Here is a 115,343-nt window from a genome sequence, read left to right as displayed (position 1 = left end):
CAAAACCGGTCAGAATCGAGACGACGGCCCAAACACAAAGAGAGTAAGCAATAAATTTTCTGCCGCTGCCATGAACCGCAATACGGCCACCCGGTACTTGTAGAAATAAATAACCAATAAAGAAAATACCGCCCGCTAAACCAGCCATTTGACTGGTAATTGCTAGATCACTTTCCATACCACCAGGTAATGCAAAACTAATATTTACCCGGTCCATAAAAGAAATAATACAAGCAATCATTATTGGAACAATAACGCGAAACCAACGGGCATTAGGGATCTTACTGTCCATATAAACACGCCTCATGATAATAGCAGAGTATTACCCGCACCATAAATAATGGTGTAGGGAATGCCGCAAGCAAATAAACAGAAGTTTATTTTCTGGTGTTAATTAAAATTCACTGGTCATTTTTAATATTTAATTAAAAGTAATTATCTATTATTTATAGGTGATCGCCGTAGGGGCTTTTTCACCAGAAAAATGGGCTAATATATTTGAGAAGACAATATCGCTCATTTGAATTCGAGTTTCCGTCGTTGCACTAGCAATGTGTGGCAGCAAGACCACATTATCCATCTCGATCAATGCTGGTGGCACATTAGGCTCATCGGCAAAAACATCTAAGCCCGCACCACCAATATTTTGCTGCTGCAACGCAAGGATTAAATCATCCTGATTCACCATACTGCCCCGGGCAATATTGATCAAAATGGCGTGATTAGGCATCGCAGCAAAAACGGTTTTATTCACCAAACCGGCACTGTCTTTCCCTCCCGAGATTGCGACCACCAGAATATCGCTTTGGCTGGCAAGACTCATAAGATCAGGCATATATTGGTAGGGCAGCGTTTCGTTGTGTGCTTTGTCGGTATAGGCAATTTGCATATCAAACCCCGCCGCTCGGCGAGCAATGGCTTGGCCAATCTGCCCCATACCAAAGACCCCCAGACGCTTGCCGGTAACCTTAGATGATAATGGCAAAGTACTGTGCGGCCACTGTCCGGCACGCAGGAATTTATCAGCCAGACACAGGCGACGAGAAGTCGCAATGATTAGCCCCAGCGCGGTATCAGCAACATCGTCAGTCAGTACACCGGGAGTGGTAGTAACAATAATATTGCGCTCGTGGGTGGTTGCTAAATCCACCGCATCGGTACCGACGCCAAAGATTGAGATTATCTGCACTTCAGGCAACAGTGCCAACACCTCATTGCTGACACCAATATCACCACGGGTCACTATGCCTTTAATATTCTGCCCCTGTTCTGCAAAAAACTCAGCATGATCGGTAACCTGGAAGAGTTTATGAACAGTAAAGGTTTGCTCCAATTTTTCAGTTAAATAGTCCATTACCGGAGCGATGATTAATACGGCTTGTTTGCTGTTTTTCATTACGGGTACCTGATCATGTCAATAAATCATAAAAAACCAGAATGGCGGCAGGTAATCATCGGATGATTTAGCCATTCAGCGAATGTCGTTATAAGACCCGTTTTCAATGTTTTATTTTGTGATGTAGGTCACTGTAAATCATGTTAAGAAAACATGTTACCGGTAACGTGATCGACCTATCATTGCCAGTGCTGAATTGTTTCAGCCAGGCAAATGCCGGTTAAGAACTTATAGAATTAACTAAGTAAAATGTTATCGGTTGCCGTTATTTGTTATTGATTGACGGAGGGATAATTTAGCGGCCATTGACCAAAGTGATTCGCAGCCATCATCCAGAGCCATGGCTGCTAGCGGTGATAAGAAGATCAGATAGTCCCACCGAGTGAAATGCGGTAATGCAGGTCAACCTGTTCAATTGTAGGGATTTTATTTATTTTCTTAATCAGAATTTCCGCTGCAACTTTACCCATTTCAAACCGTGGGGTGGTAACACTGGCCAGCACCGGGGTGGTTGCCTGGCCGATATCTAAGCCATGGAAACCCGAAATTGCCATTTCAGCCGGTATCGCCATGCCTATTTTCAGACATTCTTGTAACACGCCGACGGCCATATCATCATTAGTACAGAAAATAGCATCAACCTGCGGATACATTTGTCGTGCCAGAGCTAGCATCCCAGCCCCGATCGAGACAGAAGAGACCTTATTAGGAGTGATATGCAATGGCGTAAATCCTGTATCTATCATCGCCTGGCTATATCCCTGATAACGTTTGCGATCTCGTACATCTGACATCGAGCCAAAATAGACAATATTCTGCTTACCACTGGCCAATAGTGTCGCTGTCATATCGTAGGCAGCCTGATAATTATTAAAACCAACGGTAATACGATTGAACTGTGGCTCTAAATCCATCACTTGTGCAACCGGAATTTCGGCTGCATTCAAATACTTATCAGCACGTAAGGTATGTTCTGAATCAGTGAGTATCAGACCTGAGATCTGACAGGACAACAGATTAACGATCTGCTGCTCCTCACGTTCTTTATCATAGTTATAGTTAACCACCAGCGTTTGATAGCCGCTGGCAGCGGTTACCGATTCAATACCCGCCAGCAAGTCAGAGAAAATCTGGTTATTAAAGGAAGGTATCAAGATACCAATACGCGGGATCTTTTGATTGAAACCATTTTCCCCTTCAGAATCAGGAGCATAATTAACCTCCGCCATCACTTGAGCAATACGCTCAGCCGTCTCTGGAGCCACTTTTTCCAGCGTGCGTAAGTAGCGGCTGACAGTCATTTTGGTCACGCCTGCAAGTAACGCGATATCCTGTAACGTAACACGCTGGTTTTTCATGGCAAATACCTGGAACAAGAGTGCGCAATGGGTAATATGATTATGCACTGTTAGCTTGTGTAATGAAAAGCATGTTACTGCTTTAAAATACAATAACAGCCAGGTGACATATTATTAATCTAGTTTATTATCAATAAGTTAAACTGAAACCTTGCAATAAAACAGCAAAAAAACCGGCTAACAGCAGTATTTCCCCTTCATCAAGGGGATATCGCTCACGTATGTGGTAACAGCTTGTTGTAACATGATTTAAAGTGATCTACATCACAGTTTACCCAAGCGGAAAACGGTTTGATATGCACATGTTTTCACCCAGTCATTATTCAATAATATTTATTTTATAATGTCGCTTAATAAGCGCCATTTCCATCAGGAATTTATTATGAAGAATTTATTTTCGTTAGAAAACCGCAAAGTATTAATTACGGGATCTGCTCAAGGCATTGGTTTTTTATTAGCGAAAGGCCTGGCCGAATTTGGTGCAGAGATAATTATTAATGATATTACCGCAGAACGAGCGGAAAAAGCCGTGGCGGAATTACGTGCTAGCGGTTTTATTGCTCATGCTGCCGCCTTTAATGTGACTAATCACGATGCGGTTAATGAAGCCATTGAACAAATAGAAAGTAGCATCGGTGCTATCGATATTTTAATTAATAATGCCGGCATTCAGCGCCGCCATGCCTTTACTGAATTCCCAGAAAAAGATTGGGATGACGTGATTGCGGTCAACCAGAAGTCCGTATTCTTGGTTTCACAGGCCGTATCCCGCTATATGGTTAAACGTCAACGCGGCAAAATTATCAATATCTGCTCGATGCAAAGCGAATTAGGCCGCGACACTATTACCCCCTATGCCGCCTCTAAAGGTGCGGTAAAAATGCTAACTCGTGGTATGTGTGTTGAGCTGGCTCGCTATAATATTCAGGTCAATGGTATCGCACCTGGCTATTTCAAAACGGATATGACAAAAGCGTTGGTAGATGATAAAGCCTTTACTGATTGGTTATGTAAACGGACACCGGCTGCTCGCTGGGGAGACCCGGAAGAGTTGATTGGTGCTGCGGTTTATCTCTCCTCCAAAGCCTCTGATTTCGTGAATGGTCATCTGTTGTTTGTTGATGGCGGGATGTTAGTTGCAGTTTAACCTTCGCTTGAAGTGATTGGGAGATTAGCGACCTTCGTTATTCGTCCCATCAATAACGTTGGTTAATGCTTCAATTGACTGGGAACAGAGGAACATTATGTCTGGGAAATGCATTATTGTTATGGGCGTATCCGGCACGGGGAAATCCTGCGTCGGTCAAGCACTGGCACAAGCGCTTAACGCCAAGTTTATTGATGGTGATGACCTACACCCGCGCGCCAACATCCAAAAAATGGCCTCAGGTCAGCCGCTAAATGATGTTGATCGTGCTCCTTGGTTAGAACGGTTAAGTGATGTGGCCTATAGCCTGCAACAGAAAAATGAAGTCGGTTTTTTAGTCTGTTCGGCGCTGAAAAAGCAGTATCGCGATCGTTTGCGTGCCAGCAATCAAGGGATACGTTTTCTGTGGCTGAGCGGTGATTACGATTTGGTGCTACACAGAATGCAGCAGCGCGCTGGGCATTTTATGCCTGAAAGCCTGTTGCAAAGCCAATTCGCAACCCTGGAAGTACCGGGTATCAGTGAACCGGATGTTATCCAGATAGATATTTCGCCCGACGTCGCCGGTGTGGTTAAGCACTGTATTGCCGCGCTGGAGCATGAAAATAGCGTGAGTCATTGCGCCTAAACGCGCGGGCCACATAAGCATATAGGAAGAGTTATGATACTTGATGAACTGAAAAGCGCGGCGAATAATCCAATCTATCCAGATGTTATCCGCCGCACCCTTGCGGCTATCTGCAAAATGGATTTGGTTAACCTGCCAGCGGGCGAGCAAGAAATCGAAGGGCGTGAGATTTACTTAAATCATATTATCGCCGCGACCAAGCCACTATATGAACAAGCCCCTGAATTACACCGTTACTATATTGATATTCATATTTTGCTGGAAGGTAGTGAAGTGATTGGTGCGTCGCCATCCACACAGGGCCAGCGCCCGACGATGGATTTTGATAGCGAGCGGGATTATGGGTTGTTTGAAGGTATTACTACCGAAACCTTGTTAACACTGGCGCCGGGTGATATTGCCCTGCTGTTCCCCGGCGAGTTACATCGCCCGATGGGAACATTAGGTGACATCGCACCGATTCGTAAGATCGTGGTTAAAGTGGCGAATCATCTTATCTGATTCGGTATTATTTCGGTTGATAGATACCGGATCAGGTTTCGGTTGATAGTCGTCCAGATTTTCGGTTCGGTTGACATGAGATCGGTGTTCACTTGACCTCCTGCGCCTCAACCGCCAAAGGGGTTACAAGCGCGTAACCCCCTTGGAACCCCTGCGCTAGCGCACGTATCGCTTGCCCACTTCGCGGGTCCCCTCACTCATCATTTCGCTGGCGGGACGGCTTTACGCGGGTCCCTCCGCGTGACGCCTAAATCCGCCGTCCATGGCGGATTTCCCTTGCTACACTCTTCACTCGGCAGCTCAAATGTGCTTTAAACGTCAAAACCTAAAAGCAAGGTTTTGATTTTGACCTTGAGCGCAATCAGGAATATTACCGACAAAGACGATGGCCCGAGTGAGCCGCCATGGACGGCGGCGAAAAGCGCGCTTGAGCAGGAGCGAATCGCGCTGGCTCGATAAGGCCAACGACTGCCGGAGGGCACTGCGAATAGCAGTAATATTTCGCGCAAGCCGCAGGTGCAGGAGGGCCGGCTAGCCCTCCTGCTCGGTTGAGGCGATAGAGGTAAGGTGATAACTGAACGACTATCAACCGAAACCTGATCCGGTATCTATCAACCGAACCGATAACCTGAACGACTATCAACCGAACCGGATCATCTAATCAATATCAACCGGCGCTCCCAAGGAGCGCCTCCCTTGACCCCGCCGCGCCGCCAACCACAACCCGCTGTTCTTCATAGCGTAGCCAAATACCACCCCGACTAACAATGAAGCAACCACCAGCTTCCAATTACCATTACCGGCAAAAGTAGCGCAAGCGCCGATAAAAGTACCTGGAACAAATGATAACCACTGCTGGCAGGCCTGGATGCACATCAAAAACGCCACAAGCCCTGTTAAAACATACCCAAGGATGGTCCATTCCGGTTGCAAGGCACTGCCCTGGATAATCATCATCGCCCAGAACACCCCGCTCAGGCAGGTTAACAGCGTAATCAGTAATCCTTTTAAACCACCTTGTGGGCAAGCGAAATAGGCGGTACAGCCAAGGAAACCAGCCCAACTGATTAGCCCTAAACTGACCGCTACCCAGCCCCAGACACCCGAGAGAATGCCGGTGGTAATGGCAATCATCAGAATAATGTTCATCAGTGTTACCTGCGCGAAAGTATCAAAGCAATATCGATTGAGTGAAAGTCGAGCAGTTTACCTGAATTGATGAGCAATATTCCGTATTTTTGTCACGAAAATATAAATATTGTTGTTATCATTACATTTGTAATGTGATCAAAGTCACACAATAAACACTATGCATAATTTGGAAGCGCGATACACGCGCGTTTATTAAAAATTTGCTTATCACCATTTGCGGTCCATTCGCTAAAATAACCCTTTTCATTAGCATATGGTGTTATTTGTGTTTGGAAATTAAAAATATTGAAAAGCAGTCTATTAGTAAGTACCTCAGGGTCGCAATCTAAAAAAGACACTCCGTTTTTTATAGATTGATAGTACTGAATGACTCTCTCTGAGATAACCGCATTAATATCAGCCTGCCCATGATTATCTTTAATACAAAACTTCAGCGCTTTAGTTAGCGGGTTTCTATTTACCCAATTATCAATATTGATATCATCTATTTTTAAGTCAGATGCTGTGCCAATGAAATGATTAATGATGACTTTATTGAGCAATTCGCCAGCTTTAATATAAATATCACTGCCTTCATCTATTTTTTTCTGCAAAATATTCAAAGAGTTAATTGCAGAAATGTTAACCTTGTCGATTAAGTCAACATAAGGGTTTCTCATATATGTATCATTTTTATTTGTAATTAAATATGCATTTTCTATCATCGCCATATTGAATTTTTCATCTCCCTTCGCCCTATCAAGCAAGAAGTTGATTGTTTCTTTATCTTTAAAAAAACCGGCCGTTGGAACTATTTCATCTGATAGCGATAAAAAATCATCCATAGAATCATATTTTGTATAAGAGTTATTATCATTAATTGATGGAGGTGAAGGTATACAGCACAACATAAATATCCTTAAGAATAGAGTGAAATAATCACTGATAAAGATATCTCAAAAAAATGTGTTCACCGCTCCATGTTTTACCCCACCCCCACCTTAAATAACATTAATTTCAGCACCGGGTAAAAAAACAAAACCCCCTGCGCGTTTCGGCTAACAGGGGGTTTGGGAACAGGCTTAACAATCAATTACATCAGTGGCTGAGCCATCTGAACCAGCGAGATCAACGGCTGCGGGTAAATACCCAGGAACAGCACCAAAATCGCAGAAATCAGCACCACCACACCGCCAGCAGTCAATGCCCAGTTGCTTGGTGTGTCACGCACCAGTGTTTCCGGCGCGCTGAGGAACAGGCTCACCGTCACACGCAGATAGTAGTACAGGCCGATGGCACTGCCTAAGACCACCGCACCGGTCAACCACCACAGGTTGGCGCTGACACCCATTGCGACCACAAAGAACTTACCGATAAAGCCCAACGTCATTGGGATACCGGCCAGTGATAGCATCATTACGGTCATCACCGCCGACAGAATCGGTTTATGCCAGAACAGACCACGATAAGAGAACAGCGATTCTGCATCCGGGCCTTTATACGGGCTAGACATCAAGCTAACCACACCGAACGCACCCAAGCTGCTGAACAGGTAACCGGCCAGATAAACACCGACGGTTTCCAGTGCCAACTGATGGGTCTGCACCGCCACCAGCGCAATCAGCAAGTAGCCAAGGTGCGCGATAGAAGAGTAACCCAGCAGACGCTTGATGTTGGTCTGGCTGATAGCCATTAAGTTACCGAACAGTATTGATGCCACCGCAATCAAGGAGAGCACCAAACGCACCGCTTCACTGTCGGCGGCCGGCGCGTACAGGAACAAGCGCATGACTACCGCAAAGATGGCAATCTTACTGGCGGTCGCCAGGAAGGTAGATACCGGAGCGGGAGCACCCTGATACACATCCGGCGTCCACAGTTGGAACGGCACCAGCGACAACTTAAAGCCAAGACCAACAATCATCATCCCGAGGCCCGCCAGAATCAACGGCTGGTGGATAGCGGAGTCACTTAGGCTCTTGCCCAGACCGGCGAAAGACAAACTGCCAGACTCAGCATACAGCAGCGCCATCCCGAACAACAGGAATGACGATGCCGCCGCAGACAGCAGCATGTATTTGATACTAGCTTCCAGTGAACGCTTCTGGCGATAGGCATAACCAATCAGGCCAAACAGCGGCAGGGAGATAAGCTCAATACCCAGGAACAGCGACGCCAGATGGTTGGCACTGGCTAACAGAATGCCGCCCATGGTGGCAATCAGCACCAACAGGTAGAACTCTTCGCGGTTATCTGGATAGCCATTCAACCAAGGATAAGCAAAGGTGCTGGTTGCCAGGCTGGCAACAATCACCAGCCCGGTATAGAACATCGCATAGCCGTCAATCCGCATCAGCGGCGTGACATCCATCGGCCCGACCTGGCCGACAAAATAGAGTGACAGCAGCGCCAGGTTAAGCCCGATGACCGTCAGGGTGGCGTTAATAAAGTGATCGCGTCGCCACGCAATGGAGAGCATCACAACCACCACCGTCAATCCGACGATCAACAGCGGTAGCATTGCGATCAGTTGTTGAGGAGTTATTGTCATGGCGAATTACGGCCTTGTAGTTGTAATAGATGAAGCATTGAACCACTGCTGTACATTACTCATCGCAGCATGGGAGGTATCAAGAATCGGCTGCGGGTAAACCCCCAGCAACACTAATAACACCACTAACAGCAGGATGATGGATAGTTCCCTTGCGCTCATGCCCGGTAACGCTTCTTGTGATTTTGGCGCACCATAATAAGCACGCTGCATCATGATAAGCGAATAAACCGAAGCAAAGACCAGACCAAAGGTAGAGATCACGGTAATCACCGGAACCACCTGGAAGCTGCCAAACAGGATCATAAACTCGCCGACGAAGTTACCGGTGCCCGGCATCCCCAGTGTCGCTACCGCGAAGAACAGCGATAGTGCAGGCAAGTATTTGATTCGGCCCCACAGGCCGCCCATCTGACGCATGTCACGGGTATGCAGGCGCTCATACAACTGACCACAGATGATGAACATACCGGCGGCAGACAAGCCGTGGGCAATCATCTGGATAACCGCACCTTGATAAGCCAGTTGGCTGCCGGTATAGATGGCAATCAATACAAAGCCCATGTGCGACACGCTGGTATAAGCAATCAGGCGTTTGATATCAGTCTGGCAGAAGGCCATCCACGCACCGTAGAAGATACCGATGACACCTAACCACATGGCGATAGGTGCAAACTCATGAGAGGCGTTCGGGAACAGCGGCAGACTAAAGCGCAGCAAACCATAAGCTGCGGTTTTCAGCAAAATCCCCGCCAGGTCAACAGAACCTGCGGTGGGTGCCTGACTGTGTGCATCTGGCAACCAGCCGTGCAGTGGCACAACCGGCATTTTTACCGCAAAGGCGATAAAGAAGCCCAGCATCAGCAGATATTCCACATTGTGGGACATCGGCGTCTTCAACAGATCTTCGTAGTTGAAGGTCCAGATACCGGTGGCGTTGTAGTGCACAAACACCAACCCCAAAATGGCAATCAACATAATAAGACCGCTGGCCTGGGTATAGATGAAGAACTTGGTTGCTGCCGCGATACGGGTTTTACCGTCTGATGCTTTGTGACCCCACAAGGCAATCAGGAAGTACATCGGCACCAACATCATTTCCCAGAAGAAGAAGAACAGGAACATGTCGATGGCGAGGAACACGCCGATAACCCCACCCAGAATCCACAACAGATTCAGGTAGAAGAAGCCCTGATTGCGCTGAATTTCACGCCACGAACAAAGGATAGCCAGCACACCTAGCAGGCCGGTTAGCACCACCATCAGCAGTGATAACCCATCCAGCGCCAGATGGAATTCAATACCAAACCGTGGGATCCACGGCAAGATGAACTCTGATTGCCACTGCGGGATACCCGCTGGGTTAACCAGTGAATAGTTGCCCTGCCCCCACAACAGCAAGGAGAGCACTAATGTCAGCCCCATCGCGAATAGCGCTATCCAACGCGGTACCTTAGTACCGAAGCGCTCACACTGCCAAGACAGCAGGCCGCCGATAAAGGGGAGAAGAATTAGCCAAGGTAATAGCATGGCGTTTTGTGTCCCTAATTAAACGAAAAGCAACAGAGCCAGTACGACGACTGCACCCAAACCCATAGACGCGACATACCAACGCACCTGTCCATTTTCACTGAGCGTCAAACCGCGATTACTCCAGCGCGAAAGTATCGCCGGGGTATTCATCAGTGAGTTCAGCGGATCACGCTGCAATAGCCTTGCAATCCACAAATACGGGCGGACAAACACATTGTGGTACAGCCAGTCGAAGCCCCACGCATGGAACCACCAGACCGTAAAGAAGCGGCCCGGCGCACTTTGCGCGATGCTGTTGACCAACTGACGCTTGCCCAGATAGAGTGCCGCAGCCAGTGCAATCCCGATAACCACTAACACGCCGGAGAAGATTTCCAGTGGCATTTTACCCTCTTCACCGAAGTGAAGCTCTGGCAACACACCCGCCAGCGGTGGTGTTATCAGCGCGCCGACGAAAGTCGACAGCACCAGCAACACAATCAGCGGCAGGCTGTGAGCTACCCCTTTAACCGGATGCGCTTTGGTTTTTGGCTCGCCGTGGAACACAATGAAAATCATACGGAAGGTATACAGCGCGGTGAGGAATGCCCCAACCAGCCCGGCGACCATCAGATTGATATGGCCACTGGCCAATGCACCCCACAGAATTTCGTCTTTACTGTAGAAGCCTGCGGTAACCACTGGCAGTGCAGCCAATGCCGCGCCACCTACCAGGAAGCAGATATAAACCAATGGGATCGTCTTGCGCAGACCACCCATTTTGAAAATATTCTGCTCGTGGTGACAGGCCAGAATCACTGAACCCGAAGAGAGGAACAGTAACGCTTTAAAGAAGGCATGGGTCATCAGGTGGAAGATAGCCGCATCCCACGCCTGAACGCCCAGCGCCAGGAACATGTAGCCAATCTGGCTCATGGTAGAATAAGCCAGCACCCGCTTGATGTCGGTTTGTACCAGCGCGGCAAAGCCTGCCAGCACTAGGGTTACCGCGCCGATAATACCCACTAAATGCAGCACTTCAGGCGCCATCAGGAACAAACCGTGGGTACGCGCAATCAGGTAGACACCTGCAGTCACCATGGTTGCCGCATGGATAAGCGCGGAGACCGGGGTTGGGCCTGCCATTGCATCGGCCAACCAGGTTTGTAACGGCAACTGTGCCGATTTACCCACCGCACCACCGAGCAACATCAGCGTCGCCCAGGTAATGGCAGTAGAGCCCATTTCCAGTTTCTGCGGTGCCAATACCATCAGCTCGCGAATATTCAGCGTACCCAGTTCTTGATAAAGGATGAACAGGGCAATGGCGAGGAATACGTCACCAACGCGGGTCACGATAAAGGCTTTCATCGCCGCCGCGCCGTTGGCAGGATTGGTGTAGTAGAAACCGATCAGCAGGTAACTGCACAGACCCACCCCTTCCCAACCCAGATACATCAGCATCAGGTTATCTGCCAACACCAAAATCACCATGCTGGCGATAAACAAGTTGGTGTAGGCGAAGAAACGAGAATAACCCTCCTCCCCACGCATATACCAAGAGGCATACATATGAATCAGGAAACCCACGCCGGTGACCACAGACAACATGGTCAGCGACAGGCCATCCAGTGTCAGGGTCAACGGAATGTTGAAGGTGCCAACCGACATCCAGTTCCACAACGTCTGGTTAAAGACTTGGACACCGGTGGCCTTTTGGCTAAGAAAATCCACTGCAACATACAGTGTGACCAACGCCGTCAGGCCAATCGATCCCACCCCGACCGTGGCTGAGGTATTTTCAGACCAGCGCCCACGGGAGAATGCCAACAGCAAGAAGCCCAGCAGTGGCAGCAGAATTGTTAAATATAATAGGTTCATCCGCGCATCTCACTGACTGTATCGATATTCAGAGTATGACGGCGACGATATAGCTGTAACAGCAATGCCAAGCCAATACTGGCCTCCGCTGCTGCCAGCGTGATCGCCAGGATATACATCACCTGACCGTCAGCCTGACCCCAATAACTGCCCGCCACAACAAAGGCGAGCGCCGCTGCGTTGATCATCACTTCAAGGCTTATCAGCATAAACAACAGATTGCGACGAATCAGCAACCCCGTCAGCCCTAGCACAAACAGTATGGCCGCCAGAATCAGGCCATGTTGTAGAGGGATCATGCTTGTTCCTCCGTTTTTCTTTTCGCGCTGTCGCTCGCGCCCATCACGTCACCCGGCTTATGTTCGCGCCCGATATGGAAGGCAACCACCAGACCGGCCAGCAACAACATTGACGCCAGTTCAACTGCCAGCACATAAGGACCAAACAGGCTGATACCCACAGCTTTGGCATCGACCATTTCACCGCTAATACCGGAATCAGTCACTGAACTGATGGCATAAATCAGTACCGACAGCAGCACCAGTGCTAGCAAGCCGGGGCCAATCCACAAACTCGGTTTCAGCCAGTCGCGCTCTTGTTGTTCGACGTTGCCCAAGTTCAGCATCATCACCACGAACACGAACAGCACCATAATGGCCCCGGCGTAGACGATGATTTCCAGCGCACCGGCGAAATAAGCACCCAGCGAGAAAAATACCGCCGAGATAGCCAGTAAAGAGATAATCAGGTACAGCAGAGCATGTACCGGGTTGGTGTGAGTGATGACGCGAATAGTCGCCACCACTGCCACCAATGCTGCAATATAAAATGCAAATTCCATGGAAAGCGGCTCCTAAGGCATCAGACCTTTAACGTCAATCGGTTTGGCTTCGTTTTCGGCTTCGCCTTTCTGCTTGCCGTCTACTGCCATACCGGACATCCGGTAGAAGTTATATTCAGGATATTTACCCGGGCCGGAGATCAACAAGTCTTCTTTCTCATACACCAGATCCTGACGCTTAAATTCACCCATTTCGAAATCCGGCGTTAGCTGGATAGCAGTTGTTGGGCAAGCCTCTTCACACAAACCACAGAAAATGCAGCGGGAGAAGTTGATACGGAAGAACTCAGGATACCAGCGGCCATCTTTGTGCTCAGCTTTCTGTAATGAGATACAGCCAACCGGACAAGCAACAGCACACAGATTACAAGCAACGCAGCGCTCTTCACCGTCAGGGTCACGCGTTAACACGATACGACCACGGTAGCGCGGCGGCAGGTAAACCGGCTCTTCAGGATACATTTGGGTTTCACGCTTGTGGAAGGCATGAAGGCCAATCATCCACAGGCTGCGCACTTGGGTGCCGAAACCAACCACTAACTCTTTCAACGTCATGGTTCATTCACCCCTTATTGAGCGTTGTACAAAATGACCGCGGCAGTCGCCAGCAGATTCAGCAGGGTCAACGGCAGGCAAACTTTCCAGCCGAATGACATCACTTGGTCATAACGTGGGCGCGGCAAGGATGCACGGATCAGAATGAACATCACCATGAAGAAAGCCGTTTTCAGCGCAAACCAGATAAATGGCGGCAGGAACGGACCTTGCCAACCACCGAAGAACAGAGTGACTATCAGAGCAGAGACGGTCACGATACCGATATATTCACCGACGAAGAACAGACCGAATTTCATACCGGAATATTCAATGTGGTAACCATCGGCCAGCTCTTGTTCAGCTTCTGGCTGGTCAAAGGGATGACGGTGACATACTGCAACACCCGCAATGGCAAAGGTCAGAAAACCAAAGAATTGCGGAATCACATTCCAGACGTGTTCCTGAGAGTTAACAATATCCTGCATATTGAACGAACCCGCCTGTGCGACTACGCCCATCAATGATAAGCCGAGGAACACTTCGTAGCTCAGGGTTTGCGCAGATGCACGCATCGCCCCTAACAGAGAATATTTGTTATTACTGGACCAACCGGCAAACAGCACGGCATATACCGTCAGCCCGGCCATCATCAGAAAGAACAGAATACCGATATTAAGATCCGCAACCGCCCAGGTCGGGCTGACCGGGACGATGGCGAAAGAGAGCAGTAGTGAGGTAAAGGCAATCACCGGGGCCAATGTAAAGATAGCCTTGTCGGAGAAGCGCGGAACCCAGTCCTCTTTGAAGAACATTTTGATCATGTCAGCAACCAACTGCAATGACCCGCCCCAACCGACACGGTTTGGCCCGTAACGGTTCTGGAACAAGCCCAGCAGGCGGCGCTCGCCGAAGCTCATAAATGCGCCGCAGGTCACCACCACCAACAGAATCACTACCGCTTTCAGGACAGAGATTAAAATCTCAATCAATTCAGGGGTAAACCAGCTCATAATACTGCCTCCCGCAGATTCTCAACACGCGCACCCACCATAATCGGCGGAATGCCCGGTAAGCCAAGCGGCAAGCCGACCTGACCCCGAGCCAAGGTTTCACTCAGGCGCACTGGCAGACGCAATGTCTGACCGGCACAGTTGAATTCCACCAGCGTACCGAGGTTAACCCCGAGCGTTGCAGCATCGGCTGGATTGACCATCACATAAGGTGCTGGCATGCGCTGCTGGATGACATCTGAGCGCTGCGACATCTCTTCACTACCAAACAAATGGTAGTAAGGGGCAATCTGCCAGCCATCAGTCTGAGCGGTAAAGGCTGTCGGTACTGAATCAAAGTAACCAAGCGTCCCCTCACCTGCTTCAATCAGGCGCACACCCGGATCACCAAAGCGCAAGCTCCCCCCCACTTCAGCCTGGAATTTGTTCCATGCCTGCGGTGAGTTCCAGCCCGGTGCCCAAGCAAATGGGATCTGCTGACGATCGGCCAATGGGCTGTTGTTCCCTTCCATTGAGAAAGCGAACGGCGTGTCGATATCCTGTGGCTGACGCGGTTCATGCACACTGATATCCGCGCGCATAGCCGTGCGGCCACTGTAACGGATAGGTGAACGCGCCAGTTTCTGACCACGAATACGGAAGGTCGCATCCGGTGCCGCTTCAACAATACCTTCCAACTGTGGTAATGCGCGAACACAAGCCGCAATCACGTGATCCAGTTGCGTCCAGTCTACATGGCGACTGGTATAAGTTGAATGCAAGGAGTGCAACCAGCGCCAGCTTTCCAGCATGATGCTGTTGTTTTCCGGTTTTTTCGGGTCGTCGTAATAGGTTGGATCGTAAACCTGGAAGAAACGCTGAGCGCGGCCTTCCTGATTGACCAGCGTACCGTCGCTTTCAGCAAAGCTGGCGGCAGACAGAATCAGGTCTGCTTTTGCCATGATCGCGGTGCGTTGATGATCAACCACGATCACGTTGGCTGCTTGCTCCAGCGCGGCGTCAACTTTGTCTTGCGCCGCATGGCGATAGAGGTCGTTCTCCATCACGATAACGCTGTCAGCATCACCACGGGTCAGCAATTCCAGCGCGCTATCCAGTGAGCCGCCGCCAATCATGGTCAAGCCGATGCTGTTCGCTGCACTGGCAACAAAGGTGATACCCACATCAGAGCCACGGCTTTTCAGCGCGGTTGCCACGTTAGCTGCCGCAGCAATGATGGCTTCGCTGCCTGCATTGCTGCCGGTCACGATCAGTGGTTTCTTCGCGCCCGCCAGAGCCTGCACGATGATATCCACTTTGCCTTTCAGCGCAGGGTCCAGATCCGTGACCGCCGGTGACGACGCATCCAGCGCGTTAGCGATAGCAAAGCCTAAACGTGCCTGATCATCCACCGGTGCGCGGTAGTTCCACGCCGCGATATCATCCATACGGGTGTTATCAACGTTAGTGATAAACAGCGGATGTTTAGCGTGCTGACCGATATTCATAATCGCCGCGATTTGCCAGTCAGCCACTTTCTGTGCGGCGGCCATTTCACGGGCTTTACCTTTCACCGCCTGACGGACAGACAGTGCGATACGTGCGCCAGTCTGGGTCAAATCTTCACCCAGAATCAGCACCGCATCATAGCTTTCAATCTCGCGCAGCGATGGTGTGTAAACCCCACCTTCTTGCAGCACTTTCAGCATCAATTGCAGGCGTTGTTGTTCACTCGCGGCAATGCCGGTATAGAAGTTTTCCGCACCGACCAGCTCGCGTAACGCAAAGTTACTTTCCAGGCTGGCACGCGGTGAACCGATACCGATGGTTTTCTTCGCCTGACGTAGAATATCCGCCGCGCCCTGCATTGCCTGTTCGGCATTCAGGTGGATCCAGTCATTACCACGCAATTGTTGTGGCTGACGTGGGCGGTCTTTCAGGTTGACATAGCCATAGCCAAAGCGGCCACGGTCACACAAAAAGTAGTGGTTGACGCTGCCGTTGTAGCGGTTCTCGATGCGGCGCAATTCACCATAGCGTTCGCCAGGGCTGGTGTTACACCCCACACTGCACTGCTGGCAGATACTTGGCGCAAACTGCATATCCCATTTACGGTTATAACGTTCGGAATGGGTTTTATCGGTGAATACCCCGGTCGGGCACACTTCTACCAGGTTGCCTGAGAACTCGCTTTCCAGCGTGCCACTCTCAGTACGACCAAAGTAGACGTTGTCGTGCGCGCCATAAACACCCAGATCGGTGCCATCAGCGTAATCTTTGTAGTAACGCACACAACGATAACAGGCGATACAGCGGTTCATTTCATGTGAGATGAACGGACCGAGATCCTGATTCTGATGAGTACGTTTACTGAAGCGATAGCGGCGGAAACTGTGTCCGGTCATCACTGTCATATCTTGCAGATGACAGTTACCCCCTTCTTCACAGACCGGGCAATCGTGTGGGTGGTTAGTCATCAACCATTCAACCACACTCTCACGGAACGCTTTGGCTTCGCCGTCATCAATGGAAATAAAGGTTCCATCGGTGGCCGGGGTCATACAGGACATGACCAAACGCCCACGGGTATCATCGGCGTTTTGGTATTGCTTTACCGCACATTGGCGGCAAGCACCGACGCTTCCCAGCGCCGGATGCCAGCAAAAGTAAGGAATATCGAGTCCCAGGGAGAGACAAGCTTGTAACAGGTTGTCGGCCCCGTTTACGTCGTATTCTTTGCCGTCTACATGTATCGTAGCCATATGCATGCTTCCAAGTGGCCTGAAATAACCGTCATTCTTTACGCTGCTGCTGTGTTGGCTGCCGTCGTTCACACCGGTCATTTAGTTCACTAAACTCCCGGCGTTTCTCTTCGTTGCCGCCTTGCCGCCACGCAAATTATTTGGTTATTTTTCAAGCGTTAATTATAAAAACTTTCTTATTGGGTACACTGAGAGGCTACATTCAACGTATCTCATATATTACCCAAAGTATCACCAGCGCGCTTTTAATAGGTTCGGTTGAATACCGGCTATGGCTCGGGTATTGCCATAGTCTTTACTTGCGATCCCGGCTTCGAATTCTTCGCGGAAATATTTGATAGCACTTTGTAGTGGTTCAACCGCGCCCGGCGCGTGAGCACAGAAGGTTTTACCCGGCCCCAAGAAGCGGCAAAGTTGTTCCAGCGTCTCAATGTCGCCCGGCTGACCTTCGCCGCGCTCCAATGCACGCAAGATCTTCACGCTCCACGGCAACCCATCGCGGCAAGGGGTACACCAGCCGCAGGATTCACGGGAAAAGAACTCTTCCAGATTGCGCACCAGCGGCACCATACCGATTTCATGGTCTACCGCCATCGCCAGTGCAGTGCCTAACCGGCTACCTGCTTTGGCAATATTCTCGAAGTCCATCGGTAAATCCAGATGATCAGCGGTCAGGAAGTCGGTCCCTGCCCCACCCGGCTGCCAGGCTTTGAACTTCAAGCCATCGCGCATACCACCCGCGTAATCTTCCAGAATTTCACGCGCCGAAATACCAAATGGTAGTTCCCACAGACCTGGGTTTTTCACCCGGCCAGAGAAGCCCATCAGTTTGGTACCGGCATCGTTACTCTTACCCGCCGTGATCCCCTGATACCAGTCAACGCCGTGCTCAAGAATGGCCGGAACGTTACACAGGGTTTCAACGTTATTGACGCAAGTCGGTTTGCCCCATACCCCGGACGATGCGGGGAAAGGCGGCTTGGAACGTGGATTGGCGCGGCGGCCTTCCAGCGAGTTAATCAGGGCGGTTTCTTCACCACAGATATAACGGCCAGCACCGGTATGAACAATCAGTTCAAAATCAAAACCGCTGCCCATGATGTTTTTGCCCAGCAAGCCGGCTTCGGTTGCTTCGCTAATCGCACGGCGCAAATGCACGGCAGCTTCGATATATTCGCCACGCAGGAAGATGTAGCCGCGGTAAGCTTTCAGCGCAAATGCACTGATCAACATCCCTTCCACCAGCAGATGAGGCAATTGCTCCATTAGCAGACGGTCTTTATAGGTACCCGGCTCCATTTCATCGGCGTTACACAGCAGATAGCGGATGTTCATGCTTTCGTCTTTTGGCATCAGGCTCCACTTTAAACCGGTGGAAAAGCCTGCGCCGCCGCGCCCTTTCAGGCCAGCGTCTTTTACCAAATTGACAACATCAGGGGCTGCCATGCCTTTTAACGCTTTTTCAGCACCCAAGTAGCCGTTTTTGCTGCGATATTCATCCAGCCATACCGGCTGTTTGTCATCGCGCAAACGCCAGGTCAGCGGATGCATTTCTGGCGTGCGAATAACCTCTTTGGTAAAACCCGAATTAGTTGTCATGGATATTGCTCCAGTAACTTCTCAATATCTTCAGGTTTCAGATAGCTGTGGGTATCGTCGTCGATCATCATGGTCGGACCGCGATCACAGTTGCCCAAGCAGCAGGTTGGCAGCAGCGTAAAGCGGCCATCAAACGTGGTCTGGCCCGGCTCAATACTGAGTTTCTTCGAAATCGCGGCCTGAATCCCTTGATAACCGGTGATGTGGCACACCACGCTGTCACAATAACGGATCACATGGCGCCCAACCGGCTGACGGAAGATCTGACTGTAGAATGTGGCCACACCTTCGACATCGCTGGCCGGGATACCCAGCACTTCAGCAATGGCGTGAATCGCCCCATCCGGCACCCAACCACGTTGTTTCTGCACAATTTTCAGTGCTTCGATCGACGCGGCGCGGGCATCTTCGTAATGGTGTTTTTCATGCTCGATAGCATCACGTTCTTCAGCACTCAACTCAAAAACTTCAGTTGTGGTCGCCGGTTCAGCCGCATTGACTGCCAGATCCACCACATTTTGGCTTTCGTTATGATTCTGAGTCTCTTTTTGGTAGCTCATAATTAGCGGTCCACATCAGACATTACAAAATCGATACTGCCCAGATAGACGATCAGGTCAGATACCAGGCTGCCACGGATAACCGAGGGGATCTGCTGCAAATGGGCATAGCTTGGCGTACGTATCCGGGTGCGATAGCTCATAGTGCTGCCGTCACTGGTCAGATAGTAGCTGTTGATCCCTTTGGTCGCTTCAACCATTTGGAATGATTCGTTAGCTGGCATTACCGGACCCCATGAAACTTGCAGGAAGTGGGTAATCAGCGTTTCGATATGTTGCAGCGTACGTTCTTTCGGCGGCGGCGTCGTCAGTGGATGGTCAGCCTTAAATGGCCCTTCTGGCATGTTTTTATAACATTGCTCCAGAATGCGCAGGCTTTGACGTAACTCTTCCACTTTCAGCATCACGCGGTCATAACAGTCGCCGTTATTCCCGACCGGAACTTCAAAATCAAAGTTTTCATAGCCGGAATACGGACGCCATTTACGCACGTCAAACTCAACCCCGGTGGCACGCAGGCCAGCCCCGGTCACCCCCCATTCCAGTGCTTCTTTGGAATTGTAAGCAGCAACGCCGATAGAACGCCCTTTCAGGATACTGTTCTGCAACGCCGCTTTGACGTAGGAATCGAGCCGTTTTGGCATCCAGTCAAGGAAGTCACGCAGCAAACGTTCCCAGCCGCGAGGTAAATCATGCGCCACACCACCAATACGGAACCAGGCCGGATGCATACGGAAACCGGTAATCGCTTCAACCAAGTCATACACTTTCTGACGATCGGTAAAGGCGAAGAACACTGGCGTCATTGCGCCTACGTCCTGAATAAAGGTACTGATATACAGTAAGTGACTGTTGATACGGAATAATTCAGACAACATTACCCGGATGGTTTTAACGCGATCAGGAACCTCAATACCCGCCAGCTTTTCAACTGCCAGCACATAAGGCATTTCGTTAACACAACCACCCAGATATTCGATACGGTCGGTATAGGGGATGTAGCTGTGCCAGGACTGGCGCTCACCCATCTTCTCCGCACCACGGTGGTGGTAACCCACATCCGGTACGCAGTCGACAATCTCTTCACCATCAAGCTGCAACACGATACGGAACGCACCATGTGAAGAAGGATGGTTCGGACCGAGGTTAAGGAACATAAAGTCCTCGTTTTCGGTGCCTCGCTTCATCCCCCAATCTTCGGGTTTGAAGGTCAGAGATTCCATCTCCAGATCCTCTTTCTGCTTGGTCAGCACAAAGGGATCGAATTCGGTAGCACGCGCCGGATAATCTTTACGCAGCGGGTGCCCTTCCCAAGTCTGTGGCATCATGATGCGCGTCAGATGTGGGTGACCATCGAAGGTAATACCGAACATTTCCCAAGTTTCCCGCTCATACCAGTTAGCATTGGGGAAAATCTTAGTCGCTGTGGACACGTGCAAGTCTTTTTCAGACAGTGCCACTTTCAGCATAATGTCGCGGTTACGCTCGATGGAAAGCAGATGATAGAAAACAGAAAAATCCGCTTCAGGGAAGCCCTGGCGGTGAGTGCGAAGACGCTCATCGACACCATGCAAGTCGAACAGCATGACATACGGCTTCGGTTGTTTTCTCAGGAACGTCATTACTTCCAGCAATTGCTCACGCTTTACCCATACCACGGGCATACCGGTACGGGTCGCTTGAACAACAAAGGCCTCAGGCCCAAAACGGTTCGACAGCTCGCTAATCACCGGATCATCGAGATGGTCACGGGTCTGCCATGCAGGCTGAGTGCTATCGGACGTCGTTAAATCGGTCATTATTTATTCACCACACTGTTTTTTCACCACACTGAATGTGTCATTTTGTGGTCATTTGCCGCACACATGTTCTGGAAGAAAATCATTCATTCCCAAAACAAATCACTTACGCACCGCGATCCTGAGCCGTTATTTTTGCCAAAATAACAAGCTTAGATCTCGTCAGGTGTACGCAGGTTAGTTACTGCAATTCGTTCAGCATGCTTACGTTCTCTTTCTGGTTGCATATTGGCGCGGTAAACGCCTTGGTCACCTACAACCCAAGAGAGAGGACGGCGCTCTTTACCGATAGATTCTTGTAGCAGTAACAGTGCTTGCATATAAGCTTCAGGGCGCGGTGGGCAGCCAGGAATATACACATCGACCGGTAGGAATTTATCCACGCCTTGTACTACGGAATAGATATCGTACATGCCGCCGGAGTTAGCACAGGCACCCATGGAGATAACCCACTTGGGTTCCAGCATTTGTTCATACAAGCGCTGAATAACCGGGGCCATTTTGGTAAAACAAGTGCCCGCCACGACCATGAAGTCAGCCTGACGCGGAGAAGCACGCAGCACTTCCGCACCGAAACGTGCCACATCATGTACGGCAGTGAACGAGGTCACCATCTCCACATAACAGCAGGAAAGACCGAAGTTATACGGCCAAAGAGAGTTCTTACGCCCCCAGTTCACCATGTCGTGCATGGCGTTCTCAAGTTTACCCATGTAAACACTACGGTGGACATGTTGCTCGAGAGGATCGCCGCTGACGGTTTCCTGAGTTTGCAGGGGGTAACGGTCATTCTCACCGTTAGGGTCTATGCGGGTGAGCGTATAGTCCATGTTAATGCCTCGCTGTATTTATTGACCACTATACCCTTTGTACTTAGAGCTGCAGGGTTGTTAGCTACTTTCACTCACCCGAATCACTGACTTGAGTCAGCTCATCGGGATTAATGAGCCTCATGGTTGAGACTCACCCTACGGGCTAGCATACATGCGGTTCAAATCGTGACCGATTTATCGCCCGCTTGCTGCCGACCTGCAACACCAAGACTGTTAGGTATATCTTGTGGAGGACTGCTGGCGTATTTGACTATGCTCGGTTTGCTCACTCGGCGATTAGAACGCGTAGGAGTCCAATCCAGCGCGCCGATACGCACCAGATAAACCAAACCAGCCAAGAGCACCAAAATGAAAATGGTTGCTTCGATAAAGCCTACCCAGCCACTCTCACGAATAGAGATTGACCACGCATACAAGTACAGGGCTTCAACATCGAAAATAACGAAGAACATGGCGACCAGATAAAACTTGGCGGACAAACGCATACGCGCCGAGCCGACCGAGTCAATACCGGACTCATAGGGGACATCTTTGGCGCGGGCCCGAGCTCTCCCACCCAGAAAGAACGCACCCAATAGCATCAAGCCGCATAACCCGATAGCGCCGATCAGAAATACAGCGAACGCCCAATGATGAGCGATAACTTCAGTGGTTGTTGACATACTCATTGCTTACTCATCAAAAGTGGCGTCGGACATCCTGCTCTTATGTTGGCAGTTAGTGCACCACATCGATTCAAAGGGAAGGATAAAAACCACACGAAACACACTGTCTTTACAACTGTTTAGCCAGTGTTTTACTGTGGGCTTTTTACTCCTTTCAGTAACCTTTTGTCAACTTTGACAAAAGTAACTACAGATTAATTTACAAACGCACGATCTTACTTAACATTTGGTGCGAAGTATAAAGCTAAATCGAGTCAGTAATTTGTTAAGTCAGAACATACACCTATAACCCAACGTGGAAACTTCGCTTTAACTATACCATTGTCTCAGGAATAACCGGTTCTTCCACTCACTAGCTAGGGGTATTTTTTTGATCCAGAACACGTTTTGAGTGTTATTTCATAAATATTCGGCATGAAAAGTTGTTTTTTAAAAAAAATAAATAATGGAACACTGTTTTAATAAAAAACAAATAGCAGAAAATGAGAAGAAATATTAACCACTATTTTTATCTGGTTTATTCCCCCTGATCCAGTACGCAGATATACCGCTAAATGAAATAAAACGACGTTTTAAGCATGAAATTAAACTGGAGCAGTAGAAAACTGTTTTTTTAAAAGTTATAAATAAAAAAAGCCCCTAAAATAAGGGGCTTACGATTTTTTAGTCACGTTAGACGATCAACTGTTCTCGTCTATTAAATAATCAGAATCCAGCACTAAATCCGATCCAGACTGCAAGCCATGTTGGTGGCCCGTCTGCATGGCATCGAAAATGGCTAAAGCCAATTCGTTGCCACACTGATTGTCTTTACATAATGCATAATGTGTTTCAGGCAACCGAGGTAGCCCTTCTGTTTCACCCAGTACGCGTAAATCAGGACTCATCATCTCTATTGGCCTGGCGGTCACACCCAGCCCTGCCCTGACTGCCGCACGAATGGCAGAAAGTGAAGAGGCTACATAGGCGATTCGCCATGCAATACCGGCTCTGGTCAGGTTTTCTATTGCCATATCGCGGAATGGACTTGGCTCATCCATCACCACTAACGGTACCGATTCACCGGACTGGAACTGATAGTCGGCGGAACAGTACCAAAGCGTAGGTGATGTCCTTAAGATCACATGAGGATGAGTGTCGACCTTGGCTGTAGTAATAGCCAGGTCCACTTCGCCATTACTCAGCATATCAGCGATAAATGGACTGCGTTTTACCCGCACATCTATCGCTAGCCGAGGATATAGCGTCGCCACTCGGTTCAGCAAGAAAGGCAACAACGTATCGGCAGTATCATCAGATGCGCCGATAATGAGTGACCCTTCTATATTGCTGTACATAAGTGACGTACAAGCTTCATCGTTGAAACGCAAAATTTTTCTGGCATAGCCAAGTAACTGGAGACCATGTTCAGTCAATAATTTGTTACGCCCATGGCGGGCAAATAACTCCTTACCGACTAACTGTTCTAACCGTTGCATTTGTTGGCTAACTGCTGACTGAGTGCGACAAACCGCTGCGGCAGCAGAGGCAAAAGTATTCAAGTCAGCAACAGCTACAAAGGTTCTAAGCAGATCGAGGTCGAGATTAATTATCGGACGATTTGCATTTGTCATAGTGTATTCTTCACTTTTTTGAATTCTAATTACAAACTACCCTGGTGTATAAGTATCGCGCCATCAATAAGGGACAACGCTAAGTATGACAGTACCCCACTCACTAGAGTAGGGCAAAAAATTTACTTATATTTCGTTACCGTTATCTCTTTTTATAAAAATCTATTGAGTAAGTTATGTATTTATTTGTGAATACGGTCATAAAAAGCCACTAAATCTTCGATTAATGAAGATTTTTTCCCTTTAGGATCTTGCTTTTCCTCAGGCATTTTTAAGTGCTGCAATGCTATTTTAATTAAACAAATCTGCACTAACCCTTTTCGAAATATCAAAAAATATCAATATATCTCTATGTGTGTTTTTTATCTAATTGAGTAAATTCAACTATTAACATAGATATTCTCCAAGATTCAGCCTATTTAACATTAATTATTCTTAATAGTTTTCCTATCTACAGTTTTGTTTCTTTTCACATCTTAATAATATGTATGATGATATAAATTGTTGGATTGAGATCCCAGCTAATAGGATGCAGCATAATCGCGTCTCATTATCATCGGTATCAAGCCGCGATTTCGGCACCGAAAGTGAACCTCATCTTATAGATATATTTTGTTGGTAACTGCTGTATGTCACGCAATCAGCCGGAATAAAACTTCAGATAAACTAATAAATAAGGCATAAACCAGTGGATTTAAAGACAAAAACATCGGTTATATTCCATACCAATGAAGCTGGCAGTCATTTAAAATAAGAGCAGCCATTCGCACTAAAGATGTGCATAGAACTTCAAAAAGCAGCAGCGTCGGAGTACATTGGATACCTTGCAGTGTTCCACGCTGAGGACACGCTTTTACCAGCAAAAGGCTCAATTTTTTATGTCCCCCATTGAGAAATCCAGCAAACTGGACAACGTCTGTTACGACATTCGTGGACCAGTGCTAAAAGAAGCTAAGCGTCTTGAAGAAGAAGGTAATAAAGTTCTGAAACTGAACATCGGCAACCCTGCTCCGTTTGGTTTCGATGCACCCGATGAAATTCTGGTGGATGTGATCCGTAATTTGCCAACTGCGCAGGGCTATTGCGATTCCAAAGGCCTGTTTTCGGCGCGCAAAGCTATTATGCAGCACTATCAGGCACGGGATATGCGTGACCTGACAGTCGAGGATATCTACATTGGGAACGGGGTCTCTGAGCTGATCGTGCAATCCATGCAAGCATTGCTGAATCTGGGCGATGAAATGCTGGTACCTGCACCAGATTATCCGTTATGGACGGCGGCAGTTTCGCTTTCAAGTGGTACCGCCGTACATTATATGTGTGATGAAGAGTCGGGCTGGTTCCCTGATTTAGATGATATCCGTAGTAAAATCACGCCGCGTACCCGTGGGATTGTGATTATCAACCCGAATAACCCGACCGGCGCGGTATACAGCAAAGAGCTGTTACTGGAGATTGTTGAAATCGCCCGTCAAAATGACCTGATTATTTTCGCCGATGAGATCTACGATAAGATTTTATATGACGAGGCTCAGCATCATTCTATTGCGGCTCTGGCGCCTGATTTGTTAACTGTGACCTTCAATGGTTTATCCAAGACTTACCGTGTTGCCGGTTTCCGTCAGGGCTGGATGGTGCTGAATGGTCCTAAAAAACACGCTAAAGGTTATATTGAAGGTTTAGAGATGCTGGCATCAATGCGTCTGTGCGCCAACGTCCCTATGCAGCATGCCATTCAGACGGCATTAGGTGGTTATCAGAGCATTAGCGAGTTTATTCAGCCAGGCGGGCGCTTGTACGAACAGCGTGACCGTGCCTGGGAACTGATCAACCAAATACCGGGGGTTTCCTGCGTGAAACCTCAAGGCGCGTTGTATATGTTCCCACGTATTGATCAGAAGCGTTTTAACCTGAAAGATGATCAGAAACTGGTATTGGATCTGCTATTGCAGGAAAAAGTGCTGTTGGTTCAAGGCAGCGCCTTTAACTGGCCATACCCTGATCATGTGCGGATTGTCACGTTACCGCGCGTGGATGAGCTGGAGATGGCAGTGAGGAAACTGGGGCGGTTTTTGGAGACCTACCACCAGTAATTAATCAGGGCTTGTATAGCAAGCCCTGTTTTATTTATGCAGTGATTATCTTAAACACCCTAGTTCTTCCCTTTGTTGACGGTCAATTAAAACCCTCACCGAATCATTAATGCTCCAAGATATTGCAGAACCTTGTTGTTTAATCAGCTTATTGCAACGTTCTATTCTTCGTTGCTCTTGCTGCTTATCCCTCGCGGCGTTATGCGTAGCGCAAAACTCCTCACTGAACGGCCCCAAATTTCCCCCTACACAGAATTCCTCCTGAGCTTGTGTTGTCGCACTGAATAATAAAATTGACATAGGAATAAATAATAATTTCATATAACTATCCTTAGCTTTATAATTTAAATAAAATTTATATGCTGAAATTTAATAATCCATAAAATGGACAAAAAAAGAATAATGAGTTCACATCACTAATTCAATAGAGCTAATGTTAAATAATTTCTTTTATAATTAATGAGATAGAATGGATGGCAAGAATGAAACACAAAGATAAAGTGAGGGTTTAATAAACAAAATTGAGACATTGTGAGAATATTTAATTAACTCATTATCTCATTGATAAAATCGATTTGATGTTATCCTCGTATGCAGATTGTTTCCATCATCTTATGGTTAATATATTGAATAGAGAGAAAACTATGAGTCACTTCTTCGCCCATCTATCTCGTCTGAAACTGATCAACCGCTGGCCGCTGATGCGCAATGTTCGCACTGAGAATGTCTCTGAACACAGTTTGCAGGTGGCATTTGTCGCTCATGCGTTAGCTATCATTAAGAACCGTAAGTTTAACGGCAATCTCAATGCCGACCGTATTGCGCTGCTGGCGATGTACCACGATGCCAGTGAAGTGATAACCGGTGATTTACCCACCCCTATCAAGTATTACAATCCTCAGATTGCCCATGAATACAAGAAGATAGAAAAAGTTGCTCAACAAAAACTGATTGAAATGCTGCCAAAAGAATTACAGCAAGATTTCCGCTGTCTGCTGGATGAGCATTATTATAGCGAAGAGGAAAAAGCACTGGTTAAACAGGCAGATGCTCTATGTGCTTATCTCAAATGTTTGGAAGAATTATCCGCCGGTAATAATGAGTTTATTCAAGCTAAAGCGCGGTTGGAGAAAACCCTCGCCATGCGCCAAAGCCCGGAAATGGATTACTTTATGGAAGTCTTCGTGCCCAGCTTTAGCCTGTCACTGGATGAAATCAGCCTCGATTCGCTGGATTAAAGTTGAAGTTGAAATTGAAGTTGATTTTCAAAAGCACATTTGAGCTGTCGAGCGAAGAGTATAGGCAAGGAAAATGGGCATGACGCCCGTTTTAGGGGTCACGCGCTTGTGACCCCTTTGGCGGTTGAGGCACCAAGGGGCAAGGTGAGCACCAATCTCATATCAACCGAACTAAACACAACTCTTACCCTGTAGCATCCCAATCAGAATGGAAACAGCACCGGCACCACCATCACACTAACAATCATGACTAATATCGTAAATGGCACCCCCATGCGGACAAAATCACCGAATTTATAACCACCTGGCCCCAATACTAAGGTATTCACCGGTGACGAAACTGGCGTCATAAAGGCCGCTGAAGCTGCAATACCAATAATCATCGCAAAGGGATACGGCGAGACCGACATCTCCCGCGCAGCAGCAATCGCAATCGGTGCCATTAGAACTGCCGTGGCAGTATTAGAGATAAACAGCCCAATCGTGGCACACAACACAAACAAACATAGCAGCATGACGCGCGGCCCCATCCCACCGGCCACATCCATCAAGCCACGGACAATCAAATCTACCCCACCGGTTTTTTGCAATGCTTGTGCAAAGGGCATCATCCCGATGATCAAAATCAAACTCGGCCAATGGATTGAACGATAAGCACTTTCCATATCAATACATCGGAACTGACCCATCAGTAAACAGGCTACCAATGCCGCAATCACATTTGGCACCTCGTCGGTCATCATCATGGCAACCATCAACGCCAGACAGAATAATGCATGTGGGGCTTGCGAAATGGCCGGTGCCACTTCATCCACTTCCGCCGGCAGGTTCAGTACGATGAAATCACGGGTCTTTAACTGTAACTGACGAATCAGTTTCCAATCACCGATCACCAGTAAGATATCGCCAAACTGCAATTTGTCATCAACCAGTTTGCCTTCCAAAGTCTTACCATTACGACGAATACCTACCACATTCAAACCATAGCGGGTACGGAAAGTGACCTCACGTAGACTCTTTCCCAAGAGGGCGGAATCAGGAATGAGCGAAACCTCGGCCATCCCGACGTTGCGCGCCTGCTCTGAGAAGTATTCACCGCGCAGCACCATCGGTTCCAGCATCTGTTCAGTGCAAAATTCACGTAAATCTATGTCGCAATCTGACATATCGATCAGTAAGACATCGTTCTCGTGTAATTCAGATGAACCGGTGGCACTCACCATCACACGCCGGAAACGCTTCCAGCGTTCAATCCCCACCACATTCGCCCCATAGCGGGCGCGCAGATGCAGTTCGTCAAGAGAACGGCCAATCAAAGGAGAATCATGGCGGATAGCCAAACGGCGCGCACGGCCAGTCAATTTATAATCGCGGATAAGGTCGCGGAAAGTGCGGCGTTTCCATTGCTGTTCTTTCTCTGAGCTTTCCTGCTTCCCGCCCAGCCAGCGCCGAGCCACTAACATATAAGCGACACCCATCAGCAAAATGATAATGCCGATAGGGGTAACGCCAAAGAAGCCAAAGCCTTTGATACCTTCGCGCAGTAATTCACTGTTAACTACCATATTTGGCGGCGTTGCCACCAGCGTCATCATGCCACTTATCAAGCCGGCAAAACTCAGCGGCATCATTAACCGCCCCGGCGAAATCTTCATCCGGCTGGCAACACTCAGTACCACTGGGATAAAGATTGCCACCACTCCGGTAGAGCTCATAAAAGCGCCCAATCCGGCAACCGTTACCATTAATAACGCCAGCATTTTGGTTTCACTGTGACCGGCGACCTTGACCAGCCAATCACCCACCTGATAAGCAACACCGGTTCTGACCAACCCTTCACCAATAACAAACAGCGCCGCAATCAATATCACGTTAGGATCACTGAATCCGCTGGTCGCCTCACCTAATGACAACGTACCACTCATCACAAAGGCAATAATGACCAACAGTGCTACCACGTCCATGCGCAGTTTATTGGTAGTAAACAGCACAATAGCTATTAGAAGTAGCGTCAACACCCACAATAGTTCGCGGTTCAAAATGGCCTCGTTGGCAAAAAGTGAAAGGAAATATCCGGCTCTGGCAGTAAAACATTAAAATCAGCAGCGGCCGCTGTCTGAGATCAATAATGACTGCAAATTTATGTGCTTACCATCCCACAAAGGGTTTTATTGTGTTTTTTTCCTGAAAAAAGTTTATCAACTTGTGATGTGCCAGACAGTAAAAGAGCGCCATCAGGCGCTCTCAGTGGTGATATTAAGGTATCTGGCGAAGAATTAACCTACTCGCACAACCCGCGCGCCGTTAGCGGTAACCTCAACGCTAATCTGCTCCAGCGAACTGAGCACTAAATCAACCTGATCAAGTTTGGGAGTATCAGCCGGAGCATTGACCGCAATCACCTGACAGCCCGCCGCCAAGCCTGACAAAATCCCCGCAGGGGCATCTTCCACTACGATACAATCAGCCGGTGCCAGCCCTAAGCGCTCGGCCCCCAGCAGATAAGCATCTGGTTGCGGTTTGCCGTGCTTAACTTGTTCACTGGTGATAAACACGTCAGGTACCGGCAGATGGCCGGCGGCACGGCGCGCAGAAGCGACCGGTACTGAGCCTGAAGTGACAATAGCCCACGGAATAGACAGGCTGTTTAGTCGCTCCAACAGTGCCACCGCCCCCGGCAATGCGCTCACACCATCGGTATCATTAGCTTCAACCTGCTCTAATGCCAGAAACTCAGCCTGAATTTCAGCCTCACTTGCACCCGACATAAAATGACGTAAAGAGGTAATTGCTTGTTTGCCATGGATAAAATCAAGAACTTCTGCTGGATTGATGCCTCGACCTTGCGCCCAGCCAATCCAGGCTCGTTCGACAACAGGTAAAGAATCAACCAAAGTCCCGTCCAAATCAAAAAGAAAACCTTTACACTCCACAAGCACATCCTCATCAGTAAAACTATTTTTCAACTTACTGATAGCAAATAAGTTATGCGCTATCAGGCATTGATAATTTGCGAAATTTCAACAGCACTCAAATGGTATTGGCGTGGACATGATTGCCAGATAGCCAGCATACGTTGGTATTTATCCCACATTGGGGTTTGAGAGTTGAAACCATGAGTCCCTGAGTCAAAATGGGTGTAGCGCCCTTCAGTATTGACCATAAAGCGCACATAACTCAGGTAACGGGATTCGGTAGCAGCATCAAAACCGAGGAACGCGATACGGCGTTCATCCAAGTCTTGCTTGTCTTTCAGGTTACCACAGGAGACTTGCAGGGCGTGGTGCATCTCCATGATATTAATAATAGTACGGCAAGTATCTTCGCTCATCTCACCAAAATCACGGTCCAATTCACGCATCTGCAAACCAAAGCCGCGCTCGACAATGGTTTGCTGGCGACGATAACGCTCAGCATTTTCCGGATCCAGCATGGTCATCATTTTGTACTGATTCGACAGAATCAGTCGTTGGGCGTTGGTCATATCCATCACTAACTCCTAAGACATAAATAATGAGGAAATCATCGCACACAGGCTTGGGCCATACTTTGATTTGACAGGGGATTTTGCACCACTAATCCTTTGAGGCATAAAAGCCCGCTGGCATGAAACCGCCACTAGAGGTCATCAAGAAACGTTTTATCCAACTGTTTGAAGGCTCGTTTCAGCACATCGGCCAGGGATTGATAAGTCGGCGTCTGCTCGATAGGCGCAACAGCCTGCCCCGCTTCTGTTAGCTTGTTACGTACCTCATGGAACCACTGGAGTAAGGTTGGCGGTAACGGGGTTATCGCGCGTTTGCCTAACCACCATAACCCTTGCAAGGGTAAACCACAGGCGAACAGCGCCGTAGCGATGGCGGGTCCCAACTGGCCACCGAGGGCTATCTGCCAGGTCAGGGTAAAAATGGCCAGTGGTGGCATAAAGCGGATACCGAAGCGTGTCGCCGTAACCACGCGATTTTCGGGAAACATCGGCGCCAAGCGCTTATCGGCAGGCCAGGTCTTCATATAAAGCTGGCCGCGCTGGAGTACCTGAAACCAACTTACAGAATCAGAGGGTTTTGTTGTCATGGCTCACCTCAACTTCACAAGCAAAAATTAAAATTTTTTTGTAATCCACAAACTAAAAATTAGTCTGTTAAATATATTTTGTTTTTAGGCTCCGCTATCGGTATCCTAACTCGGCCTTTTGGCCGCTAGAAGATGACGCTAAATATGTCAACTTTTTGCAGCTTTTAAATCATTTTTGTTAAATCGCACCGATTTTTACCACCAGGTTTTAACGTTTGCACTTAACGTTTAATCCGCGATTTTTCCATCATCATGCCTTTTTCTCTATCGCATGATGTTAATCATTAATGTCGACGCCAATATGCGCTACGCTTTTGGAATGATTGACGTTTTATTAACCATATGTTTTTCGCTGTTTTTGCATCATCAATGTCGCATGCGCGCTGTTTTTGCAAAACAAATGTTGAACACGACTATAAAATAGGTACTTCCATGTCGAGTAAGCTAGTACTGGTTCTTAACTGCGGTAGCTCTTCCCTAAAATTTGCTATCATCGACGCGACCAACGGTGAAGAACACCTCTCTGGTTTAGCCGAATGCTTCCATCTGCCTGAAGCCCGCATCAAATGGAAACTTGATGGTGGCAAACAGGAAGCAGCATTGGGTGCTGGTGCAGCACACAGCGAAGCACTGAATTTCATTGTTAATACTATTCTGGCACAAAAACCAGAGCTTTCCGCTCAGTTGACAGCTATCGGTCACCGCATTGTTCATGGTGGCGAGAAATTTACAGCATCAGCTATCGTTACCGAAGAAGTTATTCAGGGTATCAAAGATTCCATCCCATTTGCACCACTGCATAACCCAGCTCACTTGATTGGTATCGCTGAAGCGTTGAAATCATTCCCAAATCTGGCTGATAAAAATGTCGCTGTTTTTGACACCGCTTTCCATCAGACCATGCCGGAAGAATCTTATCTCTACGCCCTGCCGTACCGTTTATACAAAGAAAACGGTATCCGTCGCTATGGCGCACACGGCACCAGCCACTTCTACGTCAGCCAGGAAGCCGCTAAAACCCTGAACAAAACGCTGGAAGAACTGAACGTCATCACTTGCCATTTGGGCAACGGTGGTTCTGTCACTGCTGTTCGTAACGGTAAATGTGTTGATACCTCTATGGGCCTGACACCACTGGAAGGTTTGGTCATGGGCACCCGTAGTGGTGATATCGACCCGGCGATCATTTTCCATTTGTATGATGCCATGGGCATGAGCATGGAACAGATCAGCAAGCTGTTGACCAAAGAATCTGGCCTGCTGGGCCTGACTGAAGTCACCAGTGACTGCCGTTATGTTGAAGACAACTATGCAACTAAAGCAGATGCACGCCGCGCAATGGATGTGTTCTGTCATCGCCTGGCGAAATACATCGGTGCATACACTGCGCTGATGGATGGTCGTCTGGATGCCGTGGTCTTCACCGGCGGTATTGGTGAGAACGCCGCAATGGTACGTGAACTGACTTTGGACAAATTGGGCCTGTTGGGCTTTGAAATTGACCACGAACGCAACCTGGCAGCACGCTTTGGTAAATCAGGCACCATCACCAAAGAGGGCAGCCGCCTGGCTCTGGTTATCCCAACCAATGAAGAGCTGGTCATCGCACAAGACGCAGCCCGTCTGACTGCGTAAGAGTTTTTGACATATACCCAAAGTCATTGAAGTTGCAGGTAGGCGGCAAATGAATAAATCCCGATTAGCTGACTCAGGTCAGTAATTCGGGTGCATGAGCGTAGCCAACAACCCTGCGGCTTCAAGGACGAAGGGCATAACCGTAAAGAGGTTTAGCCGTGTCCCGTACAATAATGTTGATTCCTACCGGCACCAGCGTTGGTTTAACCAGCGTAAGCTTGGGTGTCATCCGTTCCATGGAACAAAAAGGTGTACGCCTGAGCGTATTCAAGCCAATCGCCCAGCCTCGTGCCGGTGATGATGCACCTGACCAAACCACCACCATCATTCGTGCGAACTCCAGCATCACTGCTGCTGAGCCGCTGAATATGGGTTATGTGGAAACCTTGCTGAGTTCTAACCAGCAAGACGTGTTAATGGAAGAGATTGTTGCCCGTTATCACGAAAATACCAAAGACGCAGAAGTGGTTCTGGTCGAAGGCTTGGTGCCAACACGCAAACATCAGTTTGCCAATGCATTGAACTATGAAATTGCTAAAACCCTGAATGCTGAAATCGTCTTTGTTATTGCTCTGGGTAATGACTCACCAGATCAGTTGAAAGAGCGTATCGAACTGGCTCGTTCCAGTTTCGGTGGCAGTAAAAACAAAAACATCACTGGCGTTATCATTAACAAATTGAATGCGCCGGTTGATGAACAAGGTCGTACCCGCCCTGACCTGTCTGAAATCTTTGATGACTCCACTAAGGCCAGCGTCGCGAACATCGATCCAAGCCAATTATTTGCCAACAGCCCACTGCCAGTTCTCGGCTGTGTGCCGTGGAGCTTCGAGTTGATTGCAACTCGCGCCATTGATATGGCCAAGCACCTGAAAGCCACCATCATTAACAAAGGTGATATCAACACTCGCCGCGTTAAATCTGTGACTTTCTGTGCTCGTAGCATTCCGCATATGCTGGAACACTTCCGCCCGGGTTCTCTGCTGGTTACCTCAGCCGATCGTCCTGATGTGTTGGTTTCTGCTTGTTTGGCAGCCATGAATGGCGTTGAAATTGGTGCCATCCTGTTGACTGGCGGTTACGCTATTGATGAGCGTATCAACAGCCTGTGTGAACGTGCCTTCCAAACTGGCTTGCCAGTATTTATGGTTGATACCAATACTTGGCAGACCTCTTTGAGCCTGCAAAGCTTCAATCTGGAAGTCCCTGCAGATGACCATGAGCGTGTTGAAAAGCTGCAAAACTATGTTGCCAGCCATATCAGCAGTGATTGGATTGACTCTCTGAGCGCAACGTCTGAGCGTTCACGTCGCTTGTCACCACCAGCATTCCGCTACGAACTGACCGAATTGGCCCGTAAAGCGGGTAAACGCATCGTGCTGCCAGAAGGCGATGAGCCACGTACCGTTAAAGCCGCTTCTATCTGTGCTGAACGCGGTATCGCAACTTGTGTGCTGCTGGGTAACCCAGAAGAGATCCAACGCGTTGCTGCCGCGCAAGGTGTTGAGCTGGGCAAAGGCGTTGAAATCATCGATCCTGTTGCTGTACGTGAGCAATATGTTCCGCGTCTGGTTGAGCTGCGTAAGAGCAAAGGCATGACCGAAGTGGTCGCGCGTGAACAGTTGGAAGACAACGTCGTTCTCGGCACCCTGATGCTGGAAAAAGGTGAAGTTGATGGACTGGTTTCCGGTGCAGTACATACCACCGCAAACACCATCCGCCCACCATTGCAGTTGATCAAAACCGCACCGGGCAGTTCACTGGTTTCTTCGGTGTTCTTTATGCTGCTGCCTGACCAGGTTCTGGTTTATGGTGACTGTGCAATCAACCCAGATCCTACGGCTGAACAACTGTCTGAGATTGCTATCCAATCTGCGGATTCTGCTGCGGCATTCGGCATTGAACCACGTGTGGCGATGATCTCTTACTCTACCGGTAATTCCGGTGCGGGTAGCGATGTCGAAAAAGTACGTGAAGCGACCCGTCTGGCACAGGAAAAACGCCCAGATTTGATCATCGATGGTCCGTTGCAATATGACGCGGCAATCATGGCGGATGTGGCTAAATCCAAAGCGCCTAACTCACCGGTTGCAGGTAAAGCCACCGTGTTCATCTTCCCAGACTTGAACACCGGCAACACTACCTATAAAGCGGTGCAACGCTCTGCTGACCTGATCTCTATCGGGCCGATGCTGCAAGGTATGCGTAAGCCAGTTAACGATTTGTCCCGTGGTGCATTGGTTGACGATATCGTCTATACCGTAGCACTGACGGCGATTCAATCCGCTCAGGCTGACGCCAGCGCATCTTAATTCTAAGATTACGTTGTCTAAGAAACGCCAGCCTTGTGCTGGCGTTTTTGTTTGTTGGCAAAGCGATGTATAAATTGGGGTTAGAACGTTTTCACCTCGCAACCACACTCGCCAAAAGACCGTATCCCTAAAATACGCCAACAAAAAAACCGCCATATAGGCGGTTTCTCTGTGCTGGTCCGGTAAGCGGCCATTCCAGCGGGGTTGTTAGTATCAAAATAACTGTTACCAACATATCGCAAGTGCAACCCTGTTCTGATATTTTGGGCCAGTTGCTATTCACTGTCAAGTATCGGCTGGGGTGCATTCGTGTACAATCGCGGCGGACCTTTTCGCCGCCTTAAGCAAGCGGGCATCGGTTTAAGGGAAGGATATCAATTGGCCGTAACGCAAGTGCAACCCTGTACTTGTATTCACGGTAGTATCACCGGTGGTGCTGGCGTGAAGCCGTCTAAGCATGAACCGCACAATGAAACGGTACTTTTGTATTGTGCTCGTTGTATTTGGCGCATTGTTAACATCCGGGAATGGGGGTTGGCGTATTTTCAACAACTCAATCACGGTGATAATCAACACGTCAGGCAAGTAAGCCCGGTAAGCCGCCCTGCGGGGCGGTTTTCCTTTATTGCTTGGCGCTAGCCTCAGGTACTCTGCCGTGGTTCAAATTTATAGCTGAAACTCTGGCTAACCGGTTCACTCAACTCGCCATCGTCCTCACTCTCAAGCAGTTCGATCAACATCTTGCCGGCATCTTTACCCATTTTCCGGTAATCGATACGCATCGACGTCAGCGTCGGGTGAGTCTGATCGCAGTTATCAGAACCATCCAGGCAGGCAACCGCGATCCCGCCGGGAATTTTCAGCAAGCGACGTTGGCATTCAAACAGTACCCCCAAAGCGATATCTTCGTGGCTGCAAATAACCGCATCCAGCTCAGGCTGGCGTTGCAGAATTTCCGTCAAGGCATAGCGACCAAACTGTAAGCTGGCTGTTTCTGGTGTGGTGACGGTTTGATCAGCATTTTTATAATGTTCCAGCATCGCTTTATGCCAGCCATTCAGTTGCTGACGTTGTAAGCGGTTATCCATATGAGCGCCAATAAAACCAATATTGTGATAACCGCGCTCCAGTAAATGACGGCTTAATGCATAAGCGGATTCAAAAAATGCCGCCTCAAGGGTAATTTTCGCCCCTTTAAAATAGGACCCCACCACATTAACGGTAGGAATATTGGCCCGTTCAAGCAGTTGATAGGTTTTATCTGCCAGTTGTGAGCCAAATATCACCACGGCTGCCGGATTGCTTTGCAGTAACGTCATCAGTATTTCAGCTTCTTTCCGCTGACTATATTCATGGCAACCCAGCAATAACTGAAATTCATTTTTGTTCAGAATCTGTTGCAGCGCCTGCATAAATCGGGAGCTGGCTTTATCGGTCAGCGACGGAATCAAAACCGCCACGGTATCACTATGCCCCGAAGCCAAAGCCCCTGCCGTGCGATTAGGAATATATCCCAATGTTTCAACCGCTTGCTCTATCTTCTCACGTAACTTATCTGAAACCTGCTCCGGCGTTCGCAGCGCTCGGGAAACAGTCATCGACCCTACCCCAGCGTAATTCGCCACATCCGATAGAGTGACCCGCCCGGTATTACGGCGCTTGCGCGTTTTTTCCATGCTGAGTTCCTGCCTAATTAAAATTTCTTGTCGGATTAAAATTTTCTGTCTGGATAAAACAAGCCAGTCCGTGGGGTCTCGACAATACATTGCATTGTATATGGCTTATTCCGAGATAGCCAAAGGCCCTGACGCGACAAATGATAGCGCTATCACAAAATTTGATAGCGCTATCAGGTAGCGCTATCAATTGAGATATTCGTCACATTAATAGCAACGATAACTATCTACTCTCAGGTTAACAGTCATCGGGAGTCATCAATATCATGTTAAAAACACTGTTAACGTCAGACGTCATTCAGGTGGTTAGCCAGGCAAAAGACTGGCGTGATGCCATCGCCATTTCATGTAAGCCACTGATTGATAATGGCTCTATTGAAGCGCGTTATGTCGAGGCTATTTATCTCTCCCATGAGGCGATTGGCCCTTATTACGTAGTCGGCCCCGGCATTGCGATGCCACATGCCCGCCCGGAAGAAGGTGTGAATAAACTCGCCTTGGCATTAACCGTCATTACCGAGGGTGTCACTTTCAATGCTGAAGGTAATGACCCGGTCAAACTGCTCATAGTGTTAGCCGCGACAGACAGCAACAGCCACATCGAGGCTATTTCTCAACTCGCTCAGTTGTTCGATAACGATAACGATGTACAAACCCTACTTAATGCGCAAACGCCGCAAGAGATCCAATCTGTCATTGCGCGTTATTAATCACAGCATTCTGTACGGATAATAATTTTAAGGGGAAAAAAAATGAAAATTACAGTGGTTTGCGGTAATGGCTTAGGTACCAGCCTGATGATGGAAATCAGCATCAAAAGTATTCTGAAAGAACTGGCAGTCACAGCCGAAGTGGATCATGTGGATCTTGGCTCTGCCAAAGGGACACCAAGCGACATCTTCATCGGTACCAAAGATATTGCCGAACAGCTGATTGCTCAGGCCGTTGGTGGAAAAATCGTTGCTCTTGATAACATGATTGATAAAAAAGCCATGAAAGAACGTTTGTCTGTGGCATTAACTGAATTAGGCGCGCTGTAAGCGGAGGCTGGCATGGATTTCTTTCGTTTCTTAATGAGTGATGTGCTTTCTGAGCCGGCTGTTCTGGTCGGTTTGATTGCGTTAATTGGCCTGATTGCCCAGAAAAAACCGGTGACAGAGTGTATTAAAGGCACCGTAAAGACCATCATGGGCTTTGTGATTTTAGGTGCGGGTGCTGGCCTGGTGGTTTCATCTTTGGGTGATTTTGCCAATATCTTCCAACACGCTTTCGGTATTCAGGGCGTGGTGCCGAATAACGAAGCGATCGTTTCTGTGGCACAAAAGAGTTTTGGTAAAGAGATGGCGATGATTATGTTCTTCGCTATGGTGATCAATATTCTGATTGCCCGCTTTACGCCATGGAAATTTATCTTCCTGACCGGTCATCACACCCTGTTTATGTCGATGATGGTGGCAGTAATTCTAGCCACCGCAGGTATCAGTGGCGTGACACTGATTGTGATCGGTTCGTTGGTGGTTGGGGTTGCGATGGTGTTCTTCCCAGCCATTGCCCACCCTTACATGAAAAAAGTGACCGGTTCTGATGATGTGGCAATTGGCCACTTCTCTACCTTGTCTTATGTGCTGGCTGGCTTTATTGGTAGCAAATTCGGTAATAAAGAACATTCGACTGAAGATATGAATGTGCCGAAAAGCTTGCTGTTCCTGCGTGATACGCCAGTGGCTATCTCATTCACCATGTGTATCATTTTCATCGTGACTTGCCTGTTCGCCGGGCCGGAAGTAGTGAAAAGCCTGAGTGGCGGTAAGAACTGGTTCATGTTCTCGCTGATGCAATCCATCACTTTCGCCGCGGGTGTGTACATCATCTTGCAAGGTGTACGTATGGTTATTGCTGAGATAGTGCCAGCATTTAAAGGGATTTCAGATAAGTTAGTTCCTAATGCAAAACCTGCATTGGATTGCCCGGTGGTGTTCCCTTATGCACCTAATGCGGTTCTGGTTGGCTTCCTGAGCAGCTTTGCCGCAGGTCTTATCGGTATGTTCGCGCTCTATTTGATGAACATGACCGTGATTATCCCAGGCGTCGTTCCTCACTTCTTCGTTGGTGCGGCAGCGGGCGTATTTGGTAATGCAACCGGTGGCCGCCGTGGCGCTATTTTAGGTGCCTTCGCACAGGGATTGTTGATTACCTTCCTGCCAGTCTTCCTACTGCCAGTGCTGGGTGATATCGGCTTTGCCAATACCACATTCAGTGATGCCGACTTTGGTGCGCTGGGTATCTTGCTGGGTATTATTGTAAGATAATCAGTGAGATGAAGGTGAGATACACAAAAGCCCCTGCAAAGGGGCTTTTTTTATGGCTAAGCGGGAATCAATCTTCGCGTGGGGTAATTTTACCGTAATCCTGCTCATTGTTGCGCGTCAGCCACAGTGACAGCGCTTTCAGAGAGTCTGGGGTAAATTCGTCACAACGGGCAGTGATATCTTCCGGTACCATCCAGCATACTTCTTCAATTTCCTCAGCCTGTAGTGCAAACGGCCCATGGGACACGCAACTGAATAATCCGCCCCATACCCGACAGCACTCTTCTTCAAAATAAAACAGGCCATGTTCGGCAAACGGGACACCGGCTATCCCTAACTCTTCCTCTGCCTCACGCCGCGCAGATTCCAGGTAGTTTTCACCACTCTGCACCACCCCCCCCGCAGTGGCATCCAGTTTACCGGGATAGAAATCTTTACTCTCGGTACGACGTTGTACCAGAATTTTCCCCATTCCATCGTGCACCACAATATAGGTAGCACGGTGGCGTAGTCGTTGAGCTCTCATTTGTTGACGGCTGGATTGAGCAATAACGTCATTTTGCTCATCAACAATATCAACCCACTCGATGACTGCTGCTGGATTTTGCTCCACCATCCTCTGAAACCTTCTATCTGGGCGCGGTGAGACTCGCGCAATTGTTAATTATATGTTTACCCTCTGACATAACGTCAATAACTTTGGGTAACTAACTATTTATAATAGTTTTTTTAAAATTCAATTGGGTGACAGATTCATCATTATGTAGGGTCAAAACCTGTAAAATCCCCTCGTCTAACATGCCATAACTTGCCGGGTACCCACCTTTGGGGATACTGACCGAACCTGGATTAAAGCAAATAACCTCTCCCTGCCACCGAGCTTCAGGCAGATGAGTATGACCATAGACTAAGACATCACCATTACGCAACGGAGGAAGTGCGCCAGGGTGATAAAGGTGACCATGCGTCAAAAATAGACGGGTTTCTGGCATAATAATCTGCTGCCAACCCGCCATCATCGGGAACTGCAATAGCATCTGATCCACTTCACTGTCGCAGTTGCCACGAACCGCAATGATCCTTTCTTTATAGGCATTAAGGCGCTGTGCCACCTCTGCTGGCTGATAACCCGCGGGCAACGCATTGCGTGGCCCGTGGTTAAGAAAATCACCCAATAGCACCAGCCATTGCGCACCACTGCGCTCGAAGGTAGCCAGCACCTTTTCCGTTGCGGGCAACGAACCATGCAGGTCAGAAGCAAACATTAACTTCATGATATCGTCTTCTCTTAGGTCTACTCTCAGCAAATCAGGCGACGTAAACGCCATGGCACTCAATGAGAGATAAAAGAAGCCTATTCTATCATCCAATTGATCGGATTAATCCGATAAAAATCGATATCTGTTATGCAAAAATTTTATCGCAAAAAGCAGCGCCGACATGAAAAAATAATATCAGCGCAAGGTGAACGACAATACGAGGAAACCGTTATAATGAGGGCTGAGATACCAATTCATCCAATGTCACAGGATTGAATAAATATCCCTGCATTGCATCAATATTGCTACCCTTAAGTTGCGCCGACTCGTCTTCATTTTCCACGCCCACCACAATGACACCGAGGCAATATTTCTTAATGTTATTGATTAAGATCGGGAAGGTATGTTTATTGTGCTGCCAGAAAAAATGCTTATCGATTTTTACATATTCAAAAATATTGGCTGTGACCGCATTCAAGGTGGAGCCGCCGCTGCCCAAATCATCCAGCCATAACGGATACCGCTGCGCCAATTCCCGTAACAATGGGTTATTCATACCATCGGATAAATTAGAAAAAGTCTCCATGATCTCCAACCGTAGGAAGGGCATCTCATCCAACAACTGGCGCGTTGCGGCATCAGTCACAATCACTCCCGCCAAATCAAAATCAATATTGATTGAGAGCAAAACATGGTGAGTGATAAACCAAGCGCTATAGGCTTTTACTGCACGCAATTGATCCTGGAATAAATTAGTCTTTCCGTCGACATCTAATTCTTTAATAAACTTTTCAACATCGATGGGCAAATCAACCGATTTAGCTGAAAATCGGCTTAATAGCTCTACTGCCAGTAAGCTACCATCTTGTCTATGTATGGGTTCGCATACATAAGAACAATTAACTTCGATATTTAGCTTCATGCGCACCTGAAAAAGTGTATGGACAACAATGAGATCACAACCAGATCTCAGCCGGAGGATTTATAAGCCACCGTGAGTTTTTATAAAACACCCAATATTTATTTATAAAACATCCAAACTTCACAAGGGAGAAGGCCAACTGCCCTCTCGTCCATTCAGGTTAGTCTGTTCACTCTAGCAGAAATTCGCAAAATCAGTGTTTTAAAAATAATCAGCGTATGGCTTATAGTCGTTCTTGTTGCTCAGAAAAAATAACCATTTCGGCCGTTTTCTACCGTCGAAGTGGTATTACTTAAGCACTCAATACCGTATTAATCGGACAGATTGGTGCATTTATTTAGTTAAAATTTTTTATTTTTCCAAATGATGTGACTCACCAGACGCTCTGATGAGATAAAAATTTTAATCTCAAGATATGCTCAGTATCGTAGGAGAAGAGCGTAGGTTAGCCTATGCTGAAAGAGACACCAGACTGCCACTATTCAGGCATCAAGTAAGTTATTTGGGTAAGTGAACGCAGATAACACCTCTGCGGCTTCAATTAAGAAGGGAATAAATGGAGGTTGGCTATGCGTATATTAATAACCGGAGCTACAGGCCTAATAGGGCGCAGTCTGACTGCCTTCCTTTTATCGCAAGCCCATCAAGTAACCGCACTGACCCGTGACACTCAGCGGGCAAATCAGGTACTCGGCGCACAAGTCACCTGCTGGTCAACGCTGGATGATAAACATGATCTCAATGATTTTGATGCAGTAATCAACCTGGCCGGTGAGCCTATTGCGGAAAAACGCTGGACCCCGCAGCAAAAAGAGATTCTATGCCAAAGCCGCTGGCAGATAACCGAGCGCCTGACCACGCTAATACAGGCCAGCACGACACCGCCAGCAGTATTTATTTCAGGGTCCGCCGTTGGCTTTTATGGTGATCAGGGGCAAGCTCTGGTTACCGAAGAAGAGACGCCACATGATGAATTTACCCATCAGTTGTGCGAACGCTGGGAAAATCTGGCTCGGGCGGCTGAAAGTAGTCATACCCGTGTTTGCCTGTTACGCACCGGTATTGTATTAGCGCCACACGGCGGTGCACTAGCCAAAATGGTCCCGCTATTACGTCTTGGATTGGGTGGCCCGATAGGGGATGGTCGCCAATATCTACCCTGGATCCATATCGATGATATGGTACATGGTATCCATTATTTGCTGACCACCGATGGCCTCAAGGGTCCATTTAATATGGTTTCGCCTTATCCGGTACATAACGAGCAATTTATTGCCACTCTGGCCGATGTGTTAGACAGACCAGCGGTTATCCGCACACCTGCCGCCGCGATTCGTTTATTACTGGGTGAATCCGCAGCGTTAGTGCTGGGCGGGCAACGGGCAGTGCCGAAACGATTGGAAGAGGCCGGTTTTGGTTTTCGTTATTTTGAATTGGAAGAAGCACTGCGCAATGTGCTGCACAAACCCTCTGTAATGGTCAACTAAAACCGGACACGGATTTAGGCACATTGTTGTAATCGGCGTTCATATTCATTCGGCGATATATTGCCCAGCCGGTAATGCCGACGCTTCAGATTATAAAAACTGTCGATATAATCGATAACGTCCGCAATGCCCTGACTTCGGGTTTCATAGCGACGGTAGTTAACTCTCTCTGCTTTCAGGCTGCGGAAGAACCTCTCCGTAACGGCATTATCCAAACAGTTACCCTTGCGGCTCATACTGCCCGTCACATCAAGTTCCTGCTGGCAGGACTGGAACTGGGCGCTAGTATACTGAGCACCTTGATCGCTATGGAATACGACTGGGCCTGTTGGCCGTCGTTTATTAACCGCCAGTCGTAATGCCCGGATAGTCAGGGCGCTGTCCGGTTTGTCCGAGAAGGCCCAACTCACTATTTTTCTTGAACATAAGTCCATGACAATAGCCAGATATAACCAGCCCTGAGCGGTACGAAGATAGGTGATATCACCTGACCACCAGGTATTTAATGTCTCTGGATTAAACTGTCGATTCAACAGATTAGCCGCCACTACAGCCGGTTTACCACCACGTGGATAGCGATGACGTCCGGGACGCTTCGCAACCAGCATCAGGGTCTTCATTATCTGACGGACACGGTATCGGCCAACGTTAAAACCCTGTTCACGCAGCTCAATACACATGCGCCGACTGCCATACGTCGCATCCATTTCAGCATGAACATGCTTAGCCGCCGCATGAAGCATCAGAACATTTGCTCTGAGGGCTGGCCGCCGGCTTCGGGCGTAAAATACACTGCGCGTGAGCGACAGGCATCGACATACTTGCTGGATGTTTGCCCCGGCCTTCTTCAGCTTCACCGCGACTTTTTGTCGTTGTTCATTTCCATGGCGAAGAAGGCTGAAGCCTTTTTTAACAGGTCATTGTCGCTTTGCAACTGACGTACCTGCTTTTCAAGTTCCTGTATTCGTCGTTGTTCAGACGTGATCGCGGTGGCGATGGGAGTATCTCCCCTCACTTCTCCGCGATATTGGCGTAACCAGCGTTGTAATGTTGAAAGGCCTATATTCATCGTTTCAGCAGCCTGGGTCACCGGGTACTTATGCTGCAGAACCAAATTGACACATTCCTGCTTGAACTCATGGGTAAACGTTTTTCTTCGCATTTTCACCTCGTTAGCGTTGCTCATTATATCTCTAACAAAGTGTCCGAAATGATTAGACCATTACACTCAGCTTAATCAAACTGCTGCGGGATAGATAAAATCGCTATCCCGCAGAGATGTTACTTCAGTGCACCAGAAAGGAACTGCTGCAAGCGGGTACTCTTTGGGTTACCAAAAAGTTCAGCCGGCGGGCCTTCCTCTTCAATTACGCCTTTGTGTAAAAAGATAACATGGCTGGAGACATGACGGGCAAACTCCATTTCATGGGTTACCACCACCATAGTTTTCCCCTCCTCTGCCAGCTTTTGCATAATACGCAATACTTCGCCGACTAATTCAGGATCCAGTGCGGAGGTGGGTTCATCAAACAGTAATACATCCGGTTCCATCGCCAATGCCCGGGCAATGGAGACGCGTTGCTGTTGCCCACCAGATAGGTGCACCGGATATTTGGCGCGTGCGCGCTCATCAATTCCGACTTTATCCAGATAACGGATAGCTCGCTCTTTGGCTACTGACTTACTCAGCCCCAAGACTTGAACCGGCGCTTCCATCACATTTTCCAACACCGTCATATGGCTCCACAAATTAAAATGTTGGAATACCATCGTCAGGCGAGTGCGTAACAGTTGCAGCTCTTTTTTATCAAAAACTTTCAACTGCCCATCTTTATCTCGTACCAAACGGATATCACGATTATTTACACTAATCGAGCCTTCACTGGGTTTTTCCAAAAAGTTGATACAGCGTAAAAAAGTGCTTTTCCCTGAACCGGAAGAACCAATAATGGAGATAACATCCCCTGCTTTAGCTGAAAGTGAAACGCCCTTGAGTACTTCGTGTTCACCGTAATGCTTATGCAATTCCGTCACAGACAGTTTGGTTTCAGCTATTTTAGTTTCTAATGTGTCAGTCATAAGGTCTCCGTACTTAATGCGATGCCTGAGGTTTTATATGAGCCAGCCAACGTTTCTCTGCCTGGCGGAACAGGCTAATTAGCGTAAAGGAGATAATCAGATAAAGTACGGCAGCAATACCAAAAGCATAAAACGGCTGATAAGTTGCGGCGTTAATATCTCGCGCTATTTTCAGAATATCTGGCACTGTGGCAGTAAATGCCAGAGCGGTAGAGTGCAGCATTAAGATTACCTCATTACTGTAGGCCGGTAAGGCAATACGCAGTGCAGAAGGTAAAATAATACAGCGATACAATTTAAAACGTGAAAAACCATAGGCTCTGGCGGCTTCGATTTCACCGTGTGGCACCGAACGAATGGCACCGGCGAAAATCTCAGTGGTATAAGCACAGGTATTCAGTGTCAGCGCCAAAATAGTGCAATTCAAGCCACTGCGGAAAAAGGCATTTAACAGGTCATTGCCTCGGACAATCTCTAAACTGTACATACCGGAATAGAATACCAATAATTGTACATATAGAGGCGTGCCACGAAAGATATAAGTAAAAACCCAGACCGGTAAACGAATCCAACGCCGTTCGGCTACCCTTGCGACTGCCAAAGGAATTGCCAGTAACCCGCCCATCACTACCGAGGAAATAAGTAACCATAAGGTGACAGCCATCCCGGTAAAGCGGTAGCCATCGCTCCAGAGCAACGCTTGCCAATATTGTTGCAGGATTTCTATCATAGCTCAGCCCTCTTCACCCCATGGGAATAGCGCCGTTCTAGCCACAGTAATACGCCATTCGATACCGTGGTGAAGATGAGATAGACCACTCCGGCCACTAAAGCGAAGAAAAACGGCTGGTAAGTCCCTTTGCCTGCCAACTGTGTGGCCTTAACCACATCATTTAATCCCAGAATAGAGACCAGTGCCGTTGCCTTTAGAATGACTTGCCAGTTATTGCCAATACCCGGCAGTGCGTAGCGCATCATGGCAGGAAACATGATTCTGCGGAAAATCTGGCTAGGGGTGAAACCAAATGCCGTCGCTGCCTCAATTTGGCCGCTGGGTACGGCCATATATGCGCCACGGAAGGTTTCAGTGAAATAAGCACCATAGATAAAGCCAAGGGTAATAATCCCAGCGGAGAGAGGATCAATATTGATTTGTTCAAAACCAATTGATTCAGTAATGCTATTTAGGGTTATCTGCAAACCATAGAAGATAAGCAGCATTAAGACTAAATCGGGTACACCACGGATAAGTGTGGTGTAACACTCAAACAAGCCAGATAACAGCCGGTTTGATGATAACTTTCCACCGGCACCAATCAAGCCGATAATCACTGACAGCAGCACTGAACACAGTGCCAACTCCAGCGTCACCAGCGCACCTTCAAATATCAGTTTCGAATATCCATCCAGCATCTGGGTTATCCTGTTTTACTGAGTAAGGAGTCTGGTTAATTGCTATGTTTAATTGCATGTAGAGGCCCCTGCCACTCTTGGCAGAGGCTCTAACGGCAAAGGTGCTTAACCGCCGTAAACATCAAAATCGAAATACTTTTTCGCGAGCTTGTCGTAGGTGCCATCTTTGCGCATTTCTGCAAAGGCTTTATCCAGCGCCGCTTTCAGTTCCGCATCATCTTTACGCAAGCCCATACCGGTACCTACGCCAAAGAACTGATCATTTTTTACTGATGGGCCAGCGAAAGCATAGCCTTTACCCGCTTCTTGTTTCAGGAAACCTTCACTGCCTGCAACTTCATCCTGGAAAGCCGCATCAATGCGCCCTGAAGCCAAGTCAGCGTAGATCAAGTCCTGATTTTGATAGGCAACCACATCGATACCTTTTGGCTGCCACTCAGCATTGGCGAATGCTTCCTGCGTAGAGCCTTGCAACACCCCAACACGTTTGCCTTTCAAGGCGACTAATGTTGGCTCTATTTTACTGTCTTTGGTCGCGATTAAACGGGCATTGGCAGCGTAGAGTTTGTCGGTGAAAGCAATCTCTTTCTGGCGTTTTTCCGTGATGGAGAGTGAGGAGATAATGGCATCGATTTTTTTGGCTTTGAGTGATGGGATTAATGCATCGAAGTCACTTTCAACAAAAGTACATTTAGTATCGATACGTTTGCATAACTCTTTTGCTATATCGATATCAAAACCTACCAATTCACCACTGGCATTTTTGGATTCAAAAGGAGCATAAGTTGGATCAGTACCAATTTTGACATCTTTCGGAATGGCAGCAAAAGCACTGCTGGCAGCAGCTAATGCTAAGACTAGCGGAAGAACCAACATCTTCTTATTCATACATAACCCTCAAATTGATTTTCGATGCCAGAAAGCGCGTTAATGTTCTGTACAACCCAGAGCGTTCATAAATCAATTTGCAGTAATCGTGCCAGTAATCATCTGGTAGGAAAGCTAATTCCACCACCGCTTAACTAGCACGATCACCACGAAATACAGGCATCAAGTCGTATACAAAAATCGAATACCACACTCATGCCATGATACGCGTTCTAAAACAGGATCATTGTGGTGCATAATCCGCCCCATTTCAGTGCGATGTTGCACAAATGTATCAATTAAGGGAAAAATGTTAATTATTGCCTTGCCATCGTGTAAACAGGTCTTCAGGCAGTTCGATGTCAAATTGATCGATAACCCGATTAACGGTCTGATCAACAATATCTTGAATGGTTTGTGGTCGATGATAAAACGCAGGCATTGGCGGCATAATGGTAGCGCCCAGCTCAGCGGCTTGTACCAGCAGGCGTAAATGCCCTAAATGCAACGGGGTTTCACGCACACATAACACTAGCGGGCGGCGCTCTTTTAAGATCACATCCGCGGCGCGGGTCAGCAAACCCTCGGTATAGCTATGGACAATTCCAGATAACGTTTTGATTGAACAGGGTAAAATAACCATACCTTGCGTTTTGAATGATCCGGATGAGATACAAGCAGCAATGTCACGTGAGTCATGTACAACATCGGCCAGTGCCTGCACATCCTTCACGCTAAATTCCGTTTCCAGCGCCAGCGTCTGGCGCGCCGCATTACTGAGAATAAGATGAGTTTCCACACCCTCGACATGTTGCAGCACCTGTAACAGCCGTACGCCATAAATGGCACCGCTGGCACCGCTAATGCCGATAATAAGTCGTTTCATGGGGTATAGCCTCGCACTGACGTTATGCCTTATAGAGTGAGCATAACATAAAGAAATATCGCCCGACTTTGCCGTATCAAGTACGGATTAGCAAGTTATTGGCCCCGTTTTGCCACAATACCCATGGCCCTCGGCTAGATAACAAAAAAGGTGCACCGCGCCGGAACGCTGGTTGCACCTTTTTGATTCACACTCTGCCGATAACTGAAGATACCCAATAAATTTCAAGTTGCAGCAAGGCACTAAACAGCGACCGCATCGCAAGATCCGTGGATTGGTCGAGGCCAACACATCTGCAACCTGAAAGATAACGGGTATTACCCTTCGTTATGCATCTCCAGATTCTCGGCTTCGTTATGATTACGTAATGCCTGCGCATCATCGTTACGTAACGATTCAAGATATTCCAGATAGCTCTGATCGACATCTTTAGTCACATAAACGCCGTTAAAGACCGAGCACTCAAACTGGGTGATGTCTGGGTTATCTTCGCGTACTGCCTCGATAAGATCGCTAAGGTCCTGGAAAATCAGTGCATCGGCACCAATCAACTGGCGGATTTCATCCACTTCACGACCATGGGCAATCAATTCGTTCGCACTTGGCATATCAATGCCATACACATTCGGGAAACGAATTTCCGGTGCCGCAGAGGCGAAATAGACCTTCTTCGCCCCAGCCTCACGCGCCATCTCGACAATCTGTTCTGATGTGGTGCCACGCACGATAGAGTCATCCACTAATAAGACGTTCTTATCACGGAACTCTGCGCGGTTGGCATTCAGTTTACGGCGCACAGATTTACGACGTTCCTGCTGACCCGGCATGATAAAGGTACGGCCAACATAACGGTTTTTCACAAACCCCTGGCGGTACGGTTTATCTAGAATACGGGCGATTTCCAGCGCGATATCGCAAGATGTTTCCGGGATAGGAATGACAACATCAATATCCAGATCTTCCCACTGCTTGGCAATTTTGGCACCCAACTTCTGGCCCATGCGCACGCGCGCACTGTAAACAGAAATTTTATCCATAAAGGAGTCTGGGCGAGCAAAATACACATACTCAAACAAGCACGGATTGTATTTCGGATTTTCAGCACACTGGCGGGTAAACAACTGGCCTTTTTCCGTGATATACACAGCTTCGCCCGGCGCAACATCCCGCAGGAATTCAAAGCCAAGGGTATCCAATGCCACACTTTCAGAAGCGACCATATATTCATTGCGGCCATCAACTAACGTGCGTTTACCAATAACCAGCGGGCGAATACCGTTAGGGTCACGGAACGCGACCATCCCGTGGCCGATAATCATCGCAACACAAGCGTATGCCCCACGGATCAACTGATGTGTTGCGGCAACAGCAGCAAAAATATTGTCTGATTCCAATGGATAATGTTGGAAACGGTCCAATTCACTGGCAAAAATATTCAGCAAAATTTCCGAGTCAGAAGTGGTGTTCACATGACGGCGAGAAACTTCGAATAATTTCTTTCTCAGTTGGTGAGCGTTAGTCAGATTACCGTTATGAGCGAGAGTGATGCCAAACGGTGAGTTAACGTAGAAAGGCTGAGCCTCGGAAGCACTGGAACTGCCAGCCGTCGGGTAACGAACATGGCCAATACCCATATTCCCCTGTAAGCGCAGCATATGCCGGGTTTCAAATACATCCTTCACCAAGCCGTTTGCTTTACGCAGCCGGAACCCATTATGGGCATCAATGGTAACGATGCCCGCAGCATCCTGGCCTCGGTGCTGAAGCACCGTCAGCGCATCATAAATCGACTGGTTTACCGGTGCAAAACCGGCGATACCGACAATACCGCACATGTTGTCTTTTCCTCATAAGCCGCTCCGAATCGGTAATTGATTCGGTAAGAAACTCGACGTGCTCTGCAGGTAGTCAAAGAACCACCTGATTATATAACTGAACTGCGGGATTAATTGTGACTGTTTCCAGTCAACACTCTGTGAGAAGCCGGTAAACGTATCCAGAAAGAACAGCATGGCAGAGACTATCAGAACACCTCGCAGCGCGCCAAAACAGACACCCAGCACCCTGTCAGTTCCTGATAAACCAGTACGTTCAACCAACGAACCAATCACATAGTTAACAATAGCCCCGACGATCAATGTCGCGATGAACAAAATGCCGATGGCAATTCCGTTGCGAACTACTTCATCTTCAAAACGCGTGAAATAGACAGCAAGGTAAGTGTAAAAATGGCTGGCAACAAAAAACGCACATCCCCATGTTACAAGTGACAATGCTTCACGGACAAAACCCCGGATTAAGCTGACCAATGCAGAAAATCCGATAATCCCTATAATGACGTAATCAATCCAGACCATGACTATTCCAATGACGAAATCGCCGCTGCATCCTGTTCGCGGCGAATTCTAACAGAAAAAGAAAACGTTTGCGTAGGGGAATTCTTACCCGCGACAAATTAAAGTGCGGCGATTTTAAAAACAACAATCGCCGCACAAACTTAGCTCAAAAACCCCGTACACCCTGATATCTTAACTCTCGGCATAAATCTTAACGCGCCGTGCCATAGGGCTTAACTTGCCCATTCAGGCCGCTTAATGAATTAAGCTCTGGCAGCGCAGATTGCAATTTTTGTTTTGACGCATCTGGCCCGACATACACACGGGTTATTTGGCCTTGAACCGGCGTTGTAGGCACCGTAAACGCCCGATGACCTGACAAGCGCAGCGTCGCCACGATTTCATTCACTTTAGCTGCGTTTTTCAACGCGCCCAGTTGGACGACATAAGCCTGCCCTACCGGTGCTTTTTCTTCTGTGACCGGTTTAGTTTCCGGCTGAACGTCCGGTTTAACCTCAGGTTTAGGTTTTACTTCCTGCGGTTTTTTCTCTACCGGTAGCGGTTTGACCTCAACCGGTTTCTTCTCAACAGGTTTCACCTCAACCGGCTTACTCTGTATCACTGGCGGTGCCACGATAGTCGGTTCAGACGGAGGGTTACCAGCATCATTAGCAGCCTGAGAGGCGGAATCATCTTTGGGGACATCCACGGCTTGCGCCGCACCTTCCGGTGGAGCAATAGGCAGAGGTTGACTGACCGGACCAACCGCATCGATCTCCTGACTATCACCTGGTTTTGGCACTAATGGGATAGCGGCGAACTCATCCTCATAATGCTTCTTTTTACCATCCAGTAGCCCCGGCAGCACAATCACGCCTAACGCCACCAGAATTATGGTCCCGACTAAACGGTTCTGGAACTTACTTGCCACTCGCACTCCCAATTCAATGCCTTGATAAACTCAAGTTGTCACAAATTCAGGCTGTCATAAATCCAATACAGCCATCACATGAGCGACAGTATGGAAAGAACCACAGACAATAACCACATCCTGTGGTTTTGCATCCAACATAGCCTGACGCCAGGCCGTTTCTACATCGCTAAACTGGCGTGATAACTCCAAATGCTCGGCTAATTGCTCCGCCGTCGCCCCACGCGGCCCTTCAAGCGGCGCGCAGTACCATTCATCGACTTGTTCAGATAAACAGGCCAGCGTCCCGCCGATATCTTTATCTGATAGCATACCTACCACAGCCCGTACTTTACCGTGTTTTGGCAATCGAGCCAGCCTGTCGGTGAGATAACGTGCTGCATGCGGGTTATGGGCTACATCCAAAATCAGCAGTGGTTGCTCACTGACAACCTGAAAACGCCCTGGCAAACTGGCAGCCAACAAGCCCTGGCGAATAACCTTATCGCTTAAAGGCAGGCCAGAATAGTGCAATACGGCCAAAGCTGTCGCCGCATTTGCCAAAGGTACGTTTGGTAAGGGTAGATTGGTCCAATGATGGTTGCCACACTGCCAATCCCAGGCATTTTCTTGTTTTTCACCTGGCTGTTGTTGGCTAAACCGCCATGCGTCATCACGGCGATACAGTTGTGCCCCCAATTGCGCCGCAACATCGGCAATCGACTGCGGCATATCCGGTTCGCCAACCACGGCAGGTTTCCCCGCACGGAAAACACCAGCCTTCTCGCGGCCAATGCTTTCTCGATCGAAGCCCAACCAGTCAGTATGGTCTATGGCAATACTGGTAATAGCCGCAACATCAGAATCGACTATATTGGTCGCATCCAAACGTCCACCCAGCCCCACTTCCAGAATCACTACATCAAGTTTAGCCTGCTTAAATAATTGCAGCGCAGATAAGGTGCCAAATTCGAAGTAAGTCAGTGATATACCCGCGCGCCCGGCTTCAATTTGAGCAAAAGAGTGGCTGTGTTCAGCCTCAGACAGTTCTTGCCCCTGAATACGGACTCGCTCGGTGTAACGCAAAAGGTGAGGTGAGCTGTAAACCCCGACCCGCAGACCCGCTGCAAGTAAAATTGATTCCAGGGTACAACAGGTGGTGCCTTTGCCATTAGTACCGGCAACGGTGAAGACTTTTGGGGCAGGGTTAAGCAGATCCAAACGCTCAGCAACCTGTTTAACACGTTCCAGACCCAACTCGATTGGTTGAGAGTGCAAACGTTCAAGATAGTAAAGCCACGCGGCCAAAGGCGACGTGGCTTGGGGAATTTGATGGTTTTTCATGAGTCCCGTCACTGGCCTTTATACCCATCATACTTCAAGCTGCATGTGCGTTGACTGCTTTCGTTGCTCGGCCCCCGTCCATGGACCTCGCCTCTGCGAGGCCGCTGCAAGCAGCGTTCAAATCGGTTCCTGACCGATTTGTCACCCGAATCAATGACTAGCGTCAACTCATCAGGATTATGAGCCTCTAATGAGACTCACCCTGCGGGCCAGCGCAAGCGATGTTCAACATGGTTTACAACCAAGTTGTCACTCAATTGCCGCCTTCCTGCAACTCAAATTATTTTGGGTAAATATTTTCTTTTTTAAAGCTATAAAGCTTAAGTTGCGACAATGCACAACAACCGGGCATCACCTTATCAGGGTGATGCCCGCGTGGATAATCAGGCTTCGGCCTGATTATCCGCCTGAGCAGTATCGGCTTTACTCTCAATCACACTGGGTTGTGGCTGATGCGTTAATTTAGACAAGATGCTGGCAATTGTCTGACGCATCACCGGGCGGCGAACGATCATGTCGATAGCGCCTTTTTCAATCAAGAACTCACTGCGCTGGAAGCCCGGCGGCAGTTTTTCCCGAACGGTTTGCTCAATAACCCGTGGACCAGCAAAACCGATTAAGGCTTTTGGTTCTGCGATATTGATATCACCCAACATTGCCAGACTGGCGGAGACACCACCCATGGTAGGATCCGTCAGCACAGAAATGTACGGCAAGCCACGCTCTTGCATTTTAGCCAGAGCAGCACTGGTTTTTGCCATCTGCATCAGTGACATCAATGCTTCCTGCATACGAGCACCACCACTGGAGGAGAAGCACACCAACGGGCAATTATCTTCCAGCGCCTGCTCAACTGCACGCACAAAACGGGCACCCACCACTGACGCCATTGACCCACCCATAAAGGCAAATTCAAATGAAGCGGCAACGATCGGCATCCCTTGTAAGGTCCCTTTCATGGCAACCAAAGCGTCTTTTTCGCCGGTATCTTTTTGTGCGGCAGAAATGCGATCTTTATACTTTTTGGAATCCTTGAATTTCAGGATATCCTTCGGCTCCAGTTCGCTACCCAATTCAACTTCACTGCCTGCATCCAGTAGCATATGTAACCGTGCACGGGCTGTCATACGCATATGGTGATCACACTTAGGACAAACTTCTAGATTACGCTCTAACTCGGCACGGTAAAGCACCTGACCGCAACTGTCACATTTCGTCCACACCCCTTCAGGAATACTCGCTTTACGGGTTTGTGTAATATTGCTTTTGTTAAGAATTCGTTCAATCCAGCTCATCGATGACCTTTCTGTTTGAACCTGGCTGTTGCCAGTCCGCTGTTCATGCTTTAACCATCTCCCTGAAAACATCCCAACAAAAAATGCCTGAGATACACGCCATTACAACGTGGCTAAGGCACTGGAACTCGGGTTGTCCGCAGGAACAGACCATAAATGTCACTCATTAAACCATATTGGCTCGACAGTGTAGATAAAAAACTGGTCGAACCCACGGCTTAGGTAACGTTTTTACTGATTTTTTTGCCGTGATTGCGCGCGCCGATGCCGCCATACCTCAAATACACCCGGCAAAATTGACACCACAATAATGGCAACAATTAGCAATTTCAGATTGTTCTGCACGATAGGTACGTTACCAAACAGATAACCAGCATAGGTGAATAACAGTACCCATACCAACGCCCCAATCACGTTATAAGCCGCAAAGTGGCGATAAGACATTTTACCCATTCCGGCGACAAACGGCGCAAAAGTGCGGATAATCGGGACAAAACGTGCCAAAACAATCGCTTTACCGCCATGTTTTTCGTAGAACTGATGGGTTTTTTCCAGATAGCTGCGGCGGAAAATTTTGGAGTCCGGGTTACTGAATAGTTTCTCTCCGAACACCCGTCCAATGGTGTAGTTAATAGCATCGCCCAAAATAGCGGCGGTAACCATCAGTGCCACCATAATGTGCACATTGATATCATTGGACGGTAATGCTGCCAACGCACCGGCCACAAACAGCAAAGAATCTCCTGGCAGGAACGGCGTCACCACCAGACCAGTTTCACAGAATAAGATCAGGAATAAAATGGCGTAAACCCAAACCCCATACTGCGCCACCAGCTCCGCCAGATGGACATCAATATGCAAAATAAAATCAATAACGAAACGTATAAATTCCATAAATACTCTCAAATGGTAAACATACTTGTGCTTTGAGTGAGTGAGATTAGCTGAACTTCCTTAGGTATTCCTTAGCCCAAGGCGACCTCACTCATCAATGTAGAGAAATCAGTCGTCTGCCAAAAAAAGGGGTCCCATTGGCGCTGTTGGTAGCGCAAAGCGTTCGGGGTAATCAACCGCGACTAAATACAACCCTTCGGCTTTCGCTGTTGCCGCAGCACGTGATCGGTCTTTCAGTGCCAGCAACTGGGCCATCCAGTTGACATCCTGATTACCACAGCCAATCTCAATCAAGCTACCAACAATATTACGCACCATATGATGAACAAAAGCGTTGGCCTTGATATCTACCACGATATACGCGCCATGTCGGGTAACTTTGACATGTTTTACATTTCGCCATGGGGTACGCGACTGGCACTGTATCGCACGAAACGAGGTAAAATCATTCTCGCCGAGTAAACATTGCGCCGCTCGTTCCATTTTTTCAGCATCCAGCGGCAGGTAGCAATGGGTTACCCCTTGCGCCAACACCGCTGGACGATAGCGATGGTTAAAGATGATATAGCGATAACGGCGGGCAGTAGCGCTGAAACGGGCGTGAAAATCGTCATCCACTGTTTTTATCCAGCGTACGGCGATATCTGGAGGTAAATGGCTATTGACCCCCATCGTCCAGGCGGCATCTTTACGCACCGCCGAGGTGACAAAATGCACCACCTGCCCGGTGGCATGTACACCAGCATCAGTGCGCCCAGCACAAAATACGCCAATGGATTCATCGGCAACTTTTGACAAGGCAGCCTCCAAACAAGCCTGCACACTGGCAACCTCCAACTGCCGTTGCCAGCCGAAATAGCGGCTGCCGTTATATTCAATACCCAGCGCAATTTTTATACCGGCCGTTTCAGCCACTATGTCTTGTGGCTGAGCCAACTCGAGTTCGGACATCAGTACAGTTGCTCCTGCAACAGGTGCTCCGCCGTTTCAATCGCCATCAATGCGCCACCAAAACGAATGTTGTCGGCCACTGACCAGAACTGCAACACTTCGGGAATGCCATAGTCATTACGCACACAACCAATACTCAGCACCTCACTGCCCGAGGCATCACTGACCTGTGTTGGATAATCATCCTCTTCAGATAATTGGATATCTTCGCAATTTTCCAGTTCGCTGCGCGCTTCATCTGCGGAGATTGGGCGCAAGGCTTCCAGATGAACCACTTGTGCCTGACCGTAAAATACCGGTGATTGAATGCAACTCACCGAGATAGGCAGACCTTCGTCTTGCAATACTTTGCGCACCTGATCAACCAGACGGCGCTCTTCACGCACACTGCCCTCTTCATCAGCCAGCAACGGCAACACGTTAAATGCCAGTTGTTTGGCGAAGATACTTGGCTCCGCAGGAATGCCATTTAACAACTTGGCACTTTGACCGGCCAGATCGTCCACAGCGGCCTTGCCATGGGCGGAGGCTGAAATCAATGCAGTGACATGCACGCGGGACAAGCCAGCCTGTTCCGTCAGTGGTTTAATCGCCGTCAGCAACTGGCTGGTCAGGCTATCGGCTACCGCCACAATATTGCGATTGCGATATTCTGCCAGCACCTGAGGATTCACACTTGGCACCACCAGCGGTACATCTGGTTCCATCGCGAACAGGCCACTGCTGTCGATAACCAAGCAACCGGCATTCGCCGCTTCTTCCGCATAGAGTTGTGAGGCTTCGCGCCCGGCAACAAAGAAAGCTAACTGCGCCTGAGACCAGTCAAATTCAGCAACATTTTCAACCAGTAAACTTTTACCATTAAAGCGCACAGAAGCACCGGCGCTGCGTTCGCTGGCCAGCGGATACAATTCACCAACCGGGAACTGGCGCTCATTTAACAGCTCCAGCAAAGCTTCACCTACTGCGCCCGTTGCTCCTAACAGAGCAATATTCCAGCCGTCAGACATGTTGGTTTTCTCCACTAACGTTCATTAAATTACAAGGGTTCATTCAGATACTAAGATCGATTGAAAGAGAAAGGCGGTAAAAAACCGCCTGACAATCAATAAATTAACGTTTATACCGCGCTTATAATAACTGTGTACTAAAGCCTAATTTCTGCAACAGTTCAGCACTGGCAGCATCATCGCACTGCACGCAGAGTGATGACCACTCACGGCGTTCCTGATAGTGCTTACGCAGCCGATCAAACTCACCGGGGATACCGGCCACATGGCGCAGTGGCGCATCATCGCGGCGCACATCATACACCAAGTGCATCAATCGTTTTAATTTGCCTTCATCCAACGCACCGTTCAGTCTCAAGTGGCTAAACTCCGGTTGAGGCAATAAAGAAGCTAGCTCTACCGACTGCGGCTGCCCCAGATGTTGACTAAAAGCTTCAAACACTTGTGTGGTACCACGTGCTTTACCTTCCAGCGTATAGCCGGCGATATGTGGCGTCCCGATATCAATCCGCCCTAACAGCGGCAAAGATAATTCCGGTTCCGGTTCCCATACATCCAGAACCACGCTGAGTTTTTTACCTTTTTCCAACGCACCAAGCAGCGCGGCATTATCCACCACGGCTCCGCGGCAGGCATTAATCAGAATACGGCCATCCGGCAAGGCTGCCAGTAATTCATCGTCCGCCATGTGCAGGCTTTGATAAGGGCCGGTTTTATTCAACGGCGTATGGAAAGTGAGAACATCTGCCTCTCGCACCAGTTTTTCCAGCGGCCAGAAAGTGTCGTTATCACCTCTGTCTGCTCGTGGTGGATCGCACAGTAAAGTCCGCACACCAAGGGCTTGTAGCCTGGTATTCAATCTGGCCCCGACATTCCCCACCCCAATAATACCGACAGTTTTGTCACGCAATTGGAAACCATCACGTTCGGCCATCATCATCAGTGCGGAAAAAACATATTCCACAACCGCAATGGCATTACAACCGGGAGCTGCGGAGAAACCGATTCCCTGTTGCTGTAGCCAGTTATCGTCGACATGGTCGGTACCGGCGGTTGCCGTGCCCACAAAGCCAATTGACGTACCTTGCAGCAACGCCTCATTCACTTTGGTAACCGAGCGCACCATCAGTGCGTCAGCATTAGCCAGTGCTTCACGGGGGATTGGCCGCCCCGGCACTGCCTGTACCTCACCTAAACGCCGAAATAGCACATCTGCGTACGGCATATTCTCATCAACCAGGATTTTCACTTTATTCTCCGGCAGCTTACTGCCCTATAGATGAAAAGCAGGGACTTAGTATATACCCAAAGAAGTTGGAGTTGCAGCCAACCCCCTACAGCTTCAGGATGAAGACGATCCCCAAAATCATTAGCGTTGCAGGTAGGCGGCAAGCGAATAAATCCCGATGAGCTGACTCAAGTCAGTGATTCGGGTGCGTGAGCATAGCCAACCCCCTACAGCTTCAGGATGAAGACGATCCCCAAAATCATTGGCGTTGCAGGTAGGCGGCAAGCGAATAAATCCCGACGAGCTGACTCAAGTCAGTGATTCGGGTGCGTGAGCATAGCCAACACCCCTGCGGCGTCAAGGATGAAGGGGATTGTTGCGACGAAAACGCTCCGGCGTAGTCCCTGCAATTTGCTGGAACATGGCGATAAAAGCCGATGAGGAGCTATACCCAACATCCAGTGCGACACTTTGCACGGTTTTGCCCTTTTCTAACAATGAGATCGCATGTAAAAAACGCAGCCGCTGCCGCCATTCGCTAAAAGCCATACCCAGTTCTTGTTGGCAGCGGCGCGATAACGTCCGCTCGGTGGTATAGACCCGCTTAGCCCACTGCGCCAGCGAGGTATTGTCCGCCGGGCAGCGCTCTAGCGCCGCCAGAATAGGTGACAGTAATTTATCCTGTGAGGTGGGCAGATAGGTGCGTTGTACCGGTGACAACCTGAGTTGATCAATTAATACGTGGGCTAAGCGCATATCTTGCTCGCTTTCCGGCATCAATAAACCACGGGAGAAGCAATCTTCCACAATGGTATTAAAGATTGGACTGACATTAATCAGGCAAGCTGATAGCGGTAACTCATCACACAGCGTAGGTGCAATATCAATGGCACGAAATTGCATCGGCTTACGGTTATGGCTGGAGTGCTCCATGCCGGCCGGTATCCAGACACTGAATTCAGGGGGGGCCAGAAAACGCTGCCCGCCGATACTCATCGCTACCACACCTGACTTTACGCAGATCAACTGCCCGTAAGGATGGGTATGCGGCAAAAACTCAGTATTGGCATTAAAGGCCTCACAGCGAAAGGAAAGGCTCAGTGGCACGGTTGTGGCAACCACCGGGAAAGAGGGTTCTGCCATCGTGAACTGTCTCCTGTAAAAAATGATTCCTGCCGAGATTGTCCTAATCGCAGCAGTTATTGTCTGATTTTCAGTATATAGAATAAATCAGACAACTGTAGACTACGTCACATGTTATTTAGATGAGAATTATTATCATGAATATGTTATTCCCCCTGTTCGCGGTGATCATCTGGTCCATCAATGCCGTAGTCAGTAAGGTCTCTGCCACCGCAATTGATCCCGCCGCCATCTCGTTTTATCGCTGGGTGCTGGCGTTGCTAACGTTAACCCCATTCTTGCTGCTGGGTGTTATCCGCAATTGGCAGGCAATCCGCGTTTATTGGTGGAAATTGATGATATTGGGGATGCTGGGCATGGTGCTGTACCAAAGCCTGGCGTACTACGCGGCTCACAGTGTTAGCGCCCTGTTTATGGGGATTCTCAGTTCGTTAATTCCCTTACTGACTGTGCTTATTAGCATTGTGGTGTTACGAGTCGCCCCCACGGTAGGCATTGCATTAGGTAGCGTGCTGTCATTAGGGGGACTAGTGTGGTTGGTTAGTGCAGGTAACCCGGCACAACTGTTGCAACATGGTATCGGCAAAGGCGAATTGATGATGTTCGGCGCATCGGCATCCTATGCGCTGTATGGCGTATTAACCAAACGCTGGGCGATTCAATTACCCAACTGGCAGTCCCTTTATATGCAGATCGTTTTCGGCGTGGTGCTATTATTGCCTAATTTCCTGATGGCTTCAGATGTGCAATTGACGGCGCAGAATATTCCATTGGTGCTATTTGCTGGGATCCCAGCCTCAATTATTGCGCCTTATTTGTGGATCCACGGTGTGATGCGGTTAGGGGCAAATACTGCGTCGATATTTATGAATCTGACACCGGTATTTACCGCCATTATTGCCGTGGCCTTCCTTCATGAGCAATTACACAGCTATCACCTGATTGGCGGGGGTATCACGCTGGCTGGGGTGATATTAGCTCAGCGCCTGCGCACCCCATTGCGAAGAGCGGCGGCGCAGTAAAAATAAGGTAGCGGCGTATATTCTGCGCAGCTACCCCTGCCCTGTTTTTATTCCGCGCTAACCGCCACCATTGCTGCTTGAGCCTTATCTTTACGATGCAACATCAACACCCCCAGTAATACCAGCGCGCTGCCCAACAATTGGGAGGGAGAGAGTGTTTCGCCCAACAAGAAATATGCAATCACCGCAGTGAAGACCAGTTCCAGCGTTAATAGTAGGCTAGCCACCGCCAAAGAGAGTGTTTTCAAACTGAGATTAAACAGGCCAAACCCCAGTAACGTTGGACCGGCGGCTAAAATTAACAATAGCCCCCAACCAGACCATTGAATGCCATTAGCTCTATGGGATAAGAAAAATAGATCACCCACCATTGGCTGTAACCCAGACAATGGAAACCACAGCAATAACTGATTAAATATCAGTTGGTAGATGGCGGAGAAACCAAAGACGTAAAGAATAGTGTTCCAGACCGGATAACAGCGTTCAGTCGCAATGCGCCCAGCCAGAGTATAAAAGCTGTAACCAATACCGGAGGCCAATCCGATAAATAAGCCAACAAAATTAAAGTCTGATGCAGTAATATTCAGGCCATCGCTGACTAAGAAACAACCCAACAGGCTGATAATAATAACCAGTAATTCACGCCAGCCCATATATTCGTTATAGAAAACCCAGCCGAGAAACACGGTAAAACCGATTGAGCAATAGACCAGAATGGTGGAGATCGACGCACCGTTTAAAGCGACAGATTCAGTCCATAGCCCATTAAAGACCGCCAGCAATAAGCCATATGCCGTATAGAATTTTAGCTGGCACCCGCGTAATTTGGCCCATTCCGGTTTGGTCAGAAGTAAAATAGGTAATAACACCATGGCGACCAGTGCTGCCCGCCAGAAAGCCAATACCGAAGTGGGTAGATGATAATGCGCCGTGAGGATGCGAATTATGATGCCGGTAAAACCCAACAACATGGCACTAATAATCGCCAGCAGATAGCCTTGTCGTTTGCCACTAAACCCGCCGTTGCCCGCCCCGATAGAGCCAAATGCTGATGGGAATAAATCTGCCGGAATCGCCATAACAACCTCATAACTACTTTCAGGATATTAATCAGATAGCGATTGTACCCCCCATGTTCTCTGCCACCAGAGCCACTTTCCCACTGATTGATACAGGCCACTTTTTTCCTCTTGAAGCCTTGTTAACCTTGAGTATAGTGACAATATATTATCCACAGTGAGCCACTTTTGGTCGGTGAGACATGCATATTCCGTTAGATCGCCAGCAAGACATTCCACTGTATCTACAAATCGAAGAGGCATTGCGCCGTGCTATCCTCAGTGGGGTGTTTGCTGATGGCGACAAACTGCCCTCAACCCGCACCTTGGCAGCAGAATTATCAGTGAGCCGCCTCACAGTGGATAATGCTTATGCCGAGCTGGCGGCAAAGGGGTTATTACAACAACGTCGCGGCAGCGGTGCCTATGTCTGTCACCTCTCGCCGCCGCCAAGCCATCCGCATCCACGGCTACATGGTGAGTTCCCACTGGATCGTTTTACCACTGTCACCTCAAGGCTGGACGGGTATGCCGATATCCCCTTACCGCCAGATACCATTAATTTTGCTGCTGGCATCGGTAGCCCCAAAATTTTCCCATTGGATGAATTCCGCCAGATCTTGCATTCAATTCTGCGCCGCCATGCTGAAGAAGCATTCAGTTACGGCGATTACTGTGGCTATTATCCATTGCGCGATACACTCAGCCGCATTCTATCCGCACAAGGTATCCCAACACGGCCAGAGCAACTGTTGATAACCAACGGTTCGCAACACGCCATCAGTCTGATCAGTCAATCACTGCTGGCCCCAGGTGATAGTGTGCTGGTAGAAGAACCCACTTATGCCGAAGCATTAGCCCTGTTCCGCCTGCATAAAGTGAATATTATTGCTCTGCCCAGCGACCAACAAGGCATGAATCTGGCGACCCTGCCTGCGCTGTTAGCCAGGCATCAACCGAAACTTATCTATTGCATTCCCAACTTTAATAACCCCACCGGACGCTGTATGAGTGAAGAGCGCCGCCATCAGTTAGTGCAAATAGCCAGAACTGCTGGGGTGCCGATACTTGAAGATGATTATGTGGGTGACTTGCGTTACAGCGGCAAAAAGCTGCCTTCGCTGCGTTCACTGGCAGCCGCGGGTGAAGTTATCTATGTCAGTACTTTTTCCAAAATGTTACTGCCCAGCATGCGCATTGGTTATCTGGTGGCAGACGCGCCCCATTACATCCAACTGGCGCGCTTAAAGCATGTTGACAGTTTTACCAGCTCGAACCTGATCCAACGGGCGTTGGATGCATTTGTCACTGTCGGGCGCTATGACAAACAACTTCGTCGGGCTTGCCGTTTGTACCGCCAGCACCGTGATGCCATGGTCGATGCCCTCCAGCAGACACTGCCACTCGGCTGCCAGTTTGAAGTTCCTGATGGGGGATTATTTATCTGGCTACAATTGCCAGCAAACGTGCCAATGACTCAATTAATGCCGCTGGCGTGGCAGGCGGGGGTCACTTTCGCTAAAGGTGGCGGGTTTTACCGCGAAGAGTCAGATGGAGAGTTCACCCTCCGTTTGAATTTTGCCGCTAATTCGCCCGAGCTGATTAGCCAAGGAATAGCCAGATTAAGTGCGGCGATTGGTCAGTGCCAAGCATAATATTAATCAAAAAAACGCACCACCAAAAGTCAGACTGAGTCCAACTTTTGGCGTGCGTTTCACTGTGGCGTTGGCTAAACAGCGTTACCTCAGAACGAGGCCAGCCATAAACGCAGTTTCATGCCCCAATAGCTGCTCCATCCGCTGGTATTTTGTACCATTTTGCCTTGATAAAGGATCACTAACGTCGGTGTAACACTGACTTGCCACTGCGCTGACAACTCGCCGCGTGGGTCATTTATCACCGGTAACCGGTAGCCTTTTTTGGTCAGCCAGCGCTCAAGCTGTGGTGCTTCACCAGAGCGTAGTGCCACTGTCATCACATTCTCCCCCTCCTGCACCAATTGATTGACACTGGGGCTGGTGAATTTACACACGCCGCACCATGTTGCCCAAAAATAGATGAGCAACGGTTTGTCCTGGCTCATCGCCTTTAGCGAGACAGTCTGGCCCTCCAGGGTTTGTAATGACACATCGCCCCAATCAGCAGGTACCTGCGGGCTACGCAACCAATCCATCGCCAAAGAGACCACCGTGACCAGTACCAGCAGAATAACCAGCTCTTTACCCCACCGCTTCAAGCGACTCATTTACCCGCCTTAGCCAGTTGCTGCTTCACTATCTCCTCCAGTTGCTCATAGGAAATAGCACCTGGGATCATCTGATTACCAATCAAAGTGGCAGGTGTGCCTTGGATACCCAGTTGATCCGCTAATTTCAGGTTGGTACGCAACACATTCAAGCTCTGCTCGCTTGGTGCTACCGGCGTAACACCGGTTTTTTTCTGCGCCGCGGCAATACTGTCAGCATCGTGGAAACCTTTTTTCGCCATCAAGCGCTGATGAAATGGCAGAAATTGATTCGGATGTTGTTGCCACAGTGTCAACGCCAACCGTGCACTGGTCACCGAGCTTTCCCCTTTAAACGGTAGCGGTTTTATCACCACCGCCACTTGCGGGTACTCCTTCACTACCTTTTCCAGCAACGGATCAAAAGTTTTACAAAATGGGCAGTTGTAATCGGTAAATGAAACCAATGTCAGGGCTGGAGTTGCAGCCCCGAAACGTGGGCTACCAGGGTCTTGGAACAGCGCCTGCTTATTGGCTGCGATAAATTGATCCATTTGCTGCCCTTGCGCTTCATTAGCTTGCTGTTGCAAGGCATTGATGGATTGTTCAAGAATGTCTGGATTGGCGACCAGCGTTTCACGGATTAACGCTTTAATCCGCACTTCCTGCTCCGGCGTAAAAGGTGCAGCCGCCCACAGTGAGGTCGAGATCAGCGCTAACAACACAACCATGATAATTTTCATTCTTTATTTCCTTTAGCATCGGCCAAAATTTTTAATAACACGTCACGGTCCAACAGTGGCGAGAGCACCACACCCTGTGGTTGCTGTGGCCCATAAATTTGATTAAATGGGATTGCGACACTGCCGCGCTGGCGCAAAAACTCAGTAATATCAGCAGAAGGTCGCGTCCAGTCACCGCGTAACGCCACCACATCAGGTGCTTGCAACGCCTGCTGCACATCGTCACGCATCAGGACGTGTATTTTGTTAACTTTACAGGTCACACACCAATCGGCAGTGACATCGACAAACACCCGCTTATGCTCCATCAAGGCTTTCTTAATGGCTGATTCAGTTAATGGCTGCCACGGGATGGTGTCATGTAGCGGTTTGCGCCATAGATTAGCCGTCAGCGAACCCGCCAACAGTAATCCGCCGATAATCAACACCCCGATTAAGCTGACGATTGCGGCAACACGCACGCCATAGCGCCAGCCAATTGCCAGTAATAGCGCTAACAGCAACACTCCGCTAATCACCATCACCAGTTGTGAGCCAATATGGCTCACCATCAGGCTCAGTAACCACAGACTTGATGCCAGCATCAGCCCCCCCATCCCGATACGCAGACGGTTCATCCAACGACCTGGACGGGGCAAAAACAGCACCAATCTAGGCCATAGCGCCACCGCCAACCACGGCAGGCTCATACCAACCCCCAGGGCGGTAAATATGCCCCACAGCGCCGGTAAAGGGGCGGCCAGTGCAAAGGCTACCGCCGTCCCCAGAAATGGCGCGGAACACGGGGTTGCCAGTAGCGTCGCCAATGCGCCCTGTCCAAAGTGGCCGGCCAAACCGCGAGCCCCCGATTGCTCCACACGAGGCGCGGCAATACGGCTATTGAGCGATGAGGAGAGGTTAATTTCGAACAAGCCGAACAGGTTGGCCGTAAAGAGTGCGGTAACCAACACCATAAAGCCGATAAACCAAGGGCTTTGGAACTGAATTCCCCAGCCAAGGGCATGATTACCTAAACGCAAGGCGGTCATCAGTAATGCCAACAACCAAAACGAAGTCACAATCCCAGCAGACGATGCCAGAAACTGCCAACGAATCTGACGGCGGGTTTGCTGCCCAGTCTGCAAAATAGACCCCAGTTTCATTGCAAGGACCGGAAGCACACAAGGCATCAGATTAAGAATAAATCCGCCCGCCAGCGCCATCACTATCCAAGACCAAAAACGAGTGGAGGATTGCGGTAAAGTGAGCGCTTGCCCAATGGTCACCGTGGTCTCTTGCGCCAGACCCGCATCAGTAATCACCATCGTCAGGGGTTTACCACGTAGATCCCCCACGCCCTCCCCCCAACCATCAGTCGCAGGAACCCGTACCGATAACTGATTACCCTGCACACTGACCAGCGGTTTACCGAGATCCACGTCCGCCAAGGTATCGAAGAACAACTCGGGCTGTTGCCAACCTTCGTCACGCACCGCCAGAATTTGCACCTCGCCATGATCAAAACCAGCTTGGATCTGTTGGGTCAGGGCATTGGCAATGGGTACCTGCCCCATCGCCTGGGCAAAATCATGTTGGAATTGCTGTTGGTTTTCGCCACTTAACGGCGAGGAAAGATCGATGCTAAACGGGTAGTCAGTCAAAATGCAGACATTGCTACAGGTCGATAGGGTCAAGATGCCACTTAGCGTTTTGGGTGCCTTAGCGGAAATGACGATCGGCAACATGGCCTGCTCGTGATAGCCCTGAGTAGAGATACCAGAAACATCAAACCGTTGTGGTACAGGCCAGTACCATTTTACCGCATCAAGAGCGGTGATCCAGACAATGGTCGGTGCAATGCCCCCTTCACCCGGTGAGCGCCAATAGGTTTTCCAGCCTTTCTCCAGTTGAACGGAAAGTAACAGGCGGGTTTCACCGCTCGTTGAAGGTTCGGCACGAATCCGCACCTTAGCATGTGAGTTTTGTGGGCTGACCAACCAGCCGCTGTCTGCCGCCCAAAGGGTGGGCATCCATAGCAGTAACAGACAGAACAACGCTGTCTTGCTTAAATTGAACATGATTCTTCTCCAGAAATAGATTAATCACAGCAACCCCAAGGGATGCCGTAGTTATGCCAAAAGCATCTCTATTCCCGGAAAATGCACAATCGCAGATGCACCCTCAAACGGCTGGGTGATATCACTCGGGGTGGTGGAAACCTCATGCGGGTCGGGATCACCGGCCCCAATAGCAAGAGTAATAAACCCAGAGAAAAAATCGCTAATTCGAACAGAACAGGCGGGGATGCCAACAGGGATTTGGCACTTAGCTCACAAGGGGTGGGTGCCTCATCAGCATCGGCAGCAACCTGTGATGATGATGTCTGAAGGAGGTTTTTTTCCAACGCGTGCAGGCTGGCGATGCGTTGTGTCATACAAACTAATATGACCAAGCAAGCCAGGCAGAGGAACCACTTTGCCGCGCGCTGTTGTTTAACCATTATTCGTGTTTAACCATTATCCGTATTTAATTCTAATCCATATAATTCATCAGTAAAATTGATAAATTAGTCTCATTCAAGACCGAGCGCCCATCTTAGCGGCATAATCAAGATTATCAATGTCTGAACTTAAACAATCACTCAAAGTGACATTTAATTACAAACGTAGTTAACAAAAAAAACATAATCTGACGGTATGGGTCGCCCACATTTGCGCGTATCATATTGGTAGCCTGCATCTATTGCCGGGTACTTTATGAATTTCCACAGTATCGCCTCCACAGCGAAGGACCGGTTATATGCAACCTTTGAACGGCCCAAGTGTGCCGATTGCCAATGATCGCAATGTCGCACCGACCAAAATACCTCATCAGGGCCAAGTGGAAGATCAGGCACTTACCCCTGCGCAACGCACTACGCTGGAGAAGCTAATTGTGCGGATCATGGCCCTTAGCCCAATCAAATCTGCTGAGATCTGGGCCGGTCTGCGTCATGATTTATCCTTGGGTAGCACTAGCGACTTACTGGCACGCCACTTCCAGCCCGCTGAGCAATTGCTGCAAACCCGTCTGGCGCAGGCACAGGAAAATCATGCCAATCACCAGTTGCGCCAACAACTGACCGAACTGCTGCCTCAAGGCAACAACCGGCAAGCTGTCAGTGATTTTATCCGTCAGCACTTTGGTCATACTGTATTAAGTCAGTTAAGCCATTCAGAGTTACAACAAGTTCTGGTGCTGCTGCAATCCGGGACACTGAATATTCCACAGCCACAACTGGCAACAATAACTGATCGGCCGTTACTGCCGGCGGAGCATCAGAATATTCAATCGCTAGTAGCAAAACTTAGTGCCGCAACCGGCGAGCAACCGGCCAAAATATGGCAGGCATTATTTGATATGGTGGGGGTGAAAAGTAATGATCCGTTACCTGCACGCCATTTCCAGATACTCAGCCAGTTTTTACAGACCAAAGTGGCACTCAGCCAGCAAACAGCACCTACATTGGTTAACTTGCAAACCGCGTTGAAACAGCCCGCTGATGCGCAGGAACAACAATTATTAATTGATTACAGCCAGAGTCGCTTCCAGGCCAGTCCCACCACGCCGCTGACGCAAGCGCAGTTGAACGACATTATCAATGTCCTGTTTACCGCCAGATTGGATCGGGCCAATGCAGCCCAACGTTTAGCAGAAGATCAAAAAATTCTGCAACCAGTGATTAACCCGCTAATTGCCGCCTTACCTCAATCATTACAGCCATTGTTGCAAAAACCGTCACTGGCATTTGTGGCGCTGATCATAGTGATGGTCTTTTTGTTGGCTATCTTCTTCTAATGACCGATGTCGGCTCAGGTTATTTCCCGCTGAGCCGCGCCTGTGACTATCATAATAACCACCAGCCAACCAGAGCACTCCACAACAAAAATGGTAGTGAGTAAGCATGGAATTTTAACCAAATGGCCGGCTCTGCCGCCATTCTCAGCGCAATTAAATTAGCCATAGAACCCAACACAAAACCAAAACCACCAATATTGACCGCATAAGCCACCAGCGCGCTGGAAGGCAGATAATTAAGCAGCAATATTGTGGCGGGGACATTACTGATCAGTTGCGATAGGCCAATAGCCAAAATATAGGCGGCAGCCGTAGACAATGTTTTGATTTCACCGAACAGCGATTGTAAAGCAGGTAATTCCGTCAGTAGGCGCACGTCAATAAACATCGCCATAAAGACCACAATCAAGCTCCAGTCAATGGCCAGTAACACCCGCCGCGCCAATAGCAATAAACCGGCAAAAACGATAAGTAGCCCATAACCTGCCCAGCCCAAATCCACGCAGATAATAAAAATCACATACAGCGCCAAACAACTCAGCAACAGGCGGAACTGGTAAGGATAAATCGGGCTTGAGGCCTGTTTCTTTATCTTACGCGCCGGGAAACGCCACCATGTTACCGCGAATAATGTCAGCAGAATAATGGCTGCTAAAGGTGCCATTTGGCGAGTAAAACCGATAAAAGAGAGTTCGGAACGGCTCCATAACAGAATATTTTGTGGGTTGCCGATCGGTGTTAATAGCGACCCGGCATTGACTGCCAGCGCCGAGAAAATGATCAGACGAGAAACCGGCAGAGACGATATTTTTTTCAACGTCAAAATCAGTGGAATGATGATAAATAGCGCCACATCATTGGTTAGAAAGGATGACAACAGCGCCGCGGCTAAGACTAAAAACAGCGCCAGATGCCGCTCAGTGTGGAGTGTATTAATAATTTTCCGGCCAATAAAATCGAAGTAACCGCTAACCTCAACCCCTTTAGTCAGTAGCATTAATCCCAATAAAGTAACAATGGTGGTCCAGTCAATAAACTGTGGAAAGGAGACAATTTGGGCCGGCATTAAGACGGTTAACCCTATCCCAAAGATCAATAGAATATGTAATAGACGATCTTCCAGAAAAGGTCTGAATAGTGTTTTTACTGCTCGCTGAGTCGTGGCAAATAATGTCATCAGAAAATCTACAAACGGCCTGGGGCTGACAAAGAGAGATTACGTTAGCGTAGCCTATCATTTTATGCCAGCCCCTATTATCTACTGGCTGCCGCAACCTGCGGCGAGGTAGTGTGAACTTAACTTTGCGTGTTGTGTTTTATCGCTTTTCTGAAATCATCCATTGAACAGAACCCGTTAGCATCAATCGGACAGCCCTTAATTTCCAGCGTGACACGTTTTGGTGGTGCCTGAAGGGTCAGCGGCGTCTTATTACGAATTTGCTCAGTCGACAGATAGATATATTCGATCTTCATCATATCTTTATTTTGTTTCGTATCTTTCCAGCGCTCAAATACCACTTTGCCGCTGATTGGCGTTTTCTCATATTGGTCTGGCAATTGGTACTCTTTAGTCTTAAGGGCTGCCAACAATGATGCAATATTAGAGTCATGCCCAACCAATACCGCCAATTTAGCTTTCTGCGCTGCTAATTCATTAGGCGTTTTCTCACCGACGGGATCAAGAGCAGCACTGATAAAACCGACTAACTTCTCAGCCGCATTATCCGCAATGGCAGGAGAACCAAATAACGTCTCATGGTAGAGATTTTTGATATCGATTAATTTACGCCACTCTTCCGCTGACTGAATCCGTCCCCAAGCCACATCTTTAATCGGAAAACCCTCGTAATATTGCAGCATAAACGCATCTGATGCACCGGTACCTAATTTTAACGGGCCGGTAATGCCTGGCTCTTTATTTTGTACCAATACAATATTGGTTGGCTGGGTACTCCAGTCACATTTCTTATCCGTTAAACAGGCGGGTGATTTTTTATAATCCAATACGCGGGAAAGTAAGTCGTAATTAGGCTGTAAACGTTTATTCAGCCCTTCGACCCCACCCGGCCCGGCGTGTTGATTAATCGATGCCAAGGCTTTTTCTTTAAATTCTGGTGTGACATCTAGCGTGATGATCGGATTAAAAACCGGATCCATTTTGCCGATATCTTTTTGGTGCGCCACTGGCACATTACAACCAGGGAAAGCGCCGAATAAGAAATGCTGCGCGGTACCAATGGTCCTTGGCAAGCTGTTAGCATAAGTAAATACCGTGGTATCTGCCGGGCATCCTGCCGCTTTCAGCAATTTGGCATTAACCAGCCACTCGCGGAAATACCCCCCCATCATCGCCTCAAGCTCTGCCCCTTTCGGTGTCAGATACCCTCCTGGGGTGGTCCATTGTGGCCATTTATCTGGTGTCGCACTGGAAAGCATATCGCCATAATTAACTAAAGGTGCGCGTATACCATGCCGGCTCATCACCAGCACTTGTTCAAGTTTATAGTTGTCACTTTTATCCTGTGCTACAACATGGGTTGACGCTGGCAAGAGTAGCGCTAATAGTGTCAGGGTGTATGCCGTCTTTATTTTTATCATCCTAATCTCCGTCATCCTGTTGATGGTAATAGTGTAAAAATAGATAGAAGAATAAATAGATTTTTCTATTGCTACAGATTTGTTACAACAAACATGATAGACAGAGATAACAGCTATAGTCGGAGTCTTGTCACAGTTCCGCTAATTGCTTCGTTACAACGTATCCGGGTGTTTCCGCATCGTTAAACTCTTATCCATACTCAGTGCTGATGTTTGCATAGGAATAAACTAATGAAAATTTTGGGTCTTATTGGCGGAATGAGTTGGGAGTCAACCATCCCTTATTACCGGATGATTAACCAGCAGGTTAAAGAACAACTTGGCGGTTTACACAGTGCCAAAATCATTCTCTACAGTGTCGACTTCCATGAGATTGAACAACTTCAGGCCAAGGGTGACTGGGAAACCGCAGCACAGTTGCTGTCTGATGCCGCCGTTTCATTAAAAAATGCCGGGGCTGACGTCATCGTGGTATGCACCAATACTATGCACAAAGTGGCTGATGACATTGAAGCGGCCAGCGGATTACCGTTATTGCATATCGCCGATGCCACTGCCGCACAAATTAAGCAGCAAGGGATCAATAAAATTGGCTTATTGGGTACCCGCTACACCATGGAACAAGATTTTTATCGGGGACGATTGACGCAAAAACACGGTATTGAGGTGATTACCCCCGATAGTATCGATCGCGAGATTGTTAACCGTATTATTTATGAAGAGCTGTGTCTGGGCGTTATCAGTGAAACTTCCCGTCAGGAATATCGCCGCATTATGGGCAAATTAGAACAGCAAGGCGTGCAAGGTATTATCTTTGGTTGCACTGAAATAACATTGTTGGTTAACGCACAAGACGCGAGCGTGCCGGTATTTGATACCACCGCAATACATGCCTGTGCGGCCGCAGAATATGCACTGAAATGCTAATGGTGATTATGCCCCATTTCCCATTTCCCAATGGCAGCAGAGCTTAACACCGCTTACTCCGGCCTCCCTTGCAAGGCTCAGCAATAGGCCGGGTAATAAAGGCTGCTACATCAATGCGCCATTACGTTCGAAAAATATCAACCGCTAATAATATTCCGTCCCGCCGCTTTTGAGTTATAGAGCATTTTATCTGCGCGAATTAATAGTTGTTCCTGTGCTTCATTTTGCCCCAGCTCCACCACACCTAAACTCATTGTCACATTGATATTCCCTTCCACGGGCATGGTTTCGATACGTTGCCTGATTTTCTCGGCGATACATTTAGCCTCATTTAATTGCGTGTTAGGTAACACAATCATAAACTCATCGCCGCCCCAACGGCCTAAAACATCAATTTCCCTAATATTATTCCTAATCACATCAACAATATGCGTCAAGGTTAAGTCCCCAACAGAATGGCCATACTTATCATTAATAGATTTAAAATTGTCTAAATCCAACGAAAGCAATGACAACGGCTGGCAAAATCGTTTTGCGCGGTTATATTCGTGCTTGAGTACTTTTTCCAGCAAATAACGGTTAGCCGCAGAGGTTAATACATCTGTTTCAGATAGACTTTTTTTGATATCGAGTTGCTGTTGTAAGCGGAAATTGGTTTCGCGTAATTCAACGGTTCGCTCTTCGACTAACGCTTCCAGAGATTTATTCTTTAACTCTAACTTTTCCAGACGATGCTTTTTGTCATGGATATTACGGTGAGCGCCGATCATCCTCGATACTGAACCATCACTATTACGCTCAATTACCTTGCCGCGATCTTCAATCCACACATAGTCGCCATCATGAGTCCGGCAACGGTATTCAATCTGGTATCTCTCGGCCTGATTATTAATATAGGCATCAAACTGAAACATCACTCGGTCAAAATCATCTGGATGGATGATTTTCTCCCAAGTATGGACTGTATTTTCAAATGCATCGGCGGGATAGCCCAGCATTTCATACCAGCCAGTATTACGATAAACAAATCCATTGTTGGCATTCCAATCCCAGATACCATCACTTATCACTTCCAGAATTTCATGAACAACGCGCTCGTTTAAATCGGCAATCTTAACCTTCTGATCACTTGGATTATGGCTCATTGAACTACCCTGCTGTGTTGGTAAATTAAAAGACAAAAATAAAATTGTTTAATTATTGTTCTAATATTGTAATTGACGTTTTTGAGCAGGCAAGGATTTTTTAACTTCAAATTTGGCTTTAAAGGAATAAAAAACATTAAAAATAGCTGAAATTAGAGCTAACGCATTAATATTCAATCACCTACATTTTATAATGTTATTCACCTTGGTTATTGAGTATAAGATATTTTTATGAATAGTCAGTGATCAACTAGTCTTCTTTGATACAAAAAGATGAAATTACTAAAAAAGGTTAATCACCTGATGATTATAGTATTTTTCTGTAGAAGTGTTTATTTATAGCGAATAAAAAGGCCCGCGATTGCTCGCGGGCCTTAATGACTCAGTATCAATGAGCAGAAATATCTGCGATTGACCTTATTTCTGGTATTTACGCATGACCAGAGTGGCGTTAGTACCACCAAAACCGAAGCTGTTAGACATAACAGTAGTCAGTTCGCGCTGAGTTGGCTCAGTGATGATATTCATCCCTGCCGCTTTCTCATCCAGATTTTCAATATTGATGCTTGGTGCGATAAAGCCGTGCTCTACCATCAACAGGCTGAAGATAGCTTCATGCACACCCGCCGCACCCAGAGAGTGACCGGTCATGGCTTTTGTTGAGGAAATAGCTGGCGTGTTATCACCAAACACCTCACGAATCGCGCCTAGCTCTTTCACATCACCAACCGGTGTAGAAGTGCCATGTACGTTCATGTAGTCAATTGGTGTATCAACACCTGCCATTGCCATCTGCATGCAACGAACAGCACCTTCACCTGATGGTGCAACCATATCAGCACCATCAGAGGTTGCGCCGTAGCCAACAATCTCAGCGTAGATGTGAGCACCACGCGCCAGAGCATGCTCAAGTTCTTCAACCACCACCATACCGCCACCACCGGCGATTACGAAGCCATCACGGTCTTGATCATAAGTACGGGAAGCTTTAGCCGGAGTTTCATTGTATTTGGTCGACAACGCGCCCATGGCATCGAACTCGCAGGCCATTTCCCAGCACAGTTCTTCACCACCACCCGCAAACACTACATCCTGCTTGCCCAGTTGGATTAACTCCAAAGCATGGCCAATACAGTGCGCAGACGTCGCACAGGCAGAGCTGATTGAATAGTTAACACCTTTGATTTTAAAGGGGGTTGCCAGGCACGCGGACACACCAGATGCCATGGCTTTGGTCACCATATAAGGACCAACACCTTTCAAACCGCGCGGGGTACGCATTGCATCAGAACCGGCAACCTGATTACGGGGTGAACCACCACCGGAACCCACCACCAGCCCACTGCGGAAATTAGATACCTGATCGTCTGACAGGCCAGAGTCTGCTATCGCTTCTTCCATCGCAAGAAAAGCATAAATTGAGGCGTCGCTCATAAAACGCAGCACTTTGCGATCAATGAGGTCTTTAGGCTCAGATGCCAGCTTTACATCGCCCCATACGTGGCTACGCATACCTGCGTCTTTAAATTCCTGAGCGAAAGTAATGCCAGAGCGGCCTTCCTGCAAAGATGCCAGAACTTCCTGCTGGTTATTACCAATGCTGGAGACAATACCCAAGCCAGTAATTACTGCACGCTTCATTCAATACCTCTTCCACTTATTTTACATTCGGGATTTTGCAACGCACTTTAGCGTACAGTTGTACGCCGAACAAGTCCGATCAGCGTAATATACCCAGATAATTTTACGATTTGCACGCGGCCGGTCACATAGTTAGAATCGCCCTACCCCTTGAGATACGAGTCTTTCAACGTGAGCCATCCCCCAATCCAAACCGCGACATTAAGCTGGAATGAACAGGGTACACCTGTATCGGAACAGTTTGATGACATCTATTTTTCCAATGAAGATGGCCTGGAAGAGACTTACTACGTTTTTCTTAAGGGGAATGGCTTCCCTGAGCGTTTCATTCAACACCCGCGGGATAACTGCATTTTTGCCGAAACGGGCTTCGGGACTGGCTTAAATTTTCTGACATTATGGCGCGATTTCGCTCAGTTCAAACAGCAACACGCCAGTGCAAAACTCCAGCGATTACACTATATCAGCTTCGAAAAATACCCCCTACAGGTGGCAGATTTAGCTGCCGCCCATGACCGCTGGCCAGAACTGGCATTTTTTGCCGAACAATTGCGCGCGCAATGGCCGTTACCTCTTGCTGGCTGCCATCGTATTCTGCTAGCGCAGGGGAGTATCACTCTGGATCTGTGGTTTGGTGATGTCAATACCTTACTGCCCCAGTTGGATACCAGCCTGAATAATCAAGTAGATGCCTGGTTTCTTGATGGCTTTGCCCCGGCGAAAAACCCCGATATGTGGAATGATATGCTGTTCAATGCCATGGCGCGGATGGCAAGGCCGGGGGGCACTTTTGCCACATTTACTGCCGCCGGATTTGTTCGCCGTGGTTTGCAACAAGCAGGTTTTGACGTAGCTAAAGTGAAAGGTTTTGGGCAAAAACGTGAAATGCTCACGGGCAGATTGCCGCAAAGCATCGGGTCAGCCTCAGCGCCTTGGTACCATCGGCCAGCCGCGGTCCGTTGTGATGATATCGCGATCATTGGCGGCGGTATCGTCAGTGCATTGACAGCATTAGCCTTATTGCGCCGTGGGGCCAAGGTCACGCTCTATTGCGCCGATGCACAACCGGCGCAAGGTGCATCAGGTAACCGGCAAGGTGCGCTCTATCCCCTGCTAAACGGCAAAGATGATGCACTGGAAAACTTTTTCACCAGCGCATTTACCTTTGCCCGCCGCCAATATGATCAATTGTTAGCACAAGGCATTCATTTTGATCATCAATGGTGCGGTGTCAGCCAATTGGCATTTGATGAAAAAAGCCGTGGCAAGATTGATAAAATGCTGCAAATAAGCTGGCCGGTGTCATTCGCCGAAGCCATGAGCCGTGAACAGCTCAGTGCGCTCGCGGGGCTGGATTGCGCCCACGATGGTATACATTATCCCGCCGGAGGCTGGTTATGCCCATCAGACCTCACCACAGCGCTGCTGCTGCTGGCCCAACAAAAAGGCATGGCATGCCACTATCAGCATGAACTGAGTCAGTTAGAGCATGTTGACGGGCAATGGCAGCTCAGCTTCCAGCAACTCAGTGCCCAACCCATCGATAGCCAACAACACGATACCCAACAACCACTGACGGCGAAACAACATGCTACAGTGGTGCTGGCCACCGGCCACCGCTTAGCTGAGTGGCAACAAACCCAGCATCTGCCACTGTCAGCCGTGCGCGGGCAGGTCTCGCACATTCCCACGACCTCAGTACTCAGTCAGTTGCAGCAAGTGCTGTGCTATGACGGCTATCTGACGCCAGTGAACCCGGCTAACCAGCATCACTGTATTGGTGCCAGTTATCAGCGCGGCGATATTGCCACTGATTTTCGTGCCGATGAGCAGCAAGAGAACCGGGACCGCCTGTTACGCTGTCTGCCACAAGTAAATTGGCCGCATCAGGTTGATATCAGTGATAATCAAGCGCGCTGCGGGGTGCGTTGCGCTATTCGTGATCACTTACCGATGGTGGGCGCGGTACCGGATTATGCTGCAACACTGGCACAATATCAGGATCTGCCACGCAAAATTCAGCGTGGTGATGAGATAGCGCCAGCGCCGGTATGGCCGGAATTATTCATGGTGGGAGCTTTGGGGTCACGGGGGTTGTGCAGTGCGCCATTGGTGGCAGAAATTTTGGCCGCACAAATGTTTGGGGAACCGCAGCCATTAGATGCGCCGACGCTGGCGGCACTCAATCCCAATCGATTTTGGATTCGAAAATTGCTAAAAGGCAGGCCGGTACAACAGCGCGTTGCGAGGTTATCTTAGCGGGCAGCTCGCGGGGTGGCTTGCAGCGACGTCAAAGTCATTGGAGTCGCAGAGGCGAGGCCAAATAACGAACATCGCTACCCCCCCCGCGACTCCAGCAATGAACGCTATTTTATAGCTTGCTCAAGTAAACGATCCCATAAACCCAATACCAAAACCTGATCCGGTGGGGAAAGCTCCCCGGCTTTGATCGCTTTTTCCAGGCTGGTCTGCACGCGGGCATGTAACTGCTCAGCCGTATGTTCACCAAACTCTTCAGATTCTGCCACGGCTAGGGTCAGATGGCCGCGCAGATAGCCGCCGGCAAATAAATCATCATCACTGGCGTGCTCTACCATGTCATCAATCTGCGCTAATATGTGCGTTTCGAACTCTGCGATCATCAACTTTCCTCAATAACCCGTCATATTTCAAAGCGCAGGTGTGTTGGCAGCATTCATTAACCCGAATCACTTACCGTCGTGGGCTCATCGGAGGCTCACCCTGCGGGCCAGCGCAAGCGCTATTCAAAATGATTTACACCCAATTTGTATCTTGCTTGCCGCCTTCCTACACCTTGAAATCTATTGGGTTATATTCTATATCCAAAAATAATGGCGTTACAGCCAGGCTGCAAGCTACACGAGATCTTCCGGGTAAGGGAAAAGCGCGGCTACCAACGGCGGCGTATTGTAAAACGATTGTAGTGCCTGAATAAAGCCCGCAGATCGTGGGGATATACCGTTTTCTAAATTCCACAACACTTGTTCGCGTACTTTGCGCTGGAATGTTATGCGATCTGGCTCACAATCCCCCTCCAGGTTGTCGCAACTGACGTTGAAAGGGAAACCCGCCGCTACACAGAACATCCATTCCAGTGCCTGTGGCTTGATCTCAACCACTTCAAACTGGCTCTGGGTTAATGCATCACGCCCATCCGGGCAGTACCAATAACCAAAATCGACCAACTTGCGCCGCTCTTCACCGGCAATACACCAATGGGAGATCTCATGCATTCCGCTGGCATAATAACCATGGGCAAAAATCACCCGATGATAGGGAAATTCGTCATCGGCAGGCAGATAAATAGGCTCATCGTCACCTTTTACCAGCCGGGTATTATATTGGTCGCTAAAACAGGCATTAAAAACATCGATTAATTGCTGATAATCATGGGTCATACTTGGGTCCGTAAGAGCGGTATCGTCAGCGACAGTCAGGCTCACTGCTATTTTGACACCTTAAGTTATGCGAAAACGTGTAACCCCAACCAGGAGGAGATCTCAGAACCGTGGCTGTCATACAGCAGCTTGCAGCTCATTACGAATGACACCACGACAATCATTGGGCGGATTAATTTTTGGCCTTTGGTCAACACCATATGTGCACCAAGGCGTGCGCCCAACACCTGCCCTACTAGCATCACCAACCCGATACTCCACACTACTTTGCCGCCGACGATGAAGAAGGTCAGGCCACCCAAGTTGGAGGTAAAATTAAGCACTTTGGCATGAGCGGTAGATTTTGCCAGATTAAATCCGCACAGCGTCACAAAGGCCAGCGCATAGAAAGAACCGGCTCCGGGGCCAAAGAAACCATCATAAAAACCGACACCACCGCCAGCAATCAAGGCAAAGGGTAGTGCGGATAGACGGCGCTGCTGATCAACTTCACCCAGCTTGGGAGTGAGCAGAAAATAAACACCAATCCCTATCACCAGCAATGGCAGAATTTGCCGCAAAATATCGGCCCGCATATGCTGAACCAAAATAGCACCCAGCATTGAGCCGACCAGTGTTAGAGCAATGGTCAGCTTTTGCTCTTTTAAATTCACCGCCCCACGGCGGATAAAATAGAGGCTGGCGGATAATGCCCCGCCGACCGATTGCAATTTATTGGTCGCCAACGCCTGTGCCGGTGGTAATCCAACCGCCAGTAATGCCGGCACGGTGAGCAAGCCTCCGCCACCCGCAATGGAATCAATAAAACCCGCCAATAAGGCGACGACAAACAGTATCCCTAAAACCTCAGGGCCCAGCGTAAACCAATCCATGATTTATTCCGCAGCAAAATGCGCATTAAATAGTGCAAGTGATTGATTTTAATATTCTTATCACTTACAGCCCCTTTATTTTATCCGGTTTATTATCCGGTTTATTGTTCACTGCTAAAAGCGGAGTATACCTGTCAGTGTGGGCATTATAAAAGGATGAGTGGCGAAGTGAAGAAGTAAATATTTAGTATCTTATCGATCGGTTTCCGTAAAAACAGATTGAACTACCCATTCAATATACTGTATAAAAAACCAGTTACTTAATGAGGTATGAAATCATGAAAGTTGAACTGGTTTACGATAAGCGAAACGTGAAAGAGATACCAGGTGCCAATGAACTGATCCTGGCTGAACTAACCAAGCGCGTGCACCGTGTCTTCCCTAAAGCTGAGGTCAAGGTTAAGCCAATGCAAGCGAACGGTATCAATACCGACGCCAGCAAAGGTGATAAGGCTATTCTCAATCGACTGGTTGAGGAAATGTTTGATGAAGCAGATCAGTGGCTGGTTATCGATATTTAATTGAGGGGGGATTTATGCTGCGTGTCGAAGTGACTATAGATAAGCTGAACGCGAAGAGTTTTCCGGCTGGCTACACCAACGCACTTACCGAAGAATTAACGAATCGCCTTACCCGTAAATTTAGCGATTTTGACGTAAAAGTGAGGTTTGCAGGGGCTGATGGGTTAACGGTTCTTGGCGGATCCAGTGAGGATAAGGATACAGTCGAAGAGATTTTGAAGGATACGTGGGAAAGTGCTGATGATTGGTTCCAGCCTTAAGCCACCAGCCAATAATGCGAATGTATAGACCGGGCCATTAAGCCCGGTTTTGTATTTGGGTACCACCTCGATAGCCATCCCTCCCAACCATCCCCATGCGTGGGCATAGGCATGACTAGACCTATTCAGGGAAAATCATTGAAGTGTGGTAACTACTCGCTTAGTATTAACAATCTATTTTATATAATCACTGATTTTTTACAATGAAATCAACATGTTTGACAAAGGTTTACAAGAAAAATGAAAGAATCACCACTAGTCCTGTCAAATAAAAAATACCGCCCTGACATTGATGGATTAAGGGCGATTGCTGTAATACTTGTTTTATTTTTTCATGCTAAAGTATTCGGTGTTAATTCTGGATTTGTTGGTGTTGATGTATTTTTCGTAATCTCAGGATATTTGATAACACTAGGAATAAAAAATGGATTAGAAAGAGGTGATTTTTCATTCATTGATTTTTTCAAAAGAAGACTATGGAGATTGCAGCCTGTTTTTATTACTTTAATAATTGTAGTGACAATAATAACCACACTGACATACCTTCCTGATGATTATTTAAAATATACCAACAGTCTTAGATACGCATCCTCATTTTTATCAAACGATTATTTTTCCAACTTAAATAACGGATATTTTACAGATGATGTGAACATTATGCCTTTATTGCATACATGGTCATTGTCTGTAGAATGGCAATGGTATTTATTGTTACCTTTTTTAATGTTTATATTTTTTAAATTACTTAACATTAAAAAATGGACGTATTGGATATTACCACTTACAGCTATAATGATAATAGGCATTCACTTTGGCTCTCTTGCAATACAAATAAAAGAAACAGGTGAGAGTAAAACCTTGTCTTTTATCTTCAACGATAAAAGCTCACTAAAATATTACTATAGCTTTTCTGGCCGTATTTTTGAGATGCTCATAGGATCATCTTTAGCTGTTATTGGCTCGTTAAAAGTAGACCGAATTCCTCAATGGTTAAACTCCATACTTGGCATTGCTTGTATTGCAATTATTGTCTCTATAGGGATGATGGATGGAATTTTAGCTTTTTACCCAAATAAATATGCACTGTTTGTATGTTTAAGTTCTGCTATTTTAATATATTTGGGCGGATCAATAAAACAAGGTATTGCAACAAAAATACTATCGATAAAACCAGTGGTATTCATTGGGCTAATATCATACTCTCTTTATATTTGGCACTGGCCAGTGCTGGCGTTTATTAGAAACTTAAGCATTGAAGAAACATTGGGCGTTATTTCATTGGCATTAGTTTTATCATTATTGCTTGCCATTATCTCCTATCGTTATGTTGAAACTTATTTCAGAAGAAAAAATTCAGTATCCTTCTGGAAAACTTTAGTTGTTTTAGTGCTAATACCATACATCCTTGTATCCACACTGAACCATAAAAGTAAAGCTACTAGTGGCATTCCATCGCGATTAGGTGGCAACTATATGAACCTGGTTCATAATAAAACGATTCAATACAATTGGATGGATAGAATAAAAAATGAATGTAATATAGAAAACTTAAGCTTAATAATGCTTAACTGTCACTTTAATGTAGGGGCAAAAAAAACTGCTCTTGTTATGGGTGACTCTTACTCTGATCATTCTTGGCAATTTTTAAAATCAATCATTGGAGATAATGATATATCACTAGAATCAAGTTCACTTGGTGGATGTTTAGCCGTTGAAAACAATTACAGTAATGATAATGAAAATGCATGTAGAAATAGAACCATCTCTAATTATAAAAAAATTGAAGAAGGATTATATCAGTACGTAATCATAAGCGAAACGTGGGCCAGATATATTAGCAAGGAAAATTACCCTAATACATATGAAGCAAAAAAAAATCTAGAAGCAGGGCTTGAAAAGTCCATAAAAAAAATAGTTAACAGTAAAGCCAAACCAATTATTATCATTGGGATTTTTGACGCTTATAAAAATCAAAATCCATTCTATCTGGCAAAAATACAGCAAAACTCTTGTGTGATGAAAAAATACAAATCAAGAGGATTATTAGAATCCACTTGTGGTTTCGATAGTAATTATAAAAATGACGAATATAGAATTTGGATTGACAATATGTTTTTAAGGTTAAAAGCCAAATTCCCTGAATTGATCTTAATAAACATGTATGAACTTCAATGTTCTACTGGCGTATGCAGGACGGATATTGACGGCTACCCCGTTTATCGAGATTGGTCACATTTAACTGATTACTCATCGCATCAATTTGGCATTGAATACCTTAAGATGCATGGTAATATCTTCAAATAATGACCGGGCAGAAATGCCCGGTCACTTTACAGATATATAGGTTGTGGTAAGAGTGGTTTTAACCACTCAGGAAGGGATTCAAAATATGTAATATATCTTAGGTCATTTGCATAAACCTCTCCTAATAAATGGTAATATTCCGATGATTGTTGGCAACAGAACCAGCTAATAATTACTGTTTCTGTTCCATCAGAAAATTGCACATATAAAATACCCATATAACTCCCGAGTTAAAATACATAATCAACTAAATTAGATGCAAAATTGCTTAATGTGCCAACCGTTGCATTAGCAGAGTAATAAATGGTTTGTGCAGTGATTACCGGGATGTTCATAGCTGTATATGTAGACCCATAACCTGCCGTAGTTGTCATTGCGCTTGCCCGCCAAGCGATACCAGAAAGGGACGATGAAAACCCCATGCCAACAACGCCATTAGTAGATGTCCCCAATGCGCCATCTACGCTGCAATACTTAGCATTTATAGGTAAGTAATTGGGCATATTTATTGGCAGTAGCGGTGTCGTTCCTGTTGTTGTAGTCAGTACGGTTATTCTAGGGAATGAAATAGAACGGTCTAACTGATAACCAACTGTAAACTGGCTGCTCGCAGTTCGCCACACACTGACCAACGCGGACGCCGTATAACCCGATGGCATGTTAGCCCCGCCATATACTTCAGGGGCCAGCACTGACGTAGCATTAACTGCAAGCAATGCAGAAACTTGAGTGGTTGGGTTATAAATCGCATACAGAGCCACAAAGCCCGCAGCCGGAACCGTACCGGTATCCATCCCGCCTGCACCAGTTGTTGCAAGGTTTACTGTCTGGCTAAAACTACTCAGTTTGTACTGCAATCCACCTAAAGCAGTTTGCACGATTAATTCATCCGCGGTGAATGTTGCCGTCGCAGATGCGGCTGTAACACTCATTTTTGCATTGCGCGATGTACCAACAACCCCTGTTAATTGCGATAAACCAATGCCGCCAAGGTTTGCAAGAGCACCAGCGGCAGCAGTTGCGCCGGTCCCGCCGCCAGAAATTGGGACTGGGTTTGCTGAGTTCCAATCCTGATTAAAAGTAAACACTCTTGAACCGGCCGCTCCTACACATAACAATTTATAAACTTTAAAGTTAGCCGCAGTTCCAGTGTCCGGTGTTAACTCCAGTCCCATTCTGGGGCCATTAACAGTAGAAATATAAATAACTCGGATGCTTACTCGGGTGCCAGCGTTATAAGTTATTCCGGCCGGAGTATTTACCCAAGTATTATAACTTGTTACGTAATTAGCACCTGACGTGAATACAAAGTTTTGCCAGTCGAAATTTGCAATATCGGCCTGAGTCGGCAATCCAATGCCTATCCCCGTCAGACCAAGAGTTGCCAATTTAGATACAGCAGTGGCTACCTGATCAAATTTATTGCTGTCTGGTGTGATACCGGCAGCACTCAGTACGCTAATTAATTCACGCTGAATGGTATTAAACCACTCTGCCGGCAATATCGTTGGTGGCACCCCACCCGCAACATTGCCATCCGTAAACTCGCCATTAATGTCAGCGCGGGTATTGGGAATATCGCCAATTTTTTGCATAGAAAATCCTCGCCAGTTAAGGCGTTAAAAAATGAATGAAGGGTAATTATTTAATTAACGTAGCCAAATTTAAGAATGGTATGAGAAGGGTTTAATACGGTTAATCGACATTCAAGCTGCTTATTTCCCCACGAACGCAGCGGATCACCACAATACGTTAAACCACACTGAGCATAATTGATGGTGGTTTCTGGTGCGGTAATCAGCCAGGTGAAAGGCCACTCATCACCGTTTAAAGCATCCCCACAAACGGACATCCCGGCACAGGCTTGCCGGTATTGGGTGATAGCAATGGAGTAACCCAATGCCTCCGCAACACGAATAAAATAAGCAACAGACTGACCACCAATGCCAAACAGTTTAGATACTACGGCCCGCTGACGTTGGATAATGCTGTCAATCTCACCTATCGCACATAAATCAGGTAAACCAAGCGTCGCTTCCCATTCAGGCAGCATTGCCGTTGCTGTAGAGGGAAAAGCCGCATCGAGCAGATCACGGGCATCCTCATCACTGCGTTGGAAGGATCGAGCTAGTGCGCGTAACGTACTGGCTTGAACACCGTTAAGTTGCCGGGGCCAAACCAACCCGCCCGGCATCAGTGCCTGAAGCGCTGCGGTATATTCATTCACAGAATAACGGCTCATAGGTAGGTCACCGTTCCCCGGACAGGTAATTTACCGGTTTCAAGCTGAATATTATTCGTCGGAGAGTCGAGAATAAAACCACTGGTCCCTGTCACATCGCCGATGGCCAGCAGCAGTGACGACAGTAAGATTTTCCCACCCGGCTCACCCTCAGTAAAAAACACCTCATCAATAGCCGTATTTATTGCCGCGGTCGTTTCACTGGATGCCGCAGGAATACCACTGATAACAAAATTCACGGGCGCGGCAACCGGCGCACAAACATAGATGATGGCGATAATGGGCTGTAAGGGATAGATATGATCTGCAACTCGCCCCTGATCGCCGGTCGCTTTCACCGCCCCCCATTCTTCAAGCTGAGATACGCCGTCAGTCCCAACAGGAAAGCCGCCAGAATCATTGCCATCGCACATGATATAAATACCAACCGTACCAACCCCCTGTAAGCGGCGTTTAACCCAGCATCGAGTAATACCTGGTACTGACAATGCCCAGCCACGATAATCAGTATCGTTACCGCCTTGAGGGGTGTTTTGATAGGCCAGCAACATACGGGAACGAAAAGCATCTTCTGACTCAATATCAGCGCCGCCAGATATCTTAACTGTTGCGGTGGCCACTGACAGAACACCATCAATCGCTATATCTAATGTCAGCGACGTTCCGGCATCTGCATTTCCCGCCACACCGCCGCCCGTAGTGTCATCCAGTACACTGGGGAGTACGGCAGTGATTGAACCGGTGGCGGTACCACTAGCCCCCAAAGTTACCTCATGATCGAGGCGATATTGATAACCATCGGCCCGATTTAAAAGACTACCGGCGGTAATGGCACGGCCTGCGGTGCCACTAAACTCGACTGTAGGGCAGGTGGCGGGGTTGGCGGGTTTGCGGAAAACATCTTTCAACGCGGCCCACGCGGCAAGATATTCGTCAGTGGCATTATAAGGCGTGGATTGCAGCGCGATATAATCCAGATAACCATAATGTAAATGCGCCATTCCGGCATCAGCATCACTGATCACACCGATATTGGAGAAGCGCAATAAATTACCGCCCGTCTTGAGTTCTGATTGAATATAAGACAGGTTGCGCTGGCGCAGTTCGCTTAATGTGGGGCGATTAAATGGCATGTATTAGGTCTCCCATACCCATGAGAATTTAACTGAAGCCTGTGCTTTAGCCGGTTGTTGATAGCTGATGATCAGATTCAGTCGGTTGGGATACATTATCTGAGCATTGGCGCTTATTGCGGTCACTACACCATCATCAAGTAACCAAGCTACGGCTTCATTGGCGTAATCCTCAGCCTTTAACGCGACTTTAGTCGTGAGTTTTTCGCGGCGAAGCAACCACAAACGAGAGCCTATCGGATACTCTGAGCCGGTATCACCCCACCACCCGCGCCGATCGTCGCCGTCGATAGCGTCATCAGAACGGGCTAACCGGTCCGTGAACAGGCTAATTAAAATGGCAGTCTCTAAATCATCACCCTCCAGCAACCCACCGCCGCCGGTTTGCCAGTCACCCAGCAATTTGTCCGGTTCCCAGACTGTTTTGATATCTGTTGTCATTCAACCACCTTGCCCGTCACTTCACTGGTTAATGTCGAGCTACCACCCTGAACATTTTTAAGTTGGTGATTGTGGGTGTTATAGGCTTCGCGCAGGGTTTTCAGTGTGGTGCTATTGCTGTCCGCGTTATCGACAATATCGCCGCTGACCTCTAATAGCGGCGTATTTAGCCGTACTTTCCCCGAGGCATTAATCGTCACCTCAGTCGCATTATTGACCGTGACCGGTTGGCCATTGGCTTCAATAATAATGCCAGCTTCCGTTAACTTGACGTATTGCCCCCATTGCGAATAAATCACCGTTTCACCCGTATTGAGTCCGGTGTGGCGAAAAGACTGATGATTTGAGCCAATAATGACTGCACTTGACCTGTCACCACCTAAAAAACCAATAACCACATCAGTATTGGCGGGAAGTCCTGATGAAAAACCGAACTCAGCCAGCCTCGGGGTATCACTACGAACTTCTAAAGGGGTTTGATATTGGACGGTCTGAATGGTGCCACCATCATTGCTGCCCGTCACCCGCCCCACCCCGATCATCATTTTTATTTGCCGGTATAACTTGGAGAGTTGCCCTGAGTCGCTCATTACTGGTTTAACTCCATAAGATTTGAATAAAACTGATAAGGTTGGACGGTAAAGGCTTCGGGGGGCATCAGGACCATTTGCGCGGCGGTACCGTGGTCGTCTTTGAGGTAGGTCACCTCCGATAGCAGCCAGAGTTCATCCTTTAAACCAAAAACAGGTAAATCAATGGGGATCAGCGTGTTAGGTTCCCACAGTTTTCCGTCTTTATCCCGCCAGCTATCGACCGTCACCAACAGCTCTTTAGAGCGTCCATAACGGCGGTTCATTTCCCAATCAATACATTGTTGAGCCAGTTTTAGGGCTTTCATGGTACTTTCAACAATGATAATGCGGTTTCGATAGCGCATTTGGGCTGCTTCAGGATCGCGGCTTCGCGCTAACGTAACTGAACCGTATCCCGCATCCTGAACCTGCTCCTGAAGTTGACTAACAGACATCGAAACACCGATATAGTCAGAAAATCGTTGGTCCATTCCCGAGTTATAAGCAGCGTCTTCAATATTGATGCCCTGCGCTACCCCGCTGGCTGCTTTTCGCGTACCCACCCGAGTTAGATATAAACTGCCATCGGGTAGGTCGTAATACAGTAATGCCGCCCAGCGCGTGATACGGTCAATAATTTCCTGAGAGGACTCCCCCCAGTTCAATGTAAATTGGGAAACAATATCGAGGTCGGTAACATCACTGGACACCGTAATGCCGTAGGGCATCGCTAACCGTTGAGCTATCTGTAGCGCTGTCGATTGGCTGATCACATTGTTTGGCCACTCTGCGGAGCAATCAACCAAGTCCTGGCACTTGCTCCGCCCTGTAGCCCTCACTTCGCGGCGGTTACGGCTGATCATCGGTGCCCAGCGGTCTATGTAGCCTGTGAGAACAACATCATCCCCCAAATTAACGACACAGGCGTCTCCCGGGTTAACCCACTGCTGATTGTCACTCCCCGGATAAAGGTCCATCAATGACAGGCTGAAATCGCTGGGTAACCGCTCTATGCTGCGCGTGACCCGTATATTATCCCAACCGGAAATCAGCTTATTGCCAATGCGTAGTGTCAGATCATCACTCATGAGTTCAGTGCCTTAAATCGGACGGGCATAAATGCCGGGTGAACGGGGTTAGCCATTTTCACCAACGCGTCACCCCGTCGTGCATCCTGATATAGCCGATTGGCAAGATTAAGCGCGGGTAGTGATCGGTTAAAATTGACTGTCTCAACACGAGACAGGTTCGCGCCGGTCTGCTGTAACAGCGTGACGATTGAACCGCACAAGTCGTTTAGTGCCTGGTATACCTCATCATTACCCCTGTCAGCCGCAGAAAGCGCCGCACTGTCTACAACATCACAGACCCGCGTCAATATATCGACCGCATCGTCGTAGCTTTCAGGTTGATATTGCGAAGCAGCAAACACCATCGCACCGGCGCACAATACAATAATGAGTTGGTAGCTGGCGGCTGCGGTATTGCTGTCACTGGGATTAGGTCGAAAAGTATTGTCATCAACTTCCGTTAATTCTTGCATCATACGGATTAAATCAAGGGTACTGGCTCCGCTGGCCAAGATGGCATTCACAACAGCAAGAACAGCATTCGCATGCCCTTCAACTGTAGCGGCTGTTCGTAATGCCTCCGTGGCCTTGTTGACTGACTCCCGACCCTCAACTGATACCGCCATTCTTTGTGCCACCAGCGCGGATAGATTGGCCGTGTCATTTTGTGTACTAATGGATGCAGTCGCACCCGACACGCTGCCGCCAACCGTGCCGTGGTTGTAGCGGCCATAACGATCCCGGCCTAATGTAGAGCGGAGCATATTCCCAAGGTTTGTTGCCTCGCTGGTTGTTGAATTCACCATATTGACCCAGAATGCAGCCGTACTTTTCAGCGTTCTGATGGTTTGAGTGACAGAGCGGATCTCGCCTTTTACCGTCGCAATAAATGTCGCAACGGATTTGGAGGCCAGCCCAAACCATGATGACTGAATAGACGAAACGGCATCTGCTGAACTGGTAACAGAAAATACCCGTAAACCAGACTCAATGATGGTCAGAGTAAATTCAAAAACGCGCCCTGACTCAGCCCCTTCATTCAGACGAAGACCACTTTCAGGAATACTGACCGTCATTTCACCCAGCGTTGGGTGTACTAATGTTCCCGCATCCGGCATTTCACAGGCAGCAATCAGTGAATCACGCTGAGTCATGACGTCAGGCGCGTTATAAAGTCCACTACTCTGAATAAGAAAACCACGGATAGTCAGGCGGCGAGTCGCGCGGCCCAAATCCTCAATCCATGCTGTATCGCGATAAGGGTATTCATGAATGGCCTGACGACGACCGAATACACCCTCAGCACTCATAACCGCAAAGGGAACCCCACGGAAGGATGCGGGGTGAAGGTGTTCAGACCATTGCCAGCTATCGCCGCCCGTACCTAATAAATCAGAAAGTGCATTACCTATCAGAGACATTTATTCCCCCTTAAAGTAAAAAACCCCGCCAGAGGCGAGGTTTGTAACTACGTTGAGTTAACTTGGGTAATTCATTGATGTTGATATTTTAGCGCCTGCTGGGGAGGTAATGGTTCTGCGGGCACCTGTTTTATCATCAATCAGCGTTAGCTCTATTTCAGACTTGCCGCCAACACCTTGAGTTATGTCATCAATGTCCCTAACGCTATTATTCGGATTTGTTAAAATAGATGGTGGCTGATTTCCTGTGATGCTTTCTCCGGTTTCGTTTATCGATACTGGAGGTGATACGTTGATATCAGAAGGAGTATTAGTCGCTAACCCGCCGGACTGAGGATGAATGGCAGGTAAACCCGGCATAATCTTCTGGAGATAGTTACGCGTTTCAGCAGGCGCTTGCTCTAGCCCATATTTTTTAACGTTATTCTGTCCCCAGTTATAAGAGGCAACGGCCTTATTGACATCCCCATCAAACATTTTAAGCAAGTCAGAAAGATACTTAGCTGCTGCTTCGCTGGATTTATTGAAGTCCATGCGGTCATCCATCGAGTTTAAGCCATAATCTCTACCTGTTGGCGGCATAAACTGAAATGGACCCTGTGCCCCTGCGGGTGATAGTAGATTTTTACCTCGGTTAGATTCAGTCAGGTAGACCCGATCAAGCAAGGTTGAAGGGAGGTTATACTGTGACTCTAACTGCTTTAGTCTCGCTTGCTGCTGATCTTCGCCGGGGAGTATGTAGGGTGATTTAACGGGAGCGACGTTTTTTTGCTTTTCTATCTCAAGCCGTTTCTTTTCCTGCGCTTCCCAATCCGCACCGTACTGATCATTTAATTTTTGGGTAAAATCCTTATCTGGATACCCAAACGTTAAGTAGGCTTTCTCTTTAAACGATAATGTCTCTTTGAATTTATCGTCTACTCGCGCCCGATGAAGAATATCTTTCTGTTTATCACCATGTGCAAACGAGTTTTCATCATCGTTCTCGCGCATCCTCATATCATGAAGTTGGGTCGCAGCACTTCCCTTGACCATATTTTCATCCGGCAACAGTTTTTTGGCGGCCCATATTTTTCCCTTGGCCATCAAACCATCAATTGCTGCGCTGGCCTCCTTGAGCTGAGCATTCAATTCAACCAGTTGCGCATTAACTTTTGGATCAACCGTTAAGCCCAAACTATCCGATTTAGCCAGTAACTCTTTGTACCTGGCACCCTCTCGCATTAATGCTAAAAGGGGGGCGTTCAATCCTAAAGCATCTGCTAGCGTTTTCTGAGTTTGTGGCGAAAGTTTAGGGAATATCTTGGCAACATTGTCCAGCGTTTTATAGACATCTGCCGTGCCATCTTTGAGGCGTTCAATGACAATGCCGTTCCGAGCCAATAACTCCTGTGTCACATCGTTACGTGCCCACAAAGGGTCATTAAACGTCTTGTATAGCCCTTCAACAGATTGGCGAGCAGTGTCGCTATCCACCCCCAAAATCTGCATTGCACCGCTAACACGGCTAAAATTATCAACTGACATACCGGCATTTTTAGCCGCCACATCAAGCGAATAGGCTGAATCAGCAGCCGCACTTAACCCCTGAGCGGCTTTGACGCCAATATAACCAACAGCGCCAAGCGCACCAAACCTGAGTACCTTGCTGCCAATCTCACCAACCATTTTTAGCGGGGGCACCATATCACCGACAAACTGCACACCTTCACGCGCAAACTGCCCCATTCCCTTTAGACGAGCATTGAGGTCGTCAATACCTTCAACTGATCCCTGCCCCCCTAATTTAAGTCCATCACGGGTTTTATCCAGATCAGGAATGAGATTTTTAACGGCCTCTTCGATACGCTGAATGGAGGCCGACGCCTGATCTGTCGCGGTCAGTTCAAAATCAAATGCATTACCCATTTTTCCCCGCCTTCACCTTGTTAATTCTGACCGCCTGCTGATACCACCACTGTAATCGGCTATAGGTCAGGGACCAGGCATCTGCTGGTCCCCACCCATAGTAATAGGTCACATCTGCTAGTTCGTTACCCCATTCTCCACCTGGGGGGAGTAGGCTAAAAAACCCATCATGTAGACCTCACAGGCTTTATAGTCGGTAAAAGCCATCTTTTTGATGGCTTCACGCGGTACATTCGACACAAGCGAAATAAGCAGCCCCATCGCACTGAGTGCACCAGATTTAGCCTGTTCGTCATAAAACTGCTGAACCTGAATCAATATCGGCTCACTGAGTTCGATAGCCTCATAGGTGGTTTTAGTGGCTTCATGAGAAATAGGCTTAACGAGGGGGATTGTTTTAGTGCGTTCTAATTCAGACATCTTAGTTCTCCGTCACCGATACCGAACCACCTTCCCAGCGAATATCAGCAGTCGCCTCGGTACTATCCACTTCTTGGGTATTTACCGACCACATACCACTGCCGATAATCGTTTTGCCATTGGCCAGTTCACAGACAATATTGACATTGGTCTGGTCGTTAAAATCGCTGATCGACGTGCCGCCACTGTCGCGGATTTGGCAGGAAATAAACGGGGCGCTAAAGGTTTCTTTATAACCATGCACCCCATCCATTCCCGTCAGGGTTTCACGCTTGAATTTTGAGGGGCTGTATTTAAATTGCCCCGCAACCATGATGGTCAGGCCGTCAACGGTGACATAAGCTGTTCCCGCGAGGCGATTGGATGTATCACCCATGATAATGAATCCTTATGCTGATGCCTGGAGGCGGAATTGGTTGAGAACAGCGAAGATACGCAACTGATTGATCAGGACACCGGTCCACAGCACATCAACTCTATTCGGGTTACTGGTGTTTTTTTCGACAATCAATCCCTTGGCAAACCCTTTGGCATCCTGCACATAGCCGTTAAATTCCAACGTCTGGTACTGGGCAATCAATTCAGCGCGGATCACGTTCGGTGTGATAATCGCCGAGCCGGGGGCAAAACGAGTGCCATCGGCCGCCAGCTTCATACGGGCGAATTTCGACGTTACCTGGGTACGCAGGAATCGAGTGACAAACATCAGCAGGAATAAGGTCTCAATCTGCAAATAGCTGTCATCTTCCGCGCCATATTTGTTCTTTTGGTAGGTGGTAATGATGTTTTCTACCTGTACCGTGCCATCGTCGGTAACTGTCACGGTAGAGATCCCGCTGTGCAGCAGGTTATTACGTTCAGTCAGGGTAAAGCGGCTGGACAGTGGGGGAGCCAGTACACCACTGATTGCCAACGTTTGTAGCGGGCGGCCGGGGTCGTTACGCAGACTTTGCGCAATAGCGCCAACATAAGCCGCTGACCAGATATAGCTTGGTGTTGGCGAGCCATTCACCCCCAACAGAGAAGCATGCTGATCATTACGCAATTCGCCTGCGGCTGTCAGTTGGCCATAAGTACCGGATTGAGCAGCGAAGCTATGGCCGTACAATTGCTCTGCATAGCTCCAGCGACCGGTACTGTCTGACAGAAACTCTTTGATTTTATTTAACGAGGCCGTATCCGTGTACGGATTGATAATGAAATCAAAGGTCCGATCCTGCAAATTAGCCAGGGCATCATCCAGTTCAGGCGCGCCCGCGCCGCCAGCCATTGGCGTAAATGTCAGTACCAGGCTATCTGGTGTTGTTTCGCCACCGGCGCTACCCAAATAATTCAGCCGTAAATCAATCGTGTTACCGTGGGCACCTTTGTTTTTAGCAGTGAGCGTGATGACCGCCGCCACCGCAGCAGCAGTGACAGGCAAGGCGCTGGCGGCATTGATGGCGGAAGTTAATGCAGTGGCAATCTCTGCCACCTCATCAGTCGCCACCACTGCGACTTGCACCCGAATACCCGCGATATACAGAGAGATAACCCCAGTTGCTGATGCCTGCGTGGTCACGGTAATCTTACCCGTTGCCGCAACCATGGATTCCGCATCGCTCAACGGTAAAATGTAGATCTCACCGGCGATGTCATTCGCTAAGTATGCAGCCATCTGACCATGCAACATTGAACCTGCACCAGCTTGCCCCGCCACGGTAGCCACTGAAGAAACCGGTACCGGAATATCCGCAGGTAACGAGCCTGAAGCCAACATCTGGCCGATGATTAAAGTTCGCTGCGTCGTTGTCGCCGTGTTCGCCTGTGAGTTATCAAATTCAGCGAAGAAAAGCGGTGTCCGAAGATTGCTCGGAATATGAGTAAAAGGAATAGTCATTATTTGGTTTTCTCCGCTTTGGTGGTTTCTGGCGCAGGTTTAGCCTCTTTAGGTTGTTCGCGCACCACATCACCGTCGTTTAAACGACGACGCCAAAATGAATTATCGGGAACCTCAGAGCCGGATTCAGGCAAAAAGGTGCCCTTAACCGGGTCGCGTACAGTGCGACCGGCTACGGGTTTAACAATCATGAGGTTTACTCCAGGAAGTTGATTGAAACTACGGGTTCGGTAGTGCCATCTGGCATGGCGATCGTGACATCCATACCGTCTAATCTGTCGGCATTAATGGGATAGAAGTCTTCCGGCCCCTGGTAATACTCGATATCCAGTTCCATCAATAATTGAGCCATATGCCCTTCACCACCCGAATCCAGAGCAATGGTTGAACGGACTCGGGCAAACTGCTGTATCTGACGAGTGAGGTCATAACTGTTTATCACCGCCCGCTCAATTTGTTCTCGCAACCGTTCGAGCGCCAGCTCTGCCTTATTCGCCCCATCATTTTCATTTTCGCCGTCAAGCTCCTGCAACCGCCCAGTGATACGCACGGTGGTAATGGTGTTAAACTGCGGGGCGTTGCGGCCTAATGACTGTTTTTCCTCGATAAGGGTTTGCACCAAGATAACCGGATACAACTCCTCAGTGGTTGGCCAGTCACGCGGGGAGTAGACGCGGTTTCCCGCATCTGTATTTCCGATAATGGCATCAACAACCAGTTGCCTGACTTGCGCTGTATTCATGATCTTGTCCGATTAAGAATGAGTTTGCTGCCGCCGTGACTGTCTGGCTGAACATCTGCTACAACAAACAAGGTATTGACCGGCTCATTAGCAACGATGCCAATAAATACCCGGTCCCCCTGTTTAGGTGGTGAACGAAACTCACTGTCTCTTACCCCTAAAACGGGATTGGTGGTGTTAATGGTGCTACCGTCATCCAGCGTATCAATGGTGGTATAAGCCCGATCAAAGATGCCGCTGATGGTATAAGTTGGCTTACCACCATCAGGCCGGTAATCAACCGGGTCACCAAATACCGCTTGTAGGGGTGCAAGAAGATGCTGATCCCAGTTGATACCCATCAGCCACCTCGATTTATCTTCACACCATCATCGACGGTTATTGAGGGGCCAATAGTGCTAGCTGCCTGCTGCCGTAAGGATTTCACATCAGCAACCACGCCCAGGCTAATCAGTCGTTCAGCATCATCATGTAGCAGGAATAAACGGCTATTCTCCGCATAAGTTTTCCCGCTATGGCGCAGAGTCTGGCCTTTTACGACAACAACCTCCAACTCGTCAGATTCGTCAGATTCGTCAGCAGAATCATCATCCCCCATCTCACTCTCTGCTGAGTTTCCATGAACATCAGATTCAGAAAGAACTTTTTCATCATTCTGTTCCTGTTGGGTATCAGCCGCGAACTCGGGCGGCAAGCCGCCCAGTTCATTGATAGTCGGTTGTTGCTTTGCTGGTTTTGCCATATCACACCACCGTTGCACAGAGTGAGGCATTAACCCGGCTTGGGATCACCAACGGGGCAGATTGCATCATCAAATAACGCTGGGCGGGGTTAGGCATAACCCATGATTTAGGCGCGAACGCCAAAGGCCCATAATTAAACGCTGGGTCAAGAATGACACCAAAGGCGCGAGTACCCATTAGATCAGCACCTGACATCAATACGGCACCATCGGGGATCATCGGCTTTTCAATGCCATCAACTGGGTCAACGAACCAGTCGTTATACAACCACAAATCAAAGTTGCCCCAGCGACCTTTATAGACTGCGCCTTTATTGATTCGCGGACCGGCATCGACCTGATTACCAAACGGACTCAATGCTGGGAATGAAATAGCATTGTCCTTAATGGTGGTATCGAGACGGAACGCTTTCCATGAAGAGGTCGTAAATACCAAGTCAGTGGCCACCGCCCCAGACTCTTTCAACATCAATGTTTGCCAGTCTTCAATATCATCTGATGGCTGGGTATTTGTCGTGCCTGCGGGAACAGATAAAGGCCATTTATCTGACCCACTCAGCGTAATCGTCAAAGAACTTGAGCGGCCAAAGTCAATCTCAGCCGTTTCAAACCCTTCACCCACGACCATGATTTTTGCTTTAGTCAGTGCGCTAGCCGCCATCCATTCCAAACGACGGTTGATCATGTCAATTTGATCTTCCATTTCAAATTGAATATTGAGCATCTCACGTTCAGTCGCGGTGAACTCCCCCCCAATACGTTCACCCATTTGACGTCGGATTGGTTTGCGCAGATCTGGAACCCGCACATCTTTAATGTAAGCAGGCTTAAAGGTATTGGTCTGATATTTTCGGCTTTCAACCAAATGACCGGCGACTAACGGCGAGACAAAAGGCGCCAGACGGCGCTTACCGATGTCCACATCAATTGAAACCTCTTCAGTCTCATAGGTAACGATGTTGGGAAAGAAGCGATCCAATAGCCAGTTTTGGCTAGTTTTTAGGTTAGGAACAACCTGAACCAACGCGTTGGTATCAAAAATATTCATGTAGTGTCTCTTTTGATTTTCTGGCAGCCAGAGCCGCCAGACAAAGATTGAGGACGAGTAAGCCCCTACCAGGTGAATGGCATTGGGTGCAAAGTAAGGAATTTAGGTTTTAGACTGGAGCCTGGATACTGTCTTCGAGGAAGATTGAGTAGGTCCGTAGATCGGTTTTTAATTCAGCCAGCGTCCATGAAGCATCATGAATAATGCGGTTTTGATTGAATTGCCCCATCAAATAAACGCCTCCGCGCTGAGATGTTGTTGTCGTATCCACATCATCAACGAGGATGGCGACCGGAACCTCACTGCCATCGGTGGCGGTCTTAACAGACTTGACGTACTCACCTGATGCCGTAATTTTACCCAACACTGTGCCCCGCAAATGTCTCGCAGCCGCCTGAGCAATAACGCCAGTATCAGTGACCAGTTGTAATGTCCCAGAGACTAACTGGTCTGGCATAAACAACGATGAGCGCATGCCCGGTTGAAATGCATTTTGTCCAAAGTTATCCATTATTTTTTACCTTTTGCAGAGTCATAGAGGCTGGTCATCTTATTGACCAGTGACGCGCCTTTTGATGCGGCAGCGGTGTCTTGTCCGGGCTGTGCATTACCGTGGGCTTGCATCCGCTCATCCAAAGAACGTTTACGAGGGGCTAATGCAGGTGAAGTAGCTGCGGTGGAGGCAAGAACACGGATCACAGCGGCAGAACTCATGCCGGAATTAAGCGCCAGAGAAACCGCTAAATCTCCGCGCCCGGTAGCATGTTTACTGCCAAAGATACGAGCACAGCGCTGGCGTTCAGCACTGCGGCCTTTTTTGACGTTACGGTCTTCGGTATCATCATCACCGTCATCGTCACTCCCTTCATCCGCGTCAGCATCATCGCTGTCATCCTCAGCATCAGGGTCCTTATTATCCTGATCATCAGGATTATCGTTTGAGTCGTCATCGTTCTCTTCAGCTTCAGGATCTTTTTCATCATCTTCAGCCTGACGACCTTTGGCCTTTTTGACCTTGTCTTTATCGTCCTCAGTCTCTTCTGACGCCTTGGCCCCACGGCCAAACAGGTGTGAAAAACCTTTAATTTTCGCCATTACTTTTCTCCAACCAATGTTAATAAATCGCGGAATGCGACATCAGGCGGGGCAACTTGATCAGCCAGCCCCAACTGCACACCATCAGCAGCCAAGAAACATGCCGCCTCGGTGTCTCTGATCGTTCTCTCTGCTACCCCGCGATTGCGGGAAACCGTACTCACGAACAAGCGGCCCATCTCGTCAACATCGGACTGAATGGCCTTCTTTGCTTCTTCGCTTAATGCTTCGTAGGGATTTGATTCCGCTTTTCTGCTGCCAAAGGTGATTATCGTGACCTGTACGCCATCGCTTTTTATGCGCTGTGACCAGTCAACATGCATCACGATGACGCCGATCGAACCGACCCCGCCGGTGCGAGGAACGATAATACGATCCGCTGCACTGGCCAGTGCATAAGCAGCCGAATAAGCATTTTCGGACAGGATTGACCAAATGGGTTTAGCGCCTCGGGCAGCATAAATTTCATCGACCAAATCAAAACAGCCGGCGACTTCGCCGCCCGGTGAATCGATATCAAAACAAATGCCCTTAACAGCGTCATCATTCATTGCGGTCAGAAAGCTGGCTCGAATGCCGTCATAGCCTGTCATGCCGCTATAAGGTCGCAGGGTGCCTAACTTTTGCACCAACGTGCCCTGAATCGGAATGACCGCCACGCCCTCGATAACGTCATAACCACAATCACGCCCTTTGCGTGAAAAGAAATCATCCTCTTCGTCGGCCCAATCGGCATTGGACTGAATGCGCGTCAGGCCGAACCGGTCAGTCAATGCCGCCATAACGACTTCAGCCTTGTGCGGATGAAGTGCCAGCGGGGTGTTAAAGAGCCGCTGGGCTAAATGTGGAAGATTCACTGTGCCTCCGGTTTTTGTTGTTGATCAGGCGCAAAGGTGTCAGCTTGCAGCCATGTAGGGATAGCCAATCCACGCTCAATGTATGCCTCACGTTCTCGCTGGCGCTGATCCAGCAGTTCTTCCCAGTCTTCGCCCACGTTCTCAGCGGCTTCCATTTCGAGAGTAGACAATCCCGCCTCCATCCCGAGAATGGCCCCTTTCTTCTCAGCCACGGGATCAACCCAACCACGACCTGGCCCCATCCACTGCGCACGGCAATATGCCGCTTTCGCTGTGAGAAAATCAGGTGCGCCATCAGGCAAGGGAACCTCACCTAAATCATGCAATTCTTCGATAAAACACGACAATATTGGCTGGGCGAAACCTGTAGCAAAATCATCGCGCCGGCGGGTCAGGGTTTTCCAAGCTTCCAGCATTGCTGAACGGGCTGAGCTGTAGTTAACATCTGACCAGTCTTGTGTCAGTTGCTGGGTAGAAATTCCCAATGATGCGGCTATGTTCCGTAACGCCGCGCTTTCAAAAGCAACAAAGTTACTGGTTGGTCGAACCGCGTTTAGGGTGGTCATTTCCTCACCGGGTGCCAGTATCGGAATACGTGCGCCACCCTGTAGTGACAGGCGTTTTTCGTCGTGATACTCGCGGCGCATGTCTTGATATCGGTTAACTTCCTCACCCGTATCAAGGGCGTCCGCTACCAAACTTGGGTCATAAGGTGATGTGATAAAGGCGGCAAAAATGGAGTTCAGGATTGACGACTGCAACTCAACCTCATCGTACTTAATCAGCATTTTAAGACGCTGAACGATGGGAGTGAAAATACTGATACCCCGATGCTGGGAGGCCCGGTCACTATCAAAATCATGGATGACGATTGGGCGGCCCCAGTCAGTTTCACGCGGGATACGCTCCCAAGTCATGGTTTCTTTACCGCTCCACCAGTCGCCCATGTGAGCTTTTCGGATGTGATAAGCAATAGGTACCCCATCCTCATCAATCTCTACCCCACCGCGAATATTCGGCATGTCGAAATTTTGCTGAGGATTGCTTAATCTATCCGGGTCGATGATCTGCATGGTCGTGGCATACTGCGCGCGCCCATAGCCCAGACGGTCAGGTCGATATTGCATAACGCAGAGCGCATCACCGTCAGTTAGTTTGTGGCGAAAACCAAGCCGGAGCAGTTGAGCGACTGTTTTCTTCCTTTCCACATCACAATAACGGTTCGGATCATTCGCCCACGTTCGCCAGCCTGATTCAATGGCCTGTCCATATTCATCAGCCCATTTAGCGTCAAATTTAGGGTTCCCGGTCATCAGTGCCAAAGTCCGGTAATCAACCTTGGCAAGCGGCCGGAAAGACGCACCAACGGCATTATCCAAAATGCGGGTAACGCTGCCCGAGGCCCAACCATCGTTACGTACCATGTCGCGAACGCGGGCAACAACCTGATCGCGGGAGGTATTGATTTCGTTATCCGGTGACCACAAGGACGGCTGCCAATTGGCCATAGAATCACTGAATGAATCAGCAGCGTCATACGGAACCCCTCGGGAACCACTCAACATCGATGCCCTTGATTTGGATGGCGGCAAGGGGCTACCGTCAGGACCTAAAATCCTTACTGGGTTTTTCATCAGTAACGAAACCTTATCGCCCTGCGTGGACGCTTAACGATGCCTAGCTGAGCCTGAAGAAGCTGAATTAACCCCATGAGTATCCCAATATCTGTTTGCTGATAGGTAACCGATCGGGTGCCATCCCCTTGCGCATAGGAGAACGAAACGCCCTTCGCGCCGGACGATAATTCGATATAGGCTTGCTGCGCTCGGTTTAATGCCTCTTCTAATTGGGCGCGACTCATCGCACCGGCCAGTAGGCTAGTGTTTGCATTGAACATGGATATCCTTACGCCAGCCTTCTGGCTCTACTTTTGGGTGTAGTGGGTTGTGACTCTGGAATAATGACGCCCGGAAAACGCAAGTTGGGCTTGTCTTCTGTAACGTCCGAAGGAGGCAGTAATTTTTCAGGATGACTTAAAAGACTGTCAGCATATTGGTTAAGACTTAATCCAAAATGCAGCAACCCTTTCAATGCTGCATAGCTGTATACCCGGCAATCTAATGCCTCATTTGCCCGCCCGGGCAATAATTCCCAAACGCGATAACGTTGCCCGCCCGCCGTTTTAACAACGGAGCGCTCTGCAAGTAATTGGCTAAAATAGTGTAAATCACGCTCAACTGGGTAGTGCATATACCCAGCAGAAGGGATACCCGCCGCCGGTTGCTCCATGTGAAGACGGGAACGAATGGCGTCTTTTGCAGCATTAACACCCAGTATAATGGGCTTGAATTGAGACTTTGACCGAGAAGATGGTCGCTTTGTTGGCCAGATGGGTGAACGCTTACCGCCTCTTGCCGACTCGCCTTTTATCGCCCATATCCGCCGTCCAATACGCTCTTTGGAAAACTCATACACTTTCTGGGTATGATGCCCGCCGGAGTCGTGACAGGCAGCCATAATCGTAAAACCTCGCCCGTCCGCTCTCCGCCATGTCTGCTTCAGGTAAGCATCAAGCCGACGCCAGGGTTCGTCAGTTTCTAAATCCCCCTCAATAACGTCATAAGCGATAGACCAGCTTTCTTCATTCCGGCCCCAACCCACCACCTCAATCTCAAGTCGTCCGTCTTGTGTATCGATACCGGCGGTGACGACGGCAACACCATCAGGGACTTCAGCGGAATAAACCTCACAACGCTCTGCCAGGCTTTTTTCACTGAGCGCCTTTTCACCGCGATCTTCATAGGGTTCACCCAAGACAAGGTTAATAAATGTCTGGCGCATCAAAGGGTCGTCTTTTACCCGCAACCACTCGGCAACCAGATACTTCCATGCCGCGTTAGGGAAGAGACTGTATCCCGCCCAAATATGAAAACCCGCATGCCCTTTAAAGGGCATAGTTGCCTGCCACCTTCCCGCTTTCACCATTCCGGCTTTATCGTTGTGATGGATCACACAACCGTTATGGCGGCAAACATAATAGGCGGTATCGGGTAATCCATTACCGTCAGAGTCTTTATCCCACTTAATTCCGTAAGGCGTTGTTGGCCCACCCCATTCCAGCGTTTGGAACTCACCACAGTGAGGGCATGGAACATAATATTTACGCTGATCACTTTCAGCATAAGCCTTCTCAATGCGGCTAATTCCTTTAACCGTCGGGGTTGAGCCTAATATTATTTTTCTATTCCAGAATGTCTCTGAACGCTTGGTACCCAATGCTATCTGGTCACCATCAACACCGGCCCCCGCTATCGGATACCCATCAACTTCATCAAAAGCAATAATTCGACAAGTTATACGACGGAATCCACCAGGGCTGTTTGCCCCTACCAGCGTTAAATTAGAACCGTTGAGAAACTGCTTTTTAAGGATGGTCTGGTTACTGCTTTTGGCTTTCGGATCACCGGATATCTCAGCGAGAACAGGGGTATCCCTAAGCATGGGAGAAATTTCAGTCTTACTGTAATCCTCCGCATCTTCAACGCGGGGTTGCACAACTAAAATGGGTGAAGGGTCATGTACCAGGTAATAGCCGATAACATGATCCAAAATCTTGGTGTAACCCACTCGGGCAGATTTCATGACGGACACCTGAGTAACCAGTGGGTCAGTTACTGCATCCATAATGCCATCCTGATAAGCAAAAGAGCGAAATCGTCCAGTCTGTGCACTGGTCTCTTTTGACAATACCGCATGCTTATTGGCCCACTCACTCAATGATAGAGGTTCGGGTGGCTTTACGTTCTTGCGTCGTTGATGCAGTTCCGTGGAGAAGTTTTGCCAAGCGGCTGGGTCAACTGCTCTCTCCGTTGTTATTGTTATCAAGGCTTAGCTCCTCCATTGCCTCGTAAACCACTTCTTGCAGTGCTTCAACAAACTCCGCATCGTTAGTGGTTGAGGCCAGCACCCGCAAGCGGGGACCATGTTCGGGAGCGATGGCAATCAGGCGGGTACGCATACGTGAATATTCGCTACCTACCGCCTCAATCATCTCTTTGTAAGGAAGTACCTGACCTGATTTAATGTCATATTCCAACCGAGTGAGCAGCGCCAGAAAGTTTTCTTTCATTTCTCTGGCTTCATCGATTGTCATCTCGACGCCGCTTTCAGCAATCATTTTCTTCACAACGTCTGCGGTAGAATCCACCGGATCTTTATCAGGTCTGTTACCTGATCTGTTACCTTTGGCTCTGTTACCCGTCTTGTTACCTGCTTTGTTACCCTGCGTGTTACCTGCAACTTTTTTCTCTGGTCGGGTAACAGTTTTCCGAAAGCGCTCAATGTTGGCATTTGATGCCTCGACATCAATGTCATCACCCGCTAAAACCAGCCACCCACGCGCCTTCCACGCCGTAACCGTCTTTCGACTGACATTGTGAAGTTTGGCAAAATCTGACTGGTTCATGTGTTACCTCAGTTGTTACCTGTTACCCAAATTTCAAAAGTTGATAGCTAGACGCAGAACGGGGCGCGCAATGCCCGTACATTACAAAGTTCTCAGGAGGGACCCATTTTTTTTCGGATGATAATGGTTATCATATAGACTCATAATGATTCCGGTTTCACTGTATTGGATGGGTTAAATGTCAAAGACATTTCGAGTTTACTTGCCACTCGTTTATTTACTTCGTTCACTAGTAGTGAAGTGTAAGTAAGCGACAGAGGGTAATGTTGAAATTCAGATAAGACCTCGTTATAAATCTTATGAACGTCATCAGCAGTAGGAATAGCAAACTTCAGTTTATAATCATGTCCATTTATCGTCTGTTGATTGAAGTTATAGAGAGGGCCGTTGAGGTGTCCATCCATCCCAATTGTTCTATTGGATTCCATCATGGCTGCTACTTCAGCGGCGGTAATCCCCCCCTTAATTATGAAAGGTTCATCAATGGCCTTATCTATCTCACTGAGCCAAGACATCGCGCTATTGAGATATTCCTCGGCTCTTCTTACGGCGGTATGAGTCCGGCCAATTTGATCTGACGGGACGGGTCTGGTGTCAGCAAAATCACTGCCTAATGAGGTACGAGTAATGCGATCAGACAATGCAGTAACCGTCAGAAGCAGCTTCAATGATAATTCTTCAGTTCGAATTGCCCGAGACTGTAAATCAGACAATCGACCCGGTAAGCAATCAAGCGCAGTAAAAGCACTCCCTACAGCTTGAGCTAATTCAATGGCGCGCTGTTCTACATCGCCTTGCTTATACAGAATGGGATAGGGTTGTTTTCCTGTTAACTCACTGGCCAATAGCTGCTGTAGCGTTTCCTGAGCAGCGTTTAAGTATGCAGCCTGAAGCACCGTGCCACCTGTTTCGCATGTTATTTGTGCATTCTTAATTGTGCCGTTATTCACTGTGATACCTCATCTATTTAGCCGTCTTCAATGCCTGCTCGATTGCCAGGCTTAACGCACCAGGCATTAAAGCCTGTGCCATTGCATTCGCTCGGTCGAAGTATCCAAGCGTTGGTTTAACTGCCAATGCGTCACCAAACTGAATCAGCAGCTTAGGTGCTTTTTGTTTCTCTCTGGCGCGATGCACCCCGTTAGGAGAGCGCTTCTGACGCTTCTTAACCTTTTTGCTTTTCTTCCCTTTCTTACGCTGGAAGAAACCACTAACGCCATTCACCTCACCTACAAACACATTTTCTTTAGCTTTGAGCTGCTGCGTTTTATTACGGGCTAAGTTTCCGAACTTATTAAGCTTTATGTTTTTAGGGTTAAGCAGCGCCTGACCATTGAGTTTGTGCTGGCCGCCGAACTCGAACGGTTCGAGATAACTGGCAGCAATATCACGCACAAATACTTTGGCCTGTAATCGGTCTTTGCGGGCACCAAACGAGCCTACAGAATTAACGGTGAAAGGGGTCGGATTATCCAGATTGCGCTGCATACCCACCTTCTGAGCGGCTGCAATCTGGCGAGCAACACTTGTTAGCGCCTGAGCAGCAGCAAAAGGGAGCTGTTTTTTAATCTGCTGGAGCTGATTAGATAAATCCTTAAGAGTTGCCATGGTCTATCCCTAAATAGAAAAACCACCGACTTATAAGGCCAGTGGCTTAGGTTGTGCATTATATCAATCAAATCACCAACGTTTTGTTATCAATTGGTTTACTAAACAATTGATATATTAAAATTGTATGTAACCAAAAGCCCAGCTTATCTTTACCTATACACGGAGTTTTTATGAGTTTGTCTACTTTATTAAAATGCCTCTGTCATTCTTCAAAGTCATTGCTTTTGTATCCCACCGCGCTAATAAGAATCACTCTTGGTCTATTCTTCTTTTCTTCTGGTTTCAACAAAATCACAGTCTTAGAAAATAGACAGTTAATGATAGAGACAATGATTCATGCTGGATTACCTTACCCTGAAATAATGGCTACATTTGTTGCATCAACTGAATTAATTGTTGGTCTTTTTCTTGCTCTAGGCCTTCTTTCTCGGCTATCTGGCTTATTATTATTAGTAATCAGTATGGTGGCATTGATTACTGTCGGTTTGTCCCAGATACCTACAGGTATAAATCTTATAACTTGGTATAGTTGGCTACTGTATTTGCCTGAAAGTTCTTATATTTTGTTCCTTATCCTTTTAATTACCCAAGGTGGCGGGCCTTTCTCAGTCGATAAACTCATATATAACAAATTAACCAACAAAATTTATTAGCGCTATAGCGTAACGATGTTTCTATTTTTTAACTAAGTAAAATGCCACCAACCTGTTAATGCTCAGGGTGATCGGTGGGCAACAGGTGGTAGCATTGCTTATGTGTATTGTCGCAACCACTCATTGAATGGCTACTGCAATACAGGCCGTATCTCCGGCTGTCACATCGCTTCTTCCACCACGGCTGATGTTGCCGCCAATGCCCTGACTATCACGGAGGGGGGTTGGTTATTATTGATTCCGCCTGTACGCTCAATGGACAAGGAGCTACGTCAGTGCTAGTACAGGCAGGCAGCGATAACCGGCGCGGGAAATAAAAAACCACCAGCTTATAAGGCTAGTGGCTTAGGTTGTGCATTATCGATGGCACTCAATGAATGCCACCTGTAATGCTACTTTACTGAGGTAATGTCCAATTCTGAGCTGGCAGGCCAGCACATGTAGCCATCGTCACCGGCTTGTCCAGCCCTGCGGTCGTCAGGCACTTATTTGATGCCATATTACGGACATCCGTACCAATACCTTGAAGGGCTGTCCACTGTTGCTTCTTATCCTGAAAATCACAGACGGCCATGACCGGTGTTTTGCCACCTGCATCAGACAGGCATTGACCGCTTTTCAGTACGATGTAACGAACAGTACTTTTTTCAGGGCTGACTTTCTCTGCGCTCTCACAGGCTAATAGTGCTGGCTTTCCCTGTGCATTCTCAGACAAGCAGTTACGACCATTAGCAATATTAAGGTGACCCGACACGACATCAGTAGTGACAGTGATAACTTTTGCATCCTGAATGTCACTCTCTGAAGCGGCTACAGCAGAAAATGATGATGCAACGGCAATAAGTAATACGGCTAAACGAACGTTCATATTTCAATCCTTATGATTTAATTAACCCACTAATTATTAATGAATTATTATTAATTATTAGTGGGTGACCTGTTTTTTTATACAGTTAAATAGTGACCTTATCAAGACTTTATTTATAAATCATCAACGCCGTTTAGATACTGTTAAGCTGTGTGCACTGCTAGAAATTTGTGCATCAATGCCACCTACTCGAATTTACTACCATTGATTATTCGGCGGTCGTCAGTGACAACCTTTTGCAGCGCGGTGACCTTCTCGACTAACTTATCGGCTCGCTCAGCGATTGAAATAAGAAACCCGACATCTGCGTCTGAAAATCCGCAGTCTCTGGCTGCATCAGTGAGCTGTCCACTGGCGGGAGTAACGGGCATATCCCCAACTGAAGTGGCGAGACACTCGAAACGCTTTTGCAGCTTGATATTGCCAGCACGGTAAGCAGCAATAGTGCCTTTTGCTTTTTTCTCAGCATCTACTACCCCTTGTTGATATGCCTTTAATCCAACTAACTGGGCTGCCTGAAGTTGGGCCTCTTTTTCGGTGGCACTCTTTCTGGCGGCTATTTCTGCGTCTCTGTCTGACTTATCACGCTCAGCCCATTTGAGTGACCATTCCGAATCTTTACTATCACTGCCCCACCAATACCCGCCACCGACTAAAACTGAAATCGTCAGTGCGACGGCTATCAATCTCAATAGGGTTTCTTTCATGCGGGTATCTCAATGTGAGGGGCATCCAAGAACTTCGCTGGCTTGTCATTCGGGTTATCTGTCCAACTGATACCGAAACGCAGCTTAACGCCTAACTCTTTACCGGCGCGGTACATGGCATCCAATATCGGCAACCAGCATTTATAATCATTCCAGTCGGCACCCACTGGCAGCAGGTCAACCGCATTGCCGGAGATATGTCGGCTGTTCATGGTCTGGCTCTTGCCAGTGGCCACCAGCTCCTTTTGCCGCTCTACCGTGCGCACCCCTTCAATCACCGTAAAATCAACAGTGGTAATCTCAATAGCCCGGCGAACCACTTTCACCAGGTTAGCGTTAACGCCCTTGAGGTTATTCTCACTGCGCTGGCTAAATCTAAAATTAGTCGTCATTTAATGATCCTCTCAGATGCCAGCAGTATTCGCTGACGAACGTAATCTTCATTCTCTGGCTTCTCAGTGAAGCCAACAGCAATAAGCCCTATCATTGAACCGTGTTGCGGGGGGACAGCAGCAGAGCAAACGTATGTGGCACCCGCCGCCGATGCCGCCCGGCCAATCGCCGTAGACTGCACAAGGTCGTAGCACACCGTCTTTTTATCCAGGAGGTCGATAACTGCCATTGATAGTTTTGAGTGAGGCCGGAAAATTAAATCTCCCACCCCTTCAAGATTCGATAATCGTTGTTCTCTAATGCGAACGTATAAAGCGATGCGCTGGTTACGCTGTAGGTTCAAGCTCCAGACGGAAACTGTTACCCCACCGGTATCGCTCATCATGCTACGAACCTCATCATCGATTTTTGTCTGATCGATGCGTGGGGTGCCGTAATGCGCTAGTGCCCAATAGGTAATCTCTCGCCGGTAGTCATAGGCCAAATAACTCGCAATGCTAAACAATGTCAGCACAATCAAAATCGCCAGTTTCTTCCAACTATCTACCCATCGAATTAACCACGCGGCACTCTCAAGTTTTCCCTGTGGGTTATTTTGGTTTTCCATATTGCTATCCAGTTGTGCGCATACCGGCGCGACCGGATGGCTGAAATGAAAAAGGCCACGCAATAGCGCAGCCTTAAAAGTTGGTATGTGATGCCCGCCTTGGCGAATTTTGGATTTAACCGCTTCACCACATTCGGCTGGATACTGTTTCACAACGATTGGATTAACCAATCCAGTACCCATGCGAATGTAGAAAAGAAAAGGGACTTTGAAGCAACGCAACCGGCAAGAAGCACGCTTCAAAGTCCCCCACCACCGCCATGCAGAAAAGCCCCGGCGATTAAGCGAGGCTTTGAATTTGGTGCTGTGATAGTTAACTTCACGGGTAGGACGACTGAGCCAACAATCGTTACAAAGTAACTATCACAGCAACATATAATTAACATTGCAATTATAAACAAAGAGTAAACATAACCATGCTTATAGTTGTCATATGTCACAAAACGACAAAACCCCGCCGAAGCGAGGTCTTGACTATTTTTTCTTGGCGCTCATCTACAGAAACGCCCATGATTTAGAGAAATTACGCCAACTTTATGCAAAATGCAAGCGATATATTCAAAACTTGTCGCCATTAGTCCCAATCATGCCGTTATCGTGTTATTCGCTGAAACTCATCCTCTGCATAACTCTCTTCAATGTCGCATTTAGCCACCAGCGACGCATAGAACGGCTTCCAATTGCGCGACCAGGATGATTGGGTGAGTTCAGGAAGCAACGCTGTAATAGCCCTGTAAGCTGTTGTTGATGGTGTCCGTTTGTATCCAATTCCTGAGCAGCGTTCACACTCTTTCTCGACTGGCACACCAAGCCGCTTGGATTTCTCAAGGTCACGCACTTTACCAGTACCATTGCAGCGGCAACGATGGGAGATTTTCCCCTTCCCGTTACAGGCATTGCACAATTCGCCCACCAGCTCATCCTCTATCCATGCATCTGTTTTTTCACCGCATCCGGGGTGTTTAACCACTTTTTGAATGCTGTAAATCAGCCTCTTCCCTTTGCAGTGTTTACATGTGGTTGTAGCCGCGGCTGAACTGCTGTATTCCTCGTAGGCAAATTTAGCCAGAATCACCATGCATTGAGCCATTCGGCGGCCCGATGCTTTGCCGACATGTTTCGGGGCATTCTTCATGGCAAACTGGGTAAGCTGTTCGACGGTTCTGATCCGGTCCTCTTTGCTAATGCCAACCTTGCCAAGATATGCAGCCATTCCGAAACTGGCCCGAGCCTCAACCATTCCCATTGCAGCGGCGAGGTCCGGTCCCTTGAGCGAGTCGGAAGAGGTAGCGCGGGGTGAATCCGTAATCATCTGGCTCTTGGCGCTGAACTGTTTCATTGCTGATTCTAATTTCATTGAATAGTATCCCCTTTTGCAGCCGTCCCCATCCAGCCGGGGTGCGCCCACTGAACTTCTGTAATTTTTTCCCCATTTCCGTACAGAGATAATCCGCGCATCACCATGTAGTGCATGACAATTTTCTCATGTTCACGCCATTCATCCTCTGGTGTTTCTTCCACAAATTCCTCTATGGCATCAGCCACCAGGCCGAAGCACTCTTCATGCCAGCAAGACTCAATGGAAATATCCTTCGCTCTCTCCTGAAGAGCATCAAAGCGGGGTTTTGTGAACAGATAAGACATTTCGCGAATAAGACGATCCATTAGCTAGCCCTCGATACGTTATTCATTTCCCAGTCGGTGTCGATGTCGTGCTGGAACCGGTTGGCGATATAGTTAAGCGGTCCCTCATGTTCTGTTTGTAGAAATTGGTGTGACTCAGGATCAAGCCAAAGTGGTTGCTGCCCTTCCCATCCATCACCGTTCCGCTGCTTTTCCAGCAGTAGTATTGAGCCGGGGAGAGCAATGTATTTATTCTCTTTATCATCCAATGCCGCTGGGCCGTGATCTGCCATTTTGCGGAGCGCCTTCTCTCTGATTTTGTTACGCCAGATGATGAAAAGATTGTCTGTAAGGTCGGTAATAGCCCCCGTCCCTTTCACGTCCATTTTTCCAGTTGGTTTATCTTCACTTTCTGATTTGCGGCTGTGAGTAACGAGAATGACGTGGCAACTGTTTTTGTTTTTGAAATCATAGAGACGGTCTACGAAATCTTTCTGACCGTTGTAATCATCCTCACCTAACCCGCACTTCATCAGGCTATCGATAACAAAAAGTTGGATGCCGTAGCGCTTTCTGGCGTATGCGAAAATCTCCAGTAGCCGATCCGCTTTGGCGGTACCGGTGACGCTGAATAACCAAAGCCGGTCGTCGTACCATTCAAAAGCAGTTTCGACATCCTCGCGGGGCGGCATTTTATGGCACAATGCCTGGCGGGTTAGGCGCTGTAATAACTTACCCGGTTTAAGCTCCAGGGAAGCGATACAGCAACGGATACCTGATGCCATTGCATGAAGTACCATATGCCCTACAACCTCTGTTTTCCCATGACCATTAACACCGTTGATCAGTGATAACTCAGAGTCTCGGAAAGAAAAGTTCTGATTTAAGTGCATCCAAGGGCTGCTAAACAATCCGCTATCTTTCTTGTAGAAAGCGTCCATCGTGGCTTGCTTAAACTCTGACGCGCCGTGCAATTCCTCAGGATCGAAAAATGCCGCGCTTTGCACTCGCTGGAAAATATCGTCACCACTGATGCCGTTCTGCAAGCACTCGTTACAATCCTTGAATGGCAACTCAACCATTCGGCAGCGATGCTCACCCAATCGACTGGCAATCTCTCTGGCAGCTTCCAGACCAACCTGATCGTTATCCAGGCACAGGAATATTTCTTCGAACCTGTCGAGGTTGTGATATTCGTATTCTATCCAGTCCTGCTTTGCCCCTTTCCCGCCACCGAATGGCACAGAAAGCGCGGGAATGCTGTACTGGTAGAAACTCATGCAGTCGATTTCGCCCTCACAGAGAACCACAACCTTTGAATTTGCTGGCATCATCTGCCAACCAAATAAACACGGCTCACAGTTGGCTTCGGCCATGATGATTTTCTTTCCATTGGGGCGCTCTGTGCTGATCCGCTTGACCTGTAATAACTCACCATCACGCAAGTACGGGAAACCAATAGCGGGTAATTCTCGTTTTTCATCCTGATAGAAAACGACAGCATCGGTTACCTTGAACTGCTCGGCAATTTCACGACTGATGCCCCGACTTTCAAGGTAGGAATAGCAGTTAGCAGCCTTTTTTAATCCCAGTTTTTTCGGCTTGGAGAATGTTTTTTTCTTGGCTTCGAAGTGGTGATCGTCGTTTTTGATACCCAGCATCGCCTTGGCCTCTGTCATGGCAACGTGAAGCTGGCAGCTCTTCACAGCACACCATAAATCAAGCAGGTCGCCACTTTCGCCAGTTGAAAAATCAGACCAGACACGCTTGCCAGCCATGTTAACTTTGAGGCTATTTCCCTTCTCACCGTCAACCGAACCGCACACCCATTCGTTAGCGGCTTTCTTCCCATTTGGTAACAGGTAGGCCACTACTCGCTCAACATCGTTCCAGAGCTTATCGCTCAGTTCGCTTGGATTCATGACGCATTCAACCCCAAATGTTTAAACCAGAAACTCACACAACCAGCGCCGATCACCCCGTGGCAATATCCTAAAATCAGTAATCGCTTCGCTAATCGTTTCATGTCAGCCGCCCATCTTGTTGAAATCAACGTAGTAACCGCCTGGCCCTTGGAACACCGCTGGCGCTCTGGTTTTATCGCTTGCTGGTTGGGTTGCCGGTGATTCATCTTTCCAGCGCTCACCGTTCAAATACGAGGTTGGGAGAAGCTTATCGATACCGAGTGACTTAGCCTGCACACGCAACCGGATATCATCGGCTAGCTGAGTTGCGAACTGACCGGGCGATTCACCGGTTTGAGTTTTGTGTTCTCGGTATTTGGTTTTGAATGCTGACTTGGCCTTGACCTTGGCATCTTTGCGAAGTCCTGCAATCCAGAAAATCCCCTCGAATGCCAGATCCACTGGGTCTGGTTTTTCCTCGTCGGTTTCTTGTGCAGGTGATTTATCCGATTCCATTTCGCCCTCAGTCCGAGATTTTTCGGACAATAGGTTTTTATCTTTTAAATCTACTTCTAATTCTACTTCTACTTCTGGTAACGCTTTTTGAAACGCTGCTGTAACGCTTTCAACGTTACATTTTGCGTTACCTTTTGATTTCATTTCTCGGTGTTCTGTAACGCGCCTATTGGTAAGTGTCCGTTTTTTCGATGATTTTCCATTATGGCGTTCAAAATTCGGAAATATCAGAATAGTACCGTCGTACCTTAACCAACCGACCTGAAGCAGTGCATCGGCGAAACCAGACATGAAAGTGATACGGTCTATCGCGCTTTTTGTAACGCTGGTAGCGTTACTGCTTGCGTTACCGTCGATGGTTTGTTGGTCGGCCCACGCCCATATGCGAATTAACTTTCCTAAAACAGCATCAGGATCGATAGCCAGAATCTCTGCCAGTTGATAGATTTCCGGCTTATCAGGCGTAACAACTTCAATTTTGATCCACTCGTAAGCCATGAGGTGTTACTCCGATTCGCTTTTTGTAACGCTGGCTGCGTTACTGCTTGCTATTTCGCCTGAGTTATTCAGTCTGGCGTCCTCCGAATTTCTCAGTTCGGGCCAAATTTTTTGCCAATTGTCAGGATTGAGATCTTGGCGGCTAACTGCACCATTACTATTTTCTTCAATTGCAACGCATAGTTCTGGGCCGATTACCTGACCAACGCTGATTGCCTTCCTTAGATAATTAATACTTGTTCCGCATTCAGCAGCAAAAAGCCTTTTCTGATCAGTAGATAAGGTATTCAAATAAGTTTTTAACGCTTCCATGACTAGCCCTTAAAGTGATATTCATTTGTTGATATTACCTGTAGGTATAAATACAATCAATACCTACGGGGCATTTACCAACAGGTAAAAACTTATAAAATGGCTAGCATGGACAAATACGAAGAAAGACGCTTAAGACTTTTAAGTCTGCGCGATGACCACTGCGATGGTAACGCTTCCGAATTAGCTCGGAGGATTGGGCGTGATGCTACATACGTGGCGCGAATGCTCTACCCAGAAGGAAAGCCAGGGAGGAAAAGGATTGGTGACGATATGATGGAAATCATTGAGAAATCCTTCAACCTCCCAAGGGGTTGGATGGACGGTATTACATCACATCAAAATTCAAATGTTACCTATATTGAACACGCAAAACCAATGAATAGCTTTCCTTTAATTAGTTGGGTAAGTGCGGGTAGTTGGTTGGAAGCGGTTGAACCATATAGAAAAGATGATATAGATATTTGGCCTGAAACAACAGTCAATGCTAGCGAGGGATCATTTTGGCTTCGGGTTCGCGGGGATTCTATGACATCACCGACTGGTTTCACTGTTCCTGAGGGTATGATTATCCTAGTTGACCCGCACAGAGAGGTTTCCAGCGGAAAGCTAGTTGTAGCCAAGTTAGAGAATGAGAATGAAGCAACCTTCAAGCAATACATGACGGATGCGGGTCGCAAATATCTCAAGGCATTGAATCCACACCACCCACCGACCATAATCAATGGTAACTGTAAAATCATTGGGGTAGTTGTAGACATAAAATGGGAGCACATCCCTTAATTGCCATGATTCACTTAACTAACCCGGCACAGTTGCTGGGTTTTTTTTTGCTTATTTATATACCCCGAGCACACGCTAAATGCGTTTATTTTATACCTCAACATCAAAAACCCTTCACTAAAACTAAAAAAAATGACAATGAAATATTAAATATTCATTAATTTCAATCTGATATGTTTATTTGTATTTTTTGTTACCCACAGGTATTGACCTTGGTTATTACCTATAGGTATCATCACCTCACTGCCACACATAAATGCGTTGAGGATAAGATGAAACACTCAGAGATTAACCATCAGGATATTCATAAAAAATTACGTGAGAGTAAATCTCACTGGTCGTATTTGTTTGATGCTAAACATTTTAACCCTAAATCAACTTACCAACTTCAAACTTGTTTTGTTGGTGAAGTTGAATACGCCATTTATGAACGGATTGAAAATTACTTTGTTCTTGTGGATTTTTTTAACAGTTACGAATCAGCAAATGAACAAGCTCGAAAAATAATTGATGAATGCGAAAAGTTTAAAAATTCAATTATTGGTTATTCTAATTATAAAGAAAGAAACTTGAATGCTTAGTTTAACGACTCATGTACTGACGCCAATCGAATACATGAGTCTAGCCAAATACACATACCTGAGAGGTTAGTTATATGATTAAGTCAAATAGTATCATAATTAAAAGTGCAACTACAAACTCATCATCTGAGAAAATTATTTTAGTTGATAAAGAAGCTCGATATGTAGCCCAAAAATTGGCAAGTGACTATAAAACTGAATACGGTTGGTTATTAGCTAATTGGAAGTTGAGAGAGGCTTACGGGATATACATTGAAGAACCGCTCCCTAGCGTCGGTGATGTATTGGGTAATTATACTATCACGCATGCTTGCAAAGAAACTGGCTGTATTATTAAGACTCAGACACGCTATTTACAGAGGAATAAAGGAGCTGGAATTTATGCGTAATTTATCGACATCAAACCAAAACACACCAGGTATCATCTCTGGCTCCGGTGGTTCTTCCGAAGGTGTATACATACAAGACAAGAAAGACATCTTGTACAAAGAACCTGATAATTTTACACCATTAAATTTTGGTAATTTCCCTCCGAAAGGGCAAATAGAATACCTTGCTTATACTGCTAGCAACGCTGATCGTTATGCAAAGCAATTAAGGTATTTATATACAATGCTCATTGATGACGCAATTAGAAAAGTTGATGAAGATGTTGCAGCGAGGCTGTGGAGCCTTACAGAAGAGTTGGTAATAATGACATCCCAATCATCCAGAAATGCTAAAAAATTGATGGATGAAAATAATGAAAATTGAAAAAGTTGACCCAGCCAGATTCGAAGAGTGGGAATTCGATTTAATTGATGATGGTGGTGTCGAGGTTGCATTCCAATTAAGACCAGAACCTGTTTATTTCGTTATGCGTCATGGTCGCCATAAGAAATGCCTTAGCCGTGAAACTGCGATTAATCGCCTCGCTCACTTCATGACTGAAAAAGTATTTAAACGGGCGGGTGTTAAGTCTCGCGTTGGTGAAACTTATAAAGAAGTGGATGGCTGTATTCACTGGGAAAGAGGTGAACCATCACCAAGATATATAGCCTCCCATAATCGCTGTATGCGCCGCATTCGTCGCCTGTTAGCCAAGCAACGCGAAATGCTTAAATGGCAGAAGAAATATGAGAAATGGTCAAGCCAGCATATTGAGCTGATGAAAACCAAACCTTATTAATTAAGTAATCGCTAAAACAAAATATTAACTATGGCCTTCGGGTTAGGACTCCCCACACCTAAAGGCTGAAAAATAGGGTAATTCGAATATGAGCAATCTTGAATTAATTGGCAGATATCGCAACCGCCTGGTAGCCGCAAAGTTGGATTCATTGCAGCGGGCAACAGGCAGCACTTGCGTAATTAAAAGGTCACCTAAAGGGATGGTGCAAACAATTGAATTAACGCCCGAGGTATTAACTCGCGCATTAGAAATGTTTGAGCTGGTGATTATTGAAGCGCTCGGAAAAGCCAAAGCCGGTGAATCGATAATAGGAACCTATCAAGACAGCATCAAAAAACTGGGCAGCCTCACTCAGAGCGGACACGCCCTTATTGACCGGTTAATTGATGAGTTCGTTACGGCATCTGAGAAACAAGCCACCAACGAGGGCGAATAAGCATGGGAAAGAAACGTAATAGCAAAACCCGTCAGGGCCTTTGTGGAGTGACGTTGGCGCAAGGGCTCCGATTAGACCGAGATCCAGCAAGAGAATACATCAACGTGCAGGAATCAGTAGCGAAGTACCGGAGTGAAGACGGCATGGTTGAAATGCCATTAAACCGAAGCATGCGCCGGTACGCAAAACACATTGGCATCAACGTCAAAGAGGTGAAGTGAAATGGCTAAAAAAATTGAACTGGTAATAAATGGTGCGCCAATGATGGGTACCAAAGAAATTGCAAAACTGGCAGGCAAGCGCCACGACAATGCGATTCGTGACGTATGGGAAATGCTCGATAGCCTGTACGGTATTTCTAAAGATTCCTCAGATTTGAGGAATAATAAAAATCAACAGGTTACGTTAGTTTCTGGCGTTATTGCCTGCAT

The 115,343-nt window shown here is 47.9% G+C and carries 119 protein-coding genes and 1 pseudogene (2 of these 120 only partly in view); 29 read left to right on the top strand and 91 right to left on the bottom strand.

What is annotated here, in order from left to right; all coding sequences use genetic code 11:
- From V2A84_RS03865 to V2A84_RS03855, 3 genes are all read right to left on the bottom strand, one after another.
- Positions 1 to 292, bottom strand: partial view of an MFS transporter gene (locus tag V2A84_RS03865; protein ID WP_083158271.1) — the start only. 1,025 nt of this gene lie to the left of the window's left edge; only the first 292 of its 1,317 coding nucleotides appear in the window; it begins with the start codon at positions 290 to 292; the stop codon falls past the left edge of the window.
- 150 nt (positions 293 to 442) lie between these two features.
- The gene (locus tag V2A84_RS03860; protein ID WP_083158270.1) at positions 443 to 1,396 is read right to left on the bottom strand and encodes a 2-hydroxyacid dehydrogenase; all 954 of its coding nucleotides are present in this window, start codon (positions 1,394 to 1,396) and stop codon (positions 443 to 445) included.
- A gap of 365 nt (positions 1,397 to 1,761) precedes the next feature.
- On the bottom strand, positions 1,762 to 2,772 hold the full coding sequence (locus V2A84_RS03855; protein WP_442849111.1) for a substrate-binding domain-containing protein: 1,011 nt from the start codon (positions 2,770 to 2,772) through the stop codon (positions 1,762 to 1,764).
- Between the two features lie 364 nt (positions 2,773 to 3,136).
- On the opposite strand from V2A84_RS03855, the gene idnO reads away from it, so the two are divergent.
- The 3 genes from idnO to V2A84_RS03840 all read left to right on the top strand — a co-directional run bounded on the left by idnO (position 3,137) and on the right by V2A84_RS03840 (position 5,030).
- Positions 3,137 to 3,901, top strand: a complete 765-nt coding sequence (idnO, locus tag V2A84_RS03850) for a gluconate 5-dehydrogenase (RefSeq protein ID WP_083158268.1) — start codon at positions 3,137 to 3,139, stop codon at positions 3,899 to 3,901.
- Between the two features lie 97 nt (positions 3,902 to 3,998).
- The gene (locus V2A84_RS03845; protein ID WP_083158267.1) at positions 3,999 to 4,529 is read left to right on the top strand and encodes a gluconokinase; all 531 of its coding nucleotides are present in this window, start codon (positions 3,999 to 4,001) and stop codon (positions 4,527 to 4,529) included.
- Between the two features lie 33 nt (positions 4,530 to 4,562).
- Positions 4,563 to 5,030, top strand: coding sequence for a YhcH/YjgK/YiaL family protein (locus V2A84_RS03840; protein ID WP_083158266.1), 468 nt, complete (start codon positions 4,563 to 4,565; stop codon positions 5,028 to 5,030).
- 657 nt (positions 5,031 to 5,687) lie between these two features.
- Here V2A84_RS03840 and V2A84_RS03835 read toward each other — a convergent pair.
- The 16 genes from V2A84_RS03835 to rovM form a co-directional block, all read right to left on the bottom strand.
- On the bottom strand, positions 5,688 to 6,179 hold the full coding sequence (locus V2A84_RS03835) for a DUF1097 domain-containing protein (RefSeq protein WP_083158265.1): 492 nt from the start codon (positions 6,177 to 6,179) through the stop codon (positions 5,688 to 5,690).
- Positions 6,180 to 6,337: 158 nt separating this feature from the next.
- The gene (locus tag V2A84_RS03830) at positions 6,338 to 7,006 is read right to left on the bottom strand and encodes a hypothetical protein (RefSeq protein ID WP_102970379.1); all 669 of its coding nucleotides are present in this window, start codon (positions 7,004 to 7,006) and stop codon (positions 6,338 to 6,340) included.
- Between the two features lie 248 nt (positions 7,007 to 7,254).
- Positions 7,255 to 8,712, bottom strand: a complete 1,458-nt coding sequence (gene nuoN, locus V2A84_RS03825; RefSeq protein WP_083158263.1) for an NADH-quinone oxidoreductase subunit NuoN — start codon at positions 8,710 to 8,712, stop codon at positions 7,255 to 7,257.
- 6 nt (positions 8,713 to 8,718) lie between these two features.
- Complete coding sequence (nuoM, locus tag V2A84_RS03820; RefSeq protein WP_083158262.1) at positions 8,719 to 10,242, bottom strand: NADH-quinone oxidoreductase subunit M; 1,524 nt, start codon at positions 10,240 to 10,242, stop codon at positions 8,719 to 8,721.
- An 18-nt stretch (positions 10,243 to 10,260) separates the two neighbouring features.
- Positions 10,261 to 12,105 carry an NADH-quinone oxidoreductase subunit L gene (gene nuoL, locus V2A84_RS03815; protein WP_083158261.1) on the bottom strand — a complete coding sequence of 615 codons (1,845 nt, stop codon included), beginning with the start codon at positions 12,103 to 12,105 and terminating at the stop codon, positions 10,261 to 10,263.
- A complete protein-coding gene (gene nuoK, locus V2A84_RS03810; protein WP_032815102.1) occupies positions 12,102 to 12,404 on the bottom strand; it encodes an NADH-quinone oxidoreductase subunit NuoK in 303 nt (100 codons plus the stop codon). Before nuoK ends, nuoL begins: the two co-directional genes overlap by 4 nt.
- Positions 12,401 to 12,946 (bottom strand): NADH-quinone oxidoreductase subunit J, encoded by a 546-nt coding sequence (gene nuoJ, locus V2A84_RS03805; RefSeq protein ID WP_083158260.1) that lies wholly within the window; start codon positions 12,944 to 12,946, stop codon positions 12,401 to 12,403. The genes nuoK and nuoJ overlap by 4 nt, the downstream gene beginning before the upstream one ends.
- A gap of 12 nt (positions 12,947 to 12,958) precedes the next feature.
- Positions 12,959 to 13,501, bottom strand: a complete 543-nt coding sequence (nuoI, locus tag V2A84_RS03800; protein ID WP_005191305.1) for an NADH-quinone oxidoreductase subunit NuoI — start codon at positions 13,499 to 13,501, stop codon at positions 12,959 to 12,961.
- A gap of 14 nt (positions 13,502 to 13,515) precedes the next feature.
- Positions 13,516 to 14,493: an NADH-quinone oxidoreductase subunit NuoH gene (gene nuoH / locus V2A84_RS03795; protein WP_049613037.1), complete on the bottom strand. Its 978-nt coding sequence runs from the start codon at positions 14,491 to 14,493 to the stop codon at positions 13,516 to 13,518.
- The gene (nuoG, locus tag V2A84_RS03790) at positions 14,490 to 17,234 is read right to left on the bottom strand and encodes an NADH-quinone oxidoreductase subunit NuoG (protein WP_083163534.1); all 2,745 of its coding nucleotides are present in this window, start codon (positions 17,232 to 17,234) and stop codon (positions 14,490 to 14,492) included. Before nuoG ends, nuoH begins: the two co-directional genes overlap by 4 nt.
- A gap of 231 nt (positions 17,235 to 17,465) precedes the next feature.
- On the bottom strand, positions 17,466 to 18,833 hold the full coding sequence (gene nuoF, locus V2A84_RS03785; protein ID WP_050132658.1) for an NADH-quinone oxidoreductase subunit NuoF: 1,368 nt from the start codon (positions 18,831 to 18,833) through the stop codon (positions 17,466 to 17,468).
- Entirely contained in the window at positions 18,830 to 19,393 is a 564-nt protein-coding gene (nuoE, locus tag V2A84_RS03780; protein ID WP_227746524.1) for an NADH-quinone oxidoreductase subunit NuoE, read from the bottom strand. The genes nuoF and nuoE overlap by 4 nt, the downstream gene beginning before the upstream one ends.
- A gap of 2 nt (positions 19,394 to 19,395) precedes the next feature.
- Positions 19,396 to 21,192 (bottom strand): NADH-quinone oxidoreductase subunit C/D, encoded by a 1,797-nt coding sequence (nuoC, locus tag V2A84_RS03775; protein ID WP_442848615.1) that lies wholly within the window; start codon positions 21,190 to 21,192, stop codon positions 19,396 to 19,398.
- 152 nt (positions 21,193 to 21,344) lie between these two features.
- Positions 21,345 to 22,022: a NuoB/complex I 20 kDa subunit family protein gene (locus V2A84_RS03770; protein WP_002210278.1), complete on the bottom strand. Its 678-nt coding sequence runs from the start codon at positions 22,020 to 22,022 to the stop codon at positions 21,345 to 21,347.
- A gap of 161 nt (positions 22,023 to 22,183) precedes the next feature.
- Positions 22,184 to 22,693: an NADH-quinone oxidoreductase subunit NuoA gene (gene nuoA / locus V2A84_RS03765; protein ID WP_193784625.1), complete on the bottom strand. Its 510-nt coding sequence runs from the start codon at positions 22,691 to 22,693 to the stop codon at positions 22,184 to 22,186.
- A gap of 677 nt (positions 22,694 to 23,370) precedes the next feature.
- Positions 23,371 to 24,303 carry a virulence transcriptional regulator RovM gene (rovM, locus tag V2A84_RS03760; protein ID WP_083158258.1) on the bottom strand — a complete coding sequence of 311 codons (933 nt, stop codon included), beginning with the start codon at positions 24,301 to 24,303 and terminating at the stop codon, positions 23,371 to 23,373.
- Between the two features lie 878 nt (positions 24,304 to 25,181).
- Between rovM and V2A84_RS03755 the strand changes: the two genes are divergently transcribed.
- The gene (locus tag V2A84_RS03755; protein ID WP_083158257.1) at positions 25,182 to 26,396 is read left to right on the top strand and encodes a pyridoxal phosphate-dependent aminotransferase; all 1,215 of its coding nucleotides are present in this window, start codon (positions 25,182 to 25,184) and stop codon (positions 26,394 to 26,396) included.
- Positions 26,397 to 26,441: 45 nt separating this feature from the next.
- Here V2A84_RS03755 and V2A84_RS03750 read toward each other — a convergent pair whose 3' ends face one another.
- Complete coding sequence (locus tag V2A84_RS03750) at positions 26,442 to 26,717, bottom strand: hypothetical protein (protein WP_032907645.1); 276 nt, start codon at positions 26,715 to 26,717, stop codon at positions 26,442 to 26,444.
- A gap of 323 nt (positions 26,718 to 27,040) precedes the next feature.
- On the opposite strand from V2A84_RS03750, the gene yfbR reads away from it, so the two are divergent.
- Positions 27,041 to 27,634 (top strand): 5'-deoxynucleotidase, encoded by a 594-nt coding sequence (gene yfbR / locus V2A84_RS03745; protein WP_372569381.1) that lies wholly within the window; start codon positions 27,041 to 27,043, stop codon positions 27,632 to 27,634.
- 203 nt (positions 27,635 to 27,837) lie between these two features.
- On the opposite strand, the gene V2A84_RS03740 is transcribed toward yfbR, so the two are convergent.
- The 4 genes from V2A84_RS03740 to yfbV form a co-directional block, all read right to left on the bottom strand.
- A complete protein-coding gene (locus tag V2A84_RS03740) occupies positions 27,838 to 29,673 on the bottom strand; it encodes an SLC13 family permease (RefSeq protein ID WP_372569382.1) in 1,836 nt (611 codons plus the stop codon).
- Between the two features lie 237 nt (positions 29,674 to 29,910).
- Positions 29,911 to 30,567, bottom strand: a complete 657-nt coding sequence (locus tag V2A84_RS03735) for a sugar phosphatase (protein ID WP_372569383.1) — start codon at positions 30,565 to 30,567, stop codon at positions 29,911 to 29,913.
- A gap of 62 nt (positions 30,568 to 30,629) precedes the next feature.
- Positions 30,630 to 31,124: a YfbU family protein gene (locus V2A84_RS03730; RefSeq protein ID WP_083158253.1), complete on the bottom strand. Its 495-nt coding sequence runs from the start codon at positions 31,122 to 31,124 to the stop codon at positions 30,630 to 30,632.
- A 128-nt stretch (positions 31,125 to 31,252) separates the two neighbouring features.
- Positions 31,253 to 31,708 carry a terminus macrodomain insulation protein YfbV gene (gene yfbV / locus V2A84_RS03725; RefSeq protein ID WP_083158252.1) on the bottom strand — a complete coding sequence of 152 codons (456 nt, stop codon included), beginning with the start codon at positions 31,706 to 31,708 and terminating at the stop codon, positions 31,253 to 31,255.
- Positions 31,709 to 32,140: 432 nt separating this feature from the next.
- Here yfbV and ackA point away from each other — a divergent pair, with 432 nt between their 5' ends.
- The 3 genes from ackA (at position 32,141) to V2A84_RS03710 (ending at position 36,294) form a co-directional block, all read left to right on the top strand.
- Positions 32,141 to 33,343 (top strand): acetate kinase, encoded by a 1,203-nt coding sequence (gene ackA / locus V2A84_RS03720; protein ID WP_442848614.1) that lies wholly within the window; start codon positions 32,141 to 32,143, stop codon positions 33,341 to 33,343.
- Positions 33,344 to 33,516: 173 nt separating this feature from the next.
- Positions 33,517 to 35,655, top strand: a complete 2,139-nt coding sequence (pta, locus tag V2A84_RS03715; RefSeq protein WP_193784805.1) for a phosphate acetyltransferase — start codon at positions 33,517 to 33,519, stop codon at positions 35,653 to 35,655.
- Positions 35,656 to 35,964: 309 nt separating this feature from the next.
- Positions 35,965 to 36,294, top strand: a complete 330-nt coding sequence (locus tag V2A84_RS03710; RefSeq protein WP_442848613.1) for a hypothetical protein — start codon at positions 35,965 to 35,967, stop codon at positions 36,292 to 36,294.
- 2 nt (positions 36,295 to 36,296) lie between these two features.
- Here V2A84_RS03710 and V2A84_RS03705 read toward each other — a convergent pair whose 3' ends face one another.
- Entirely contained in the window at positions 36,297 to 37,331 is a 1,035-nt protein-coding gene (locus V2A84_RS03705; RefSeq protein WP_083158249.1) for a LacI family DNA-binding transcriptional regulator, read from the bottom strand.
- 266 nt (positions 37,332 to 37,597) lie between these two features.
- On the opposite strand from V2A84_RS03705, the gene V2A84_RS03700 reads away from it, so the two are divergent.
- From V2A84_RS03700 to V2A84_RS03690, 3 genes are read left to right on the top strand one after another with little or no spacing between them, the layout of a single operon-like run.
- Positions 37,598 to 38,041 (top strand): PTS sugar transporter subunit IIA, encoded by a 444-nt coding sequence (locus tag V2A84_RS03700; protein ID WP_083158248.1) that lies wholly within the window; start codon positions 37,598 to 37,600, stop codon positions 38,039 to 38,041.
- A 42-nt stretch (positions 38,042 to 38,083) separates the two neighbouring features.
- Positions 38,084 to 38,371, top strand: a complete 288-nt coding sequence (locus V2A84_RS03695; protein WP_083158247.1) for a PTS sugar transporter subunit IIB — start codon at positions 38,084 to 38,086, stop codon at positions 38,369 to 38,371.
- Positions 38,372 to 38,383: 12 nt separating this feature from the next.
- Positions 38,384 to 39,640 (top strand): PTS ascorbate transporter subunit IIC, encoded by a 1,257-nt coding sequence (locus tag V2A84_RS03690; protein WP_005277900.1) that lies wholly within the window; start codon positions 38,384 to 38,386, stop codon positions 39,638 to 39,640.
- A gap of 67 nt (positions 39,641 to 39,707) precedes the next feature.
- Here the strand turns inward: V2A84_RS03690 and yfcD are convergent, their stop codons facing one another.
- The 3 genes from yfcD to V2A84_RS03675 form a co-directional block, all read right to left on the bottom strand.
- A complete protein-coding gene (yfcD, locus tag V2A84_RS03685; RefSeq protein ID WP_083158246.1) occupies positions 39,708 to 40,256 on the bottom strand; it encodes an NUDIX hydrolase YfcD in 549 nt (182 codons plus the stop codon).
- Between the two features lie 91 nt (positions 40,257 to 40,347).
- Positions 40,348 to 40,914, bottom strand: coding sequence for a phosphodiesterase (yfcE, locus tag V2A84_RS03680; protein WP_372569384.1), 567 nt, complete (start codon positions 40,912 to 40,914; stop codon positions 40,348 to 40,350).
- Between the two features lie 214 nt (positions 40,915 to 41,128).
- Positions 41,129 to 41,821 carry an EAL domain-containing protein gene (locus V2A84_RS03675; RefSeq protein ID WP_193784623.1) on the bottom strand — a complete coding sequence of 231 codons (693 nt, stop codon included), beginning with the start codon at positions 41,819 to 41,821 and terminating at the stop codon, positions 41,129 to 41,131.
- Between the two features lie 569 nt (positions 41,822 to 42,390).
- Between V2A84_RS03675 and V2A84_RS03670 the strand changes: the two genes are divergently transcribed.
- The gene (locus tag V2A84_RS03670) at positions 42,391 to 43,308 is read left to right on the top strand and encodes a TIGR01777 family oxidoreductase (protein WP_442848612.1); all 918 of its coding nucleotides are present in this window, start codon (positions 42,391 to 42,393) and stop codon (positions 43,306 to 43,308) included.
- Positions 43,309 to 43,322: 14 nt separating this feature from the next.
- Here the strand turns inward: V2A84_RS03670 and V2A84_RS03665 are convergent, their stop codons facing one another.
- The 17 genes from V2A84_RS03665 to V2A84_RS03585 all read right to left on the bottom strand — a co-directional run bounded on the left by V2A84_RS03665 (position 43,323) and on the right by V2A84_RS03585 (position 59,664).
- Positions 43,323 to 44,165 carry an IS3 family transposase gene (locus V2A84_RS03665; RefSeq protein WP_442848611.1) on the bottom strand — a complete coding sequence of 281 codons (843 nt, stop codon included), beginning with the start codon at positions 44,163 to 44,165 and terminating at the stop codon, positions 43,323 to 43,325.
- Entirely contained in the window at positions 44,162 to 44,494 is a 333-nt protein-coding gene (locus V2A84_RS03660; RefSeq protein WP_442848610.1) for a transposase, read from the bottom strand. The genes V2A84_RS03665 and V2A84_RS03660 overlap by 4 nt, the downstream gene beginning before the upstream one ends.
- Before the next feature lie 95 nt (positions 44,495 to 44,589).
- On the bottom strand, positions 44,590 to 45,387 hold the full coding sequence (gene hisP, locus V2A84_RS03655; protein WP_005192680.1) for a histidine ABC transporter ATP-binding protein HisP: 798 nt from the start codon (positions 45,385 to 45,387) through the stop codon (positions 44,590 to 44,592).
- Between the two features lie 13 nt (positions 45,388 to 45,400).
- Positions 45,401 to 46,117, bottom strand: coding sequence for an ABC transporter permease (locus V2A84_RS03650; protein WP_083158242.1), 717 nt, complete (start codon positions 46,115 to 46,117; stop codon positions 45,401 to 45,403).
- The gene (locus V2A84_RS03645; protein WP_083158241.1) at positions 46,114 to 46,800 is read right to left on the bottom strand and encodes a histidine ABC transporter permease HisQ; all 687 of its coding nucleotides are present in this window, start codon (positions 46,798 to 46,800) and stop codon (positions 46,114 to 46,116) included. The genes V2A84_RS03650 and V2A84_RS03645 overlap by 4 nt, the downstream gene beginning before the upstream one ends.
- Positions 46,801 to 46,905: 105 nt before the next feature.
- The gene (gene hisJ / locus V2A84_RS03640; protein ID WP_083158240.1) at positions 46,906 to 47,688 is read right to left on the bottom strand and encodes a histidine ABC transporter substrate-binding protein HisJ; all 783 of its coding nucleotides are present in this window, start codon (positions 47,686 to 47,688) and stop codon (positions 46,906 to 46,908) included.
- Between the two features lie 292 nt (positions 47,689 to 47,980).
- Positions 47,981 to 48,553, bottom strand: a complete 573-nt coding sequence (locus tag V2A84_RS03635) for a UbiX family flavin prenyltransferase (RefSeq protein WP_083158239.1) — start codon at positions 48,551 to 48,553, stop codon at positions 47,981 to 47,983.
- Between the two features lie 317 nt (positions 48,554 to 48,870).
- The gene (gene purF, locus V2A84_RS03630) at positions 48,871 to 50,388 is read right to left on the bottom strand and encodes an amidophosphoribosyltransferase (RefSeq protein ID WP_083158238.1); all 1,518 of its coding nucleotides are present in this window, start codon (positions 50,386 to 50,388) and stop codon (positions 48,871 to 48,873) included.
- Between the two features lie 12 nt (positions 50,389 to 50,400).
- Entirely contained in the window at positions 50,401 to 50,910 is a 510-nt protein-coding gene (gene cvpA, locus V2A84_RS03625) for a colicin V production protein (protein WP_050112971.1), read from the bottom strand.
- A 190-nt stretch (positions 50,911 to 51,100) separates the two neighbouring features.
- Positions 51,101 to 51,820, bottom strand: a complete 720-nt coding sequence (dedD, locus tag V2A84_RS03620) for a cell division protein DedD (protein WP_083158237.1) — start codon at positions 51,818 to 51,820, stop codon at positions 51,101 to 51,103.
- 54 nt (positions 51,821 to 51,874) lie between these two features.
- Positions 51,875 to 53,143 (bottom strand): bifunctional tetrahydrofolate synthase/dihydrofolate synthase, encoded by a 1,269-nt coding sequence (gene folC, locus V2A84_RS03615; RefSeq protein ID WP_083158236.1) that lies wholly within the window; start codon positions 53,141 to 53,143, stop codon positions 51,875 to 51,877.
- 383 nt (positions 53,144 to 53,526) lie between these two features.
- Positions 53,527 to 54,438, bottom strand: coding sequence for an acetyl-CoA carboxylase, carboxyltransferase subunit beta (gene accD / locus V2A84_RS03610; protein ID WP_083158235.1), 912 nt, complete (start codon positions 54,436 to 54,438; stop codon positions 53,527 to 53,529).
- A gap of 231 nt (positions 54,439 to 54,669) precedes the next feature.
- Entirely contained in the window at positions 54,670 to 55,332 is a 663-nt protein-coding gene (locus tag V2A84_RS03605) for a DedA family protein (RefSeq protein WP_083158234.1), read from the bottom strand.
- A gap of 108 nt (positions 55,333 to 55,440) precedes the next feature.
- The gene (truA, locus tag V2A84_RS03600) at positions 55,441 to 56,283 is read right to left on the bottom strand and encodes a tRNA pseudouridine(38-40) synthase TruA (protein WP_083158233.1); all 843 of its coding nucleotides are present in this window, start codon (positions 56,281 to 56,283) and stop codon (positions 55,441 to 55,443) included.
- Positions 56,283 to 57,293, bottom strand: a complete 1,011-nt coding sequence (locus V2A84_RS03595; RefSeq protein ID WP_083158232.1) for an aspartate-semialdehyde dehydrogenase — start codon at positions 57,291 to 57,293, stop codon at positions 56,283 to 56,285. Before V2A84_RS03595 ends, truA begins: the two co-directional genes overlap by 1 nt.
- Before the next feature lie 121 nt (positions 57,294 to 57,414).
- Positions 57,415 to 58,542, bottom strand: coding sequence for a 4-phosphoerythronate dehydrogenase PdxB (pdxB, locus tag V2A84_RS03590; RefSeq protein ID WP_083158231.1), 1,128 nt, complete (start codon positions 58,540 to 58,542; stop codon positions 57,415 to 57,417).
- 336 nt (positions 58,543 to 58,878) lie between these two features.
- The gene (locus V2A84_RS03585; protein ID WP_372569390.1) at positions 58,879 to 59,664 is read right to left on the bottom strand and encodes an AraC family transcriptional regulator; all 786 of its coding nucleotides are present in this window, start codon (positions 59,662 to 59,664) and stop codon (positions 58,879 to 58,881) included.
- 137 nt (positions 59,665 to 59,801) lie between these two features.
- On the opposite strand from V2A84_RS03585, the gene V2A84_RS03580 reads away from it, so the two are divergent.
- The gene (locus V2A84_RS03580) at positions 59,802 to 60,686 is read left to right on the top strand and encodes a DMT family transporter (RefSeq protein WP_083158229.1); all 885 of its coding nucleotides are present in this window, start codon (positions 59,802 to 59,804) and stop codon (positions 60,684 to 60,686) included.
- Between the two features lie 47 nt (positions 60,687 to 60,733).
- On the opposite strand, the gene V2A84_RS03575 is transcribed toward V2A84_RS03580, so the two are convergent.
- Positions 60,734 to 61,765 (bottom strand): DMT family transporter, encoded by a 1,032-nt coding sequence (locus tag V2A84_RS03575; protein ID WP_442848609.1) that lies wholly within the window; start codon positions 61,763 to 61,765, stop codon positions 60,734 to 60,736.
- A 182-nt stretch (positions 61,766 to 61,947) separates the two neighbouring features.
- Here V2A84_RS03575 and pdxR point away from each other — a divergent pair, with 182 nt between their 5' ends.
- Complete coding sequence (pdxR, locus tag V2A84_RS03570; protein ID WP_083158227.1) at positions 61,948 to 63,399, top strand: MocR-like pyridoxine biosynthesis transcription factor PdxR; 1,452 nt, start codon at positions 61,948 to 61,950, stop codon at positions 63,397 to 63,399.
- Between the two features lie 89 nt (positions 63,400 to 63,488).
- Here the strand turns inward: pdxR and V2A84_RS03565 are convergent, their stop codons facing one another.
- From V2A84_RS03565 to V2A84_RS03550, 4 genes are all read right to left on the bottom strand, one after another.
- The gene (locus tag V2A84_RS03565; protein WP_083158226.1) at positions 63,489 to 63,989 is read right to left on the bottom strand and encodes a protein disulfide oxidoreductase; all 501 of its coding nucleotides are present in this window, start codon (positions 63,987 to 63,989) and stop codon (positions 63,489 to 63,491) included.
- Positions 63,986 to 64,711 (bottom strand): DsbA family protein, encoded by a 726-nt coding sequence (locus V2A84_RS03560; RefSeq protein ID WP_083158225.1) that lies wholly within the window; start codon positions 64,709 to 64,711, stop codon positions 63,986 to 63,988. Before V2A84_RS03560 ends, V2A84_RS03565 begins: the two co-directional genes overlap by 4 nt.
- Positions 64,708 to 66,768: a protein-disulfide reductase DsbD family protein gene (locus V2A84_RS03555; protein WP_442848608.1), complete on the bottom strand. Its 2,061-nt coding sequence runs from the start codon at positions 66,766 to 66,768 to the stop codon at positions 64,708 to 64,710. Before V2A84_RS03555 ends, V2A84_RS03560 begins: the two co-directional genes overlap by 4 nt.
- 68 nt (positions 66,769 to 66,836) lie before the next feature.
- Positions 66,837 to 67,190 carry a copper resistance protein gene (locus tag V2A84_RS03550; RefSeq protein ID WP_372559498.1) on the bottom strand — a complete coding sequence of 118 codons (354 nt, stop codon included), beginning with the start codon at positions 67,188 to 67,190 and terminating at the stop codon, positions 66,837 to 66,839.
- Positions 67,191 to 67,489: 299 nt separating this feature from the next.
- Here V2A84_RS03550 and flk point away from each other — a divergent pair, with 299 nt between their 5' ends.
- Entirely contained in the window at positions 67,490 to 68,527 is a 1,038-nt protein-coding gene (gene flk / locus V2A84_RS03545) for a flagella biosynthesis regulator Flk (RefSeq protein ID WP_420072977.1), read from the top strand.
- 49 nt (positions 68,528 to 68,576) lie between these two features.
- Here the strand turns inward: flk and V2A84_RS03540 are convergent, their stop codons facing one another.
- Both V2A84_RS03540 and agp read right to left on the bottom strand, forming a co-directional pair.
- Positions 68,577 to 69,704, bottom strand: coding sequence for an SLC13 family permease (locus V2A84_RS03540; RefSeq protein ID WP_420072978.1), 1,128 nt, complete (start codon positions 69,702 to 69,704; stop codon positions 68,577 to 68,579).
- 119 nt (positions 69,705 to 69,823) lie between these two features.
- On the bottom strand, positions 69,824 to 71,125 hold the full coding sequence (gene agp / locus V2A84_RS03535; RefSeq protein WP_083158220.1) for a bifunctional glucose-1-phosphatase/inositol phosphatase: 1,302 nt from the start codon (positions 71,123 to 71,125) through the stop codon (positions 69,824 to 69,826).
- A 231-nt stretch (positions 71,126 to 71,356) separates the two neighbouring features.
- Between agp and V2A84_RS03530 the strand changes: the two genes are divergently transcribed.
- Positions 71,357 to 72,052, top strand: a complete 696-nt coding sequence (locus V2A84_RS03530; protein ID WP_083158219.1) for an aspartate/glutamate racemase family protein — start codon at positions 71,357 to 71,359, stop codon at positions 72,050 to 72,052.
- 137 nt (positions 72,053 to 72,189) lie between these two features.
- On the opposite strand, the gene V2A84_RS03525 is transcribed toward V2A84_RS03530, so the two are convergent.
- On the bottom strand, positions 72,190 to 73,197 hold the full coding sequence (locus V2A84_RS03525; RefSeq protein ID WP_083158218.1) for a sensor domain-containing diguanylate cyclase: 1,008 nt from the start codon (positions 73,195 to 73,197) through the stop codon (positions 72,190 to 72,192).
- Between the two features lie 417 nt (positions 73,198 to 73,614).
- Positions 73,615 to 74,838: a beta-ketoacyl-ACP synthase I gene (gene fabB / locus V2A84_RS03520; protein WP_083158217.1), complete on the bottom strand. Its 1,224-nt coding sequence runs from the start codon at positions 74,836 to 74,838 to the stop codon at positions 73,615 to 73,617.
- 171 nt (positions 74,839 to 75,009) lie between these two features.
- Between fabB and mnmC the strand changes: the two genes are divergently transcribed.
- Positions 75,010 to 77,097: a bifunctional tRNA (5-methylaminomethyl-2-thiouridine)(34)-methyltransferase MnmD/FAD-dependent 5-carboxymethylaminomethyl-2-thiouridine(34) oxidoreductase MnmC gene (mnmC, locus tag V2A84_RS03515; protein WP_442848607.1), complete on the top strand. Its 2,088-nt coding sequence runs from the start codon at positions 75,010 to 75,012 to the stop codon at positions 77,095 to 77,097.
- A gap of 107 nt (positions 77,098 to 77,204) precedes the next feature.
- On the opposite strand, the gene V2A84_RS03510 is transcribed toward mnmC, so the two are convergent.
- From V2A84_RS03510 to V2A84_RS03500, 3 genes are all read right to left on the bottom strand, one after another.
- The gene (locus V2A84_RS03510) at positions 77,205 to 77,480 is read right to left on the bottom strand and encodes a YfcL family protein (protein ID WP_005183422.1); all 276 of its coding nucleotides are present in this window, start codon (positions 77,478 to 77,480) and stop codon (positions 77,205 to 77,207) included.
- 234 nt (positions 77,481 to 77,714) lie between these two features.
- Positions 77,715 to 78,257, bottom strand: a complete 543-nt coding sequence (locus V2A84_RS03505) for an elongation factor P hydroxylase (protein WP_083158215.1) — start codon at positions 78,255 to 78,257, stop codon at positions 77,715 to 77,717.
- A 65-nt stretch (positions 78,258 to 78,322) separates the two neighbouring features.
- The gene (locus tag V2A84_RS03500; RefSeq protein ID WP_442848606.1) at positions 78,323 to 79,129 is read right to left on the bottom strand and encodes a sulfite exporter TauE/SafE family protein; all 807 of its coding nucleotides are present in this window, start codon (positions 79,127 to 79,129) and stop codon (positions 78,323 to 78,325) included.
- A gap of 278 nt (positions 79,130 to 79,407) precedes the next feature.
- Here V2A84_RS03500 and V2A84_RS03495 point away from each other — a divergent pair, with 278 nt between their 5' ends.
- From V2A84_RS03495 to V2A84_RS03485, 3 genes are all read left to right on the top strand, one after another.
- Positions 79,408 to 79,650, top strand: coding sequence for a DinI family protein (locus V2A84_RS03495; protein ID WP_049607882.1), 243 nt, complete (start codon positions 79,408 to 79,410; stop codon positions 79,648 to 79,650).
- A gap of 17 nt (positions 79,651 to 79,667) precedes the next feature.
- Positions 79,668 to 79,910 (top strand): DinI-like family protein, encoded by a 243-nt coding sequence (locus V2A84_RS03490; RefSeq protein ID WP_442849110.1) that lies wholly within the window; start codon positions 79,668 to 79,670, stop codon positions 79,908 to 79,910.
- 240 nt (positions 79,911 to 80,150) lie between these two features.
- Positions 80,151 to 82,214: an acyltransferase family protein gene (locus tag V2A84_RS03485; protein ID WP_442848605.1), complete on the top strand. Its 2,064-nt coding sequence runs from the start codon at positions 80,151 to 80,153 to the stop codon at positions 82,212 to 82,214.
- A gap of 1,385 nt (positions 82,215 to 83,599) precedes the next feature.
- Here V2A84_RS03485 and V2A84_RS03480 read toward each other — a convergent pair.
- The 25 genes and pseudogenes from V2A84_RS03480 to V2A84_RS03360 all read right to left on the bottom strand — a co-directional run.
- Positions 83,600 to 83,809, bottom strand: a pseudogene (locus tag V2A84_RS03480) (hypothetical protein); the annotation flags it as partial.
- A 50-nt stretch (positions 83,810 to 83,859) separates the two neighbouring features.
- Positions 83,860 to 84,456 (bottom strand): YmfQ family protein, encoded by a 597-nt coding sequence (locus V2A84_RS03475; RefSeq protein ID WP_442848604.1) that lies wholly within the window; start codon positions 84,454 to 84,456, stop codon positions 83,860 to 83,862.
- Positions 84,453 to 85,589, bottom strand: a complete 1,137-nt coding sequence (locus tag V2A84_RS03470; RefSeq protein ID WP_442848603.1) for a baseplate J/gp47 family protein — start codon at positions 85,587 to 85,589, stop codon at positions 84,453 to 84,455. The genes V2A84_RS03475 and V2A84_RS03470 overlap by 4 nt, the downstream gene beginning before the upstream one ends.
- 3 nt (positions 85,590 to 85,592) lie before the next feature.
- Positions 85,593 to 86,030 carry a phage GP46 family protein gene (locus tag V2A84_RS03465; RefSeq protein ID WP_083159834.1) on the bottom strand — a complete coding sequence of 146 codons (438 nt, stop codon included), beginning with the start codon at positions 86,028 to 86,030 and terminating at the stop codon, positions 85,593 to 85,595.
- Positions 86,027 to 86,620, bottom strand: a complete 594-nt coding sequence (locus V2A84_RS03460; protein ID WP_442848602.1) for a phage baseplate assembly protein domain-containing protein — start codon at positions 86,618 to 86,620, stop codon at positions 86,027 to 86,029. Before V2A84_RS03460 ends, V2A84_RS03465 begins: the two co-directional genes overlap by 4 nt.
- Positions 86,620 to 87,690, bottom strand: a complete 1,071-nt coding sequence (locus V2A84_RS03455; RefSeq protein ID WP_442848601.1) for a phage baseplate assembly protein — start codon at positions 87,688 to 87,690, stop codon at positions 86,620 to 86,622. Before V2A84_RS03455 ends, V2A84_RS03460 begins: the two co-directional genes overlap by 1 nt.
- Positions 87,687 to 89,093 (bottom strand): DNA circularization protein, encoded by a 1,407-nt coding sequence (locus tag V2A84_RS03450; protein WP_442848600.1) that lies wholly within the window; start codon positions 89,091 to 89,093, stop codon positions 87,687 to 87,689. The genes V2A84_RS03455 and V2A84_RS03450 overlap by 4 nt, the downstream gene beginning before the upstream one ends.
- Positions 89,094 to 89,150: 57 nt before the next feature.
- Positions 89,151 to 91,001 carry a transglycosylase SLT domain-containing protein gene (locus V2A84_RS03445; RefSeq protein ID WP_145931974.1) on the bottom strand — a complete coding sequence of 617 codons (1,851 nt, stop codon included), beginning with the start codon at positions 90,999 to 91,001 and terminating at the stop codon, positions 89,151 to 89,153.
- Between the two features lie 117 nt (positions 91,002 to 91,118).
- A complete protein-coding gene (locus V2A84_RS03440; protein WP_080608340.1) occupies positions 91,119 to 91,421 on the bottom strand; it encodes a phage tail assembly protein in 303 nt (100 codons plus the stop codon).
- A gap of 1 nt (position 91,422) precedes the next feature.
- Positions 91,423 to 91,797 carry a phage tail tube protein gene (locus tag V2A84_RS03435; protein WP_049602789.1) on the bottom strand — a complete coding sequence of 125 codons (375 nt, stop codon included), beginning with the start codon at positions 91,795 to 91,797 and terminating at the stop codon, positions 91,423 to 91,425.
- A 12-nt stretch (positions 91,798 to 91,809) separates the two neighbouring features.
- The gene (locus tag V2A84_RS03430; RefSeq protein ID WP_442848599.1) at positions 91,810 to 93,300 is read right to left on the bottom strand and encodes a phage tail sheath subtilisin-like domain-containing protein; all 1,491 of its coding nucleotides are present in this window, start codon (positions 93,298 to 93,300) and stop codon (positions 91,810 to 91,812) included.
- Positions 93,300 to 93,491: a DUF2635 domain-containing protein gene (locus tag V2A84_RS03425; RefSeq protein ID WP_083159848.1), complete on the bottom strand. Its 192-nt coding sequence runs from the start codon at positions 93,489 to 93,491 to the stop codon at positions 93,300 to 93,302. Before V2A84_RS03425 ends, V2A84_RS03430 begins: the two co-directional genes overlap by 1 nt.
- Positions 93,492 to 93,496: 5 nt before the next feature.
- Complete coding sequence (locus V2A84_RS03420) at positions 93,497 to 94,042, bottom strand: ATP-binding protein (protein ID WP_442848598.1); 546 nt, start codon at positions 94,040 to 94,042, stop codon at positions 93,497 to 93,499.
- Positions 94,039 to 94,383 (bottom strand): head-tail joining protein, encoded by a 345-nt coding sequence (locus V2A84_RS03415; RefSeq protein ID WP_226720283.1) that lies wholly within the window; start codon positions 94,381 to 94,383, stop codon positions 94,039 to 94,041. Before V2A84_RS03415 ends, V2A84_RS03420 begins: the two co-directional genes overlap by 4 nt.
- Complete coding sequence (locus tag V2A84_RS03410; protein ID WP_442848597.1) at positions 94,383 to 94,784, bottom strand: hypothetical protein; 402 nt, start codon at positions 94,782 to 94,784, stop codon at positions 94,383 to 94,385. Before V2A84_RS03410 ends, V2A84_RS03415 begins: the two co-directional genes overlap by 1 nt.
- Position 94,785: 1 nt before the next feature.
- Complete coding sequence (locus V2A84_RS03405; RefSeq protein WP_442848039.1) at positions 94,786 to 95,832, bottom strand: major capsid protein; 1,047 nt, start codon at positions 95,830 to 95,832, stop codon at positions 94,786 to 94,788.
- A gap of 109 nt (positions 95,833 to 95,941) precedes the next feature.
- Positions 95,942 to 96,343, bottom strand: coding sequence for a head decoration protein (locus tag V2A84_RS03400; protein ID WP_442848596.1), 402 nt, complete (start codon positions 96,341 to 96,343; stop codon positions 95,942 to 95,944).
- A complete protein-coding gene (locus tag V2A84_RS03395) occupies positions 96,343 to 96,927 on the bottom strand; it encodes a DNA primase (RefSeq protein WP_442848041.1) in 585 nt (194 codons plus the stop codon). Before V2A84_RS03395 ends, V2A84_RS03400 begins: the two co-directional genes overlap by 1 nt.
- A complete protein-coding gene (locus V2A84_RS03390) occupies positions 96,927 to 97,784 on the bottom strand; it encodes a S49 family peptidase (RefSeq protein WP_083159862.1) in 858 nt (285 codons plus the stop codon). Before V2A84_RS03390 ends, V2A84_RS03395 begins: the two co-directional genes overlap by 1 nt.
- Positions 97,781 to 99,418, bottom strand: coding sequence for a phage portal protein (locus V2A84_RS03385; protein WP_442848595.1), 1,638 nt, complete (start codon positions 99,416 to 99,418; stop codon positions 97,781 to 97,783). Before V2A84_RS03385 ends, V2A84_RS03390 begins: the two co-directional genes overlap by 4 nt.
- A complete protein-coding gene (gene gpW / locus V2A84_RS03380; protein ID WP_083159866.1) occupies positions 99,418 to 99,681 on the bottom strand; it encodes a gpW family head-tail joining protein in 264 nt (87 codons plus the stop codon). Before gpW ends, V2A84_RS03385 begins: the two co-directional genes overlap by 1 nt.
- Before the next feature lie 8 nt (positions 99,682 to 99,689).
- Entirely contained in the window at positions 99,690 to 101,669 is a 1,980-nt protein-coding gene (locus tag V2A84_RS03375) for a phage terminase large subunit family protein (protein WP_102970453.1), read from the bottom strand.
- Entirely contained in the window at positions 101,638 to 102,249 is a 612-nt protein-coding gene (locus tag V2A84_RS03370) for an RNA polymerase subunit sigma-70 (RefSeq protein ID WP_442848594.1), read from the bottom strand. Before V2A84_RS03370 ends, V2A84_RS03375 begins: the two co-directional genes overlap by 32 nt.
- Positions 102,250 to 102,389: 140 nt before the next feature.
- Positions 102,390 to 103,199, bottom strand: a complete 810-nt coding sequence (locus tag V2A84_RS03365; RefSeq protein ID WP_442848593.1) for a hypothetical protein — start codon at positions 103,197 to 103,199, stop codon at positions 102,390 to 102,392.
- Positions 103,200 to 103,212: 13 nt separating this feature from the next.
- Positions 103,213 to 103,857, bottom strand: a complete 645-nt coding sequence (locus V2A84_RS03360) for a hypothetical protein (RefSeq protein ID WP_420072078.1) — start codon at positions 103,855 to 103,857, stop codon at positions 103,213 to 103,215.
- Between the two features lie 173 nt (positions 103,858 to 104,030).
- Between V2A84_RS03360 and V2A84_RS03355 the strand changes: the two genes are divergently transcribed.
- Entirely contained in the window at positions 104,031 to 104,513 is a 483-nt protein-coding gene (locus tag V2A84_RS03355) for a DoxX family protein (protein ID WP_420072079.1), read from the top strand.
- Positions 104,514 to 104,910: 397 nt separating this feature from the next.
- On the opposite strand, the gene V2A84_RS03350 is transcribed toward V2A84_RS03355, so the two are convergent.
- From V2A84_RS03350 to V2A84_RS03310, 9 genes are all read right to left on the bottom strand, one after another.
- The gene (locus V2A84_RS03350) at positions 104,911 to 105,381 is read right to left on the bottom strand and encodes a ricin-type beta-trefoil lectin domain protein (RefSeq protein WP_442821183.1); all 471 of its coding nucleotides are present in this window, start codon (positions 105,379 to 105,381) and stop codon (positions 104,911 to 104,913) included.
- A gap of 185 nt (positions 105,382 to 105,566) precedes the next feature.
- Complete coding sequence (locus V2A84_RS03345; protein WP_442820668.1) at positions 105,567 to 106,088, bottom strand: DUF2514 family protein; 522 nt, start codon at positions 106,086 to 106,088, stop codon at positions 105,567 to 105,569.
- Positions 106,085 to 106,480 (bottom strand): M15 family metallopeptidase, encoded by a 396-nt coding sequence (locus V2A84_RS03340; protein ID WP_442820667.1) that lies wholly within the window; start codon positions 106,478 to 106,480, stop codon positions 106,085 to 106,087. The genes V2A84_RS03345 and V2A84_RS03340 overlap by 4 nt, the downstream gene beginning before the upstream one ends.
- A complete protein-coding gene (locus tag V2A84_RS03335) occupies positions 106,477 to 107,331 on the bottom strand; it encodes a hypothetical protein (RefSeq protein WP_442848592.1) in 855 nt (284 codons plus the stop codon). Before V2A84_RS03335 ends, V2A84_RS03340 begins: the two co-directional genes overlap by 4 nt.
- Positions 107,332 to 107,680: 349 nt before the next feature.
- Positions 107,681 to 108,445: an antitermination protein Q gene (locus V2A84_RS03330; protein WP_050133300.1), complete on the bottom strand. Its 765-nt coding sequence runs from the start codon at positions 108,443 to 108,445 to the stop codon at positions 107,681 to 107,683.
- Positions 108,442 to 108,753: a hypothetical protein gene (locus tag V2A84_RS03325; protein ID WP_050075103.1), complete on the bottom strand. Its 312-nt coding sequence runs from the start codon at positions 108,751 to 108,753 to the stop codon at positions 108,442 to 108,444. Before V2A84_RS03325 ends, V2A84_RS03330 begins: the two co-directional genes overlap by 4 nt.
- On the bottom strand, positions 108,753 to 110,633 hold the full coding sequence (locus V2A84_RS03320) for a toprim domain-containing protein (protein ID WP_442848591.1): 1,881 nt from the start codon (positions 110,631 to 110,633) through the stop codon (positions 108,753 to 108,755). The genes V2A84_RS03325 and V2A84_RS03320 overlap by 1 nt, the downstream gene beginning before the upstream one ends.
- A gap of 105 nt (positions 110,634 to 110,738) precedes the next feature.
- A complete protein-coding gene (locus V2A84_RS03315; RefSeq protein WP_442848590.1) occupies positions 110,739 to 111,629 on the bottom strand; it encodes a hypothetical protein in 891 nt (296 codons plus the stop codon).
- A 6-nt stretch (positions 111,630 to 111,635) separates the two neighbouring features.
- Entirely contained in the window at positions 111,636 to 111,941 is a 306-nt protein-coding gene (locus V2A84_RS03310; RefSeq protein ID WP_427213998.1) for a transcriptional regulator, read from the bottom strand.
- 108 nt (positions 111,942 to 112,049) lie between these two features.
- Between V2A84_RS03310 and V2A84_RS03305 the strand changes: the two genes are divergently transcribed.
- The 8 genes from V2A84_RS03305 to V2A84_RS03270 all read left to right on the top strand — a co-directional run.
- Positions 112,050 to 112,724 (top strand): LexA family protein, encoded by a 675-nt coding sequence (locus V2A84_RS03305; RefSeq protein WP_128451133.1) that lies wholly within the window; start codon positions 112,050 to 112,052, stop codon positions 112,722 to 112,724.
- Between the two features lie 272 nt (positions 112,725 to 112,996).
- Positions 112,997 to 113,305: a hypothetical protein gene (locus V2A84_RS03300; protein ID WP_083159316.1), complete on the top strand. Its 309-nt coding sequence runs from the start codon at positions 112,997 to 112,999 to the stop codon at positions 113,303 to 113,305.
- A 74-nt stretch (positions 113,306 to 113,379) separates the two neighbouring features.
- Positions 113,380 to 113,694: a hypothetical protein gene (locus V2A84_RS03295; RefSeq protein WP_442848589.1), complete on the top strand. Its 315-nt coding sequence runs from the start codon at positions 113,380 to 113,382 to the stop codon at positions 113,692 to 113,694.
- Positions 113,687 to 114,058 carry a hypothetical protein gene (locus V2A84_RS03290; protein WP_049617238.1) on the top strand — a complete coding sequence of 124 codons (372 nt, stop codon included), beginning with the start codon at positions 113,687 to 113,689 and terminating at the stop codon, positions 114,056 to 114,058. Before V2A84_RS03295 ends, V2A84_RS03290 begins: the two co-directional genes overlap by 8 nt.
- On the top strand, positions 114,048 to 114,473 hold the full coding sequence (locus tag V2A84_RS03285) for a hypothetical protein (RefSeq protein ID WP_442848588.1): 426 nt from the start codon (positions 114,048 to 114,050) through the stop codon (positions 114,471 to 114,473). Before V2A84_RS03290 ends, V2A84_RS03285 begins: the two co-directional genes overlap by 11 nt.
- Positions 114,474 to 114,561: 88 nt before the next feature.
- Complete coding sequence (locus V2A84_RS03280) at positions 114,562 to 114,912, top strand: hypothetical protein (RefSeq protein ID WP_442848587.1); 351 nt, start codon at positions 114,562 to 114,564, stop codon at positions 114,910 to 114,912.
- 2 nt (positions 114,913 to 114,914) lie between these two features.
- Entirely contained in the window at positions 114,915 to 115,133 is a 219-nt protein-coding gene (locus V2A84_RS03275; RefSeq protein ID WP_442848586.1) for a hypothetical protein, read from the top strand.
- Position 115,134: 1 nt separating this feature from the next.
- Positions 115,135 to 115,343 carry the start of a Rha family transcriptional regulator gene (locus V2A84_RS03270; RefSeq protein ID WP_442848585.1) on the top strand. The gene runs 556 nt beyond the window's last position, so the window shows 209 of its 765 coding nt (coding positions 1-209); its start codon is at positions 115,135 to 115,137; its stop codon lies beyond the right edge, outside the window.

This window comes from Yersinia sp. 2553 StPb PI, assembly GCF_052217105.1.
Lineage (GTDB): Bacteria > Pseudomonadota > Gammaproteobacteria > Enterobacterales > Enterobacteriaceae > Yersinia > Yersinia enterocolitica_E.
The sequence above is the reverse complement of the archived record's forward strand: the minus strand, read 5'-3'. Positions and strand labels throughout refer to the sequence as shown.

Bases quoted from the DNA above. Each gene is read 5' to 3' on its own strand.
- truA (WP_083158233.1), bottom strand. From the start codon at position 56,283: ATGTCCGAACTCGAGTTGGCTCAGCCACAAGACATAGTGGCTGAAACG.
- V2A84_RS03530 (WP_083158219.1), top strand. From the start codon at position 71,357: ATGAAAATTTTGGGTCTTATTGGCGGAATGAGTTGGGAGTCAACCATC.
- nuoH (WP_049613037.1), bottom strand. From the start codon at position 14,493: ATGAGCTGGTTTACCCCTGAATTGATTGAGATTTTAATCTCTGTCCTG.
- nuoG (WP_083163534.1), bottom strand. From the start codon at position 17,234: ATGGCTACGATACATGTAGACGGCAAAGAATACGACGTAAACGGGGCC.
- V2A84_RS03830 (WP_102970379.1), bottom strand. From the start codon at position 7,006: ATGGATGATTTTTTATCGCTATCAGATGAAATAGTTCCAACGGCCGGT.
- V2A84_RS03575 (WP_442848609.1), bottom strand. From the start codon at position 61,765: ATGGCGATTCCGGCAGATTTATTCCCATCAGCATTTGGCTCTATCGGG.
- nuoA (WP_193784625.1), bottom strand. From the start codon at position 22,693: ATGAGTATGTCAACAACCACTGAAGTTATCGCTCATCATTGGGCGTTC.
- V2A84_RS03670 (WP_442848612.1), top strand. From the start codon at position 42,391: ATGCGTATATTAATAACCGGAGCTACAGGCCTAATAGGGCGCAGTCTG.
- V2A84_RS03295 (WP_442848589.1), top strand. From the start codon at position 113,380: ATGATTAAGTCAAATAGTATCATAATTAAAAGTGCAACTACAAACTCA.
- yfcD (WP_083158246.1), bottom strand. From the start codon at position 40,256: ATGGTGGAGCAAAATCCAGCAGCAGTCATCGAGTGGGTTGATATTGTT.
- V2A84_RS03860 (WP_083158270.1), bottom strand. From the start codon at position 1,396: ATGAAAAACAGCAAACAAGCCGTATTAATCATCGCTCCGGTAATGGAC.
- V2A84_RS03675 (WP_193784623.1), bottom strand. From the start codon at position 41,821: ATGAAGCTAAATATCGAAGTTAATTGTTCTTATGTATGCGAACCCATA.
- cvpA (WP_050112971.1), bottom strand. From the start codon at position 50,910: ATGGTCTGGATTGATTACGTCATTATAGGGATTATCGGATTTTCTGCA.
- V2A84_RS03540 (WP_420072978.1), bottom strand. From the start codon at position 69,704: ATGACATTATTTGCCACGACTCAGCGAGCAGTAAAAACACTATTCAGA.
- nuoF (WP_050132658.1), bottom strand. From the start codon at position 18,833: ATGACAACTAATTCGGGTTTTACCAAAGAGGTTATTCGCACGCCAGAA.
- V2A84_RS03370 (WP_442848594.1), bottom strand. From the start codon at position 102,249: ATGAACCAGTCAGATTTTGCCAAACTTCACAATGTCAGTCGAAAGACG.
- nuoI (WP_005191305.1), bottom strand. From the start codon at position 13,501: ATGACGTTGAAAGAGTTAGTGGTTGGTTTCGGCACCCAAGTGCGCAGC.
- V2A84_RS03475 (WP_442848604.1), bottom strand. From the start codon at position 84,456: ATGAGCCGTTATTCTGTGAATGAATATACCGCAGCGCTTCAGGCACTG.
- V2A84_RS03660 (WP_442848610.1), bottom strand. From the start codon at position 44,494: ATGAGCAACGCTAACGAGGTGAAAATGCGAAGAAAAACGTTTACCCAT.
- V2A84_RS03705 (WP_083158249.1), bottom strand. From the start codon at position 37,331: ATGGAAAAAACGCGCAAGCGCCGTAATACCGGGCGGGTCACTCTATCG.
- V2A84_RS03330 (WP_050133300.1), bottom strand. From the start codon at position 108,445: ATGAAATTAGAATCAGCAATGAAACAGTTCAGCGCCAAGAGCCAGATG.
- V2A84_RS03425 (WP_083159848.1), bottom strand. From the start codon at position 93,491: ATGATTGTTAAACCCGTAGCCGGTCGCACTGTACGCGACCCGGTTAAG.
- V2A84_RS03565 (WP_083158226.1), bottom strand. From the start codon at position 63,989: ATGAGTCGCTTGAAGCGGTGGGGTAAAGAGCTGGTTATTCTGCTGGTA.
- V2A84_RS03510 (WP_005183422.1), bottom strand. From the start codon at position 77,480: ATGATCGCAGAGTTCGAAACGCACATATTAGCGCAGATTGATGACATG.
- V2A84_RS03755 (WP_083158257.1), top strand. From the start codon at position 25,182: ATGTCCCCCATTGAGAAATCCAGCAAACTGGACAACGTCTGTTACGAC.
- nuoL (WP_083158261.1), bottom strand. From the start codon at position 12,105: ATGAACCTATTATATTTAACAATTCTGCTGCCACTGCTGGGCTTCTTG.
- V2A84_RS03555 (WP_442848608.1), bottom strand. From the start codon at position 66,768: ATGTTCAATTTAAGCAAGACAGCGTTGTTCTGTCTGTTACTGCTATGG.
- V2A84_RS03465 (WP_083159834.1), bottom strand. From the start codon at position 86,030: ATGACAACAGATATCAAAACAGTCTGGGAACCGGACAAATTGCTGGGT.
- V2A84_RS03280 (WP_442848587.1), top strand. From the start codon at position 114,562: ATGAGCAATCTTGAATTAATTGGCAGATATCGCAACCGCCTGGTAGCC.
- nuoN (WP_083158263.1), bottom strand. From the start codon at position 8,712: ATGACAATAACTCCTCAACAACTGATCGCAATGCTACCGCTGTTGATC.
- V2A84_RS03580 (WP_083158229.1), top strand. From the start codon at position 59,802: ATGAATATGTTATTCCCCCTGTTCGCGGTGATCATCTGGTCCATCAAT.
- V2A84_RS03840 (WP_083158266.1), top strand. From the start codon at position 4,563: ATGATACTTGATGAACTGAAAAGCGCGGCGAATAATCCAATCTATCCA.
- idnO (WP_083158268.1), top strand. From the start codon at position 3,137: ATGAAGAATTTATTTTCGTTAGAAAACCGCAAAGTATTAATTACGGGA.
- V2A84_RS03410 (WP_442848597.1), bottom strand. From the start codon at position 94,784: ATGGCAAAACCAGCAAAGCAACAACCGACTATCAATGAACTGGGCGGC.
- V2A84_RS03595 (WP_083158232.1), bottom strand. From the start codon at position 57,293: ATGTCTGACGGCTGGAATATTGCTCTGTTAGGAGCAACGGGCGCAGTA.
- V2A84_RS03310 (WP_427213998.1), bottom strand. From the start codon at position 111,941: ATGGAAGCGTTAAAAACTTATTTGAATACCTTATCTACTGATCAGAAA.
- V2A84_RS03650 (WP_083158242.1), bottom strand. From the start codon at position 46,117: ATGATAGAAATCCTGCAACAATATTGGCAAGCGTTGCTCTGGAGCGAT.
- V2A84_RS03460 (WP_442848602.1), bottom strand. From the start codon at position 86,620: ATGAGCGACTCAGGGCAACTCTCCAAGTTATACCGGCAAATAAAAATG.
- V2A84_RS03750 (WP_032907645.1), bottom strand. From the start codon at position 26,717: ATGAAATTATTATTTATTCCTATGTCAATTTTATTATTCAGTGCGACA.
- gpW (WP_083159866.1), bottom strand. From the start codon at position 99,681: ATGTTCAATGCAAACACTAGCCTACTGGCCGGTGCGATGAGTCGCGCC.
- V2A84_RS03525 (WP_083158218.1), bottom strand. From the start codon at position 73,197: ATGAGCCATAATCCAAGTGATCAGAAGGTTAAGATTGCCGATTTAAAC.
- V2A84_RS03440 (WP_080608340.1), bottom strand. From the start codon at position 91,421: ATGTCTGAATTAGAACGCACTAAAACAATCCCCCTCGTTAAGCCTATT.
- V2A84_RS03770 (WP_002210278.1), bottom strand. From the start codon at position 22,022: ATGGACTATACGCTCACCCGCATAGACCCTAACGGTGAGAATGACCGT.
- V2A84_RS03505 (WP_083158215.1), bottom strand. From the start codon at position 78,257: ATGACCCATGATTATCAGCAATTAATCGATGTTTTTAATGCCTGTTTT.
- V2A84_RS03340 (WP_442820667.1), bottom strand. From the start codon at position 106,480: ATGACGACTAATTTTAGATTTAGCCAGCGCAGTGAGAATAACCTCAAG.
- V2A84_RS03485 (WP_442848605.1), top strand. From the start codon at position 80,151: ATGAAAGAATCACCACTAGTCCTGTCAAATAAAAAATACCGCCCTGAC.
- V2A84_RS03395 (WP_442848041.1), bottom strand. From the start codon at position 96,927: ATGGCGAAAATTAAAGGTTTTTCACACCTGTTTGGCCGTGGGGCCAAG.
- V2A84_RS03300 (WP_083159316.1), top strand. From the start codon at position 112,997: ATGAAACACTCAGAGATTAACCATCAGGATATTCATAAAAAATTACGT.
- V2A84_RS03450 (WP_442848600.1), bottom strand. From the start codon at position 89,093: ATGTCTCTGATAGGTAATGCACTTTCTGATTTATTAGGTACGGGCGGC.
- yfcE (WP_372569384.1), bottom strand. From the start codon at position 40,914: ATGAAGTTAATGTTTGCTTCTGACCTGCATGGTTCGTTGCCCGCAACG.
- V2A84_RS03415 (WP_226720283.1), bottom strand. From the start codon at position 94,383: ATGGGTATCAACTGGGATCAGCATCTTCTTGCACCCCTACAAGCGGTA.
- flk (WP_420072977.1), top strand. From the start codon at position 67,490: ATGCAACCTTTGAACGGCCCAAGTGTGCCGATTGCCAATGATCGCAAT.
- nuoC (WP_442848615.1), bottom strand. From the start codon at position 21,192: ATGACCGATTTAACGACGTCCGATAGCACTCAGCCTGCATGGCAGACC.
- V2A84_RS03400 (WP_442848596.1), bottom strand. From the start codon at position 96,343: ATGGATAACTTTGGACAAAATGCATTTCAACCGGGCATGCGCTCATCG.
- V2A84_RS03495 (WP_049607882.1), top strand. From the start codon at position 79,408: ATGAAAGTTGAACTGGTTTACGATAAGCGAAACGTGAAAGAGATACCA.
- V2A84_RS03290 (WP_049617238.1), top strand. From the start codon at position 113,687: ATGCGTAATTTATCGACATCAAACCAAAACACACCAGGTATCATCTCT.
- V2A84_RS03690 (WP_005277900.1), top strand. From the start codon at position 38,384: ATGGATTTCTTTCGTTTCTTAATGAGTGATGTGCTTTCTGAGCCGGCT.
- V2A84_RS03455 (WP_442848601.1), bottom strand. From the start codon at position 87,690: ATGAGTGATGATCTGACACTACGCATTGGCAATAAGCTGATTTCCGGT.
- folC (WP_083158236.1), bottom strand. From the start codon at position 53,143: ATGAAAAACCATCAAATTCCCCAAGCCACGTCGCCTTTGGCCGCGTGG.
- nuoK (WP_032815102.1), bottom strand. From the start codon at position 12,404: ATGATCCCTCTACAACATGGCCTGATTCTGGCGGCCATACTGTTTGTG.
- V2A84_RS03420 (WP_442848598.1), bottom strand. From the start codon at position 94,042: ATGAATACAGCGCAAGTCAGGCAACTGGTTGTTGATGCCATTATCGGA.
- yfbR (WP_372569381.1), top strand. From the start codon at position 27,041: ATGAGTCACTTCTTCGCCCATCTATCTCGTCTGAAACTGATCAACCGC.
- V2A84_RS03285 (WP_442848588.1), top strand. From the start codon at position 114,048: ATGAAAATTGAAAAAGTTGACCCAGCCAGATTCGAAGAGTGGGAATTC.
- V2A84_RS03560 (WP_083158225.1), bottom strand. From the start codon at position 64,711: ATGAAAATTATCATGGTTGTGTTGTTAGCGCTGATCTCGACCTCACTG.
- V2A84_RS03305 (WP_128451133.1), top strand. From the start codon at position 112,050: ATGGACAAATACGAAGAAAGACGCTTAAGACTTTTAAGTCTGCGCGAT.
- V2A84_RS03585 (WP_372569390.1), bottom strand. From the start codon at position 59,664: ATGGCAGAACCCTCTTTCCCGGTGGTTGCCACAACCGTGCCACTGAGC.
- V2A84_RS03845 (WP_083158267.1), top strand. From the start codon at position 3,999: ATGTCTGGGAAATGCATTATTGTTATGGGCGTATCCGGCACGGGGAAA.
- hisJ (WP_083158240.1), bottom strand. From the start codon at position 47,688: ATGAATAAGAAGATGTTGGTTCTTCCGCTAGTCTTAGCATTAGCTGCT.
- V2A84_RS03635 (WP_083158239.1), bottom strand. From the start codon at position 48,553: ATGAAACGACTTATTATCGGCATTAGCGGTGCCAGCGGTGCCATTTAT.
- ackA (WP_442848614.1), top strand. From the start codon at position 32,141: ATGTCGAGTAAGCTAGTACTGGTTCTTAACTGCGGTAGCTCTTCCCTA.
- rovM (WP_083158258.1), bottom strand. From the start codon at position 24,303: ATGACAAATGCAAATCGTCCGATAATTAATCTCGACCTCGATCTGCTT.
- V2A84_RS03835 (WP_083158265.1), bottom strand. From the start codon at position 6,179: ATGAACATTATTCTGATGATTGCCATTACCACCGGCATTCTCTCGGGT.
- V2A84_RS03350 (WP_442821183.1), bottom strand. From the start codon at position 105,381: ATGAACGTTCGTTTAGCCGTATTACTTATTGCCGTTGCATCATCATTT.
- V2A84_RS03435 (WP_049602789.1), bottom strand. From the start codon at position 91,797: ATGGGTGATACATCCAATCGCCTCGCGGGAACAGCTTATGTCACCGTT.
- V2A84_RS03695 (WP_083158247.1), top strand. From the start codon at position 38,084: ATGAAAATTACAGTGGTTTGCGGTAATGGCTTAGGTACCAGCCTGATG.
- nuoM (WP_083158262.1), bottom strand. From the start codon at position 10,242: ATGCTATTACCTTGGCTAATTCTTCTCCCCTTTATCGGCGGCCTGCTG.
- nuoE (WP_227746524.1), bottom strand. From the start codon at position 19,393: ATGAGCTACCAAAAAGAGACTCAGAATCATAACGAAAGCCAAAATGTG.
- V2A84_RS03320 (WP_442848591.1), bottom strand. From the start codon at position 110,633: ATGAATCCAAGCGAACTGAGCGATAAGCTCTGGAACGATGTTGAGCGA.
- accD (WP_083158235.1), bottom strand. From the start codon at position 54,438: ATGAGCTGGATTGAACGAATTCTTAACAAAAGCAATATTACACAAACC.
- V2A84_RS03385 (WP_442848595.1), bottom strand. From the start codon at position 99,418: ATGAAAAACCCAGTAAGGATTTTAGGTCCTGACGGTAGCCCCTTGCCG.
- V2A84_RS03445 (WP_145931974.1), bottom strand. From the start codon at position 91,001: ATGGGTAATGCATTTGATTTTGAACTGACCGCGACAGATCAGGCGTCG.
- V2A84_RS03605 (WP_083158234.1), bottom strand. From the start codon at position 55,332: ATGGAATTTATACGTTTCGTTATTGATTTTATTTTGCATATTGATGTC.
- V2A84_RS03430 (WP_442848599.1), bottom strand. From the start codon at position 93,300: ATGACTATTCCTTTTACTCATATTCCGAGCAATCTTCGGACACCGCTT.
- V2A84_RS03315 (WP_442848590.1), bottom strand. From the start codon at position 111,629: ATGGCTTACGAGTGGATCAAAATTGAAGTTGTTACGCCTGATAAGCCG.
- V2A84_RS03470 (WP_442848603.1), bottom strand. From the start codon at position 85,589: ATGCCATTTAATCGCCCCACATTAAGCGAACTGCGCCAGCGCAACCTG.
- V2A84_RS03405 (WP_442848039.1), bottom strand. From the start codon at position 95,832: ATGAATATTTTTGATACCAACGCGTTGGTTCAGGTTGTTCCTAACCTA.
- V2A84_RS03730 (WP_083158253.1), bottom strand. From the start codon at position 31,124: ATGGATATGACCAACGCCCAACGACTGATTCTGTCGAATCAGTACAAA.
- purF (WP_083158238.1), bottom strand. From the start codon at position 50,388: ATGTGCGGTATTGTCGGTATCGCCGGTTTTGCACCGGTAAACCAGTCG.
- V2A84_RS03355 (WP_420072079.1), top strand. From the start codon at position 104,031: ATGAGTTTGTCTACTTTATTAAAATGCCTCTGTCATTCTTCAAAGTCA.
- V2A84_RS03275 (WP_442848586.1), top strand. From the start codon at position 114,915: ATGGGAAAGAAACGTAATAGCAAAACCCGTCAGGGCCTTTGTGGAGTG.
- pta (WP_193784805.1), top strand. From the start codon at position 33,517: ATGTTGATTCCTACCGGCACCAGCGTTGGTTTAACCAGCGTAAGCTTG.
- V2A84_RS03645 (WP_083158241.1), bottom strand. From the start codon at position 46,800: ATGCTGGATGGATATTCGAAACTGATATTTGAAGGTGCGCTGGTGACG.
- V2A84_RS03550 (WP_372559498.1), bottom strand. From the start codon at position 67,190: ATGGTTAAACAACAGCGCGCGGCAAAGTGGTTCCTCTGCCTGGCTTGC.
- nuoJ (WP_083158260.1), bottom strand. From the start codon at position 12,946: ATGGAATTTGCATTTTATATTGCAGCATTGGTGGCAGTGGTGGCGACT.
- yfbV (WP_083158252.1), bottom strand. From the start codon at position 31,708: ATGACAACAAAACCCTCTGATTCTGTAAGTTGGTTTCAGGTACTCCAG.
- V2A84_RS03700 (WP_083158248.1), top strand. From the start codon at position 37,598: ATGTTAAAAACACTGTTAACGTCAGACGTCATTCAGGTGGTTAGCCAG.
- V2A84_RS03325 (WP_050075103.1), bottom strand. From the start codon at position 108,753: ATGGATCGTCTTATTCGCGAAATGTCTTATCTGTTCACAAAACCCCGC.
- hisP (WP_005192680.1), bottom strand. From the start codon at position 45,387: ATGACTGACACATTAGAAACTAAAATAGCTGAAACCAAACTGTCTGTG.
- agp (WP_083158220.1), bottom strand. From the start codon at position 71,125: ATGATAAAAATAAAGACGGCATACACCCTGACACTATTAGCGCTACTC.
- fabB (WP_083158217.1), bottom strand. From the start codon at position 74,838: ATGAAGCGTGCAGTAATTACTGGCTTGGGTATTGTCTCCAGCATTGGT.
- V2A84_RS03500 (WP_442848606.1), bottom strand. From the start codon at position 79,129: ATGGATTGGTTTACGCTGGGCCCTGAGGTTTTAGGGATACTGTTTGTC.
- V2A84_RS03345 (WP_442820668.1), bottom strand. From the start codon at position 106,088: ATGAAAGAAACCCTATTGAGATTGATAGCCGTCGCACTGACGATTTCA.
- V2A84_RS03360 (WP_420072078.1), bottom strand. From the start codon at position 103,857: ATGGCAACTCTTAAGGATTTATCTAATCAGCTCCAGCAGATTAAAAAA.
- pdxR (WP_083158227.1), top strand. From the start codon at position 61,948: ATGCATATTCCGTTAGATCGCCAGCAAGACATTCCACTGTATCTACAA.